At 67.2% G+C, this 85486-nt stretch carries 85 protein-coding genes and 1 tRNA gene; 42 read left to right on the top strand and 44 right to left on the bottom strand.

Annotated elements, in window-relative coordinates:
* Positions 1-49: 49 nt before the first annotated feature.
* From ACTIF2_RS16860 to ACTIF2_RS16835, 6 genes are all read right to left on the bottom strand, one after another.
* Positions 50-613, bottom strand: coding sequence for a YceI family protein (locus ACTIF2_RS16860; RefSeq protein ID WP_439498246.1), 564 nt, complete (start codon positions 611-613; stop codon positions 50-52).
* Between the two features lie 80 nt (positions 614-693).
* Complete coding sequence (locus ACTIF2_RS16855; RefSeq protein ID WP_439498245.1) at positions 694-1308, bottom strand: HdeD family acid-resistance protein; 615 nt, start codon at positions 1306-1308, stop codon at positions 694-696.
* A gap of 115 nt (positions 1309-1423) precedes the next feature.
* Positions 1424-2410, bottom strand: a complete 987-nt coding sequence (gene tal / locus ACTIF2_RS16850; protein ID WP_439498244.1) for a transaldolase — start codon at positions 2408-2410, stop codon at positions 1424-1426.
* Between the two features lie 150 nt (positions 2411-2560).
* Positions 2561-3397, bottom strand: a complete 837-nt coding sequence (locus tag ACTIF2_RS16845) for a carbohydrate ABC transporter permease (RefSeq protein WP_439498243.1) — start codon at positions 3395-3397, stop codon at positions 2561-2563.
* Entirely contained in the window at positions 3397-4269 is an 873-nt protein-coding gene (locus ACTIF2_RS16840; protein WP_439498254.1) for a carbohydrate ABC transporter permease, read from the bottom strand. Before ACTIF2_RS16840 ends, ACTIF2_RS16845 begins: the two co-directional genes overlap by 1 nt.
* A 116-nt stretch (positions 4270-4385) precedes the next feature.
* On the bottom strand, positions 4386-5768 hold the full coding sequence (locus ACTIF2_RS16835; protein ID WP_439498242.1) for an ABC transporter substrate-binding protein: 1383 nt from the start codon (positions 5766-5768) through the stop codon (positions 4386-4388).
* A 264-nt stretch (positions 5769-6032) separates the two neighbouring features.
* On the opposite strand from ACTIF2_RS16835, the gene ACTIF2_RS16830 reads away from it, so the two are divergent.
* From ACTIF2_RS16830 to ACTIF2_RS16820, 3 genes are all read left to right on the top strand, one after another.
* Positions 6033-7022: an ABC transporter substrate-binding protein gene (locus ACTIF2_RS16830; RefSeq protein WP_439498241.1), complete on the top strand. Its 990-nt coding sequence runs from the start codon at positions 6033-6035 to the stop codon at positions 7020-7022.
* A 22-nt stretch (positions 7023-7044) separates the two neighbouring features.
* A complete protein-coding gene (locus ACTIF2_RS16825) occupies positions 7045-8784 on the top strand; it encodes an ABC transporter permease (protein ID WP_439498240.1) in 1740 nt (579 codons plus the stop codon).
* A 182-nt stretch (positions 8785-8966) separates the two neighbouring features.
* A complete protein-coding gene (locus ACTIF2_RS16820; protein WP_439498239.1) occupies positions 8967-10271 on the top strand; it encodes a GGDEF domain-containing response regulator in 1305 nt (434 codons plus the stop codon).
* Positions 10272-10378: 107 nt separating this feature from the next.
* Here the strand turns inward: ACTIF2_RS16820 and ACTIF2_RS16815 are convergent, their stop codons facing one another.
* The gene (locus tag ACTIF2_RS16815) at positions 10379-11320 is read right to left on the bottom strand and encodes a LysR family transcriptional regulator (protein WP_439498238.1); all 942 of its coding nucleotides are present in this window, start codon (positions 11318-11320) and stop codon (positions 10379-10381) included.
* 125 nt (positions 11321-11445) lie between these two features.
* On the opposite strand from ACTIF2_RS16815, the gene ACTIF2_RS16810 reads away from it, so the two are divergent.
* The 7 genes from ACTIF2_RS16810 (at position 11446) to nudC (ending at position 17040) form a co-directional block, all read left to right on the top strand.
* Positions 11446-12942: a CoA-acylating methylmalonate-semialdehyde dehydrogenase gene (locus tag ACTIF2_RS16810; protein WP_439498237.1), complete on the top strand. Its 1497-nt coding sequence runs from the start codon at positions 11446-11448 to the stop codon at positions 12940-12942.
* Positions 12943-12992: 50 nt separating this feature from the next.
* Positions 12993-13241: a FitA-like ribbon-helix-helix domain-containing protein gene (locus ACTIF2_RS16805; protein WP_439498236.1), complete on the top strand. Its 249-nt coding sequence runs from the start codon at positions 12993-12995 to the stop codon at positions 13239-13241.
* Complete coding sequence (locus tag ACTIF2_RS16800; RefSeq protein WP_439498235.1) at positions 13216-13647, top strand: type II toxin-antitoxin system VapC family toxin; 432 nt, start codon at positions 13216-13218, stop codon at positions 13645-13647. Before ACTIF2_RS16805 ends, ACTIF2_RS16800 begins: the two co-directional genes overlap by 26 nt.
* Positions 13644-14798 (top strand): isobutyryl-CoA dehydrogenase, encoded by a 1155-nt coding sequence (locus ACTIF2_RS16795; RefSeq protein ID WP_439498234.1) that lies wholly within the window; start codon positions 13644-13646, stop codon positions 14796-14798. Before ACTIF2_RS16800 ends, ACTIF2_RS16795 begins: the two co-directional genes overlap by 4 nt.
* Before the next feature lies 1 nt (position 14799).
* Positions 14800-15072 carry a hypothetical protein gene (locus ACTIF2_RS16790; protein WP_439498233.1) on the top strand — a complete coding sequence of 91 codons (273 nt, stop codon included), beginning with the start codon at positions 14800-14802 and terminating at the stop codon, positions 15070-15072.
* Positions 15069-15956: a 3-hydroxyisobutyrate dehydrogenase gene (gene mmsB / locus ACTIF2_RS16785; RefSeq protein WP_439498232.1), complete on the top strand. Its 888-nt coding sequence runs from the start codon at positions 15069-15071 to the stop codon at positions 15954-15956. The genes ACTIF2_RS16790 and mmsB overlap by 4 nt, the downstream gene beginning before the upstream one ends.
* A 127-nt stretch (positions 15957-16083) precedes the next feature.
* Positions 16084-17040 carry an NAD(+) diphosphatase gene (gene nudC / locus ACTIF2_RS16780; protein WP_439498231.1) on the top strand — a complete coding sequence of 319 codons (957 nt, stop codon included), beginning with the start codon at positions 16084-16086 and terminating at the stop codon, positions 17038-17040.
* Between the two features lie 474 nt (positions 17041-17514).
* Here the strand turns inward: nudC and ACTIF2_RS16775 are convergent, their stop codons facing one another.
* Both ACTIF2_RS16775 and ACTIF2_RS16770 read right to left on the bottom strand, forming a co-directional pair.
* On the bottom strand, positions 17515-18369 hold the full coding sequence (locus tag ACTIF2_RS16775; RefSeq protein WP_439498230.1) for a prephenate dehydratase: 855 nt from the start codon (positions 18367-18369) through the stop codon (positions 17515-17517).
* Between the two features lie 6 nt (positions 18370-18375).
* Positions 18376-19119, bottom strand: a complete 744-nt coding sequence (locus ACTIF2_RS16770; protein ID WP_439498229.1) for a 3-deoxy-manno-octulosonate cytidylyltransferase — start codon at positions 19117-19119, stop codon at positions 18376-18378.
* Positions 19120-19321: 202 nt separating this feature from the next.
* On the opposite strand from ACTIF2_RS16770, the gene ACTIF2_RS16765 reads away from it, so the two are divergent.
* The 7 genes from ACTIF2_RS16765 to ACTIF2_RS16735 all read left to right on the top strand — a co-directional run bounded on the left by ACTIF2_RS16765 (position 19322) and on the right by ACTIF2_RS16735 (position 27935).
* Positions 19322-19864, top strand: a complete 543-nt coding sequence (locus tag ACTIF2_RS16765) for a c-type cytochrome (RefSeq protein ID WP_439498228.1) — start codon at positions 19322-19324, stop codon at positions 19862-19864.
* A 195-nt stretch (positions 19865-20059) separates the two neighbouring features.
* Entirely contained in the window at positions 20060-21934 is a 1875-nt protein-coding gene (locus ACTIF2_RS16760; RefSeq protein WP_439498227.1) for an extracellular solute-binding protein, read from the top strand.
* Between the two features lie 6 nt (positions 21935-21940).
* Positions 21941-23035: a microcin C ABC transporter permease YejB gene (locus ACTIF2_RS16755; RefSeq protein ID WP_439498226.1), complete on the top strand. Its 1095-nt coding sequence runs from the start codon at positions 21941-21943 to the stop codon at positions 23033-23035.
* 35 nt (positions 23036-23070) lie between these two features.
* Positions 23071-24207, top strand: coding sequence for an ABC transporter permease (locus ACTIF2_RS16750; RefSeq protein ID WP_439498253.1), 1137 nt, complete (start codon positions 23071-23073; stop codon positions 24205-24207).
* Positions 24204-25091 carry a hypothetical protein gene (locus tag ACTIF2_RS16745; RefSeq protein WP_439498225.1) on the top strand — a complete coding sequence of 296 codons (888 nt, stop codon included), beginning with the start codon at positions 24204-24206 and terminating at the stop codon, positions 25089-25091. The genes ACTIF2_RS16750 and ACTIF2_RS16745 overlap by 4 nt, the downstream gene beginning before the upstream one ends.
* A complete protein-coding gene (locus tag ACTIF2_RS16740) occupies positions 25088-26716 on the top strand; it encodes an ABC transporter ATP-binding protein (RefSeq protein WP_439498224.1) in 1629 nt (542 codons plus the stop codon). Before ACTIF2_RS16745 ends, ACTIF2_RS16740 begins: the two co-directional genes overlap by 4 nt.
* A gap of 1 nt (position 26717) precedes the next feature.
* The gene (locus ACTIF2_RS16735) at positions 26718-27935 is read left to right on the top strand and encodes a phosphopentomutase (RefSeq protein WP_439498223.1); all 1218 of its coding nucleotides are present in this window, start codon (positions 26718-26720) and stop codon (positions 27933-27935) included.
* 14 nt (positions 27936-27949) lie between these two features.
* Here ACTIF2_RS16735 and ACTIF2_RS16730 read toward each other — a convergent pair whose 3' ends face one another.
* Together ACTIF2_RS16730 and ACTIF2_RS16725 are read right to left on the bottom strand one after the other, a co-directional pair.
* Complete coding sequence (locus ACTIF2_RS16730) at positions 27950-29407, bottom strand: methyl-accepting chemotaxis protein (protein ID WP_439498222.1); 1458 nt, start codon at positions 29405-29407, stop codon at positions 27950-27952.
* Positions 29404-29766 carry a hypothetical protein gene (locus ACTIF2_RS16725; RefSeq protein ID WP_439498221.1) on the bottom strand — a complete coding sequence of 121 codons (363 nt, stop codon included), beginning with the start codon at positions 29764-29766 and terminating at the stop codon, positions 29404-29406. Before ACTIF2_RS16725 ends, ACTIF2_RS16730 begins: the two co-directional genes overlap by 4 nt.
* A 204-nt stretch (positions 29767-29970) precedes the next feature.
* On the opposite strand from ACTIF2_RS16725, the gene ACTIF2_RS16720 reads away from it, so the two are divergent.
* Together ACTIF2_RS16720 and ACTIF2_RS16715 are read left to right on the top strand one after the other, a co-directional pair.
* Positions 29971-30396, top strand: a complete 426-nt coding sequence (locus ACTIF2_RS16720) for a TadE/TadG family type IV pilus assembly protein (protein WP_439498220.1) — start codon at positions 29971-29973, stop codon at positions 30394-30396.
* 34 nt (positions 30397-30430) lie between these two features.
* Entirely contained in the window at positions 30431-32149 is a 1719-nt protein-coding gene (locus tag ACTIF2_RS16715; protein WP_439498219.1) for a pilus assembly protein TadG-related protein, read from the top strand.
* A gap of 9 nt (positions 32150-32158) precedes the next feature.
* On the opposite strand, the gene ACTIF2_RS16710 is transcribed toward ACTIF2_RS16715, so the two are convergent.
* The 6 genes from ACTIF2_RS16710 to ACTIF2_RS16685 are packed head-to-tail and all read right to left on the bottom strand — an operon-like array spanning position 32159 to position 36421.
* The gene (locus tag ACTIF2_RS16710) at positions 32159-32563 is read right to left on the bottom strand and encodes an arsenate reductase ArsC (RefSeq protein ID WP_439498252.1); all 405 of its coding nucleotides are present in this window, start codon (positions 32561-32563) and stop codon (positions 32159-32161) included.
* A gap of 47 nt (positions 32564-32610) precedes the next feature.
* On the bottom strand, positions 32611-33084 hold the full coding sequence (locus tag ACTIF2_RS16705) for a UPF0262 family protein (RefSeq protein ID WP_439498218.1): 474 nt from the start codon (positions 33082-33084) through the stop codon (positions 32611-32613).
* Between the two features lie 29 nt (positions 33085-33113).
* Entirely contained in the window at positions 33114-34406 is a 1293-nt protein-coding gene (gene hisD, locus ACTIF2_RS16700; protein ID WP_439498217.1) for a histidinol dehydrogenase, read from the bottom strand.
* Positions 34407-34432: 26 nt separating this feature from the next.
* Positions 34433-34879, bottom strand: a complete 447-nt coding sequence (locus ACTIF2_RS16695; RefSeq protein WP_439498216.1) for a DUF2948 family protein — start codon at positions 34877-34879, stop codon at positions 34433-34435.
* Between the two features lie 31 nt (positions 34880-34910).
* The gene (gene murA, locus ACTIF2_RS16690) at positions 34911-36200 is read right to left on the bottom strand and encodes a UDP-N-acetylglucosamine 1-carboxyvinyltransferase (protein WP_439498215.1); all 1290 of its coding nucleotides are present in this window, start codon (positions 36198-36200) and stop codon (positions 34911-34913) included.
* 56 nt (positions 36201-36256) lie between these two features.
* On the bottom strand, positions 36257-36421 hold the full coding sequence (locus ACTIF2_RS16685) for a hypothetical protein (RefSeq protein WP_439498214.1): 165 nt from the start codon (positions 36419-36421) through the stop codon (positions 36257-36259).
* A gap of 636 nt (positions 36422-37057) precedes the next feature.
* Here ACTIF2_RS16685 and ACTIF2_RS16680 point away from each other — a divergent pair.
* The 5 genes from ACTIF2_RS16680 to ACTIF2_RS16660 all read left to right on the top strand — a co-directional run bounded on the left by ACTIF2_RS16680 (position 37058) and on the right by ACTIF2_RS16660 (position 44286).
* Complete coding sequence (locus tag ACTIF2_RS16680) at positions 37058-38020, top strand: enoyl-CoA hydratase-related protein (protein WP_439498213.1); 963 nt, start codon at positions 37058-37060, stop codon at positions 38018-38020.
* A 114-nt stretch (positions 38021-38134) separates the two neighbouring features.
* Complete coding sequence (locus ACTIF2_RS16675) at positions 38135-40462, top strand: putative bifunctional diguanylate cyclase/phosphodiesterase (protein ID WP_439498212.1); 2328 nt, start codon at positions 38135-38137, stop codon at positions 40460-40462.
* Between the two features lie 108 nt (positions 40463-40570).
* Positions 40571-41380, top strand: a complete 810-nt coding sequence (locus ACTIF2_RS16670; RefSeq protein WP_439498211.1) for a TVP38/TMEM64 family protein — start codon at positions 40571-40573, stop codon at positions 41378-41380.
* Positions 41377-42822 (top strand): dihydrolipoyl dehydrogenase family protein, encoded by a 1446-nt coding sequence (locus ACTIF2_RS16665; protein WP_439498210.1) that lies wholly within the window; start codon positions 41377-41379, stop codon positions 42820-42822. The genes ACTIF2_RS16670 and ACTIF2_RS16665 overlap by 4 nt, the downstream gene beginning before the upstream one ends.
* Positions 42823-42831: 9 nt before the next feature.
* On the top strand, positions 42832-44286 hold the full coding sequence (locus tag ACTIF2_RS16660) for a sensor histidine kinase (RefSeq protein ID WP_439498209.1): 1455 nt from the start codon (positions 42832-42834) through the stop codon (positions 44284-44286).
* 2 nt (positions 44287-44288) lie between these two features.
* Here ACTIF2_RS16660 and ACTIF2_RS16655 read toward each other — a convergent pair whose 3' ends face one another.
* Positions 44289-44918 carry a S24 family peptidase gene (locus ACTIF2_RS16655; RefSeq protein WP_439498208.1) on the bottom strand — a complete coding sequence of 210 codons (630 nt, stop codon included), beginning with the start codon at positions 44916-44918 and terminating at the stop codon, positions 44289-44291.
* A 156-nt stretch (positions 44919-45074) separates the two neighbouring features.
* Here ACTIF2_RS16655 and ACTIF2_RS16650 point away from each other — a divergent pair, with 156 nt between their 5' ends.
* Together ACTIF2_RS16650 and ACTIF2_RS16645 are read left to right on the top strand one after the other, a co-directional pair.
* Positions 45075-45419 carry a DUF952 domain-containing protein gene (locus ACTIF2_RS16650; RefSeq protein ID WP_439498207.1) on the top strand — a complete coding sequence of 115 codons (345 nt, stop codon included), beginning with the start codon at positions 45075-45077 and terminating at the stop codon, positions 45417-45419.
* Positions 45416-46507 (top strand): quinone-dependent dihydroorotate dehydrogenase, encoded by a 1092-nt coding sequence (locus tag ACTIF2_RS16645; protein ID WP_439498206.1) that lies wholly within the window; start codon positions 45416-45418, stop codon positions 46505-46507. Before ACTIF2_RS16650 ends, ACTIF2_RS16645 begins: the two co-directional genes overlap by 4 nt.
* Before the next feature lie 5 nt (positions 46508-46512).
* Here the strand turns inward: ACTIF2_RS16645 and ACTIF2_RS16640 are convergent, their stop codons facing one another.
* Complete coding sequence (locus ACTIF2_RS16640) at positions 46513-46782, bottom strand: DUF6460 domain-containing protein (RefSeq protein WP_439498205.1); 270 nt, start codon at positions 46780-46782, stop codon at positions 46513-46515.
* An 84-nt stretch (positions 46783-46866) separates the two neighbouring features.
* Entirely contained in the window at positions 46867-47547 is a 681-nt protein-coding gene (locus ACTIF2_RS16635) for a response regulator (RefSeq protein WP_439498204.1), read from the bottom strand.
* Between the two features lie 296 nt (positions 47548-47843).
* On the opposite strand from ACTIF2_RS16635, the gene ACTIF2_RS16630 reads away from it, so the two are divergent.
* The 5 genes from ACTIF2_RS16630 to ACTIF2_RS16610 all read left to right on the top strand — a co-directional run bounded on the left by ACTIF2_RS16630 (position 47844) and on the right by ACTIF2_RS16610 (position 51342).
* Positions 47844-48098 (top strand): DUF4212 domain-containing protein, encoded by a 255-nt coding sequence (locus ACTIF2_RS16630; protein WP_439498203.1) that lies wholly within the window; start codon positions 47844-47846, stop codon positions 48096-48098.
* A gap of 10 nt (positions 48099-48108) precedes the next feature.
* The gene (locus ACTIF2_RS16625) at positions 48109-50085 is read left to right on the top strand and encodes a sodium:solute symporter family protein (RefSeq protein WP_439498202.1); all 1977 of its coding nucleotides are present in this window, start codon (positions 48109-48111) and stop codon (positions 50083-50085) included.
* A gap of 114 nt (positions 50086-50199) precedes the next feature.
* On the top strand, positions 50200-50511 hold the full coding sequence (locus tag ACTIF2_RS16620; RefSeq protein ID WP_439498201.1) for a hypothetical protein: 312 nt from the start codon (positions 50200-50202) through the stop codon (positions 50509-50511).
* Complete coding sequence (locus ACTIF2_RS16615; protein ID WP_439498200.1) at positions 50508-50867, top strand: hypothetical protein; 360 nt, start codon at positions 50508-50510, stop codon at positions 50865-50867. Before ACTIF2_RS16620 ends, ACTIF2_RS16615 begins: the two co-directional genes overlap by 4 nt.
* An 88-nt stretch (positions 50868-50955) precedes the next feature.
* On the top strand, positions 50956-51342 hold the full coding sequence (locus ACTIF2_RS16610) for a hypothetical protein (protein ID WP_439498199.1): 387 nt from the start codon (positions 50956-50958) through the stop codon (positions 51340-51342).
* Positions 51343-51521: 179 nt separating this feature from the next.
* Here the strand turns inward: ACTIF2_RS16610 and ACTIF2_RS16605 are convergent, their stop codons facing one another.
* Both ACTIF2_RS16605 and ACTIF2_RS16600 read right to left on the bottom strand, forming a co-directional pair.
* Complete coding sequence (locus ACTIF2_RS16605; RefSeq protein ID WP_439498198.1) at positions 51522-53153, bottom strand: cisplatin damage response ATP-dependent DNA ligase; 1632 nt, start codon at positions 53151-53153, stop codon at positions 51522-51524.
* Entirely contained in the window at positions 53150-54238 is a 1089-nt protein-coding gene (locus ACTIF2_RS16600; RefSeq protein WP_439498197.1) for a ligase-associated DNA damage response exonuclease, read from the bottom strand. Before ACTIF2_RS16600 ends, ACTIF2_RS16605 begins: the two co-directional genes overlap by 4 nt.
* Positions 54239-54261: 23 nt before the next feature.
* Between ACTIF2_RS16600 and ACTIF2_RS16595 the strand changes: the two genes are divergently transcribed.
* The 8 genes from ACTIF2_RS16595 to ACTIF2_RS16560 all read left to right on the top strand — a co-directional run bounded on the left by ACTIF2_RS16595 (position 54262) and on the right by ACTIF2_RS16560 (position 61733).
* Positions 54262-55221, top strand: a complete 960-nt coding sequence (locus ACTIF2_RS16595; protein WP_439498196.1) for a methyltransferase domain-containing protein — start codon at positions 54262-54264, stop codon at positions 55219-55221.
* Between the two features lie 65 nt (positions 55222-55286).
* On the top strand, positions 55287-55541 hold the full coding sequence (locus tag ACTIF2_RS16590) for a type II toxin-antitoxin system ParD family antitoxin (protein WP_439498195.1): 255 nt from the start codon (positions 55287-55289) through the stop codon (positions 55539-55541).
* Positions 55541-55852 carry a type II toxin-antitoxin system RelE/ParE family toxin gene (locus ACTIF2_RS16585; RefSeq protein ID WP_439498194.1) on the top strand — a complete coding sequence of 104 codons (312 nt, stop codon included), beginning with the start codon at positions 55541-55543 and terminating at the stop codon, positions 55850-55852. The genes ACTIF2_RS16590 and ACTIF2_RS16585 overlap by 1 nt, the downstream gene beginning before the upstream one ends.
* Before the next feature lie 48 nt (positions 55853-55900).
* The gene (locus ACTIF2_RS16580) at positions 55901-58390 is read left to right on the top strand and encodes a ligase-associated DNA damage response DEXH box helicase (RefSeq protein ID WP_439498193.1); all 2490 of its coding nucleotides are present in this window, start codon (positions 55901-55903) and stop codon (positions 58388-58390) included.
* Between the two features lie 47 nt (positions 58391-58437).
* A complete protein-coding gene (gene pdeM, locus ACTIF2_RS16575; RefSeq protein ID WP_439498251.1) occupies positions 58438-59100 on the top strand; it encodes a ligase-associated DNA damage response endonuclease PdeM in 663 nt (220 codons plus the stop codon).
* Positions 59101-59214: 114 nt separating this feature from the next.
* Positions 59215-59289: transfer RNA gene (locus ACTIF2_RS16570), tRNA-Thr, on the top strand.
* Between the two features lie 564 nt (positions 59290-59853).
* On the top strand, positions 59854-60843 hold the full coding sequence (locus ACTIF2_RS16565) for an alpha/beta fold hydrolase (RefSeq protein ID WP_439498192.1): 990 nt from the start codon (positions 59854-59856) through the stop codon (positions 60841-60843).
* 38 nt (positions 60844-60881) lie between these two features.
* Positions 60882-61733: an alpha/beta fold hydrolase gene (locus tag ACTIF2_RS16560; RefSeq protein ID WP_439498191.1), complete on the top strand. Its 852-nt coding sequence runs from the start codon at positions 60882-60884 to the stop codon at positions 61731-61733.
* 67 nt (positions 61734-61800) lie between these two features.
* Here the strand turns inward: ACTIF2_RS16560 and ACTIF2_RS16555 are convergent, their stop codons facing one another.
* The 6 genes from ACTIF2_RS16555 to ACTIF2_RS16530 form a co-directional block, all read right to left on the bottom strand.
* Positions 61801-62565, bottom strand: coding sequence for an SDR family NAD(P)-dependent oxidoreductase (locus ACTIF2_RS16555; RefSeq protein ID WP_439498190.1), 765 nt, complete (start codon positions 62563-62565; stop codon positions 61801-61803).
* 24 nt (positions 62566-62589) lie between these two features.
* Positions 62590-63540, bottom strand: a complete 951-nt coding sequence (locus ACTIF2_RS16550) for an alpha/beta hydrolase (protein ID WP_439498189.1) — start codon at positions 63538-63540, stop codon at positions 62590-62592.
* On the bottom strand, positions 63540-64625 hold the full coding sequence (locus tag ACTIF2_RS16545) for an ABC transporter permease (RefSeq protein ID WP_439498188.1): 1086 nt from the start codon (positions 64623-64625) through the stop codon (positions 63540-63542). Before ACTIF2_RS16545 ends, ACTIF2_RS16550 begins: the two co-directional genes overlap by 1 nt.
* Positions 64622-65428 (bottom strand): ABC transporter ATP-binding protein, encoded by an 807-nt coding sequence (locus tag ACTIF2_RS16540; RefSeq protein ID WP_439498187.1) that lies wholly within the window; start codon positions 65426-65428, stop codon positions 64622-64624. Before ACTIF2_RS16540 ends, ACTIF2_RS16545 begins: the two co-directional genes overlap by 4 nt.
* A 40-nt stretch (positions 65429-65468) precedes the next feature.
* Positions 65469-66524 (bottom strand): ABC transporter substrate-binding protein, encoded by a 1056-nt coding sequence (locus ACTIF2_RS16535; protein ID WP_439498186.1) that lies wholly within the window; start codon positions 66522-66524, stop codon positions 65469-65471.
* A 156-nt stretch (positions 66525-66680) separates the two neighbouring features.
* Complete coding sequence (locus ACTIF2_RS16530; RefSeq protein ID WP_439498185.1) at positions 66681-68108, bottom strand: FAD-dependent oxidoreductase; 1428 nt, start codon at positions 68106-68108, stop codon at positions 66681-66683.
* A gap of 171 nt (positions 68109-68279) precedes the next feature.
* On the opposite strand from ACTIF2_RS16530, the gene ACTIF2_RS16525 reads away from it, so the two are divergent.
* On the top strand, positions 68280-69179 hold the full coding sequence (locus tag ACTIF2_RS16525) for a LysR family transcriptional regulator (RefSeq protein WP_439498184.1): 900 nt from the start codon (positions 68280-68282) through the stop codon (positions 69177-69179).
* A 10-nt stretch (positions 69180-69189) separates the two neighbouring features.
* Here ACTIF2_RS16525 and ACTIF2_RS16520 read toward each other — a convergent pair whose 3' ends face one another.
* The 9 genes from ACTIF2_RS16520 to ACTIF2_RS16480 all read right to left on the bottom strand — a co-directional run bounded on the left by ACTIF2_RS16520 (position 69190) and on the right by ACTIF2_RS16480 (position 76636).
* Entirely contained in the window at positions 69190-69882 is a 693-nt protein-coding gene (locus tag ACTIF2_RS16520) for a hypothetical protein (RefSeq protein ID WP_439498183.1), read from the bottom strand.
* Positions 69883-69886: 4 nt separating this feature from the next.
* Complete coding sequence (locus ACTIF2_RS16515; protein WP_439498182.1) at positions 69887-70900, bottom strand: Gfo/Idh/MocA family protein; 1014 nt, start codon at positions 70898-70900, stop codon at positions 69887-69889.
* Between the two features lie 61 nt (positions 70901-70961).
* Entirely contained in the window at positions 70962-71819 is an 858-nt protein-coding gene (locus tag ACTIF2_RS16510) for a shikimate dehydrogenase family protein (protein WP_439498181.1), read from the bottom strand.
* Between the two features lie 17 nt (positions 71820-71836).
* A complete protein-coding gene (locus ACTIF2_RS16505; protein WP_439498180.1) occupies positions 71837-72520 on the bottom strand; it encodes a hypothetical protein in 684 nt (227 codons plus the stop codon).
* A gap of 57 nt (positions 72521-72577) precedes the next feature.
* Complete coding sequence (locus ACTIF2_RS16500; protein WP_439498179.1) at positions 72578-73402, bottom strand: sugar phosphate isomerase/epimerase family protein; 825 nt, start codon at positions 73400-73402, stop codon at positions 72578-72580.
* Positions 73403-73462: 60 nt separating this feature from the next.
* Positions 73463-73906, bottom strand: a complete 444-nt coding sequence (aroQ, locus tag ACTIF2_RS16495) for a type II 3-dehydroquinate dehydratase (RefSeq protein ID WP_439498178.1) — start codon at positions 73904-73906, stop codon at positions 73463-73465.
* 127 nt (positions 73907-74033) lie between these two features.
* Positions 74034-74903, bottom strand: a complete 870-nt coding sequence (locus ACTIF2_RS16490) for an intradiol ring-cleavage dioxygenase (RefSeq protein WP_439498177.1) — start codon at positions 74901-74903, stop codon at positions 74034-74036.
* Positions 74904-74919: 16 nt separating this feature from the next.
* On the bottom strand, positions 74920-75987 hold the full coding sequence (locus ACTIF2_RS16485) for a maleylacetate reductase (RefSeq protein WP_439498176.1): 1068 nt from the start codon (positions 75985-75987) through the stop codon (positions 74920-74922).
* A gap of 28 nt (positions 75988-76015) precedes the next feature.
* Entirely contained in the window at positions 76016-76636 is a 621-nt protein-coding gene (locus ACTIF2_RS16480) for a nuclear transport factor 2 family protein (RefSeq protein WP_439498175.1), read from the bottom strand.
* Positions 76637-76856: 220 nt separating this feature from the next.
* Here ACTIF2_RS16480 and ACTIF2_RS16475 point away from each other — a divergent pair, with 220 nt between their 5' ends.
* On the top strand, positions 76857-77591 hold the full coding sequence (locus ACTIF2_RS16475) for an IclR family transcriptional regulator (RefSeq protein ID WP_439498174.1): 735 nt from the start codon (positions 76857-76859) through the stop codon (positions 77589-77591).
* An 11-nt stretch (positions 77592-77602) separates the two neighbouring features.
* On the opposite strand, the gene ACTIF2_RS16470 is transcribed toward ACTIF2_RS16475, so the two are convergent.
* Entirely contained in the window at positions 77603-78403 is an 801-nt protein-coding gene (locus tag ACTIF2_RS16470) for a shikimate dehydrogenase family protein (protein WP_439498173.1), read from the bottom strand.
* Between the two features lie 166 nt (positions 78404-78569).
* Between ACTIF2_RS16470 and ACTIF2_RS16465 the strand changes: the two genes are divergently transcribed.
* A complete protein-coding gene (locus ACTIF2_RS16465; RefSeq protein WP_439498172.1) occupies positions 78570-79370 on the top strand; it encodes a sugar phosphate isomerase/epimerase family protein in 801 nt (266 codons plus the stop codon).
* A 14-nt stretch (positions 79371-79384) separates the two neighbouring features.
* Here the strand turns inward: ACTIF2_RS16465 and ACTIF2_RS16460 are convergent, their stop codons facing one another.
* The 6 genes from ACTIF2_RS16460 to ACTIF2_RS16435 form a co-directional block, all read right to left on the bottom strand.
* Positions 79385-79825, bottom strand: a complete 441-nt coding sequence (locus ACTIF2_RS16460) for a type II 3-dehydroquinate dehydratase (RefSeq protein WP_439498171.1) — start codon at positions 79823-79825, stop codon at positions 79385-79387.
* A 14-nt stretch (positions 79826-79839) separates the two neighbouring features.
* Positions 79840-80703, bottom strand: coding sequence for a sugar phosphate isomerase/epimerase family protein (locus ACTIF2_RS16455; RefSeq protein ID WP_439498170.1), 864 nt, complete (start codon positions 80701-80703; stop codon positions 79840-79842).
* Between the two features lie 84 nt (positions 80704-80787).
* On the bottom strand, positions 80788-81855 hold the full coding sequence (locus ACTIF2_RS16450; RefSeq protein ID WP_439498169.1) for an ABC transporter substrate-binding protein: 1068 nt from the start codon (positions 81853-81855) through the stop codon (positions 80788-80790).
* A gap of 47 nt (positions 81856-81902) precedes the next feature.
* Positions 81903-82637 (bottom strand): hypothetical protein, encoded by a 735-nt coding sequence (locus ACTIF2_RS16445; protein WP_439498168.1) that lies wholly within the window; start codon positions 82635-82637, stop codon positions 81903-81905.
* A gap of 28 nt (positions 82638-82665) precedes the next feature.
* Entirely contained in the window at positions 82666-83742 is a 1077-nt protein-coding gene (locus tag ACTIF2_RS16440; RefSeq protein WP_439498167.1) for an ABC transporter ATP-binding protein, read from the bottom strand.
* 15 nt (positions 83743-83757) lie between these two features.
* Complete coding sequence (locus tag ACTIF2_RS16435) at positions 83758-85473, bottom strand: ABC transporter permease (RefSeq protein ID WP_439498166.1); 1716 nt, start codon at positions 85471-85473, stop codon at positions 83758-83760.
* Between the last annotated feature and the right edge of the window lie 13 nt (positions 85474-85486).

Raw genomic sequence — 85486 nt, 5'->3', positions numbered from 1 at the left:
GGATCACTGCGTGATGCCATCTGAAATCATCCGGCACTAGCCTGCCCCGTCATCGCGACAATTGCCCCTTGATCGCGATCTCGACCAGGTCGTCGACGACATTGACGTCGCGGCCGATCCCGAAGGCAGGCCGCAGGAACGAGCCATTGGCGTGAAACGGCACCCTGTCGCCGCGCCTCGCCCTTTCGATATCGCCGTCCACGACGGCCTTCACCGTGAAGGGCTGCGTGATGCCGCGGATGGTGAGCTGCCCACTGATCTCCAGGCTGCGCTCGCCGGTCCGGGTCACGCGGCCCGAGCTGAAGCTGGCAGTCGGGTAGCGGGCCGAATCCAGCATGCTCTCGCCCTTGATGAAGCCATCCATCAGGGCGGAGCCGGCCTGGATCGCGCCGGTTTCGAGCGTCACCCTGACGCGGCTCTTTTCGGGCATATCGAAGTCGAGCGTGAGCACGCCGTCATAGCGCTGGAACCGGCCCGTCGCGACCACGGCGCCGAAGCGCTTGGTGATGAAGCTGATCTCGGTCGCGGCGCGATCGATGCGCCAGGTCGTCTGCGCCGAAACCGGGCCGGCGGCAAGCAGCGCAACGATCGTGAGCGCGGCGGAGCGGAGCATGGCGATATCTGCCGCGCCGTTGATGGCAGTGCCGTGGCAAACGGCGCGGCACACGCAAAGGTGATGCGGTGGACGAGATCTTAGGCGGCCGGCGCGGCCCGCTTGGTGATGACGCCGTCGAAGGTCGAGCGGATGGCGCGGGCCAGCGCGATGCAGGCCCAGCCCTGGAAGATCAGCTCGATCGCCAGGAAGGTGCCGAGCACCCAGCGGCTGGAGGTCGGCCATTGCATCAGGATCAGCGCGCCGAGCGCGAGCGAGAGCAGCCCCGAGGCCAGGACCCAGATCCAGGCCGGCATCGGCCGGGTCTGGAAGGCGACGACGATGCGGAAGACGCCGGTCGCGACCAGCATCGCGCCGGCGACGAGGGTCAGCGACAGCGTCGCCACGACGGGATTGATGAAGGTGATGATGCCGACCGCCAGATAGAGCAGGCCGATCAGCATATGCATCACGCGGCTCTTCCAGCCGCCATTGCGGAAGGCATCGACCAGCATGATCACGCCGCCGACGAAGATCATGGCGCCGAACCAGACGGCGCTGGCGATACTGAGCAAGCCCACTGCGCCAAGCCCGAGCACGCCGAGCACGATCAGGGCGATGCCCGCAGCGAGCAACCAGCCCGAGTTGCGTCGTAACGGGACCAGATGGGTGCCGAGCGAAGGCGGTTGACGAGCGGGGCTGGGAGCGTCCGACATGAGCGCGATCTCCGATGAAGCCGCGCACAAGCTTTCACCACCTGCGGTTGACGTCAATATCGGAGCAATCCGGCCGGGAAGCCGCCGGTGACGACGGCGATCCGTGCTGCGCTCATCAGGCCGCCTTGGCGTCCTCGAGCCGCAGGCTGACCAGCTTGCGCAGGCTGAGCAGATCCTTGACGAAGCCGCGGATGCCCTCGGCCAGCTTCTCCGTCGCCATCGCGTCCTGGTTCAGCGCGAAGCGGAAGGCTTTTTCGTCGAGCTCGATCGGCTTGGAGAAGCCGGACGCGGCCTGAGGCGAGGAGGCGGGCGAGAGCCTGCGCGGCAGGTCGCCCGTCGCGGCCGCCAGCTCGTCGAGCAGGCCGGGGCCGATGGTCAGCCGGTCGCAGCCCGCCAGGGCCTCGATCTCGCCCGTGTTGCGGAAGGAGGCGCCCATGACGACCGTCTTGATGCCGAAGGCCTTGTAATAGGCATAGATGCTCTTCACCGAGACGACGCCGGGATCGGTCTCGGCCGTGTAGGGACCGCCGCCGGCCTTGACGTGCCAGTCGAGGATGCGGCCGACGAAGGGCGAGATCAGGAAGGCCTTGGCATCGGCGCAGGCGACGGCCTGGGGCAGCGAGAAGAGCAGCGTCAGGTTGCAGTCGATGCCCTCGCCCTGCAGCACCTTGGCGGCCTGGATGCCCTCCCATGTCGAGGCGACCTTGATCAGGATGCGATCGCGCTCGACGCCGCGCTCCTTATAGGCGGCGATGATGGCGCGGGCCTTGTCGATGCTCGCCTGCGTGTCGAAGGACAGATCGGCATCGACCTCGGTCGAGACGCGGCCCGGGACGATCTTGGTGAGTTCCGCGCCGAAGGTGACGGCGAGCCGGTCACAGACCGCGTGGACGCGCGCCTCGCCTGAGCCCGTGGCCTTCTTGCCCCAGGCGATCGCCTCGTCGACGAGATGGGCATAGGCCGGCGTCTCGACGGCCTTGAGCAGCAAGGTCGGGTTCGTGGTGCAATCGACCGGCTTGAGACGGCGAACGGCCTCGATATCGCCGGTGTCGGCGACGACGGTCGTCATCTTGCGGAGCTGGTCGAGCTTTGAAGCGGTCATCTCTCTACCCTTGGAATATGTGGCCGAGGTTCTTCGCTAACATGGCGTCTGTAACGCGTCATTGCGAGCGTAAGCGAAGCAATCCAGCCTTGCGCCAGGTCTGCTGGATTGCTTCCTCGGCTTCGCCTCCTCGCAATGACGGCAACCCGGTCAGCTCTTGACCGAGCCCGATGTCAGCCCCGCGACCATGTTCTTGCGGAAGCCGTAATAGATCACCGCCGGCGGGATGGCGTAGAGCAGGCCGGCCGCCATCAAGAGGTTCCAGGGCGCGTCGTCGGCCGAGAGGAAAAGCCCGAGGCCGACCGCCAGCGGAACCGCCCGCTCGCTCGAGAGCAGCAGGAAGGCATAGAGATACTCGTTCCAGGCGAGCAGCAGCGCATAGATGCCGATGACCACCATCGAGGGTTTCATCAACGGCAGGTAGACCATGCGGAAGAGCTGCAGCGAGGTCGCGCCATCCATGATCGCCGCCTCGTCGAGCTCCTTGGGCAGCTTGTCGGAGGCCTGTTTCAGCACCCAGATCGCATAGGGCGAGGCGAGCGCGACCATGGCCAGGATCAGCGCCGTCTGCGTGTTGAGCAGCCCGTAGGAGCCCATCGCCTTGTACATCGGGATCGCCAGGAAGGCGGCCGGGATCAGGTAGGTGGCGAGCGCCAGGTTCATGATCGTGCGCCCGCCCTTGATCTTGAGGCGGGCGATGGCGAAGGCGGCGAAGGTCGCGACGAAGAGCGTGATCAGCCCGGTCGCGATCGCGATGAAGAAGCTGTTGAAGAGCTGCAGCCAGAAATTGGTCAGGTAATAGTGCTGCTGCTTGAAGACGATCTGGAAGTTCTGCAGCGTCGGCTGGTCGGGCCAGAGCTTGCCGGCCAGCATCGATTCCTGGCTGGAGATCGAGAGCACGAAGAGATGGTAGATCGGCAGCAGCGTCCAGAGCAGGACGGGGATGGCGATCAGGATCAGCTTGCCTTCGTCGAGAACCTTTTTCATCACTCGGCTCCCTTCGACAGGCGCTTCACCATCACGAAGACCATCGGCAGGATCAGCGGCATGGCGACGATGATCGAGGCGATGCCGAGATCGAGATTGTTGTTGCGCATGTAGCGGATGCCGAGCGTCGCGAGCACATGGTTGAGATCGCCCGGCCCGCCGCCGGTGAGCAGGTAGACGCTGTTGAAGTCGCCCAGCGTCCAGATCATCGAGAGCATGGTCGAGGTGACGTAGAGCGTCGCCAGCGAGGGCCAGGTGATGAAGCGGAACTGCTGCCATCTGTTGGCGCCGTCGACGCTGGCGGCCTCGTAGAGGTCCTGCGAGATGGCGAGCCGCCCGGTGACCAGGATCAGCGTCCAGAACGGCAGCGACTTCCAGATATGGACCATGATCGACGAGGCGAAGGCGAGCGTCGGATCGGTCAGCCAGCCCGGCCCCTCGACGATGCCGAACCACTGGAAGAGCTGCTGGTTGATCATGCCGTTCTCGGGATTGAGCATGACCCGGAAGGACAGGATGGTCGGGATCGAGGGCACCGCCCAGGGTAGGATGAAGAGCACCAGCACGATGCGCACCCAGGCGCGCTGGGCGACGAAGAACCCGGAGAGCCAGAGCGCGATCAGGAATTTCAGGTTCACCGCGACGAACAGGAAGATGATCGTGTTGATCACCGTGCGGATGAAGATCGGGTCGGCGAAGAGCGCCTTGTAGGACTGCCAGTTGAGGCCGAGCCAGAGGCCGTAGGCGACCGGGTAGACCACCATCACCGCGAAGACGAGGATATAGGGGGCCAGCATGATCGCGCCCCAGAGGACGCGGTCGCGCGCAAATCCAGAATTGGTGTCCGCCGGCGCGGCGACCGGTGCGGCCATGGTCGTGGCTGTCATTGCTCGTCCTCCGTCCACCCGCTCTTGCAAAGACGGGTCGGCGCCCCGCGGCCATTGCCGCCGCAGGGGCGCCTTTTCGTTGGGGATTCAGGCCGCCAGCGTCAGCCGGCGATCTGCTTGATGCGTGCGATCATCTCGTCCACGGCCTGTTCCGGCGCGACCTTGTCCTGGACGACGCGGTTGACGGCCTTGGCCCAGACGTTCTCGGCGTTCACGGCGGTGAACTTGTAGTTGTAGACGAACTGGAACGGGATCGTGCCGTCCGTGTACTGCTTGTGGACGATGGCGCGGTGCGGATCCTTGCCGTCGGTCCAGAACGGGCTCTTGGCGCCCTCGATCGTCGTCGGGAACCAGCGGCCGACCGAGCCCTCGACGAAGGGGCGCAGATTCTCGTCCTTCATCATGAAGGCCATGAACTCCTTGCCGCGCTTCTTGTTCTTGCCGTCGGCGAAGACCACGGCCGTCTTCACGGCGGCGAGGTTCGGCAAGGTGCCGCCATCGGGCTTCTTCGGGAACTCGGCGGTGCGGATGTTGTCGTAATAGTTCTTCTTGGCCTGGTCGCGCTGCTCCTGGGTGAGCGCCTGGTTGTTCATGTCGTCGAGATGCTTGGCCGCGATCGAGATCGTGGCGTTGTGGGTGACGACGGTGGTGCGGTTGTGGAAGGCGACGTTGTTGTCGGGATCGAGCCAGTTCACCGAGGAGGGCGGCGTGCAGCCGCGCTGCAGGATGTTGGCGTAGGACTTCACGGCCTCGATCATCGCAGCCTTGTTCTTCGGCTGGTCGAGGACGATCTTGCCGTCCTCGTCGACCACCTGCGTGCCATAGGCGTTGGCGAAGGTCAGGAAGGAATAGAAGGTGTCGGACGCCGCGACGCCCATCGGATGGCCGACGCCGTAGATGCGCTTGCCCTTGGCGCGCAGCGCGCCCTGGACCTTGTCGCACCAGAAGTCCCAATAGCCGTTCCAGCCCTTGGGAATGTCGCTTTCCTTGAAGCCGGCTTCCTCGAGCATGTCCTTCCAGTAGGTGATGTGCATCATCTGCTGCTGGACCGGGAAGGCGTAGTAGGACTTCTTCTTGGTCTTGTCGTTCATCAGGAACGTCGTCGCCAAGGCCTGCGGCTGGATCTGGTCCTTGATTGGCGCCAGCGCGTCGGTGACGTCCTCGAGCTTGCCCTCAAAGGCCCATTGCCCGGTGGTGCGGAAATCATAGGTCGTGCAGAAGCCGACATCGGGGGGCGTGCCGGCCTGGACCGCGCCGACCGACTTGGTCACGCAATCCTCGGTGGCATAGAGCGAGAGATCGACCTTCACCCCGGTCGCCTTCTGGAACTTGTCGACGACGGCGAGCAGCGCATCGTCCTCGCCCTTGTAGAAACCCTTGGTGAACCAGACCGTGACGGTTTCCTGCGCGACGGCAGCACCGGACCAGCCGGCTGCGATCGCCGCGAAGGCCGCGCCAGTGACGAGATAGCGCACGGATTTCATTGATATCCTCCCATTTCAAACGTTTAAATCCAGCGTTTTGCTACGCCTTCGTCGAGGACACTAGTCGAAAACCCTCGCCACAAACAAGCCGGGCAAATGCAGGAAAATCGGGCAGATTCGCCCCCGCACGTGCTGCCGCAGCGATACCGGCAAACGCCCCGCCCCGTCTTTCAGCCATGGTGACGAGGGGTTCACGGATGTGTCATGTGAGCGGTTTACCGGCCCCACCTGCGGCTCTGGCGAGCCGACGGGCAGGAGAGACAGATGCATCCGAAGGCGATGATCGCATGGGCCGCCGCGAGCCTTGTCCTGATCGCGGCCGGCCTTGCGCCGGCGGACGCCGCCGAGGGCAAGCTGGTGCTCTATACCAGCCAGCCCAATACTGACGCCCAGCAAACGATCGACGCCTTCAAGGCGAGGCATCCCAAGGTCGAGATCAGCTTCGTGCGCGACGGCACGCCGCGGATCATGGCCAAGCTCAGGGCCGAGATCGAGGCCGGCGCCCCGCAGGCCGATCTCCTGCTCATCGCCGATTCGGTGACCATGGAGGGCCTCAAGCGCGAGGGCCGGCTGCTGGCGCATGACAAGGCCGAGACGTCGGCCTATCCGGCCGGCATCCACGACGACGGGAAAACCTGGTTCGCGACGAAGCTGATCACCACCGGCATCGTCTACAACAGCAAGGCGGCGATGAAGCCGGCGGGCTGGGCCGACCTCGTCAGGCCGGAGGCGAAGAACCTCGTCGCCATGCCGAGCCCGCTCAATTCGGGCGCGGCGCTGATCCACACCATGACGCTGACGGACAGCCTCCCCGGCGGCTGGGACTATTATCAGGCGCTCAAGGACAATGGTGCGCTGGCGGCGGGCGGCAATGGCGATATCCTGCGCCAGGTCGCGACAGGCGAAAAGCTCTACGGCATGATCGTCGACTTCATGCCGATCCGCGAGAAGGCCAAGGGCGCGCCGGTCGAGTTCGTCTTCCCGAGCGAGGGCGTCTCAGCGGTCAGCGAGCCGGTCGCGATCCTCAAGACAAGCCGGAACCCGGAGGCGGCCAGGGCCTTCGTCGACTTCCTGATCTCGAAGGAAGGCCAGGAACTGGCGCTCAGGCAGGGCTATGTCGCGGCCCACCCCGACGTCGCGCTGCCCGCCGGCTATCCGACCCGCGCCGCGATCAGGCTGATGCCCTTCGACGCCGCCAAGGCGCTCGCAAGCGAGGCTGCGGCGCGCAAGCGCTTCAGCGCGATCTTCGAGTGAGCGCAGCCGGCCCGACCGCATCATGACGCTCGCTCTCCGCGGCGACCGGGGCGGGCTGCGGCGCCGGTTGCCGCGCATCGGGCGGGCGGGAGATCTCGGCCTGCCGATCCTGGTCGCGCTCGTCGGCCTGCTCTTTGCCGGGTTGCCATTCCTGCGCCTGGTGATGGCGGCGCTCGCGCCCGGCGGCCGGTTCGCGCCCGGCGAGGCGTGGGCCGAAATCGGCAGCCGCGCGGCCGTAAACGCCACGCTCCACACGTTCGAGACGGCCGGGTTCTCCGCGCTCGGCGCATTCGCCATTGGTGGCACTGTCGCGCTGCTGCTCGGCGTGAGCGATGTGCGGGGCAAGCGGCCGCTGGCCTTCGCCTTCGTCCTGTCGATGATGGTCGCGCCGCAGGTGGCGGCGCTCGCCTTCCTGAGCCTGGCCGCGCCGCATTCGCCCGTGCTCGCCGCGTTGGGCCTGTCGCCAGCGCCGGGCACGCAAAACTCCTTGCTGGGGCGCGGCGGAATCATCCTGGTGATGGCCCTGCATCATGCGCCGCTGGTCGCGATCACGCTGTGGAGCGGCTTGCGCAGCATCCCGCATTCGCTCGTCGAGGCCGCCCAGCTCGAAGGCGCGCGGCCCTCAGTCATCATCTTGCGCATCCTCCTGCCAGTGCTGCGTCCGCAGCTCGTCGCCGCGTCCCTGCTCGCCTTCGTCGCCGGCATCGGCAATTTCGGCATCCCTGCCCTGCTCGGCCTGCCGGTCAATTACCTGACCCTGCCGACGCTGATCTACCGGCGGCTGTCGAGCTTCGGCCCGGCCGGGCTCTCGGACGCGGCCGCGCTGTCGCTGCTGGTCGCGCTGGTGGCCGGCCTCGGCATCCTGGCGAGCGTATTGGCGACCCGACGCGCAGGCGGCAAGGTCGAGATCGAGCAACCCTTGCAGCCGTTCTGGCATCTGGGCCCGGCCCGCCCCCTCGTCGCGACCGGGCTCTGGCTCCTGATCGCGCTGAAGCTCGGCCTGCCCTTCCTCGCGCTGCTCGGCGAGGCGCTGACGCCGGCGCTCGGCGTCGCCCTGACCTGGCAGAGCCTGACCTTCGACAAGTTCGCCGAGGTGCTGCTGCGGCAGGACGTGACGATGCGGGCCTTCCGCAACTCCTTCCTCTTCGCCAGCGCGGCCGCCATCATCCTGGCCTTCGCCTCGATCGCCTTCGCCTATGGCCTGGAGCGGCGCATGGGCAGGCTCCGGCGCGCCGTCGAACTCATCGTCGAGCTGCCCTATGCGCTACCCGGGGTGGTGCTCGCCATCGCCTGCATCCTGATGTTCCTGAAGCCGCTGCCGCTGATCGGCGTCAGCATCTATGCGACGCCCTTCATCATCCTCTTCGCCTATCTCGCGCGTTTCCTGCCGCTGGCGCTGAAGGCCCCGGTCGCGGCCATGGCGCAGATCGAGGCGCATCACGAGGAGGCGGCACGGCTCGACGGCGCCAGTCTCCGGCAAATGCTGCGCTTCGTCGTGGCGCCGACGCTCGCGCCGGCAGCGACGGTGAGCGCGCTGATGGTCTTCCTCGTCGCCTTCAACGAGCTGACGGTGTCGGCGTTGCTCTGGTCCTCCGGCACCGAGACGCTGGGCGTCGTGCTGTTCAGCTTGAAGGAGGCAGGGCTCGCCGGCGAGGCCGCCGCGATCGCGATCAGCGCCTCCGCGGTGATCCTCGCGGTGATGCTGCTGCTCGACCGCTGCGCCCACCGCCTGCCGGACAACGTCCTGCCCTGGCGGATCTGACGCGCTCACGCGGCCGGGTTCAGCTTCAGATACGGGCCGAGAGCGCAAAGTTAATCCGGCATTTACCGTGTCTGAGCAGTTTCACCCAAAGAGAGGGAGCGCGTTACTTTCTCGATGACTGGCGTGGCATGTCGCCTCGACCAAGATGAATTGGCGGTACGCGGCGTAAGGACCTTGCATCGATGAAGTACCGGACCGCCGTTCGTCGCAAATCCGAACCGATCGCCGACCCTCGGAAGATTCTGATCGTCGAGGATTCGAGAACCTTCGCGAAGGCGCTGCGCAAGCTGCTCACCGACGAGACCGAGTTGTCCGTCGTCACCTGCGCCTCCCTGAACGAACTGCATGAAGTGGTCACCGAGGAGCCGGAAGCCTACGGCATCGCCGTGGTCGACCTGAACCTGCCGGACGCGCCCGACGGCGAGGCGATCGACTTCACCGTCCAGCGCGGCATCCCGACCATCGTCTTCACGGGGAGCTTCGACGTCGAAACGCGCAGCAGGATCATGGCGCGCGACGTCATCGACTATGTCCTGAAGAACAACGAGTTCGCGCTGGACACGCTGGTCACGGCGGTGAAGCGCGCCCTGGCGAACCGCGAGACGCGCATCCTCGTCGTCGACGACATGACGGCGGCGCGCAAGCACCTCGCCCGGACGCTGGCGATCCAGCAATACTCGGTCATCGAGGCCGGTTCCGGCGCCGAGGCCCTGTCGCTCCTCGCGGCCAATCCCGATATCCAGCTGGTGGTCTGCGACTACAACATGCCGGACATGGACGGCTATGTGCTGACCCGCAAGATCCGCCGCCTGCTCGCCCCGGACAAGGTGCGCGTGATCGGTATCTCGTCGACGACCGACCTCGCCGTGTCCGCCGGCTTCCTCAAGGCAGGCGCCAATGATTTCATCTCCCGCCCCTTCATGCCCGAAGAGCTGCAGTGCCGGATCGCAAACAATGCGGACACGCTTGCGCAACTGAAGCAGCTGCAGGACCTGGCGTCCCGGGACTATCTCACCGGCCTCTTCAACCGCCGGCATTTCTTCGAGAACGGCCCGAAGCTCGTCACCACGGTGCAAGCGCGCCCCTCGAGCGCGGTCGCTATCCTGGACGTCGATCACTTCAAGCAGCTCAACGACACGCATGGCCATGACGTCGGCGACCAGCTGCTGGAGCGGGTCGCCCGCTGCCTCAGGGATTCGGTTGAAGGAACCGGCAACCTGCTCGCTCGCCTCGGGGGCGAAGAGTTCGTCATCCTGTTTCCGGGAATGGCCCCGGCGGACGCGATGCGCTTCTGCGATCATATCCGGCTGGATATATCGCATGCGGCCCTGCAGGTCGGAGCCGAGACAATCTCGGTCACGGCCTCGATCGGCGTCGCCATGGTCGACCCGGCCGACAGCTTCGACCATTGCCTGCGTGCCGCGGACCGGGCGCTCTATGCCGCCAAGCAGCAGGGCCGCAACCGGGTCTGCCTGGAAGGGGCCTGAGGCGGCTAGATCGCCGTGCGTCCTATCGGACGCAAGGTGGCGATCTATCTTTTTGTTTTAGCATCGAATTTTTCCGAAAAGTGGATTCCACTTTTCGGTCCGATGCTCTAGCCCTCTGCCAGAGCAGGGCGCAGGACCGTTTCCGCGGGCTGCTCTCCCATCAGCAGCGCGCGCGACATCTTCGTCTCGCGCACGATGAAATCGACGATGGCGCGGACGCGGGCGACGTCCTTCAGATCGGCATGGACCAAGAGCCAGAAGGACCGGGTGATCGAGACGCTGCCGGGCAGGACCGGAACGAGGCGCGGCTCGCCTTCCGCCATGAAATGATGAATGACGCCGATGCCGGCGCCGGCGACGACCGCGTTCATCTGGGCGAGCACGCTCGAGCTCTGCACCTGCGCCCTCAGGCCCTTTGCGATCTCGTCGAGATAGTCGAGCTCGGGCGTGAAGATCAGGTCGTCGATATAGCCGACGATGCGGTGCGCGAAGAGATCGTCCGCCCGCGTCACCGGCGGCATGGCATCGAGATAGGCCTGGCTGGCATAGAGCCCGAGCCGGTAGTCGCAAAGCTTGCGGGCGACGACCTTGCCCTCCTTGGGCGGGGCGAGCGTGATCGCGACATCGGCTTCCCGCTTCGAGAGCGAGAGCAGGCGCGGCATGGCGATGAGCTGAAGCTCGAGGCCGGGATATGCGGCGGCGAGCTTGGCGAGGCGCGGCGCCAGGAAGGTCGAGCCGAACCCGTCCGGCGCGCCGATCCTGACGGTGCCGGCAAGCGCCATGTCGGCGCCGCCGATATCGCTCTGGATCGCGAGCGCCTCGGTCTCCATGCTCTCGGCCTTGGCCAGCAGCCGCTCGCCATGGGCGGTGAGGGTGTAGCCCTGCGGCCGACGCTCGAAGAGCTTGGCCTTGAGGGATTCCTCCAGCGACGTCACCCGACGCGAGACGGTGGCGTGATCGGCGCCAAGGCGCCGCGCGGCCGCGGTCAGCCGGCCCGAGCGGGCGACAGCGAGAAAGAAGCGCAGGTCGTCCCAGTCGAACCGCTCCATAGGCACCTCCCTGATATTTGTTTTTACGCACGGCGCTTAGCTCTCTATCGCTATAGCCGTGCGCAAACGAGAATGGTAGGGGTGGGGTCAATCACGGCACCACACCAATTCGTAGGGAGGGCGCGATGCGTCAGGTCGGGCATTTCATCGGCGGCAAGCATGTCGCGGGCACATCGGGCCGCACGGCCGACATCTACCAGCCGATGGACGGGACCGTGATCGGCAAGCTCGCCCTCGCCTCGACGGCCGAGATGCGCAAGGCCGTGGAGAACGCGCTGGAGGCGCAGCCGAAATGGGCAGCGGTGAACCCGCAGCGCCGCGCCCGCGTGCTGATGAAGTTCCTCGACCTGATCGCGCAGAACAATGACGAGCTGGCCGAGCTGCTCGCCCGCGAGCACGGCAAGACCATCGCCGACGCCAAGGGCGACATCCAGCGCGGCGTCGAGGTCGTCGAGTTCTCGCTCGGCATTCCGAACCTGATGAAGGGCGAATATACCGACGGCGCCGGCCCCGGCATCGACATCTATTCGATGCGCCAGCCGCTCGGCGTCGTCGCCGGCATCACGCCGTTCAATTTCCCGGCGATGATTCCGCTCTGGAAGCTCGGCCCCGCGATCGCCTGCGGCAACGCCTTCATCCTGAAGCCCTCGGAGCGCGATCCCGGCGTGCCGATGCGGCTGGCCGAGCTGTTCGTCGAGGCCGGCGGCCCGCCCGGCATCCTCAATGTCGTCAACGGCGACAAGGAGGCGGTCGACGCCATCCTCGACGATCACGACATCAAGGCCGTCGGCTTCGTCGGCTCGACGCCAATCGCCGAGTACATCTATGCCCGCGGCTGCGCCAACGGGAAGCGCGTGCAGTGCTTCGGCGGCGCCAAGAACCACATGATCATCATGCCGGACGCCGACATGGACCAGGCGGTCGATGCGCTGATCGGCGCCGGCTATGGCTCGGCCGGCGAGCGCTGCATGGCGATCTCGGTCGCGGTGCCGGTCGGCAAGGCGACCGCAGACGAGCTGGTCAAGCGGCTGATCCCGCGCGTCGAGAGCCTGAAGATCGGCCCTTCGACCGATTCCTCCGCCGATTACGGCCCGGTCGTCACCAGGCAGGCGCTCGACAAGATCAAGAACTATGTCGAGATCGGCATCCAGGAGGGCGCCACGCTCGCCGTCGACGGCCGCGGCTTCAAGATGCAGGGCTACGAGAACGGCTTCTACATGGGCGGCTGCCTGTTCGACAACGTCACGCCGGACATGCGCATCTACAAGGAAGAGATCTTTGGGCCCGTGCTCTCGGTCGTCCGCGCCAAGGACTATGAGGAAGGCCTGAAGCTCGCCAACGACCACGAATACGGCAACGGCGTCGCGATCTATACCCGCGACGGCGACGCGGCCCGCGACTTCGCCGCGCGCGTCCAGGTCGGCATGGTCGGCGTCAACGTGCCGATCCCGGTGCCGCTGGCCTATTACACCTTCGGCGGCTGGAAGCGCTCCTCCTTCGGCGATCTCAACCAGCACGGCCCGGACTCGATCCGCTTCTACACCAAGACCAAGACGGTGACCTCGCGCTGGCCGAGCGGCATCAAGGACGGCGCGAGCTTCGTCATCCCGACCATGGGTTGAGACAATCGGGCGGCAGTGATATCATTTTTGATATCACCGTGGAGGGTCGCATGGGTCAGGTGCTTGTCCGCAATATCGACGATGACGTCATTGCCGGCCTCAAGGTCAAGGCCCGGCTGGCCGGAGTCTCTTTTGAAACCTTCGCGCGCGACACGTTGCGCGCGGCGGCCCCTCTGACGGGCCCGGAGAAGGCCTCTCTCCTGGCCGAGTTTCACCAGAAGCACGGCCTGATGAGTGTGACGACCTCACCCGAGGACATCATTCGCGAAGAGCGTGACCGGCGCGATGATCGTCGTTGATGCGAGCGCGGCCCTGCGTTGGTTCATTCCCGCGTCGCCTGGCGGAACCGTTTACCCGTTTCCGGAGACAGATCAGCCGCTTGTGGCCCCCGATCTCTTTATCGCCGAGGTCCGGAACACGGCACTGGTCTATCATCGTAAGGGGGAACTGAAGCTCGATCAGGCCAAGGCGATGGTGGCGACGATCGATCGGCTGATGGCGGGATATTTTCCGCTTTCCGCGCTGACGGAAATCGCCTGGGCGATGGCTTTGGAGTTCGACCACTCGGCTTACGACTGCTTCTACATCGCCTTGGCGAAGCACATCGATTCCTACTTGATCACCGCAGACGAGCGCATGCTCCGAAAGTTCTCTTCCACGATTCACGCCAAACGCATCGTCCATAGCGCGGACTGGAAACCATGACCGCCTTCTCCCTCACCGAAGACCAGATCGCGATCCGCGACATGGCGCAGGGTTTCGCCACAGAGACCCTCGCGCCCCATGCCGTCCGCTGGGACGAGGAGAAGCATTTTCCGGTCGAGGAGATGCGCCAGGCGGCCGCGCTCGGCATGGGCGGCGTCTATATCGCCGAGGATGCCGGCGGCTCGGGGCTGACCCGGCTCGACGCGACGCTGATCTTCGAGGCGCTCGCGACCGGCTGCCCGACCGTCGCCGCCTATATCTCGATCCACAACATGTGCGCCTGGATGATCGACCGCTACGGCTCGGACGAACAGCGCCAGGCCTGGCTGCCGAAGCTCTGCACGATGGAGCACCTGGCGAGCTATTGCCTGACCGAGCCGGGCGCCGGCTCCGATGCCGCCGCGCTCAAGACCAGGGCGGTGCGGGATGGCGACCATTACGTGCTCGACGGCCAGAAGCAGTTCATCTCGGGCGCCGGCGTCTCCGACATCTATGTCGTGATGGTGCGCACCGGCGAGGCCGGCCCCTCGGGCATCTCGACGCTGGTGGTCGAGAACGGCACGCCCGGCCTCTCCTTCGGCGCCAACGAGAAGAAGATGGGCTGGAACGCGCAGCCGACCCGCGCCGTGATCTTCGAGAATGCCAGAGTGCCCGTCGCGAACCGGCTCGGACCCGAAGGCATCGGCTTCAAGATCGCCATGGCGGGGCTCGACGGCGGCCGGCTCAATATCGGCGCCTGCTCGCTCGGCGGCGCCCAGGGCGCGCTCGACAAGGCGCTCGCCTATGCCCAGGAGCGCAAGGCTTTTGGCGCCCGCATCGCCGATTTCCAGGCGCTGCAGTTCAAGCTCGCCGACATGGCGACGGAGCTGGAAGCGGCGCGGACCTTCCTGTGGCGCGCCGCAGCAGCGCTCGACGAGAAGACGCCCGACGCCACGAAGCTCTGCGCCATGGCCAAGCGGGTCGCGACCGATACCGGCTTCGAGGTCGCCAACCAGGCGCTGCAGATCCATGGCGGCTACGGCTATCTTGCCGATTACGGCATCGAGAAGATCGTGCGCGACCTCAGAGTGCACCAGATTCTCGAGGGCACCAACGAGGTGATGCGGATGATCGTGGCGCGCTCGCTGGTCGGGCGCGCGAAGGGGAATTGAGATGACCACGGAACGTCCAGCGGCGGTGCCCTACTGGAAAATCATCCTCGCCGCGGTCCTCGACTTCATCACCGTCGCCTGGATCTTCGGAATGATCATCGCCAGTCTCACCGGCCAGACGACCGAAAAGGGATTCAGCCTCGAAGGCGGGCCCGCATTGCTTTGGTTTGGTCTGATGATCGCCTATTTCGTTCTGGGACCGCGCTTCGGTGGCACATTGTGGCGCCGGATCCTTCGAGTCCCTCCCCAGCCGCGTGACGGAGCAGCACCATGACCACCATCGCCTTCATCGGGCTCGGCAACATGGGCGGGCCGATGGCCGGCAATCTCGTCAAGGCCCAACACCGGGTCATCGCCTTCGACCTCGTCCAGGAATCGAAGGATGCCGCCGCCGAGCTTGGCGTCAGCATCGCCGCCTCGGCAAAGGAGGCGGTCAAGGATGCCGAAATCGTCGTCACCATGCTGCCGGCCGGCAAGCATGTCCTCTCCGTCTGGGCCGACATCCTGCCTGCCGTGAATCCCGGCACGCTCGTGATCGATTCCTCGACGATCGATGTCGAGAGCGCCCGCAAGGCGCATGCGCTCGCAGCCGAACGCGGCTGCCTGTCCCTGGATGCGCCGGTCTCGGGCGGCGTCGGCGGCGCCAAGGGCGCGACGCTGACCTTCATGGTCGGCGGCTCGGGAGAGGCTTTCGAGAAGGGCGATCCGATCCTCACCGCCATGGGTCGGCGCGTCGTCCATTGCGGCCCGGCCGGCAACGGCCAGGCCGCCAAGATCTGCAACAACATGATCCTGGGCATCTCGATGATCGGCGTCTGCGAGGCCTTCGTACTCGCCGAGAAGCTCGGCCTGTCGCATCAGGCGCTCTACGACGTCGCCTCGACCTCGTCGGGCCAGTGCTGGTCGCTGACCACCTATTGCCCCGTGCCCGGTCCGGTGCCGAGTTCGCCCGCCAATGGCGACTACAAGCCCGGCTTCGCCTCGGCGCTGATGCTGAAGGACCTGAAATTGTCGCAAGAAGCCGCCCAGGCGGCCGGAGCCTCGACCCCGCTCGGCGCCGCCGCCGCGCAGCTCTACGGCCTGCACAATGCCTGGGGCGAAGGCGGCGCGGATTTCTCGGCGATCATCCATCTGCTGCGCGGCCGTGAAGCGTCCTGACGCCGGGCATGCAGAGCGAAGCAGAGCAGCCGCGCGCCGCGAGCCTCTGGCGCTAGCGACGCTTTGCCGCTAGCACATCGCGCCAGCGTGGCGGCTGCCTCGGGCCGCCAGCCAGACGGATATGCGCATGAACGATGTCTGCCTTCGCCGCGAACGCTCGGCCCTGACCGGCTTCGCCACCAACCCGCTCGACCGCCGCGGCGATCTCCGCGATCATCCCGACGCCGTCGCCGGCTTCCGCTCCTCGCCGGACACGCGGCACGCGCTCGTCTCGGGCGAGATTCCGATCCTGAAGCGGCTCGACGCAGAGGCGCTGACGATCTGGTTCAGCGAAGGTGAGGCCGATGCGATCGGCCGCCCGCATGAGGAGGTCTTTCTCGGGCTCGACCCGCAAGGCAAGGCCTGTTTCGGCCGGCTGATCGACAAGGAACTCGCCGAGCAACTGCGCGAGCGCGACGACCTCATGGTCAGCGACCTGCGCTCCGTCGCCCTGAAGCGCCTGGTGCCGACCGAAGAGGTCGGGCCGCTGGGCGAGGCCAAGGCACTGCTCGACTGGCACGCGCGCCATCGCTTCTGCGCGCGCTGCGGCGGCCTGTCGCCGACGGTGAGCGGCGGCTGGCGGCGCGAGTGCTCGCAATGCGGCACGCTGCATTTCCCGCGCACCGATCCGGTCGTGATCATGCTCTCCGTTCGCGGCGACGCATGCTTCCTCGCCCGCCAGGCCCGGTTCGCGCCCGGCATGTATTCCTGCATCGCCGGCTTCCTCGAGCCCGGCGAGACTTTTGAGGACGCGGTGCGCCGCGAGACGCTGGAAGAGGCCGGCCTGCGCACCGGCGCCGTGCGCTATGTCGCCTCGCAGCCCTGGCCCTTCCCGTCCTCCCTGATGATCGGCTGCATCAGCGAGGCGCTCAACGACGACATCACGCTCGACGGGAACGAGCTGGAGGCCGGCCGCTGGTTCTCACGCGAGGAAGCGCTGCAGATGCTGGAAGGCCGCCATCCCGACGGCCTGTCCTGCCCACCGCATATCGCGATCGCCAATACGATCCTGACGGCCTGGGCCGTGGATGGGGAAGAGCCGTAGCTGATGGAGCGTTGAACCTACAAATCTATCACCTCCGACTCGATATCGCGCATATTGAGTTTTTCTTTTATTTTTCTAAGAAAAAAATCACACATATCATCTTCATCTTTAAACACACTCTTACTATCGATAATAATTATGAATTCTTCATCACCGTATGACATGAGCGAGAAATCACAAAGCAGCCCATACGCCCTATAATATATACCACCTTTGTTTAGAGACTCCCGCTCTTCAAATTTTGCTCGGAAGACGTCTCCGTAGATCTGATTCGCCAGCTCATTTAGCAATAGCGTTGATCGGATTAGTACGGCTTGCATTGTCGATTCTCAGCCAGCATCTGATCCGATGATTGATTTCTGCGAGCTCGAATGCTCACCCGGCGGTTGTAGCATTACCTCTTGACGTGAGAGACGAGGCGAATCACGCCCATCTCCAGCTTTTTTCCTCGCCCTAAGAACGAAGGCGAGAAACTCACTCTCCCGGCTCGGCGAGCGTGTCGCGAAAGGGGTTCGCCGGGTAGACGCCCAAAATCTTCATCTCGCGCGAGAAATATTCGAGCTCCGTCAGCGCCCGCTTCAGGGCCGGGTCGTCGGGATGGCCCTCGACATCGCTGTAGAACATCGTCGCCGAGAAATGGCCGTCGACCATGTAGCTCTCGAGCTTGGTCATGTTGATGCCGTTGGTGGCGAAACCGCCGAGCGCCTTGTAGAGGGCGGCCGGGATGTTGCGGACCCGGAACATCAGCGTCGTCACCGTCTTGCCGGCGCCGTGGCGGGCATATTCGGGATATTTCGAGAGGATGACGAAGCGCGTGGTGTTGTGCTTCTCGTCCTCGATATCCTCCATCAGGATCTCGAGCCCATAGACCTCGGCGGCGATATGCGGCGCGATGGCGGCCCGGGTCAGGTCACCCGCCTCCGCGACCTGCCTCGCGGAGCCTGCCGTATCGGCCGCGACCTCGGCCTTGAGCCCGAGCTTCTTGATGATCTTGCGGCACTGGCCGAGCGCGTGGATATGGCTCTGCACCGTCTTCAGCGTGGCGAGCGTCGCGCCCTTGGCGGCCATCAGGTGGAAGCGGATCGGCAGGAAATGCTCGCCGATGATGTGCAGGCCGGAGCGGGGCAGCAAATGATGGATATCGGCGACGCGTCCGGCGATCGAGTTGTCGATCGGAATCATGCCGTAGCGCGCCGTGCCGTCGCTGACGGCGGCGAGCGCATCCTCGAAGGTCGCGCAGGGCAGGAGCTCGCAATCCGGGAAGACCTGGAGAGCCGCCTGCGAGGAGAAGGCGCCGGGCTCGCCCTGATAGGACACGATGGTGGACATTGGGCTTCAGGCTCCGGCGCGCGCGGCGAGAATGGCGCGGGCGCGATCAAGGTCATGGGGGGTATCGACACCGAGCGGCACGTCGTCGACGACGATGATGTCGATGCGCATGCCGTCCTCGACGGCGCGCAGCTGCTCGAGCCGCTCGCGCTTCTCGAGCGGCGAAGGCGGCAGGCTGACGAAGCGGTCGAGCGCCTTGCGGCGATAGGTATAGAGGCCGATATGGTGATAGAGCGGCCCCTCGCCGCCCGGCGCGGTGACGCGGGTGAAATAGAGCGCCCGCATCCGGCCGGGCGAAATCTCGCTGCCGATCGCCTTGACGACGCTCGGCTCGGATTTCTCGTCCTCGCGGGTGATCACCGAGGCCAGGGTGACGATATCCACGGCGCTGTCGGAGAGCGGCTCGACCGAGGCCGCGATCACGCGCGGGTCGATGGTCGGCAGATCGCCCTGGACATTGACGATGATGTCGTGGCGGCCGTCGGGATCGACGATATCGGCTGCCTCCTTGATGCGATCCGAGCCGGTGTGATGGTCGGACCGGGTCAGCACCGCCCTGCCCCCGACCTTCTCGATCGCCTCGACGATGCGCGGCTCATCGGTGGCGACCACCGCGACGCCGACGCCCGATTCCATCGCACGGCGCCAGACATGCACGATCATCGGCTCGCCCAGGATATCGGCGAGAGGCTTGCCGGGCAGGCGGGTCGCCTGCATGCGGGCGGGGATCAGGATCAGCGGGTCCGGCATCGTGGCTACAGGCTCAATGGATCGTCACGGTCGACGACGGGAGGCGTCAAAAGGTCTCAAAGCGGCGGGTGCTTATACGAGTTGCATTGCAGCGCGCAAAGCGGTTAAGCAACGGCCGTGTGTCGGCGCTCCTAGGCTCCGGCCGGAGCGCTGTCCTGCCTTGCGCGTCCCTGCGACGGCGAGGCCCGAGGGTTTCGATGCGATGAATATCGAACTGAACAAGATTGCCGGAGCGGGCCTGTCGACGCTGCTCCTGGTGATGAGCCTGAACATGATCGCCGGCATCGTCTTCGCGCCGCACAAGCCCGCCGTGCCCGGCTTCGACCTGCCGAGCGAGGAGCCGGCCGCAGCGGCCGGCGCAGCTGCCGCTCCCGCCGCCGACGAGCCGATCGTGGTGCGCCTGGCCAAGGCCGACCCGGCCAAGGGCGAGAAGGCCGTCGGCGCCTGCAAAGCCTGCCACACCTTCGAGAAGGGCGGCGCCAACAAGGTCGGCCCGCATCTCTACGACGTCTACGGGCGCAACGAGGGTTCGGTCGCGGGCTTCGGCTACTCGGCCGCGATGAAGGGCCGCAACGACAAGACCTGGGACGCCGACGCGCTCGACCACTTCCTGAAGAGCCCGAAGGCCTACGTCCCCGGCACCATCATGGCCTTTGCCGGCGTCAGCAGGGCCGATACGCGCGCCGACGTCATCGCCTACCTGAACACGCTTTCGGAATCGCCGAAGCCGCTGCCCAAGGAATAGAGCGCTGCTCAAGGAATAGACCTGCGTCGATCCGGCGCGCTTCAATATCCAGCAAGCCGGGCCCTGAGCCCGGCTTTTGCTTGCTGACGCCATGCTCTTGCCCTCACCATGGCGGCGAATCCCTCCCCGGCGCTGGCATCATCGGCCGGGCGCGACATAATCGACCGCGAATCGGACGAAGGAGGACGAAGCACCATGGCGATGCGCATCACACGCCGCAGGCTGCTCGAGGCCGGAGGTGCGGCCATGGCGGGGGCGAGCCTCTCCGCCCTGCCCCGCGGCGCCTGGGCGCAAGCCGAGACCGGCGAGATCCATGGCCTCTCCACCTTCGGCGAGCTCGCCCTGCCGCCCGATTTCCCGCATTTCGCCTATGTGAACCCGAAAGCGCCGAAGGGCGGCACGATCACGCTCCAGATCAAGAGCGCCGGCGGCAACCAGAATTTCGACACGTTCAACACGCTCAACACCTTCGTGCTGCAAGGCGACGGCGCGGCCGGGATGGATGCCTGTTTCGACAGCCTGATGGCGGGCTCGGGCGACGAGCCCGGCGCGCTCTACGGGCTCCTGGCGAAGAGCGTCGCGGTCTCGGCCGACAAGCTGACCTATCGCTTCCGCCTGCGGCCCGAGGCGAAATTCCATGACGGGACGCGCATCACGGCGGCCGATGTCGCCTTCTCGATGAACATCCTGAAGAGCAAGGGGCACCCGTCCTTCCGGCTGGTGCTGAACGAGCTCGTCTCGGCCACGGCCGAAGGCGAGGACATCGCGGTCGTCACGCTGTCGCCGAAGCGCGGCCGCGACCTGCATCTCGTCGTCGCCGGCCTGCCCATTTTCTCGGAGAAATACTGGTCCACCCGCAATTTCGAGGCCTCGACGCTGGAGCCACCGCTGGGCTCGGGCGCCTACAAGGTCGGCCGTTTCGAGCAGGGGCGCTTCATCGAATTCGAGCGCGTGCCGGACTACTGGGCCAAGGATCTGCCGGTGAATATCGGCGTCAACAATTTCGACCGCGTGCGCTGGGAGTATTTCCGCGACCGCCAGGTCGCGTTCGAGGCCTTCAAGAGCGGCGTGATCACCTTCCAGGAGGAATACACCTCGCGGATCTGGGCGACGGGCTACGACTTCCCGGCGATCAAGGAAGGCAAGGTCAGGAAGGAATCGCTGCCGAGCACGGCGCCGACGCGCTCGCAGGGCTGGTATTTCAACCTGCGCCGCGACGCCTTCAAGGATCCGCGCATCCGCGAGGCGCTCGGGCTGTGCTTCGATTTCGAGTGGACCAACAAGAACATTATCTTCGGCGCCTATACGCGGATGACGTCGTTCTTCGAGAATTCCGACTCGAAGGCCGTTGGAACGCCCTCCCCCGAAGAACTCGCGCTGCTCGAGCCATTCCGCGGCAAGGTGCCGGACACGGTGTTCGGCGAGGCCTATCTGCCGCCGGTCAGCGACGGCTCCGGCAGCGACCGGACCCTCTTGCGCAAGGCCGACGAGATGTTCCGGGCCGCCGGCTGCAAGCGCGACGGCAATGTCCTGAAACTGCCGGACGGGCGGCCCTTCGAGATCGAGTTCCTCGACTTCTCGGCGGCGCTGCAGCCGCATACCCAGCCCTTCCAGGCCAACCTGAAGCGGCTCGGCATCAATGCGACCTCGCGCATCGTCGACGCGGCCCAGTATCAGAGGCGGCTGCAGGAATTCGATTTCGACATGGTCAGCATGGCGCTCGGCGGCAGCGCGATCCCCAGCGACACCTTGCGCATCGTCTATGGCTCGGAGGCCGCCAAGACGCGCGGCTCGCGCAATGCCGCCGGCATCGCCGACCCCGCCATCGACGCGATGATCGACCATATCGGCCGGGCCAAGAGCTATGCCGAGGTCGTGGTCGCGGCGAAATGCCTCGACCGCCTGCTCCGGGCGGGGCAGTACTGGATCCCGATGTGGTGGAACCCGAACGAGTGGCTGGCCTTCTGGGACATGTTCGACCGTCCCGAGACGAAGCCGAAATACTCCTCGGGCGCGCCCTCGATCTGGTGGTACGACGCCGAGAAGGCCAAGCGAATCGGAAAGGGCTGAACCGGGATGCTGAGCTATATCGCCCGGCGCATCGCCCTGATGGTGCCGACCCTGTTCGGCATCCTGCTGATCTCCTTCGTGATCGTGCAATTCGCGCCCGGCGGCCCGGTCGAGCGGGTGATCGCGCAGCTCCAGGGCCAGGGCGGCAACGCCTCGGACCGGGTCGGCGGCGGCCAGGGCGGCGATGCCGGCGCGCAGATCGGCGGCGATTCCAACTCGTCCTATCGCGGCGCGCAGGGGCTCGATCCGGCCTTCATCAAGGAGCTGGAGAAGCAGTTCGGCTTCGACAAGCCGGCGCATGAGCGCTTCGGCAAGATGCTCTGGGACTATCTCCGCTTCGATTTCGGGCGCTCCTATTTCCGCGACGCGCCGGTGCTGCAGCTGATCAAGGAGAAGCTGCCGGTCTCGATCTCGCTCGGGCTGTGGATGACCCTGCTCTCCTATGCGATCTCGATCCCGCTCGGCATCCGCAAGGCGGTGAAGGACGGCTCGCGCTTCGACACCTGGACGAGCGCGGTGGTCATCGTCGGCTACGCCATTCCCGGCTTCCTGTTTGCGATCCTGCTGATCGTGCTCTTCGCCGGCGGCTCCTTCTGGCAGATTTTCCCGCTGCGCGGGCTCTATTCCGAGAACTGGAACGAGCTCGGCTTCTTCGCCAAGATCGGCGACTATCTCTGGCACATCGCGCTGCCGGTGACGGCGATGGCGCTAGGAGCCTTCGCCACCTCGACGCTGCTGACCAAGAACTCCTTCCTCGACGAGATCAGGAAGCAATATGTCCTGACCGCACGGATGAAGGGGCTCTCCGAGCGCGGCGTGCTCTACGGCCATGTCTTCCGCAACGCCATGCTGATCGTGATCGCCGGCTTCCCCGGCGCCTTTGTGCATGCGCTCTTCGCCGGCTCGCTGCTGATCGAGACGATCTTCTCGCTCGACGGGCTCGGGCTCCTGTCCTTCGAGGCGATCGTCAACCGCGACTACCCCGTCGTCTTCGCCAATCTCTACATCTTCTCGCTGATCGGGCTCGTCGTGCATCTCATCACCGACCTGACCTATACCTGGGTCGATCCGCGCATCGATTTCGAGACGCGGGAGGCTTGAGCGTGAGCGAGACGCTGATCGACGCCCCGCCGAGGCTGAACACCGCGACGCTGGCGCCACCGGAGGCGAGCCAGGGCTGGCTCAAGCTCTCGCCGATCAACCGGCGCCGGCTCGACAACTTCAAGGCCAACCGGCGCGGCTGGTGGTCGCTCTGGATCTTCCTGATCCTGTTCGTGCTCTCGCTCTTCGCCGAGTTCATCGCCAACGACCGGCCGCTCATCGTCCGCTACAAGGGCGAATGGCTGTTCCCCATCGCTGTGAACTATCCGGAGGAGAAGTTCGGCGGCTTCCTCGCCACGACGGATTATCGCGACCCGGTGATCTCCAAGGAAATCGAGACCAACGGCTACGCGATCTGGCCGCCGATCCGCTATTCCTACCGCACGCATAATCTCGACCTGCCGGTGCCCGCCCCCGCCCCGCCGACCTGGATGCTCAAGGACGAGCAATGCCGGCCGATCGCCGAGCGCAGCGGCGGCATGACCTGCCGCGACCTCGAATGGAACTGGCTCGGCACCGACGACCAGGGCCGCGACGTGGTGGCGCGGCTGATCTACGGCTTCCGCATCTCGATCCTGTTCGGCCTGATCCTGTGCTCGATCTCCTCGGTGATCGGCATCGCGGCCGGCGCCGTGCAGGGCTATTTCGGCGGCTGGACCGACCTGATCTTCCAGCGCGTCATCGAGATCTGGACCTCGATCCCGGCGCTCTACCTGCTGATCATCGTCGCGGCGATCATCACGCCGAGCTTCTTCGTGCTGCTCGGCATCCTCTTGCTGTTCTCCTGGGTGGCGCTGGTCGGCGTGGTCAGGGCCGAATTCCTGCGGGCGCGCAATTTCGAGTATGTCCGGGCGGCGCGCGCGCTCGGCCTCTCGAACCGCAAGATCATGGTCAAGCACCTGCTGCCCAACGCCATGGTGGCGACGCTGACCTTCCTGCCCTTCATCCTCAACGGCTCGATCACCACCCTGACCTCGCTCGACTTCCTCGGCTTCGGCCTGCCACCGGGCTCGCCCTCGCTCGGGGAATTGCTGGCGCAGGGCAAGGCCAATCTCCAAGCGCCCTGGCTCGGCCTCTCGGGCTTCGTCGTGATCGCGCTGATGCTGTCGCTGCTGATCTTCATCGGCGAGGCGGTCAGGGACGCGTTCGACCCAAGGAAGACCTTCGCGTGAGCCCGCTTTTGCAAGGAAAGCAGGAAATGGAGCGCATTGTCGAAGAGCGATACCATAGCTCGATGTTCCCGCAGCATGTTCGCGAGCGCATTGGGGCAGACCGCATTGTGAAAGTGACGATCGAAGAGAGCGATCTCGACGAGCGGCAAGCAATCGTATTCGATCAAGCCGTCATGTCAGCCATTGCAGATCTGGACAATGGAAAGGCAATCTCTGCGGAGACCGCACTAGCCGCTCTCTTTGCGCGTTTTGGCCATTCCCGTGAAAGCGCGCGAGCGGAGAGCGCGGTAGAATTACGCTTGGCGCCGGATGCCGAAGCGGCGCTTCATGAGATCGGGGCACAAATCAGAAGCGTTGATCCCGATCGCGTCTCGACCTTCCTTTTCCTCCTGCTCGGGCATTTTTTGGATACCTTCGTGGAAGGTTACCCCATTCAAGTAGATGGTGTCGACGACCTGCGTATTACTGAATATCGCGGTTATTACCTAACGCATCGAGCAAGAGACAATGTTCGCGAAATCGTTCGCATTTCGGGCAGCGATCACAATGTGAAAGGGTATCGCTGGCGCCTACCTTTGACCCAAATTGAATTGTCCAAGCTCGGGGTAGATGTCACCTACCCTATCGCAGTCATAGAAGATCGCTACCGCGGCACGTATTCGGGAGGCAGATGGTTGGCGATTGCCGATGCCGATGCGTTTGAAAACGGGCTTACTCGTGTTGCGTTTTGCGTCGAGCATGGCCCCGGGCCGTCTGGCGAAGATGGTGACGCAAGGGATTTCTGGAGCGAACCGCCTCACTGGATCGCGGCCGGGGATACAGCCGATGCTGCGATAGAAAACTTGCGGAAGCAGGTGCTTCCCGAAGAAGCCTCTGAAATATGACCACCCCCCTCCTCTCAGTCGAAGACCTCTCCGTCGCCTTCCGGCAGGGCGGCCGGGAAACGCTCGCTGTCGACAAGGTCTCCTTCCATGTCGCCAAGGGCGAGACGCTGGCGATCGTCGGCGAATCCGGCTCGGGCAAGTCGGTCTCGGCGCTCTCGATCCTGAAGCTGCTGAACTATCCGTCGGCACATCACCCGTCTGGCAAGGTCCTGTTCAACGGCCAGGACCTGATCGCCGCCGACGAGGACGCGATGCGCAAGGTGCGCGGCAACGACATCACCATGGTGTTCCAGGAGCCGATGACCTCGCTCAACCCGCTGCACACGATCGCGCGGCAGATCGGCGAGATCCTCGAGCTGCACAAGGGCCTGCGCGGCGAGAAGGCGCGCGCCCGCACGCTCGAATTGCTGGCGCTGGTCGGCATCCGCGACGCCGAGAGCCGGTTGGAGGCCTATCCGCATCAGCTCTCGGGCGGGCAGCGCCAGCGCGTGATGATCGCGATGGCGCTCGCCAACGAGCCCGACCTGCTGATCGCCGACGAGCCGACGACCGCGCTCGACGTCACGGTGCAGGCCCAGATCCTGACGCTGCTCAAGGAGTTGCAGACGCGGCTCGGCATGGCGATGCTGTTCATCACCCACGACCTCGGCATCGTCAGGCGCATCGCCGACCGGGTCTGCGTGATGCTGAAGGGCAAGATCGTCGAGCAGGGCCCGGTCGCGGACATCTTCGGCAATCCCCAGCACGACTATACCAGGCGCCTGCTGGCGGCCGAGCCGAAGGGCCGCCCTGCCCCGGTGGCCGACGGCGCCGCGACCTTGCTCGAAGCCGGGCCGATGAAGATCTGGTTCCCGATCAAGTCGGGCTTCCTGCGCCGGACCACCGGCCATGTGAAGGCCGTCGACGGCATCTCGATCAAGGTGCGCGAGGGCGAGACGCTCGGCGTCGTCGGCGAATCGGGCTCGGGCAAGACCACGCTCGGCCTCGCGATCCTGCGACTGATCTCCTCGGAAGGGCCGATCGTCTTCCTCGGCGACCGCATCGACGGGCTGGCGAGCACCGCGATCCGTCCCAAGCGCAAGGACCTGCAGGTGGTCTTCCAGGACCCCTATGGCTCGCTCTCGCCGCGCCTGTCGGTGGCCGGCATCGTGGAAGAGGGCCTGACGGTGCAGGACAAGGGCCTGAGCTACGCCGCAAGGCGCGAGGTCGTGGCCAGGGCGCTCGACGATGTCGGGCTCGATCCGGCCGCCATGGACCGCTACCCGCACGAGTTCTCCGGCGGCCAGCGCCAGCGCATCGCGATCGCGCGCGCCATGGCGCTCGATCCGAAATTCGTGGTGCTGGACGAGCCGACCTCGGCGCTCGACATGTCGGTGCAGGCACAGATCGTCGAGCTGCTGCGCGAGCTGCAGGCCCGGCGCAAGCTCGGCTATCTCTTCATTAGCCACGACCTCACGGTGGTGCGGGCGCTGTCGCACCGGGTGGTCGTGATGCAGAACGGCAAGGTCGTCGAGGAAGGGCCGGCCGAGGAGATCTTCCAGCGGCCGCGGGAGGCCTATACGCAGGCGCTGCTCGCCGCCGCGCTCAATCTCGAACCCGCCGGCGCCGCCGCCGTGAGGGACTGAGATGGCGCGCGCCATCGTCATCGTGCTCGACTCCGTCGGCTGCGGCGGGGCCGAGGACGCGGCCGCCTATGGCGATGCGGGCGCCGACACGCTCGGCCACATCGCGAAAGCTTGCGCGACCGGCAAGGGCAATCGTGCCGGCCTGCGGCAGGGGCCGCTGCGTATCCCCAACCTCGCCCGGCTCGGCCTCGCCGATGCCTGCGAAGCCTCGACCGGCAGGCCCCTGGCCGGCGTGCCGAAGCCGGCCGCGCCGCAGGGCCAGTACGGCTACGGCGTCGAGATCAGCCAGGGCAAGGACACCCCGTCAGGGCATTGGGAGATCGCGGGCTGCCCGGTGCCATTCAAATGGGGCTATTTCACCGCGCTGGAGAACTCGTTCCCGCCCGATCTGGTCGAGGCGATCATTCGCGAGGGTGCATTGCCCGGCATCCTCGGCAACAAGCACGCTTCCGGCACGGCGATCATCGACGAGCTGGCGCAGGAGCATATCCGGACCGGCAAGCCGATCTGCTACACCTCGGTCGATTCCGTCCTCCAGATCGCGGCGCATGAGGAGCATTTCGGCCTGGAGCGGCTTTATGAGCTCTGCCGCAAGACGCGTCTCCTGGTCGACCCGCTGAAGATCGGCCGGGTGATCGCGCGCCCCTTTATCGGCACGTCCGGGACCGGTTTCACGCGCACGGCCAACCGCAAGGATTTCTCAATTCCCCCGCCCGACGAGACGCTCCTCGACCGGCTCGCCGCTCGAGGTCGCGCCATCGTCACCGTCGGCAAGATCGGCGACATCTTCGCCCATCGCGCCACCGGCGAGGAGATCAAGCCGTTCGGCAATGCGGCGATGTTCGAGGCGGCGCTGGCTGCGCTCGAACGGTTGCCGGATGGCGGCTTCTGCTTCGCCAATCTCGTCGATTTCGACACCGAGTTCGGCCACCGCCGCGACGTGCCGGGCTATGCCGCCGCGCTGGAGGCTTTCGACGCGATGCTGCCGCGGCTCGAGGCGCGGTTGAAGCCCGGCGATCTCGCGGTGATCACCGCCGACCATGGCAACGACCCGACCTGGAAAGGCACCGACCACACCCGCGAGCATGTGCCGATCCTGGCCTTCGGGCCCGGTGTCCCGGGTGGCCCGATCGGCCGGAGGCAAAGCTTCTCCGACATTGCCGCGACCGCCGGGCGATGGCTCGATCTCGGTCAGGTCGGCCCGGGTCGCGCCTGGTAGGCGCGGCTGACGCGTCAGGCCGCGGCGACCTTGCCGCAGAATGCCGCGACGTCCTGACGGATGCCCTGGGCCTGGGTGGCGAGCGCGTCCGCCGCCTCCTGCAGATGCTCGGCCGCGTCATGAGTGCGGACGGTCATGCCCTCGAAATTGCCGACAACCCCGGCGCTGCGGCGCGCGCCTTCGAAGGACAGCTGGACCTGGCGGGCGATTTCCGCGGTCGCGCGATCCTGCTGATGGACGGCGACCGCGATCGCCTCGGCGACCTGCTCGACATCGGCCACCGCGACGACGATGTCACGAATGGCGCGCAGCGAGCGCTGCGAGGCGACCTGCATCGCGCCGATCTGGCCCGAGACCTCGTCCGTCGCACGCGCGGTCTGCGCAGAAAGCGTCTTCACCTCGCTGGCCACGACCGCGAAGCCCCGGCCCATCTCGCCGGCGCGCGCCGCCTCGATCGTGGCGTTGAGCGCGAGCATGCTGGTCTGCGCCGCGATGCCGCGAATGATCTCGACCACGGCGCCGACATTCTCGCTGCTGCGGGCGAGTTCCTCGATCTCGCTGCTGGCGCGGCGCGCGAGGTCGGCGGCGCTCTTGGCGCCATCGGCCGATTGCGTCACGTTGCGGCCGATTTCACCGATCGACGCCGCGAGCTCGCCGCTGGCGACGGCAAGCTGATCGATGCCGCGCGTCGTCGCTTCGGCAGCCTCGGAAATCACGCCCATTTGCTGGCGCGCCTGGTCCGAGGTTCCGGTCAGCTCGCGCGAGCCGCCCTGCATGGCCTCGGCCGAGCGATCGAGCACCGCCATGGCCCCTTCCATCTGGGTGCGGAACCCGGTGACGATCTCGCGCAAAGCCTCGGCCCGCAAGCCCAGTTCGCCGGCCTGCTGCTTTTCGCGCTCGCCGGCCAGCCGCTCGCGCTCGGCGATCTCGTTGGCGCGCCGCAAGCTGTCCTCGTTCATGGCGAACATGCGCCCGAGGATCACGGCGAGAACGGCCAGGAACGCGGTCTCGATCACCACGATCACGGCGTGCAGCAGCACGCGCCAGATATTGCCGCCCTGGTAGAACACCGCCGAAGGCAGGGCATATTGCAACACGAGATGGTGCATGGCCGTCAGCGCCGCGCCCATCATGATCGGCCGCCAGTCGCAGAAGCCGGCGAGCAGCGCCAGCACCGCGAAATAATACATATGCGTGTCGGGCTGCCAGGGATGGCCAGCGAAGCTGTAGACCAGCATCGAGACCTGGCCGATCAACACGATGGCGATGACGAGCTGCGTGACGATGGCGACGCCGAAACGCGCGTAGATCAGCCAGGCACCGGCCGCCAGCAGGAAGGCGAACGAAGCCGGGAGAAAGACCTCCCCGCCTCTGAACCAGTTGCTCAACCCCAGAAGCGGCACATGAAGGAAGGCGAGCCCGAGCAGGAAGCGGGCGACCCCCACGCGGATATCCGTCAGCGTCCAGGTCATCGCGCTGTGTCCTCGGGCGCGCCGGCATCGAGACAGCCGGAAAGCCCCTGCAATGTCAGCATCAACAAGGCGCCGCGTGGGCGCGGCGGCGCGGCCTGCGCATCGGCGTCGGCGGCAATGATCACGATGAACGGCGAGATGCCGCCACGCAGGACCCGATGACCGGCCTCCAGGCTCCTCGCTACCGCATCCCGGCCGGGGGTCCATGGCGGGAAGATGATCGCGAGAGCCTGCGCTGTCGGTCTTCCCTGGGGGAGGCTGAAGAGCGCCGCGACGCTGACGGCCACGAGCGCCAGCAGGACGATGAGGCCATCGCGCCCTGCCATGCCGCCGCCATCTCGCGCCGGAACCTTGATCAAGCCTCCTGGCTGCATGGCGAACGGTCTCTCCGACTCTGCCCGGTGAGATTTCACCGCGCGGTGCCGTGCCACCGCTCCGGTAAATTTTCACCTAATATTCACGACACTAAAATGCCTGATCTGTTTCGATGACCTCGTTTACCTTTCGTAAGATATTCAGGAGCACACTCATAGGTAGTATCTTACATCTCAGGGAGACGCGCCATGCGCATAGTCACCCGCTTGATACGAGATAACGATGCTGCCAGCGCGGTCGAGTTTGCTTTCGTCGCGCCAGTTCTCTTGCTGATGACCTTTGGCATCATCGGTTACGGTTATGTGCTCGGCGTTTATCACGGCGTCCAGCAGATCGCGGCGGAAGCAGCGCGCGCCTCTGTTTCCGGCCTCAATGACAGCGAGCGAGCCCGGATCGCCCGGGATTTCGTAACGGCGAACATCACGTCCTACGCCTTTATCGACCCGGCCAGGATCAAGGTCACGACCAGGTCCGGCAACGCGCCGCAACAGACCTTTGAAGTAACCGTCGCCTACGACATGTCCGGCTCATTGTTCGATAGCCTCAGCATACTCGCCCCGCTGCCACAACCTATGATTGAGCGACGCGCGGTGATCCAGCGTGGCGGATACTGAAAAATACTGATCGTCGTCCTTAACGGAGGCCATCATGATCCGATCTCTTCGCAGCTTTTCGAGCGACCAGCGCGGCGGAGCGACTCTGCTGTTCGCCGTGTCCGTCGTCGTCCTGTTCGGCTTCGGCGCCATGGCCGTCGATGTCGGCAGCTTCTTCTATCAGAAGCGCCGCCAGCAGACCGCCAACGACCTCGCCGCGCTCGCCGCCGCCAGCGACCTGCCAAAAGCACGCGCCGCTGCGCAGGCGAGCGCCGGAGCCAACGGCTTCAACGCCGGCAATGTCGGGACGGTGCAGCTCGGCACCTATACGCCCGATCCGGCCTTGCCGCCGGATGACCGCTTCCGGCCCGGCACGTCGGCCAGCGCCAACGCGGTCAGGGTCGAGATGCGCGCCGTCACCCCGATGTTTCTCGGGCGCGTGCTCGCCGCTTCGGCCGCCTCCGAGCCGCGCCCGGCACAGACCGCGATGACAAGCATCGAGGCCGGCGAGGTGCCGATCGGAACACGCGCGATCGCCGTGCAGGATGCCCAGGCCTCCTTCGCGATCGGTTCGCGGCTGCTCCGGCTCGAGGGCGGTGTCCTCAACGGGCTGCTCGGCGGCCTGCTCGGCGGCAGCCTGTCGCTGTCGGTGATGGATTACGAGGCGCTGGCCCGCGCCCGCATCGACCTGTTCACCTTCTCGAAGCACCTGGCGACGCGCGCCAATCTCTCCGCCGCCAGCTTCGACGACGTGCTGCAGGCCAATGTCCGGCTCGGCGACGTGCTGGCTGCGACGCGGGATGCGGCGCGCGAACACGGCACGAGCAGCACCGCCGCCAACAACGCCTTGTCGCAGATCGCGACGGCGCAGGCGGGGGCGACGAAATCCGTCGACCTGAGGTCGCTCGTGTCGTTCGGCGCCTTCGGCGAAAGGCCGCTTTCGGGACCGAACCCGCTGGCGGTCTCGCTCAGCGCGCTCGACATGGTGTCGGCGCTGGCGCAGATCTCCAACGGGTCGCGCCAGGTCGATGTCGGGCTCGCGCTCAACATTCCGGGCCTTGCGGCAGTCTCGCTGAAGCTCGGCATCGGCGAGCGCCCGGTCGGGACGAGCCTCGTGAGCGTCGGCCGGGCCGGCGCGAGCGTGCACACGGCGCAGACGCGCCTCCTGCTGACGCTCGATCTCGTCGGCTCGGGACAGGCCTCGCTGGTGCGCCTGCCGCTCTATCTCGAGCTGGCTGCGGCAACCGCCCGCCTCACCGGCATCCAGTGCAATCCCGGCGACGTCTCGACCTCGCGCGTCACGCTCGGCGTCACGCCCGCCCTGATCGACGCCTGGATCGGCCAGGTCTCGAACGCCGAGTTCAACAATTTCCGCAGCGCGCCCAACCCGCCCTCGGCCGTCCTGCTCAACGTCGCGGGCCTCGCCAAGGTCAGCGGCCGCGCCCACGCGACCATGACCAATCTCGCGGCAACCCCGGTGAGCTTCACCTACCCGGAAATCCTGCGGGCGGACAAAAGGACGACCTCGACCCAGAACTTCACCGCGACCCTGCTCTCCCGGCTGGTCGGCGATCTCGACCTCAAGGTCGAGGCCCTGGGGCTCGGCCTGCCGCTACCCGGACTTGGCGGGCTGGTCAGCGGCGTCATTGGCGGCGCGGCGACACCGATCGACCAGGTGCTCAACGCCGTGCTCGGCACGCTCGGCATCGGGCTCGGCCAGGCCGACAGCTGGGTCAGCGGCGTGCGCTGCGGCGGCGCGGTGCTGGTGCGCTGAACCGCCCGCTCACGGCTTCAAGCGCGCCTTGATCCGCCGCATCAGGCCGTCGCGCACCTCGCGATAAGCATCGAGCATCTGCTCGCGCGAGCCCTGGGTCGCGGTCGGATCCGCCGTCGGCCAGTATTCGACATCGGCGGCGAGCGTCCGGGTCAGCTCGAGCGCCTTGTGATGGGCCTCGGGCGAGAGCGAGATGATGAGGTCGAAATTCAGGCCCTCCCATTCCTCCAGCTCCTCGATCGATTTCGGCTTGTGCTTGTGGGCGTCGATGCCGATCTCGTCGAGGACCGCGATGGCGAAGGGATCGACCTCGCCCCTGCGGGCGCCGGCCGACTGGACATAGATCGAGCGGCCGAAGAAATGCTTGGCCATCGCCTCCGCCATCGGCGAGCGCACGGCGTTATGCGCGCACATGAAGAGCACGCTGTGGACCTTGCGCGGGGGCGCCTCCTCCACCCGGCCTAGCCCTTCCAGTGCAAGGCGTAGATCAGGGTGAAGAGCCGGCGTGCTGTGTCATGGTCGATCTCGACCTTGCCGGCCAGGCGCTCGACCAGGATGCCGGCGGCCTCGTCATGCAGCCCGCGCCGGCCCATGTCGATCGCCTCGATCTGCGCCGGCGTCGAGGTGCGGATGGCGGCGTAATAGCTCTCGCAGACCAGCGCATAATCCTTGATCAGGCGCTTCAGCGGCGTCAGCGACACATGATGGGTGACGACGACGGCGCCGTCGGCGTCCTTGATCTCGAAGACGAGCCGGCGCTCGACCAGCGCCAGATGCGCGAGATAGGGCCCGCCATCGTGACCCGCCAGCGCGAAGCGGTTGCGCTCGACCAGGTCATAGACCGCGACGGCGCGCTCGTGCTCCTGGTCCGGCGAGCCGCGCCCCAGCGAGGTTTCGTCGAAGGTCACCCCCACCAGGCATTGGCTTTCGGACATGCAGCCTCCGATCGCAGGGCGTGCGGGACTCAGCGATTGAGCCTGATCGTCACGGATCGTCCATGCGCCTGCAAGCCCTCGGCCTCGGCCAATTGCGTCGCCGCCGGCGCCAGGGCCCGCAAGCCCTCGACGCCGCATTTGAGGATCGAGGTCCGCTTCATGAAATCGGCGACACCGAGACCGGACGAGAAGCGCGCCGAACGCGCCGTCGGCAGGACGTGGTTGGGGCCGCCGACATAATCGCCGATCGCCTCCGGCGTATAGCCGCCGAGGAAGATCGCGCCGGCATTGCGGATCCTGCCGGCAAGCCGCTCGGGATCGACCGTGATGATCTCGAGATGCTCGGGTGCCAGCCGATCGACCAATGGAATGGCGCGCTCGAGGTCCGCGACCAGCAGGATCGCGCCATAGTCGTCCCAGCTCCTGCCGGCGATGGCGGCGCGCGGCAGCGTCGCGAGCTGCGCGAGGACAGCCTTCTCGACCTCGGCCGCCAGCGCAGCATCGTCGGTCAGCAGGATCGATTGCGCGGATTCGTCATGCTCGGCCTGGGCCAATAGGTCGGCCGCGATCCAGTCGGGATTGGCGCTGGCATCGGCGATCACCAGCACCTCCGACGGGCCGGCGATCATGTCGATGCCGACCTGGCCGAAGACCCGGCGCTTGGCGGCCGCCACATAGGCATTGCCCGGGCCGACGATCTTCGCGACCGGCGCGATGGTCTGCGTGCCATAGGCGAGCGCCGCCACCGCCTGCGCGCCGCCGATGCGGTAGACCTCGTCGACACCGGCGAGGCGCGCGGCCGCGAGCACGAGCGGATTGGTCTCGCCACGCGGCGTCGGCGCCACCATGACGACGCGGTCGACGCCGGCGACCTTGGCCGGGACGGCGTTCATCAGGACCGAGGACGGATAGCTCGCGGTGCCGCCCGGCACATAGAGCCCGACAGCCTCGATCGCGCTCCAGCGCCAGCCGCTGCCGATGCCGAGCTCATCCTCGCTCCAGGAATCCTGCGGCTTCAGGCGCAAATGATAGGTCTCGATCCGGGCGCGCGCCGTTTCCAGCGCTGCGAGCAGATCGGCGGAGCAGGCCGCGACGGCCGCGTCGATCTCGGCCTCGCTGACCCGCAGCCTGGCCGGCGTCAGGGTAAGCTTGTCGAAACGGGCGGTGTAGTCGGTGACCGCCCTGTCACCCTGCGCGCGGACATCGGCGATGATCTCGGCCGCGACCCTGTCGACATCCTCCGAGACCTCGCGCTTGGTCGTCAGCAGCGCGGCGAAGGCCTGCTCGAAACCCGGGTCTCGCTGATCGAGCCTGATCGGCATCACGTATCCTGGAGCTGGAAGAGGGTTCAGGCGCCGTCGGGATGATCCGGCGTCGCCACCGCTTCCCAGATCGGGCCGAGGTCCTTCATCTGGGCCTCGATGCATTCGACGCTGAGCCGGATGGCCGCGCCTTCCGAGAAATGCAGCGTGATCTCGCCGGCCGGGCTCTCGCCTTCCGTGAAGGTGATCGCAAGCAGGTTGAGGACGGCGCCGGCCGCGGCTGGGTCGATCTTCGTGCTGCGCGCCTGGACGACGCGCTCGAAATGCAGGGCGGCGAGGCGGCGGCGCTTGTGCCCGTCCTGCACGCCCTCCCAGTCGAAGCGCCGCGCCGCCAGCGCGAAGCGCCGCTCGGCGGGACGATAGGCCACATCGCCGACATGCAGGACCGCATCCTGCAAATGAGCGGAGATGATCGCGATATCCTCCGCGTCGAGCGCGATCAGCTTGAGCGGGTCTGCGGCGTCGTCGGACATCGGCCTGTTCTGGCGAGCCGACCGGGCGCCGTCAACCGCTGATCCGCTCCACCTGCGCGCCGCAGCGCGTCAGTTTCGCTTCCAGCGCCTCGAAACCGCGATCGAGGTGATAGACGCGGTTGATCATGGTGTCGCCTTCGGCCGCCAGCCCGCCGATGACGAGCGAGACCGAAGCGCGCAGATCCGTCGCCATCACCGGCGCGCCGGTGAGCTTGCCGACGCCCTCGACATAGGCGACATCGCCGTCGAGCCGGATCCGGGCGCCGAGGCGCACCAGCTCCTGGACATGCATGAAACGGTTCTCGAAAATCGTCTCGCGGATGCGCGAGGTGCCCTTGGCCCGCGTCATCAGCGCCATGAGCTGGGCCTGGAGGTCGGTCGGGAAGCCCGGGAACGGGTCGGTATCGACATCGACCGCCGTCAGCGCGGCGCCGTTGCGGCGCACGCGAATGCCCTCATTGGTCGCGGCGATGTCGACGCCGGCCTCGACGAGGACGTCGAGCGCCGATTGCAGCAGGTCGGCGCGAGCGCCTTCGAGCAGGACATCGCCGCCCGTCATCGCCACCGCCATGGCATAGGTGCCGGTCTCGATCCGGTCGGGCAGGACCGCGTGATGAGCGCCGCCGAGGCGGGAGACGCCGGTGACGACGATCCGCGAGGTGCCGGCGCCCTCGATCTTGGCGCCCATCTTGCTCAGGCAGGCGGCGAGATCGGTCACTTCCGGCTCGCGCGCGGCATTCTCGATCACCGTCGTGCCGTTCGCCAGCACTGCGGCCATCAGCGCAGTATGGGTGCCGCCCACCGTGACCTTCGGAAACACGATCTCGGCGCCTTGCAGCCCCTTGGGCGCGCGCGCCAGGGCATAGCCGTTCTCGATGACGATCTCGGCCCCGAGCTTCTCAAGCGCCATCAGCAGGAGATCGACCGGCCGCGTGCCGATCGCGCAGCCGCCCGGTAGCGAAACCTTCGCCTCGCCCATCCGCGCCAGGATCGGCGCGATGACCCAGAAGCTGGCGCGCATGGTCGAGACGAGCTCGTAGGGCGCGCAGGTATCGACGATCTGGCGCGCGGTGAGCGAGATGGTCTGGCCGGTTTCGGCCGACTGGCCGATGCGCTTGCCTGCGACCGAGCGATCGACGCCGTGGTTCGAGAGGATGCGCGACAGCGCGGTCACGTCCGAGAGGCGCGGGACATTGACCAGCGTCAGGGTCTCATCGGTGAGCAAGCTCGCGATCATCAGCGGCAGGGCCGCATTCTTCGCGCCCGAGATCGGGATCGTGCCGTTGAGGCGCTGGCCACCGGTGATGCGGATGCGGTCCATCTGGATGTCCTGCTGGAAGCGGCGGCAAGGCGACTGCGCGGCGCGGGAAGGTGGGGTCAGGACCGGGGAGTGTCGGCCTGGGCTGGCGGTGCCGGTTCCTGCCCGTCCGCCTCGTCCGCCCGGCGAGCGCGCGCCTGCGCCTTGCGGCGTTTCAGGTTCTCGCGCAGGGCGGCGGCGAGGCGCGCCCTCTTCTCGTCATCTGCGGTTGGTTGGCGGCTCAAGGCATCAACTCGGCAATGGGCGGTTCAACGCTCGGATCGCGGCGAAATAGCGGCGCATGATCAGCGTGGTTAGCGTCACGCGACGGCTTGAACAAGTTTTCCGCGCGCGACAATCGCCGGCCACGGCTCCGGAGCGTCTTGCGCGCGACGCCGCCCCGGCCTGCGATTTCGCCTGGCGTGCCGCGCGAAATCGGCCTCCGTCAAAATATATCACGATCCTCGCCGTCGTCTCCGCGCCGGGACGAAATTGTGCCGCGTTGGGGCGGCAGCGCTGGCCGCTCCAAAGCAAAGCCCAAATCACCGGACCGGGACGACTTCGCCTGCTGCGCGAAAATCCCGGCCGATATCGCGTTTTTGGACGCGAGCGAACCATTCCCGGCCCGATTCGCACCCCGCCTGAACCAGCCATCCCCGCGGGCACAGGGCTTGCAATTCGCCGGAGGCTCGCACCGCCGCATGCCCTGGGCGTTTCTTGCCTGGGATATGAGCGGGAGCCAGCAGCGCCACGCTGTCAACCAAGGTAGCAGCGACAAAACTTAATGAAATTAACCATTTCGATGGGTTGGCGTTTACAGTTCATTAACTTCGCCTACCCTGTGCGGGCGTTCCACGGTGTGACACGACGGGATTTGCGGCATGCTCCAGGCCTTCACTTCACACACCCAGTCCACTCCCGCGGCGCCGTTGGAATGCTGCGAGGTCATCGACGCGCTGCGCCACAAGGCCGGGTTCCTGCCCGAGGTGCAGCTGGCCTATGAGGCCGAGATCAAGACGCTGTGGGTGACGATCAAGCCGGAGCTGAAGCCGGTCTTCACGCTTCAGCTGCTCGACAGCCTCGGCAAGATCCAGAAGGCGATCCACGCGCTCTGGGGGGCGCCGGACCAGTATCACGGCGCACCGGTGCGCTTCCTCGCCTTCCGCGGAACCGGGCCGTTCTTCACGCTCGGCGGCGATCTCGACTTCTATCTCGACTGCCTGGCCAAGAACGACCGCGCCGCACTGGCCGAATATGCCCGGCTCTCGATCGAGGGCGCGGTGTGGAACGCGAGCGGGCTCAACGGCCTGGTGATCACGCTCTCGACCATCCACGCCAAGGCGATCGGCGGCGGCATCGACGCGCCGCGCTCGTGCAACATCATGATCGCCGAGGAGCAGGCGTCATTCGTCTACCCCGAGATCAAGTTCAACCATTTCCCGATCACCGCGGTCGCGGTCCTGTCGCGCCGGATGGGGCCGCGCGCCGCCGAGCGCATGCTGCTCTCCGGCGAGGAGATGAGCGCCGCCGCATTCATGGAGGCCGGCGGGCTCGAGGCGGTGGTTCCGACCGGGACCGGCGAGGACTGGATCCGCAAATATGCCAGCGATTCCCTGCCGACTCACGCGGCCAGGACCGCGCTGTTCTCGGCCTTCAACCGCCGCGCCGGCGACCTGCGGGACGAGCTCGAGCATCTCGGCCAGATCTGGACCGACTGCATGCTCCGCCTCAACCCCAGCGCCATCTCGAAACTGCAGCGCATCGCCCAGACCCAGGACCGGATGCTGGCGCGGGTCTACCAGCGCCCTTCCAACCCTGCGTTGCAAAGCGCGAAGGCCCTCTGACCGCGCTACCCGGCTCACGAAACATTTACCTGTTCCGCCTAAGGGTTTAACCGGCGCGGACTCGGGCGAACGACACGCCTTCCCGCGCCTGAGGCCTTCGCAGGGCGGGAATGGATGGCGGGTGCTTTCAAAGGGCTTCTGAACGGCAGACCGGGCGAAGTCCGCGAGGAGTTCGACCTGCCGGGCTATCGCTTGCTCGTCAGCTCGCTGTTCTCGTCGCCCGGATCGATCATTCCCGGCGGAATCGCCGGCATCCTGACGCCCTTTCTGTGCTGGGTCGCGACCGATGCCAGCATTTTCCTGACCCTGACGCTGCTGGTGACGCTGGTCGTCGTGCTCAGGTTCATGACCGTCGTCACCTATCGCAGGCGCGACCATTCCGATGACAGCTTCGCCGAGACGCGGCGCTGGGACCGCGAGTATTTCCTCGGCGCGACGGTGTTCAGCGCCGTGCTCGGCTACAGCTGCTATATCGCGCTGACGCAAACCGACGATCCGGCGGCGCATATCACCTCGGTCGCCTCGACCATCGCGCTGGCGTCAGGCTACGTCTCCCGCAATGCCGGCCGGCCGAAATTCGTGGCGGTGCAGCTCCTGACCTTCTGCGTGCCGATGGCCATCGGCCTGGTCCAGGCCAACAACGTCTATTACCATTACATCGGCTATTTCGCGTTCCTGTATGTGGCCGCGAACATCGCGATCACCAATTCGCTGCATCGCAACCTGCTCGCGCTGAGCGAAGCGACCAAGCAGTCGAAGGGTCTGGCCTCGGCGCTGCATTCGCAGAACCTGACGCTCGATGCGGCCCTGAACACGATGATCCACGGCCTCGCCATGTATGACCGCAGCCTGAAGCTCGCGGTCTGCAACACGCCCCACCGCACGCTCTACGGCATTCCCGACACGCTCGCCCTGCCCGGGACGCCGCTGACGGCGATCGCGCGCTTCCTGATCGAGCGGCAGGTCATCGGCGCCGACCAGGTCCGCGACGTGAGGGGCGCGCTCGGCGAGGTGCAGCAGTCGCAGCTGGCCGTGAGCCGCGAGCTCCAGACCCGCGGCGGCCGCCTGCTCGTCGTCACCATCGCGCCGGCCGCCGAGGGCGGCGTGCTGATGCTGACCGAGGACGCGACCGAGCGAAAGGCGACGGAGGCCCGGATCGAGCGGATGGCCCGCTTCGACGAATTGACCGGGCTCGCCAACCGCTTCGAGTTCAACACCCAGTTGGCAGGGGCCTTCCGCAAGCTGGAGCGGACCGGCGAGGCCTTCGCGCTGCTCTATGTCGATCTCGACGGCTTCAAGCAGGTCAATGACAGCCTCGGGCACGATATCGGCGACCGCGTCCTGGCCGAGACGGCGAGCAGGCTGCGCGGCGCCATCCGCGGCGGCGACCTGCTGGCGCGCTTCGGCGGCGACGAGTTTGTCCTGATCCTGCCCTCGGCGAACCACGCCATCGTCACCACCATCGCCCAGCGCATGATCGACGCGATGGCGCGGGCTTTCCAGATCGACACCAAGACGGTCTATGTCACCGCCAGCGTCGGCATCGCGATGGCGCCGCACGACGCCGCCAACCCGGCCGACCTGCTGCGCCATGCCGATACGGCGCTCTACAAGGCGAAGGCGGCGGGGCGGAACACGCTCACCTTCTTCAATCCGACCATGGCCGAGGAGATGCTCGACCGGCACGAGATCGAGATCGACCTGCGCAAGGCCTGCGAGGACCGGACGCTGGAGCTCTACTACCAGCCGATCATCGATCTGAAGACGCAGGAGATCGTCACCCGCGAGGCGCTGATGCGCTGGCGCCACCCGACCCGGGGCATGGTGCCGCCCGGCGTCTTCATCCCGATCGCCGAGCAATCCGGGCTGATCGCCGCCATGGGCGACTGGGCGATCCGGCAGGCCTGCAAGGATGCGGCGGCCTGGCCGAGCGAGATCGGCGTCTCGGTCAATATCTCGCCGCTCCAGTTCCGCGAGCCGCGCCGCATCGTCGAGACGGTCAAGGACGCGCTCATCACCTCCGGCCTCGGCTCGCAGCGCCTGACGCTGGAGGTCACGGAATCGCTGCTGATCGAGGACAACAAGGGCACGCTCTCGGTCATCCACGACCTGCGCGCGCTCGGCGTCAAATTCGCGCTCGACGATTTCGGCACCGGCTATTCCTCGCTCGGCTATCTCTCGACCTACCCGTTCGCCCAGGTGAAGATCGACCAGAGCTTCACCCGCGACGTGCATGCCAACGAAGCCTCGAAGGCGATCATCGAGGCCGTCTGCCAGCTCGCCCGCCGGCTTTCGATGAATGTCGTGGTCGAGGGGATCGAGACCGAGCAGCAGCGCATCGCCGTGCAACTGCTCGGCGCGCACCGGGCGCAGGGCTATTTCTTCGGCAAGCCCGAGCCGGTCTCCAGCTTCTCGCCCGACAAGGGGCGCAACGTCGCCTGACCCTGCCGGATCGCAGGCGCTCACGAGGTGGTGACCTTGCGATGCGCTTGCGCCCCGCATCGTCTAGACAACCGTCAGATCCCAGTCGGGGACAAGGGGACGCGCGAGATGACCGAGCCGAGGCGGCCTGCCGACGCGGCGGCGCAGGATCGGCCGGCCTGGCGACGCTTCCTGCCGCTCGCGATCCTGCTGGCCGCCATGGCCGCCGCCTATGCCGGCGGGCTCCACCACTACATCAATATTGACGACGCGGTGAAGAAGCGCGACGAGCTGAAGCAACTCGTCGCGGCCGACCAGATCACCGCGCTCGCACTCTATACGCTGGGCTATGCCGCCTCGGTCGCGCTCTCCGTGCCGGGGGCGGCGCTGCTGACCCTGCTCGGCGGCTTCCTGTTCGGCGGCATCCTCGGCGGCGCCGTCACGGTCGTCGCGGCGACGCTCGGCGCGATCATCGTCTTCCTGGCGGCGCGCTCGGCCTTTGGAGAAACCTTGCAGCGGCGGGCCGGGCCGGCGCTGAGCAAGATCCTCGGCGGCTTCAGGGACGACGCCGTGTCCTACCTGCTCTTTCTCAGGCTGGTGCCGGCGTTTCCGTTCTGGCTCGTCAACCTCGCCGCGGCGCTAGGAGACATTCCCCTCAAGGTCTTCGCCTGGACGACCTTCATCGGCATCATCCCCGGCACCTTCGCCTTCTCGGTCGCGGGAGCCGGGCTCGATTCGGTCGTCGCCGCGCAGAAGAGCGCGCTCTATGCCTGCAAGGCCGCGGGCCGCAGCGATTGCGCCAAGAGATTCGATCTCACGGCGGTCCTGACCCCCGAATTGCTGATCGCGCTGGCGCTTCTGGGCCTGGTGGCCTTGATTCCGATAGCCTGGCGACGCATCAGCAAGCGTCGCAAGACCGGCCAGGGAGGCAAGACGTGACTGCAGGCTCGCCGCTGACCCCCGATATCTGCGTGATCGGAGCCGGCTCGGGCGGGCTCTCGGTCGCGGCGGCGGCGGCGCTGTTCGGCGTGCCCGTCGTGCTGATCGAGCGCGACAGGATGGGCGGCGATTGCCTGAATGTCGGCTGCGTTCCCTCCAAGGCGCTGCTCGCCGCCGCGGAACGGGCGCAGGCGGCTCGCGGCTCCGGCCGCTTCGGCATCGCGGCAGGCGAGCCGCAGGTCGATTTCGCGCAGGTTCACGACCATGTCGCCGGGGTCATCGCCGCGATCGCTCCGAACGATTCGGTCGAGCGTTTCACGGCCCTGGGCGCGACCGTGATCAAGGGCGAGGCGCGGTTCCGCGACCGCAACACCGTGCTGGTCGGCGATCGAGTGATCAAGGCGCGACGCTTCGTCATCGCCACCGGCTCGCGGCCGGCCGCGCCGCCGATCCCGGGGCTGGAGAATGTCCCCTTCCTGACCAACGAGACGATTTTCAGCCTCACCCGCCGGCCCGAGCGGCTGATCGTGCTCGGCGGCGGGCCGATCGGCGTCGAGCTCGCCCAGGCCATGCAGCGGCTCGGCAGCGCCGTGACGATCGTCGAGGCCGAGAGCCTGCTCTCGCGCGAGGACGCGGAGGCAGCGGCGATCATGCGGCGCGCCCTGCTGCGCGAGGGCATCACGATCCACGAGGGGATGCGGGTCCTGCGCGTGGAAAAATCACGCAGCCGCGTGCGCCTGGTCGCGGCCGGCGAGAACGGCTCCGAAACAGTGATCGAAGGCAGCCATCTGCTCCTGGCGACCGGGCGCAAGCCGAATATCGAGGAGCTCGATCTCGAACTGGCCGGCGTCGCCAGCGACGCCAAGGGCGTGATCGTCAACAGGGGCCTGCGTACGGCCAACCGCCGTATCTACGCCATCGGCGATTGCGCCAGCGGCGCGGCGGGCGGCCTGCAATTCACTCATGTCGCGAACTACCATGCCGGCCTCGTCGTCCGGAACGCGCTGTTTCGCCTGCCGGTGAAAGCCGAGATGACAGCCATCCCGCGCGTGACCTATGGCGCTCCCGAGCTCGCCGCCGTCGGACTCTCGGAGGACCAGGCACGCCAAACGGCCGGCGAGATCCGGATCCAGCGCTGGCCCTATGCGGAGAACGACCGGGCGCAGGCCGAACGGCAGACCGAAGGTTTCCTCAAGCTCGTCACGAACCGCAAGGGACGCATCCTCGGCGTCACGATCGTGGGCGCGCGCGCCGGCGAGTTGATCGTTCCCTGGTGCATGGCCATACAGAAAGGCATGAGCGTGAAGGACATGGCCGGGCTGGTCTTCCCCTACCCGACCTTCTCGGAAGTCTCGAAGCGCGCGGCGGTCTCCTTCTACGCTCCGCTCGCGGCCAAGCCGGGCCTTCGCCGGCTCATCGGCTTCCTGCGCCGATTCGGGTAAGCTCATCGCATGCAGGAGCCCAAGCTCGATACGCATTCACTATCGGTCAGCGTGCCTCGGGGCCTGACGCGGCTCGGCCTCTCGGCAAAGCTCCTGATGCTGACCGTGCTCTTCGTGATGCTGGCCGAAGTGCTGATCTATCTGCCTTCGGTCGCCAATTTCCGGCGCAACTGGCTCAACGACCGGCTCGCCGCGGCGCAGGTCGCAGCGCTGGTCCTCGAGGGCGCGCCCGCGGAAGGCTTGCCCGAAGGCAGCGAGAACCGGCTGCTGATGGGCGTCGGCGCGCGCGCCATCGCGGCCCGCGTCGGCGGGGCGCGGCGCCTGCTCAGCCTGGATGCGGGCATGCCCCCCGAGGTCGCCAACACCGTGGACCTGCGCGAGCTGAACTGGGTCAGCGCCATCACCGAGGCGGTCAGGGTGCTTGTGAAGCCGGCGCATGACCTGCCGATCCGCGTCATCGGCAACGCCGTCGGCGGCGCCGATTTCGTCGAGCTGGTGATCGACGAGAAACCGTTGCGGCGCGCGATGCTGGTCTTCTCGGCCAATATCCTGCTGCTCTCGCTGGTGATCTCGGGGCTGACGGCCGTGCTGGTCTATCTCACCCTGAACTGGCTCATCGTCGGCCCGATCCGCCAGCTCGCTGCCAATGTCATGGAGTTCGAGATCGATCCGGAGAATCCGCGCCGGATCATCGCGCCGACGCAGCGTGCCGACGAGATCGGCGAGGCCGAACGGGCGCTGGCGCGCATGCAGATGACGCTGGCGGACGAGCTGCGCACCAAGAAGCATCTCGCCGAGCTCGGCTTGGCGGTCAGCAAGATCAATCACGACCTGCGCAACATGCTGGCCGCCGCGCAACTGATGTCGGACCGGCTGACCGAGACGCGCGACCCGAAGATCCGCCGCTTCGCGCCGCGCCTGATCGCGACGCTCGACCGCGCCATCACCTTCTGCCAGGCGACGCTCGCCTATGGCCGCGCGGCCGAGGCCACGCCGGCGCTCAAGGACGTGGCGCTGCGCCAGCTCGTGGCCGAATCGGGCGAATTGCTCGGCCTCGTCGAGAACACGGCCGTGAGCTTCGCCAACGAGGTGCCGGCCGAGCTCACCCTGCCCTGCGATCCCGACCAGATGGCGCGGGTCCTGCTCAATCTGATGCGCAACGCGATGGAGGCGCTGACCCAGGCCGGCGCCGAGCCCGGCCGCCATCCGGTCCTGACCGTCAGTGCCGCGGATGAGGGCCACGAGGTCGTCCTGCGCGTCGCCGATAACGGGCCGGGCGTGCCGGAGCGGGCAAAGGCCAATCTGTTCCAGGCCTTCCGCGGCTCGGTCAATCCCGGCGGCACCGGGCTTGGCCTCGCCATCGCGGCCGAACTCGTTAGACTCCACGGCGGCACGATCACGCTCGAGCCCTCGCGGACCGGAGCCGTGTTCAAGGTGGCGTTGCCTGTGCGGCAGGCGGTCTGACGCTACTGGCTCGCCCAGATCACCCGCGCCATGAAGGCGATGTCCGAGAGCGCCAGGACGCGGTCCGGATGCTCCGGGTTGAGCGAGGCGAGCTCGACCGTCTTGGCGGTCTCGCGCTTGAGCTGCTTGGCCAGCACCTCGCCCTCGATCGTCTTGACCACGACCCGGTCCCCGCGCCTGACGGCCGCCGTCGGCGAGACGATGATGGTGTCGCCGTCGCGGTAGAGCGGCAGCATCGAATCGCCGGCGATCTCGAGCGCATAGGCCTTTTCATCCGCGACCCCGGGGAAGGCGACCTCGTCCCAGCCCGTCCCGGCCGGAAAGCCGCCATCGTCGAAGAAGCCGCCCGAGCCCGCCTGGGCAAAGCCGATCAGCGGGATGGTCCGTGCCGGCGCCGAGCCGCGGCGCATCACCACGCTCATGAACTCGTCGAGGGACGCGCCCGTCGCGGCCAGGATCTTGGCGATCGATTCGGTCGAAGGCCAGCGCTCGCGCCCGTCCGACCCGACACGCTTGGAGCGGTTGAAGGTGGTGGCGTCGAGCCCCGCCCGGCGCGCGAGCCCCGATGGCGTGAAGCCATAACGCTGGGCCAGCGCATCGATCGCGCTCCAGATCTGATCATGGGACAGCATCGGAGAGGCCCTGGTCCGGAAAGCGGGGATAAGAATAGGAAATATCCCCTATCCGATAAGAATTCAATCTGATTTTTGCGGCCGGGACAACGGTCATTTGCCCCGCACAAGCAGCGCCGCTATGGCGTGTGCGACGCCGAACCGACGGGGCCCGCCTTGCCGCTCATCTACAAGATCTGCCCCGAGGGGCTCTGGCGCGACGCCGAGGCGGCGGGACGCTTTTCGGGCGCCCCGGTGGACCTCGCCGACGGCTATATCCATTTCTCAAGCGCCGGGCAGCTTCGCGAGACGGTGGCCAAGCATTTTGCCGGCCAGCGCGACCTGCTGCTGATCGCGGTCGACGATGCGACGCTCGGGCCTGCCCTGCGTTACGAAGCCTCGCGCGGCGGGGCCCTGTTCCCTCACCTCTACGCGCCGCTCGATCCCGGGACCGTACGCTGGATCGCAAAGCTGCCCCTGGATGCCAGCGGCCACCACGTCTTCCCGGAGGATATCGCGTGATCGGCAGCCTGTTTTCCCTCGCCCGGCCGCTGATCCACAGGCTCGACGCCGAAACCGCGCATCGCCTGACGATCGCGGCGCTCGCGGCAACGCCGGCTTTGCGGCCCGGGCCTGACGATCCGGTCCTCGCCACGGAGGCCTTTGGCCTCGCCTTCCCCAATCCGGTCGGCCTCGCCGCGGGCTTCGACAAGCATGCGCAAGCCGTAGACGGCGCGCTCGGCCTCGGCTTCGGCTTCGTCGAGGTCGGCGGCGTGACGCCGCTGGCCCAGCCCGGCAATCCGCGCCCGCGCGTCTTCCGGCTGCCCGAGGACGAGGCAGTGATCAATCGCTACGGGCTCAACAGCGAAGGCATGGAGGCGGTCGCGGCGAGGCTCAAGGCGCGGCGCAGGCGCGGCGGCCTCGTCGGGGTCAATCTCGGCGCCAACAAGGACTCGGCCGATCGCGCGGCTGACTATGCGATCCTGGCCCGGCACCTCGCGCCGCTCGCCGATTTCCTGACCGTGAACGTCTCCTCGCCGAACACGCCCGGCCTGCGCGACCTCCAGGCCGAATCGGCGCTCGACGACCTGATCGCCCGCGCGCTCGCGGCGCGCGACGAAGCCGCGCAAAGCGCGAACCGGCCGACACCGGTCCTGCTCAAGATCGCGCCGGACCTGACGCTGCCCGAGCTCGACGGCATGGTCGCGGTGGCGCGCAAGCGCGGCATCGACGGCATGGTCGTTTCGAACACCACGATCGCACGGCCCGACAGCCTGCGCGGTGACGCCCGGCGGGAAACCGGCGGGCTCTCCGGCCGGCCGCTCTTCGCGCCATCGACGCGCCTGCTGGCCGAGACCTTCCGGCGCGTCGAGGGACAGTTTCCGCTGGTCGGCGTCGGCGGCGTCGATTCGGCCGCCGCAGCCTTCGCCAAGATCCGGGCCGGCGCCAGCCTGGTCCAGCTCTATTCGGCGCTGGTCTTCAAGGGGCCGGGCCTGGTCGGCGAGATCAAGGCGGGGCTCGCGCAGGAAGCCCGCCAGGCGGGCGTCGAGCGGATCGGCCTGCTCACCGGCCGCGACGCCGAGACCATCGCACGCGGCGAGACGCTCTGACGAACTCAGCGCCGCGAGGCGAAGAGGCGCGAGAGCAGCCAGAGCGGGATCACGACCAGCGCGCCGGCGATCACCCATTGGCCGACCTCGCGCACGGCGCCGAAGCCGAGATCGCCCAGCGAGCGCAGGAAGCGCGCCGCCGCGTCGAACAGCCCGCGCGGCGACAGGCCGAGAAAGGCCATGGCGGCCCCGACCAGCAGCGAGATGAAGATCAGCCGAACCAGAACGCTGAGAAGCGAGCCGCCCATGAAGCGTTCGAGATTGCCATTGGCCATTGCCGGGTATCCTCCGAAGGAACGAAACGGGCCATAAGACGCTTGAACCGCACCTGAACGGCGGGCGGTTGTCAGCAGAGCTGTTCAGATCGTGGCCGAGGCGCCGGTCGTGGCCCATGCCGTGCCGGCGATCTTCGAGGCCGCGATCACGGCCTGCGTGCGGCTGTCGACATTCAGCTTGGTCAGGATGGCCGAGACATGGGCCTTCACCGTCGCCTCGGAAACGCCGAGCTCATAGGCGATCTGCTTGTTGAGAAGCCCCTCCGACAGCATCATCAGGACCCTGACCTGCTGCGGGGTCAGCGTCGACAGGCGGCGCACCATGTCCGCGGTCTCGACATCGACCGGGGCGGAGAGGTCGACGCCCGGCGGCGTCCAGACGCTGCCGTCCAGAACGGCGCGGATCGCCTCGCCCATCTGCTCGACCTCGGCGGTCTTGGGCAGGAAACCCAGCGCGCCGAACTCGATGCAGCGGCGGATCACGGTCGGATCGTCATTGGCCGAGACGACGATGACCGGCACCTCGGGATGATCGGCGCGCAGGAACATCAGCCCGGAGAACCCCTGCACGCCCGGCATGGTCAGGTCGAGCAGGACGAGATCGGCATCGCCATCCTCGGCGAGCGCCTTGGTCAGCGCCTCGAGCGAGCCGACCTCGCTGACCTCCGCGCCGGCGAGCGCATGCGACACGGCCTGGCGCAGGGCGCCGCGAAAGAGCGGGTGATCATCCGCGATCACGATGCGCGTGGATGGTTGCCGGTTCATGCTGAAATCCCCTCGACGGCCCGCATCTCATCCTGCCCCATGCGCGGCCATGATCTCAAGCGCGGCATCGCAAGACGGGTCCGGGACGCTCTGAACCACGACCGGTCTTTTTGCAATGCAACGAATTCTCGCATGCTGCGAAGGAACTACGTCTTAAGTTTACATTCTTTCATTCTCGTTCGTCGCCTAACCTGTCGTTAGGCCGTTGAACAACAAGGCTGATTCCTATCGCTGAACTTTCTGACGGCCAGGAGATAAGCAACAATCATAACGCGCAAGCGAGGGAGAAACGACCGATGAATGCAGAACAGGACGAGCATTGGAAAAAGACCAGCCGCCTGATGATGATCATGATGGCGCTGTGGTTCTTCTTTGGTTACGTGATCCACGCCTTCGTCACGCCGTTGAACGGAATCAAGATCTTTGGATTCCCGCTCGGTTTCTACATGGCGGCGCAAGGTTCCTTGATCGTCTTCGTGGCGATGCTGTTCTGGTTCGCGAAAGCGCAGGACAAGATCGACCGTGAAGCCGGCGTCGCCGAAGACGATTGAGGGGGCCATCATGACAACGCAAGCTCAAGCGGGTGGAGGCGACTTCACCTCCAATCTCGGCCGCATCTACAGCATCTATACCGGCGGCTTCGCCGCCTTCGTGATTCTGGTCGCGATTCTGGAGAAGGCCGGCGTGCCGAACCAGATCCTCGGCTACATGTTCGTCGGCTTCACCATCCTGGTCTATGCCTTCATCGGCATCGTCTCGCGCACCGTCCAGGTCTCCGAATATTACGTCGCCGGCCGCCGCGTCCCGGCCTTCTACAACGGCATGGCGACGGGCGCCGACTGGATGTCCGGCGCCTCCTTCGTCGGCATGGCGGGCTCGCTCTTCCTGCTCGGCTATGACGGCCTGGCCTTCGTGCTTGGCTGGACCGGCGGCTATGTGCTCGTCGCGGTCCTGGTCGCGCCGTTCCTGCGCAAGTTCGGCGCCTATACGGTTCCCGACTTCCTGGCCGCGCGCTATGGCGGCAACACCGCGCGCATGCTCGGCGTGATGGTGCTGATCGCCTGTTCCTTCACCTATGTGGTGGCGCAGATCTTCGCGACCGGCCTGATCGCCCAGCGCTTCCTCGGCATGGATTTCGTCGTCGCCGTCTATGTCGGCCTGCTCGGCATCCTGGTCTGCTCCATGCTCGGCGGCATGCGCGCCGTCACCTGGACGCAGGTCGCGCAATATATCGTACTGATCGTCGCCTATCTGGTTCCGGTCATCATCCTGTCGGCGCAGAAATTCGGGCTGCCGATCCCGCAGCTGACCTATGGCGCGGCGCTGGAGCAGATCGCCCAGCTCGAGCAGAGCTTCATCCAGAACGGGCTCGCGCCCGCGACGCAGAAGCTGCACACCGCCGCCTTCACCTCCTACAGCCCGGCGAACTATTTCGCCCTGATCCTGTGCCTGATGGTCGGCACGGCTTCGCTGCCGCATATCCTGATGCGCTACTTCACCACGCCTTCGGTGCGTGATGCGCGGATGTCGGTGGCCTGGTCGCTGCTGTTCATCTTCCTGCTCTACTTCACCGCGCCGGCCTATGCGGCCTTCTCGAAGCTCGAGGTCTACTCGACCCTGATCGGAAAGAACGTCGCCGACATGCCGGCCTGGGTCTTCACCTATGGCAAGCTCGGCCTGGTCACGATCTGCGGCAAGGCCGCCGACAGCGTCGCGACCATCACCGCCGCCTGCCAGGGTCTGGCCGGCAATACCGGCGTGCTGCGCCTGCAGGATTTCGGCATCAACACCGACGTCGTCGTGCTGTCGACGCCGGAGATCGCCGGCATGCCCTATGTCATCGCCGGCCTCGTCGCCGCCGGTGGCCTGGCCGCCGCGCTCTCGACCGCCGACGGGCTGCTGCTCGCCATCGCCAACGCGCTCTCGCACGACATCTACTACAAGATGATCGATCCGAAGGCGCCGACGGCGCGGCGACTGGTCGTCTCGCGCGTTCTGCTGGTGGTCGTCGCGGTGGCGGCGGCCTGGACCGCCTCCAAGCGGCCGGCCGACATCCTGGCGATGGTCTCCTGGGCCTTCTCGCTGGCGGCGGCAGGCCTGTTCCCGGCGCTGGTGCTCGGCATCTGGGACAAGCGGACCAACCGCGCCGGCGCCATCGCAGGCATCATCGCGGGCTTCGGCCTCTGCCTGTTCTACCTCGTCGTCACGCGGTACTTCCCCGGCCACGGCGTCGCCTATTTCGGGATGAGCTCGCTGCTCAATCCGATCAATAACGCGCCGCTGGTCAATCTCACCCAGGCGATGGCGGCTCCGGGCGCCATGGAGACCTGGGTCGGCGGGACGCACGCGCTGGCCTCGAAGGTCGGCTGGTTCAACATCAACAACATCTCCTCCGCGATCTTCGGCCTGCCGGCGGGGTTCCTGGTGATGTTCGTGGTGTCGCGGATGACCGCGGCGCCGTCGAAGGAGCTGCAGGACTTCGTCGATTCCTGCCGGCGTCCGCGCGGCGGCACGATCATGGAAGAGAAGACCAGCTAGACTGGCCCGACAGCGAACATGCCTGGGGGCGGGACGATTCGTTCCGCCCCCTCGTCATTCGCCCGCCTTTCCGCATAATCCCTCCCGACATCATCCGACTTCGGAGTATCGCGCGTGGCTCAAGAAGCCGGTTTCTGGCTGTTCCATCTGCCCAACATCCTTCTGGCGGCGATGATCTACACGCTGCTCGGCCGCTATATCCTCTCGCTGATGTTCCAGCCCGACAGCGACAAGGTCGTCTGGCGGGTCTTCAAGCAGATCACCGACCCGATCCTCGCCACGGCGCGGCTGGTCACGCCCGCGATCGTGCCGCCGCCGCTGCTCAACGTCTTCGCGGTGGTCTGGCTGCTGGTCGCGCGGGTGGCGTTCTATTTCCTGATCCGTTCGCTCGGGCTCCTGCCCACAATCACGGGAGCCGCGCCATGAGCCACAACCACGAAAAATCCGACGACCGCGAAAAGCTGGTCCGGCAGGACGGTCTCCTCATCGGCATCGCCGGCGCCTCGCTGCTGTCGGGCATGCATTTCTCGCCCTTCTTCGACCCGGCGTTCATCATCGTGAAGTTCCTGCTGGCGCCGACCTTCTTCATCTCCTCGCCGCTGCTGCTGTTCTATTTCACCTCGCTCCTGGTCTCGGTCTCGTGCCTCATCCTTGCCGGCGTCCCGGCCGCGATCTTCGAACGCATGACCGGACGCCAGCAGAGCGACGCCGCCTCGCTTGGCATCTGGTTGGCGGGGCTGCTGGTGCTCGCCATCCCCGTCTTCATCGGCATGGCACGCTGACGGGACGATCGGCACGCTGATCGCGGAAGGGTGATTTCGAGGCCAAACGGAGCTGGGGCATCCTGCGTAGCGGAGCGCCGGAAAGCCGATGAGCCAGGATCCGGACCAGCGTCTGCGCCTTCTCGCCGAGATCTCGACGGCGCGCGCCTGTGGCTTCTCGGGCCTTGCCATCCTGTGCCTGATGGTCGGACTCTCCGCCAATCTCGCGGCGACCCTGAAGGCAGGCGGCTATTGCGCCTTGCTCGTCACGGCCGTGCTCCTGCTGCTCGCGCAGCAGGCCGCGGCCAGGCCGTTCAAGCGAACCGAACTCTGGCTGATGCTGGACGAGGCCGAGCGGCCGCCCGCTCCGATCGCGCAGGACATGCTGGCAGGCGCCAGGCGCGCGGCCTTCCTGCGCTTCGCCGCCTATCACGCGGCTGCGGCCGCCGTGCTGCTGACCAGCGCCTTCCTGATCGCGGCGGGTGGCCATGGCTGACCAGGACGAGCCCCTCTCGGAATTTGCTTTGACAACTCTCTGAGCCCTCATCCTGAGGAGCCATTCCGGAGGAATGGCGTCTCGAAGGATGGTTCAGGAGGCTCCGGAGAGATCTGGAGCATCCTTCGAGACGCCGCCTCGCGGCTCCTCAGGATGAGGGCTGGAGGTAAAACGGACGCTCAGCTCCGCGGCAGCAGCGCCTCCAGCGCCTCGATCCGGTCGGCCTCGCGCGGCGGCTTGTCCCAGCGGATGCGGCTGATGCGGGGAAAGCGCATGGCGAGCCCGGATTTATGCCGCGTCGAGCGCTGCAGCCCCTCGAAGGCGATCTCCAGCACGAGCCCGCTATCGGCCTCATGCGTGACCTCGCGCACCGGGCCGAAGCGGTTCAGCGTATTGCGGCGAACGAAGCGGTCGAGCTCGAGCAGTTCCTCGTCGGTGAAGCCGAAATAGGCCTTGCCGACCGGCACCAGCTCGTCACCCTCGGGCGAGGCGCGCCAGACCCCGAAGGTGAAGTCGGAATAGAAGGAGGAGCGCTTGCCGTGGCCGCGCTGGGCATACATCAGCACGCAGTCGACCAGCCGCGCATCGCGCTTCCACTTATACCAGTAGCCCTTCGGCCGGCCGGGCAAATAGGGCGAATCGAGCCGCTTGATCATGCAGCCCTCGACCGCGTCAGCATCGGCGCCCGCGCCGGCCGAGGCGGGATCAGCGCGAGCCGCGGTCAGGGCCTCCCAATCGGCGAAGGGGATCGGCGGCGAGAGATCGACCACGGGGCTCGCCAGCCGCGCGACAAAAGCCTCCAGCCGCTTGCGGCGCTCGGTCAGCGGCAGCTCGCGGATATCCTCTTCGCCGTCGACGAGCAGGTCATAGGCGCGGATATGGGCCGGGTATTCGACCAGCATCTTCGCCGTGACGCTCTTGCGGTTGAGGCGCTGCTGCAAGGTGTTGAAGCTCTGCACCGCCTCCTCGCGCCGCACCAGCAATTCGCCGTCGATGGCGCCGTCCAGCACCAGCGCCTCGACGATGTCGGGGAAGGAGGCGCCGATATCCTCGCCGGTGCGCGAATAGAGCCGGGTGACGCGCGTGCCGTCGGGCCTGGTGCCGCTGGCGGCCTGGACGCGGATGCCGTCCCATTTCCACTCGGCCTGGAAGGCGGCGGGGTCGAGCTTGTCGAAATCGCTGTCCTCGATCGCATGCGAGAGCATGACCGGGCGGAACGGCGCCGGATCGGTCTCTTCCGGCCGCGGCGCCCTGCCCTCCAGCCAGGCGAACAGGCTTTCATAGGGCGGCTCCAGCCCATGCCAGACCTGCTCGACCTCGTCGGGCGCGACGCCGCCCAGGCTCGCGGCAGCCGTCTTGGCGAGGCGGGCCGAGACGCCGATCCGCAACGCGCCGGTGATCAGCTTGAGAAGCGCCCAGCGGCCGGTCTCGTCGAGCGCGTCGAGCCAGGAGGCGATGAGGCGGGGGAGCTCTGTCTTGCCCGAATGGCGCAGGCCTTCAACGACGTCCGGCAGATGCGGCACGTCATTGGCGCCATGGGCGGCCGGCCACATCAGTGCGACCGTCTCGGAGAGGTCGCCGACATAGTCGTAGGAGAGCGCGAACAGGACCGGGTCGGTGCGCTCGGCGATCAGCGCCCGGATCAGCCCCGCCTTGGCATTCTGAAAGACGAGCCCGCCCGTCATCGCCGCCAGCGCATAGCCGCGATCGGGATCGGGCGTGGTGCGCAGGTAGTCGGCGATCAGCGCCAGCTTGGCGTTGCGCCGCGGCTCATAGGCGAGGCGGTCGAGCAGCCAGGCGAAGCGGTTCATGGCGCGGCCTCGCTTGGCGCGGCCTCGGCCGGCGCCGCATCAGGCTCCGCCTCGCCTTCGTCGCCATAGCCGACGAGATGCAGTGGCTTGGCCTTCAGGCCGACCGTGCCGCACCAATGCACCAGCGCCTCGGCCTCGCCATGGGTGACCCAGATCTCGCCGGCCCCGGTCTCGCGGATCGTCGCCTGGAGATCGTCCCAATCGGCATGGTCGGAGATGATCAGCGGCAGCTCGATGCCCTTCTGGCGGGCGCGGGCCCTGACCCGCATCCAGCCCGAGGCGAAAGCGGTGACCGGATCGGGGAATTTGCGGGCCCAGAGGTCCTGGATGGCGCTCGGCGGGCAGATCACGATCTCGCCGCCCAGCGCCTTGCGCTCGCCGGCCGAGACGAGACGGATCTCGCCGAGAGGCACGCCCTCCGCCTCGTAAAACTCGGTCAGCGTGGCCACCGCGCCATGGATATGGATCGGCCGCTCGTAGCCGGCCTCGCGGATCAGAGCCATGACGCGCTGCGCCTTGCCGAGCGAATAGGCGCCGACGATATGCGTCCGCTCCGGGAAAAGCCTGACCGATTCGAGCAGCTTGGCGACCTCGGCCGCGGCCGGCGGATGCCGGAAGACCGGCAGGCCGAAGGTCGCCTCGGTGATGAAGACGTCGCAGGGCACCGGCTCGAAACCGGCGCAGGTCGGATCGCGCTCGCGCTTGTAGTCGCCCGAGACGACGATGCGCAGCCCCTTCGACTCCACCACGATCTGGGCCGAGCCGAGCACATGTCCCGCCGGCACGAAGCGGAAATCGACCGGACCGATGCGCGTGACCTCGCCCGGCACCGCCTCCTGCCGCGTGCCGGTGAAACCCTCGCCATAGCGCAATGCCATGATCGCCAGGGTCTCGCGCGTCGCCAGGACCGCGCCATGGCCGGCGCGGGCATGGTCGGAATGGCCATGGGTGATCAGCGCGCGCGCCACCGGCCGCACCGGGTCGATATGGATATCGGCCGGCGGACAAAAGAGGCCGGCGGGCGTCGGGATCAGCAGCTGCGAGGGGCGCCAACTCTGCGGGCTGCTCTGTCTGGCCAGTGTCATCCTCCTCAGATAAACCCGCCACCATGATCGAAAAGGGCAGCAGCGTGCATTCCACCGGCTCGGGCGACCCCAGGCTCGACCGGCGCTATGCCTGGGCGGAAGCGGCGCTGAAAGACGGCGATGCCCAGGCCGCGATCGAGATCCTCGACCAAACGCTGAGCGAGGCCTACGGGTTCACCGCGGCCTGGCATCTGTTCGGCCTCGCCCAGGAGGCGCTCGGGCACAACGAGGACGCCGCCACCGCCTGGCGGCAATGCCTGGAGCTCGACCCGGCCGATCATTTCGGCGCCAGGCTCGACCTCGCGCGGATCGGTGCGATGCCGGCCGAGGACGCCGCCTCCGAGAATTTTTCGGGCACCCTGTTCGACGACTATGCCGAGCGCTTCGACAGCCACCTGATCGAGGCGCTGCAATACCGCGCGCCCGCGCTCCTCAAGGCGGCCCTCGCGCGCGCCTGCCAGCAGATCGAACGGCCGTTCCATTTCGACATGGTCCATGATCTCGGCTGCGGCACCGGACTGATGGGCGAAGCGATCCGCGCCGAGACCGGCTTCCTCGCCGGCTGCGATCTCTCGCCGCGCATGGTCGAGAAGGCGCGCGCCAAGACGCAAGGAGATGGCCGGCCGCTCTATGACAAGCTCGCCGTCGCGGGCCTCGCCAGCTTCCTGGCGAGCCGGCCGGACCATTCGGCGGACCTCGTCATCGCGGCCGATGTCTTCGTCTATCTCGGCGACCTCACCCCGGCCTTCGCGCAGAGCGCGCGCGTGCTCAAGCGCAGCGGGCTTCTCGCCTTCACCGTGCAGAGCCATGACGGCAGCGGCGTGATCGTCGGCGAGGACCGGCGCTTCGCCCATGCCGAGCTCTGGCTCAGGCAAAAGCTGAGCGAGACCCGGCTGCTGCCGGTCCGGATCGAGGAGGCCAGCACGCGGCAGGACCGGGACAGGCCGGTGCCGGGGCTTCTGGTGGTGGCAGAGCGGAATTGACGCGCTCGCTGCAATAGCCATTTTTGCGCATATTATGTTATTCTCCTCCCAGAGAGGAACCGGACATGAATGTCTCGATCGGCCGACGCTGGGAGGAGTTCGTCGCCTCCGCTGTCGAAACCGGCCGCTATGGCTCGGCCAGTGAGGTGGTGCGCGAAGGTCTGCGGCTCGTCGAGGAGCGCGAGGCGAAACTCCGGGCGCTGCGGGATACGCTGAACGCCGCGATCGAAGAAGGCGGCTCGCACACCGATGAGGAGGTCGCGGCTGCCATCGAAGCCGCACTCGACCAAGAGGATGCCGCCGACGCCGTGAAGCCCTGATGCGCGAATTGCGCTATGGCGATGCTGTCAGGCGCGATCTTGTCGCCATCGCGCGTTTCATCCGCAGGAGCAGCGGCAACCGACAGGTTGCGGAGTTTTTTGCCGGGTCTCTGCAGGAACAATGCAAGCAATTGGCCCGGCTTCCCGGCCTGATCGGCCGACCGAGGCCAGAACTGCGCTCCGACATGCGCAGCTTCGCTTTCAAGGGCTATGTGATCTTCTTCCGCTATCTCAACGATACGGTCGAGATCGTGCGGATCCTCGAACGCCATCGTGATGTCGCTGCGCGGTTCGACGAGGATCAGGCCTGACGGCACGGCCATTCCCTCCCGGGCCAAGCCGTTCTATCTTTGTTCAGCATGGACGCGCCCGCCCCCCTCCTTCCGCAACGCTTCTCGACCTGGTTCGCCAGCCGCGGCTGGAGCGCGCGGCCGCATCAGCTCGCCCTGCTCGAAGAAGCGCGCGCCGGGCGCTCGACCCTGCTGGTCGCGCCCACCGGCGCCGGCAAGACGCTGGCCGGCTTCCTGCCCTCGCTGGTCGAGCTGACCGAGAATGGCTCCGCGCGCGAAGGCCTGCACACGCTCTATATCTCGCCGCTGAAGGCGCTCGCCGTCGACATCGCGCGCAATCTCGAGACGCCGATCGCCGAGATGGCGCTGCCGATCAAGATCGAGACCCGTACCGGCGACACCTCCGCCGCCAAGCGCACGCGCCAGATCGAGCGACCGCCTGACATCCTGCTGACCACGCCGGAACAGCTCGCGCTCTTGGTCTCGCATCGCGACGCGAAACCGTTCTTCGCCAATCTGCGCCGCGTCGTGCTCGACGAGCTGCATGCGCTGGTGACCTCGAAGCGCGGCGACCTGCTGGCGCTCGATCTCGCCCGCCTGCGCGGCCTCGCCCCTCGGCTCAGCGCCGTTGGGCTTTCGGCCACCGTGCGCGAGCCGGCCGATCTGCAGCGCTATCTCGGCGGCACCGGGACGCCGGCCGGGCTCGTCACGGTCAAGGGCGGCGCGAGCGCGCGCATCGGCATCATGCACACCGCCAGCCGCATCCCGCTCGCCGGCCACACGACCGGCCATGCCATCCGCGACGTCTACAATGCGATCCTCGACCACCGCCTGACGCTCGTCTTCGTCAACACGCGCATGCAGGCCGAGTTCATGTTCCAGGGCCTGTGGAGCATCAATGACGACAACCTGCCGATCGCGCTGCATCACGGCTCGCTCGACGCGCAGCAGCGCCGCAAGGTCGAGGCGGCGATGGCCGCCGGCAAGCTCAAGGCCGTGGTCTGCACCTCGACGCTCGATCTCGGCATCGATTGGGGCGATGTCGATCTCGTCGTCAATATCGGTGCGCCCAAGGGCGCGAGCCGGCTGATGCAGCGCATCGGTCGCTCGAACCACCGCATGGACGAACCCTCGCAGGCGCTGCTCGTCCCCTCCAACCGCTTCGAGCTGCTCGAATGCCGCGCCGCGCTCGAGGCGGTCGCGGAGGCAGCACAGGACACGCCGGAACCGCGGACCGGCGCGCTCGACGTGCTGGCCCAGCATGTGCTCGGCGTCGCCTGCTCGAACGGGTTCGAGCCCGACGCGCTCTATGAGGAGATCCGCACTGCCTCGCCCTATGCCGGGCTCGCCCGCGCCGATTTCGACGCCACGGTGAACTTCGTCGCGACCGGCGGCTATGCGCTGCGCAGCTATGAGCGCTTCGCCAAGCTGAGGCGCGGCAAGGACGGGCTCTACCGCGCCAGCAACCCGCGCGTGATCCAGCAATACCGCATGAATGTCGGCACCATCGTCGAGTCGACCATGCTCAAGGTCAGGCTGGGGCGGTTGCGCATGGGGCGCCCCGGCCAGCCCGGCATGCTGACGCGCGGCGGCCGGATGCTCGGCGAGATCGAGGAATATTTCGCCGAGACGATGACACCGGGCGACACCTTCGTCTTCGCCGGCGAGGTCCTGAGATTGGAGGGCATCGTCGAGAACGAAGTCGTCTGCTCGCGAGCCGCGCCCGGCACCGATCCCAAGATCCCGTCCTATGCCGGCGGCAAGTTCCCGCTCTCGACCTTCCTCGCGGCAAGGGTCCGCGCGATGCTGGCCTCCCCCAAGGAATGGGAGAAGCTGCCGGACGAGGTCTCTGCCTGGCTGCACGCGCAAAGGCTGCGCTCGCGCCTGCCCAAGCCCGGCGAGCTGCTGATCGAGACTTTTCCGCGAAGCGGGCGCTTCTACCTGGTCGCCTATCCGTTCGAGGGACGCCTCGCGCATCAGACCTTGGGCATGCTGCTGACGCGGCGCCTGGAACGGGCCCGCATGCGGCCGCTCGGCTTCGTCTGCAACGATTACGGCATCGCGGTCTGGACGCTGGGCGACATGTCGGCCGCGATCGCGCGCGGCGCGCTCTCGCTCGACGAGCTCTTCGCGCAGGACATGCTCGGCGACGATCTCGAGGAATGGCTGGCGGAATCGGCCCTGATGAAGCGCACCTTCCGCGCCTGCGCCGTGATCGGCGGGCTGATCGAGCGGCGCTTCCCCGGCCAGGAGAAGAGCGGCCGGCAGGTGACGATGTCGAGCGACCTCGTCTATGACGTGCTGCGCCGGCACGAGCCGGACCACGTGCTGCTGAAAGCCGCACGGGCGGATGCGGCGACGGGCTTGCTCGATATCGGGCGGCTGGCTCAAATGCTGACACGAATCAGCGGCCGAATCGTGCATCAGCCGCTCGATCATGTTTCGCCGCTCAGCGTCTCGGTGATGCTCGAGATCGGGCGCGAGGCGGTACATGGCGAGGCAGCCGATGAGATCCTGGCAGAGGCCGAGGCGATGATGCTCGAAGAGGCGATGGCGTGACGCTGCTGGCAGCTACCGATCTGGTCGCACGCCCGGCCGAGACCCTGATGCTCGGCCGGCTCGCGCTGGTGCCCGATCTCTCCGGCGCGCTCTGGCTGCCGGAGGAGCGGACCCTCGTCGTCGCCGACCTGCATCTCGAGAAGGGCTCCTCCTATGCGGCGCGCGGCATCTTCCTGCCGCCCTATGATTCGGCCGCGACGATCGCGGCGCTGACTGCGGCGATCCTGCGCCATGCGCCGGCCCGGGTCATCGCGCTCGGCGACAGCTTTCACGATCGCGGCGCGGAGGAACGGATCAGCGCCGCCGATCTGCGAGCGCTGCGCCTGCTCCAGAAGGGCCGCGACTGGCTCTGGATCACCGGCAACCACGACCCCGCGATCAGCCGGGCCATGGGCGGCGAGAGCGCCGCGACGCTCGATCTGCGCGACGTCACGCTGCGCCATGAACCCGATACGGCCGAAACGGGCTGCGAGATCGCCGGCCATCTTCACCCGGCGGCCAAGATCAGGATGCGCGGGCGCGCCTTGCGACGGCGCAGCTTCGCGCTCTCCGAGCAGCGCTGCATCCTGCCGGCGATGGGCGCCTATGCCGGCGGCCTGAACCTGCGCGACGCCGCCTTCCGCCCCCTGTTCCGCGCCGGCATGACGGCGCATATGCTGGGCGACGGCCGGCTCTTCCGGATCGACAGGCAATTGCTGCTCGCCGACTGAAGCCTACGGGTTGCGTCCGGCGGGGGCTTGTGGCATCAGGACGCCGCTTCGGAACGACGCCACGCCCGCTCCCGCCTCACCCGCGGCGATCCGGCGTTCAAGGCCAACGGTCCTGCTGCGGTAGCTCAGTGGTAGAGCACTCCATTGGTAATGGAGAGGTCGAGAGTTCAATCCTCTCTCGCAGCACCAGCCATTCTCCAAGAAAACCAATAGCTTAGGAGTAGCCTCGCCTGAGGCTCGTCGGCACACATCGGCGAACGCAAGCGGAACACGGCGTGTCAATCCGTGTAAAATCCGTGGAGCGCGTTCTCAGGCTGTTCCGCCCCTCTCCTGTTCGGGGGAAGCGTGATGGGCGCTTACCCCGAGCTGACCCATTACTCGGCGAAGCGGCTAAGCTTGGTCGTCTCTGTCAAGCAGCGGCCCCATGCCGAGGACAAGCCGCGAGGGCTGTGGGTTTCCGAGGACTACGCATACGACAGCGACGGCCCGATGGGCTGGCCAGCTTGGTGTCGGTCAGAGGATTACTGCGTCGACAGGCTGCCTCACTGCTTGAAGCAATTTTCGCGGTGCCATCTCGGGAAGTACGGATGGGCCGCTCATGCGCTTTCATCGGCGCGAGCGTCCGCCCTGTCCTGTTGATGAAGCTGCGGACGCCGTCCGGATCGTTGGCCTGACGCGAGACCAGAATATCGAGATCAGGATTGTTCTCATATATAAACTTATTGCCTATCAGTTTGCATTTGAGAACTGTTTATGTCAAAGAACTGCTCGTTGCGACGGTGGCGGTCGTCGCACGTACCCCATCGCCGTGAGTCAGGCCTCCGCGAAGCGGACGTCGGGACCAGTTCTTCGGGAGACATGGCATTGAGCCGCGACGCAGCTTCCTACGAGTCGTTACGTACGAGCGACGTTCGGTTCGCCTACAGGCGCGCCGGCTCTGGCACTCCGATCGTCCTGCTTCATGGCTGGCCCCAGACGTCGTTTGCCTGGCGGAGGGTCGTCCCCCTCCTCAGCGATGGATACGACGTGATCACGCCCGACCTCCCCGGGTTCGGCTTCACGTCGAAGCCGGAGGGTGGCTTCGACAAGAAGACGATTTCCCGCCGCTTGCGGGAATTCGTTCAGGCGCTCGGCGTGTCGCGCATCGCGATCGTCGGCCACGACGTGGGCGGACATGTCGCTTTCGCATATGCCGCGCAGTGGCCCGACGAGGTCAGCCATCTCGTCTTCATCGAGAGCAGCCTTCCCGCCTTCGGCCAGGAAGAAGGGATGGACGTCGCGAAGGGCGGCAGCTGGCACTTCGGCTTCAACATGGCCGGCGACATCTCGGAACAACTGGTCAGCGGCCGGGAATTCCTCTTCGTCGATCATTTCATGCGGCGGGAGAAAGTCGGCCTGTTCGACGCGAACGCCGTCAGTACCGCCGAGATCGAGCATTACGCACAGGCGCTCGCCAGGCCGGGCGCCCTGCGCTCTTCCTTCAGCTATTACCGGACGCTCCCTGTCGACCGCGTGGATAACGCTGCCTGGGGCGTGACGGCGCTGCCGATGCCGGTTCTCGCCGTAGGCGCCGATTGGGGCTATGGCGGCGCGTCATCGAAGGCGATCCGCCGCGTGGCCAGCGACGTCGAGGACGTGCTGATCGCGCGCTGCGGCCATTACCCGCCGGAGGAGCGGCCCCGCGAGCTGGCAGGCGCAATCAGGGCATTTCTCGACAAGCCGCGCGCCGCGCCGGCGCGGTGAACTCACATCTCGGATCCCGGAGCGACGAAGGCCGACCCATGAGCACGACACTGCAAGGATTTGAACATCGCATGGTGAAGGCCGGTGACATCGGCATTCACGCCGTGATCGGCGGAAGCGGCTCCCCGCTGGTCTTGCTGCACGGTTTTCCACAGACGTGGTGGGAGTGGCACAAGATCATGCCGGAACTCGGCAAGCACCATACCGTGATCGCGCTCGACCTTCGCGGCGCCGGTCATTCGGACAATCCGCTGACCGGCTACGACAAGGCGACTTTGGCGGAGGATGTCCACGGCGCGATGCAGGCGCTCGGCTTTCCGCGCTACGCCGTCTGCGGACACGATATCGGCGCCATGGTCGCCCTCGCACTCGCGTTCAAGCACCGCGAGGCCTTGACCCACCTCGCGATTCTCGACGCCCCGATGCCGGGTTGGAGCCAGTGGGAAGCCAATTTCGCCGACCCGAAGGTCTGGCACTTTTCATTTCACATGAGACGGGATCTGCCGGAGCTGCTGATCCAGGGCCGCGAGCTCACATATGTCTCGACCTTCATATCCGACAGGGCCTTCAACCACGGCGCCTTCGAGCAGGAGGACATCGAGATATTCGCCCGCGCCCTGGCACAGGTCGGCAACACGCGCGGCGGGCTCGAATGGTACCGCGCCTTTCCAACCGATCACGCCAACGCTCTCGCCTGGAAGAAGACGCCTTTGACGATCCCCGTCCTGGCCCTGGGCGGCGAGCACCGGTATGGCGCGAGAATGGTCCCGATGCTGCAGGAATTCGCCGCCAATGTCTCCGGCGGAAGCATAGCGGATTGCGGGCACTGGGTCGCGGAAGAGCGCCCGGACGAGACGACGGACGCGCTCCTCACCTTTCTGGGCCGGTAACACGCCGGACTACGCCCGTATTGCTCGCAAAGACCAGCGACACGGGTCACGATCGCATGTGTCAACCTCACCCGCCATCGGAAGCCGCCGGTTGAGGCGCCAATTGCGTCCCACCGCATACGTGAATGACGTCGCCGGTGATGAAGCTCGCGCGCGGAGAGGCCAGGAAGGCAATGGCGCCAGCGACGTCCTCGGCGGTGCCGAGCCGACCGAGCGGCGACATCCGGCGGAACGACGCGGCGAGGCCAGAATCCTCCTCGACGATCTTCTTGTTGAAGGGCGTATTGAGGAAACTCGGCGCCACCGCGTTGACCCGGATATTGTCCGGGCCTAGCTGCACGGCGAGGACCCGCGTCAGCCCGATCAGCCCCGACTTGCTCGAGGTGTAGGCGACGCCGGTGCCACTGAGATAGACGCGCGAGGCGACGTTGACGATACTGCCGCCGCCGCTCGCCTTGAGCAGTGGCTGCGCCTCCTGGCAGAGCAGCATCGGCGCGGTGAGGTTCATCGCCAGGACCTCGTTCCAGGCGGTAAGATCGACCGCGCCGATCCTCGGCGCGCCGGTCTTGCCGGCATTGTTGACGAGGCAGTCGAGCCGGCCGAAGCGCTGTTCCACCGCGCCGATCAGCCTGCGGCAGGCGGCGGGATCGCTGAGGTCGACGGCCTCCGCCACGGCCTCGACGCCATGGTCGCGGCGGATCGCGGCGCAGATCGCCTCGGCCCGCTCATGGGCGATGTCGGCGAGCACCACCGAAAAGCCGTCGCTCGCCAGCAGGCGGGCGGCTGCAGCACCGACGGCGCCGGCGCCGCCGGTGATCAGGGCGGTTTTCATCGGTTCGACTCCGGACGCATTGGGTCAGGCCGGGCCAAGGACGGCATCAGAGGCCAGTGCCTGCGCGAGGAAAGTAAGCAGTTGGGGCAGGACCTCGTCCGCCCCGATCTCCGGCTGGAGGTGGCCGCCATGGATGCCGGCGCCCGAGACCGTGTCGGCCCAACGGCGCCACACCGCCAGCGGATCGGCCGGCGGGCTTTCGGCCTCCCAGAGGTAGAGCACCGGACAGGCGAGGCGCCGGCCCTCAGTGCGGGCGGCGCGCTCATCGTCGAGATCGACGCTGAGCGCCGCCCGGTAGTCGCGATAGACCGCCTCGCGCACCTCGCGCCGGGAAAAGGCGGCGCGATAGCTCGCGAGCGCCAGCGGATCGAGCCGGTCCAGCCCGCCGGCCATGCCGGTGAGCACATGATCGAGAAAAGCGACCGGGTCCGGCCCCAGCAGCCGCTCCAACACTTCGGCGGGCTGCGCGAAGAAGAACCAGTGCGGAGCGCGCAGCGCGAAGCGCCCATCGATCGCCTCCCAGACATCGAGCGTCGGGATCACGGTGAGCGAGGCCAGTGCCGCAACACGGTCAGGCGCGGCGAGCGCCATGTGAAAGGCGGCGCGCGCGCCGCGGTCATGGCCGATGACGGCGAAACGGCGATGGCCGAGCCTGTCCATCATCTCGAGCAGGTCGGCGGCGAAGGCCCGGCGCGACGGCGCCGTCAGCGACCGGCTCGTCGCGGAGAGCCGGCTCTCGCCATAACCCGGCAGGTCGGCGGCCACGACAGTGTGGTCCCGTGCCAGCACCGGCGCCAGCCTGTGCCAGGCGACGAGCGTCTCCGGATAGCCGTGGATGAGGAGCACGACCGGTCCGGAGCCGCCGGTCACCGCCCGCATCACCGTGCCGTCGCCAAGGCCGATGCGTTGCTCGGCAAAGCCGGGGAAGAGCCGGCGTAAGCTCGCCGGGTCGTCGTGAGGAGCGGAAGCCGACATCACCTCTGCCAGGGCATCAGCCGGCGCTGCAGCCATTGCAGGCCATAGGTCAGGGTGACGCCGAGCATCATCACGACGACCAGGCCGGCATACATCTTCTCGGGATTCAGCACCTCCCAGTAATAGAAGGTGATGTAGCCGACGCCCTGCTTGGCGCGGAGGAACTCGACCGAGATGATCACGATCATCGCCGTGCCGAGCGCGATGCGCAGCCCTGCGAAGATCACCGGCATGGCGCCGGGGATGATGACATGGCGCATCATCTGCCAGCCATTGGCGCCGTAGTTGCGGCCGGCCATCAGATAGACCCGGTCGATGCCGCGCACGCCCGCCATGGTGTTGATCGTCATCAGGATGAAGACGGCGAGCGCCACCACCACGATCTTCGGTCCCTCGCCGAAGGGATCGGAAAACATCAACATCACGATCGGGAAGATCGCGATCTTGGGCAGGACGTAGATCGCCGACAGCGTGGTATCGAGCATCAGGCGCACGGTCTGGTTCATGCCCATGACCACGCCGAGCAGGATGCCGGGGATGGCGCCCAGCACGAAGCCGGCGAAGACGCGCCCGACCGTGGCGAGCACATGGCTCTCGGAGAGCAGCTTGCGGACGCCGGCCATGCCGTCGGCGGCGAAGACCTCCGGGATCAGCCAGGGCCGGCCGATCAGGCTGGTCTCCGAGAAGCGGTCATAGCGGACGATCATGTCCCAGAGGCCGGCGGCGATCCGGGTCGGCTGCGGGAACCAGGTGGGATTGATCAGCCCGTAATCGCCGGCGAACTGCCAGACGATCAGGACGAGCGCCGGGAAGCCGAAGGCGAGCGTGCGTTCATAGGCCGGCAGGCGGCGCACCGACACGAGCCGGCCGATGCGCTCGCAGATCAGCACGAGCAGGACGAAGCTCGCGCCGATCGCCGGCCAGGCGAAGGCGCGCCAGAGGCCGGTCAGCGCCAGTACGGCGTGGAGCGCGAGCCCGGCGCCGGCGAGCAGCAGGATCGCCCGTCGATCCGGCGAAAGCGCCACCGTCGGCGCGGGCTTTGCGCCCTCGGCCTGCGGTAGGTCGCGTGCAGTGGCGACGGTCATTGCTGCGCCTCCATGGCCCTAGTTACCTCGGCGCTGAGCTTTTCCCAGATCTGGGCGCGATACTCGGCGAAGCGCGGCGTGTTGGTCGTCGCGATGCTGCGCGGGCGCGGCAGGTCGATCTCGAAGGTGGCGAGATGGCGCCCCGGCTGGGCGCTCATCAGGATGACGCGGTCGCCGAGCAGGACCGCCTCGTCGAGACTGTGGGTGATGTAGACCACGGTCTTGCGCGTCTCCTCCCAGATCCGCAGCAATTCCTCCTGCAGGACGACGCGGGTCTGGGCGTCTAGCGCGCCCAGCGGCTCGTCCATCAGCAGCACCTCGGGGTCGTTGGCGAGCGCCCGGATGATGCTGACGCGTTGCTTCATGCCGCCCGAGATCTGGTGCGGGTAGTAGCCGGCGAACTTCGAGAGGCCGACCCGGTCGAGCCAGTAGCGCGCCGTATCCTGCCGCTCCTTTCGGCCGATGCCGCGCATCTCCAGCCCGAAGGCGACGTTGTCGGCGACCGTCTTCCACGGGAAGATCGCGTATTCCTGGAAGACGACGCTGTTCAGCGGCTTGCCGGCGCCGGCGCCCGGCCGGATCTCGATCGAGCCCAGCGAGAGGTCCTCGAGGCCCGCCAGCATGCGCAGGAAGGTCGACTTGCCGCAGCCCGACGGGCCGACGATGCAGACGAACTCGCCATCGGCGACGTCGAGCGAGAAATCCTCGAGTGCCACCATGGTACCATCGGCGGTCGGGTAATGCTTGCTGACATTGCGGGCGCCGATCTTCGGCGCGCCGCCCTGCTGTGTCGCGATACTCATCGAGGCGATCCTCCAGGAAGGGCGCGAGCTTCGCGGCCGGCTAGTTGGCCGGCGCCTTGCCGAGCAGCTCGACCGCCTTGTTGACGAAGCGCGCATCGATGACCTTCGCCAGGTCGAGCGGCTTGTCGTATTCGGTGCGACCATTCTCGCGATGGACGCGTTCGAGATCGGCCAGTCCGTCGAAGGGGATCGCCATGTTGGGATCGTAGATGCCCGGGCTGCCCGACCGGATCGCCTCGACGGTCGTCGGATTGTGCTTGAGATAGGCGTCGACATTGGCCTGGGAGAGATAGTCGGCGCCCTGCATCAGGCGAGCGGCCTCGGTCATCGCCAGGACGAAGCGCTCGGCCGCCTCGGGCCGCTCCTTGACGAACTTTCCGGAGCCGACGAAGGCGACCGTCATCAGGCCGGGCGTGATGTCCTGGACCAGCAGGACGCCGGTGCCGGCCTTCACGATCTGGTCGGAATAGGGCGAGGAGAGCAGCACCGCGTCGACCGACTTGGCCTCGATCGCCGCCGGCATGTCGGCATTGCCGACATTGAGGAGCTGGACGTCGCGGATCGTCAGCTTGGCCTGCTCCAGCGCCTTGCTGACGAAGTACTCGCCGCCGCTGCCGGGGCCGCCAGCGGCGGCGATGCGCTTGCCCTTGAGATCGGCGATCGTCTTGACCGCGCCGCTGTCGATCAGGTCCTTGCGGACGATCAGCTTGGTCGGCCCGTCCTTCATCGGGTCGAGGGCGCCCGGCGCGATCACCCGGATGTCGAGGCCGCGGTTCCAGGCGGTCCAGAGCGAGGCGACGATCGAGATGCCGCCAGCGTCGACGGTGCCCTTGTCGAGGAAGGCGATCGCCTCCGTGCCCGACTTGACGGTCTCCATCTTCACGTCAAGGCCGTATTTCTGGAACAGCCCGCGCGACTGCGCGACATAGGCCGTCGCGAACTTCATGATCGGCACATAGGCGACCTTGACCGTCTGCGGAGGGTTCAGCGGCGCCAGCACCGGGGCTTGGGCGACGGCCGGGGCGATGCCGCCGGCGAGGCAAATGAGAGAGGCGGCAGCCCAGAAGCTGCGCCAGCGCGTGAAATACCCAGTCATCGTTCCTCCCTTGATTTTGTTCGTTGTCCCGGGCGGCTTCTCGGCCGACGCCCATGTCTTTTTTCTTGGGTCTCTTTCTTGCAGTCGTCTCTTTGCAGTCGCGGCGGCGCCGCTGTTCTCGATCGTGAACCGATCCGACAGGCGGCACAACCGCCGTCAGCTCTCCGCCATCTCGCGCGCCTCGCTGAGGAAGGCACCCTGGGCCGCGAGCTTAACCCTCATCTCGGCGACGGGTACCTCGGCCAGCCTAAGTCCGCGGTCGGCGGCGATCGCGGCAGCGACGCCGGCGGCATGGCCGGTCAGCCAGCATTGCGGGATCTCGCGCATGAAAGAATGGCTGGTGGCGTCACAGGAGAGATGGCGCCCCGGCGCCAGCAACCCCTCGACCTCGCGCGGCACGATCGCGCCATAGGGCACCGAGACATTGGCGAATTTCGGCGAGAGCGAGGGCGAGACGCCGATCTCGTCGGCCGCGATCCTGCCGTCCCAGGCCTCGCGCGTCAGCTTGCCCTGACCGACCAGCCTGCGGCCGTGGCGGACGCCGAGCTGCGGGGCCGACAACATCAGGAAGGCGTTGGAGAAGCCCGGCGCGTGCGCGCGATAGAAGGCGAGATGCTCGACCATGAGCTGATGGCTCCGGATCTCGACCTCGGACAGGTCCTCGACCTTGAGCGCCGAATAGCCGGCGAGCCGTGGGCCCATGAAGACCGCGACATCGTCGCGCCAGGAGACCACCGGCTTCTCGAAGAAGCGCATCGCCTCGCGCCCGCGCGCCATGAACTGCGAGAATTGCTCGGGCGTTTCGCCGCGGAAGCGCAGGAAGGCCTGCATGTCGACCCCACCGAAGAGCCAGGCCGTGTTCATGCAGCCATGGATGTCGCGGGTGTCGACCTCGGTATCGAAGCCGGAGCCGGCCCTGGCATAGAGGTCGCCATCGCCAGTGGCGTCGATCGTGACCTTGGCCAGCACGGCGCGACGGCCCTCCTTGCTTTCGAAGGCGCAGCCGGTGACGCGGTTGCCCTCCAGCAGAGGCCGCGCGCCCCAGGCGTGGAAGATCGGATGGACGCCGGCCTCCAGCACCATGGCGAGCGATTCCGCCTTGAGCCATTCGGGGTCGAGCGTCGGCGAATGCGTCACGGTGCCGTTGAAGGCGGCGGTGCGCAGGGCCCAATGGGCGACGCGCTCGGGATCCTTCGAGCCCCATTCGGCCGGGGACGGGCCGGCGATCATGTCGCGCGTCAGGCGCGAGAGCAGCTCCTCGGCGAAGCCGCGGATGACGTGGGTGCCGTTCCAGTCGGTCATCCGGTCGATCCAGATGACGAGGCCGCCGGTGGAGAGGCCACCGAGATGGTTGTAGCGCTCGAGCAGCACGACATCGGCGCCGAGCCTTGCCGCTGCGACCGCAGCCGCCGTCCCGGCCGGGCCACCGCCGACGACGAGGACATCGCATTCGGTATGAACCGGCAGCTCCTGCGCCGGCTCGACGACGACGCGGCTGGAGGGCCGGCGCCGGTCGAGCTTCTGCGTATCGAAGGTCTCGGCCTGGAAGAACAGCCGGCCGCCCTCACCCTCCATCGATCCCATATCCGCTTCCTCTCCGGACCTTTCGGCCAAAGCGCCGCGACTGCGCGGGACCAAGGCCCCTGCTGCGTGCGGCGTCCTGATTAAGGTCGAGCCTAATGGCCGTTACACGCCCTGTTCAAATGAATTTTACCTGTCTATTGGTGAGCTGGATTGCTCAATCGAGGAAAGCCCATGGACGTGCCGGGGCTGGAGGCCTTCATCCAGATCGCCGAATGCGGCAGCTTCCGCCGCGCCGCCGATGCGATGCGCCTGTCGCAGACGGCGCTCAGCCACCGCATCAAGAAGCTGGAGCAAGATGTCGGGGTGACGCTGTTCCAGCGCACCACGCGCACGCTGACGCTGACTCGGGCCGGCCAGGACTTCTTCCCGAAGGCACGCGACGCGCTGATGCGCCTGAACCAACTCTATGAGGGGCTGAAGCTGGAGGGTCGCCAGGCGCATGAGCGCGTCAGCGTCGGCTGCCTCGGCTCGGTCGGCGAGCGCTTCCTGCCAGGCGTGCTGCGCGAGTTCCGGCAGCGCTATCCGCGGGTCAACGTCGTGGTCTACGACGAGCCGGCAGCAGCCCTGCGCGACAGGGTCGCCAATGGCGAGGTGCAGTTCGCGCTGACCATCCTCGGGGCGCAGCTCTGGGCGCAGAAATCGCGTGCGCTGTTCGACGAGGACTTCGTCGCCGCCGTGCCTGCCGGCCATCCGCTGGCGGACCGCGCCGAGCTGAACTGGGCCGACCTCGTCGGCTATCCGCTGGCGCGGGTCTCGACCACGACCAGCCACGGCTTCATCCTCAGCGAAAGCCTGAGCAAGTTCGGCGACAGGCTCGACTGGGCCTATGAGGTGCAGCGCGTCCCCATGGCCGTCCACTTCGTGGTGACCGGCATCGCGATCACCGTGCTGCCAAGGATGGCAATCCCGCCGCGCCCGGAGCTCCGCATCATCCCGATCAAGGCGCCGCTGATCAAGCGCACCATCGGCCTCATCTCCCAGAACGGCGTGCAGCTCTCGTCGCCGGCCCTGCATTTGCAGCGCATGCTGCTGCGGGCGATCGCGCAATGGCGGGCGACAATGGACAGCTGAGACCATCGGCTCAGCCGAGCGGGCCGCCGAGTGTCGCGACCTCCGCCAGCTCGTCGCGGTCGAGGAGATAGGCGAGCTCATAGCGCGTCCAGGCGGCACGGCCGAGAGCCATGCGCCGGCTGTCGAGCGCCGCGTCGAGCACTTCGGCGATGCCGCCGAGGCGCGCCCGGTCATAGCACTCGACCATCAGCGCCGCGCCGTCGGCATGGCCGGCGCCGCCCGGCACGGCGAAGGGCACCGGTGCGACGCGCGCGTCCTTGGCGAGCGCGTGGATCGCCGTCGCCCGCGTCTCGCGCAGGACGATGGCCGCGATCTCCTCCCAGCCTCCGTCGGGCGCCCCAGGATCGTCGAAGGTCGTCGCCATCAGGGCGCCGCCCGCCCCGCCGCCGCGGCTGAGCACGACGCGGTGGCCGACGCGGAAGAAGCCCTGGAAGGAAGGCCGCATGCCGCGCGACCACGTCGTCGGATTCTCGAGCAGGCGGCGATAGGGATCGCTCGCCAGCACCGCGCTCGAGTCCAGCTCGTAAAGCGTCAGGAAGGAAGGCAAGGGCCCCTCCCCGCGATGGAGGCGGCGCGCGCGCAGCATGCCGGGCACGGCGAGGCGCTCCGGCACGTGCTCGCGCGTGTGCCAGAGATCGTATTCGTCGAGCCGGTCCGGATCGAACCCGTTCCAGAGCGAGAGCAAGGCCTGGCTCTTGAGCATCGGATCAGCTCCGCAGTTCGACCCAGCCGCCGGAGCAGGCGCTGGCGGCGACGGCGTCGAGCGTGTCCATGATGTCGATCGATTCCGCCTCGCTCGCTCCGGTCCAGCGCTCCGGCCCATGCACCAGCATGTCGGCGAAGGATTCGGCCTCGCGCAGGAAGCCGTTGCCGGCCGGCACCTCGAGCGGCTCGAAGGCCGCATCGAAGGCGATGCCGCGCTTGACCTGCAGCACCGCCGGCCCGCTGCGCGGCGGGTGATTCAGGAAATTGGTCTCGATCACGCCGTCCGTGCCGGCGATCAGGGCGTGGCGGTGATAGCCGGTCTCGAAGGAGCAGGACATCTGCGCCAGCAGGCCGTTGGCGAACTCGATGGTCGCCAGCGTGGTCAGGTCGACGCCATTGGCCGCAAAATGTGCGGTGGCGTGGACGCGGGTCGGCCGCTCGCCGGCCGCGATCCGGATCAGGCTGGTGGCATAGCTGCCGGCGTCGAGAACGGCGCCGCCGCCGAGCGTCGGGCTGAGCCGGATGTTCTGCGGATCGGCGGAGGTAATGCCGAAGGCGGCGTGGATCGTCTTGAGCTTGCCGATGGCGCCGGCGGCGAGCAGCTCGCGCAGCTTCGCCGTCTGGATCTGGGCCAAATAGGGGAAGCCCTCGACGAGCGCGACGCCGTTCTTGCGCGCCGCCGCGAACATCTCGCGAGCCTGCGCCCCGCTGATGGCGAGCGGCTTCTCGCAAAGCACGGGCTTGCCGTGCTCGGCGGCGCGGACGACCCATTCGGCGTGCAGGCTGTTGGGCAGCGGGATGTAGAGCGCGTCGATCTCCTGGTCCGCCAGCAGCGCCTCATAGGAGCCGTGGAAGCGCGGCACGCCGGTCTCGCGCGCGAAGGCCTCGGCCTTGGCCGGGTCGCGGCTCGCGACCGCGGCGACCGTGACCTTGGCCGACGGGGCGACCCCGGCGATGAAGGCGCGAGCGATATTGGCGGCGCCGAGCACGCCGAAGCGCAGAGGCCGGTCTGTCATGGTGCAGAACCCTTCCGAGAGAGGAGCGGCGAGCAAAGCGCAGCCATCGCGATTGCGCCATTCATAGTGCCAGCCGGTCGGCGACGCGCTGGACGGTCGGCGGGCTGAAGTCATGAGCGCCGAGGCCGAGATGTCCGGCCATGGTCTCGAGCTGGTGCACGGTCATGCCGATGCCGTCGAAGGTGCGGCAGCCGCGCGCCGCGGCCCGCTCCAGCAGCCGCGTCGCGTGCACGACGACGTCGGCGACGACGGCGCTGGGCGAAATCCGGCCGGGATCGACCGGCAGCGGATCGTCCGGCTTCATGCCGAGCGGCGTCGCGTTGACGATGAGATCGAAGCCGTCGGGGTCGGGCGGGCCGAAGCGGGCGGGCGCTCCGGTCGCCGCGACCCGGGCGGCGACGCTGGCGGCGCGCGCGGCTTGCGAATCGTAGATCACCAGATCGGAGACCCCGGCCTCGGCGAGCGCGAAGGCGATCGCCGTCCCGACGCCGCCGGCGCCGACGAGCAAGGTGCGCTTGCCGGCGGGATCGGCGCCATTGCCACGCAGGTTGCCGACCATGCCGATGCCGTCGATGATGTCGCCGGTCAGCGAGCCATCCGCGCCGACCGCGATGAAGTTGACCGACTGGACGAGGCGGGCGCGCCCGGTCAGGAGGTCGACCTGGCCGACCGCAGCGAGCTTGTGCGGGATGGTGACGATCAGCCCGGCGAGGTTGCGCAGAGTGCGCAGACCCTTGAAGAAGCTGTCGAGCTCGGCCGGGACGACGTGAAGCGGCAGGCAGAGCAGATTCAGCCCGTGCTCGCGGAACATGGCGCTCCACAAAGCCGGGGCGCGCACCTGCTCGATCGGGTGGCCGACAATGCCGAGGAGGCGGGTCGCCCCCGTCACGATCGCGCCGTTCTGCAGCCTTGCATCCATCGCCGTGCCTCTCGGTCTCAGAGCAGGGAATCGAGGGCGAAGGCCATGTCGTAGATGGCGGCCTCGCCAGGCTGCGGCGCCAGCCCGTGCCTGGCCAGGATCTCGCCGATCTGCTGCATCACCGCCTCGAGCTCGCGCCGGCCGACGCCGTCGACCAGCACGGTCGCATCGAAGACGCCATCCCGCGTCATGCCGCGCAGCTCGGTCTCCCTGGTCTTTGCGCCCGTGCTCTCCGGCCGCGCGACGCCGACATGGACGCTGCTGACCCCGTCGAGCGCCATGATCTCGTCGACGATCGCGGGCGCGGCCGCGCGCAGCTCGGCCTCGCCAGCCTCGCCGAAGGAGATGCGGACGGTCGCCATCGCGCCGCCGACGCCCTCGCCCCGCGAGAGCACGACCTCGCAGCCGCAGCGGATGAAATTGTAGAAGGCCGGCTGGACGCGCAGCGTCCAGGGCGTCGGGTTGTTGAGACGTTCGAGATAGGCCGGCGAACCGAACACGCCGAGATCCGGCCCCTCATAGACCGTCAGATAGCGGTGGCTCGCCAGCGCCCAGTCGACGCCGCGGCGCCCGCGCTTGAAGCCGGGAATGCTGAGCCGCTCCGGCATGTGTTCGCGCGTGTGCCAGCGATGGTATTCCGGCTCGGACTCGGCCTTGATGTCGTGCCAGATCGCCATGAAGGCGTTGCCCTTGATCGGCATCGATCGTCCTCCGCAAGCTTGTCCAGGGGGCTTCCGCCACCCGCAGCCCCGATGAAATCAGCCCACTTCCTGCACCAGCCCGTCGAGAAAGCGGCGCGAGGCCTGGTAGACCAGGGCCGCCCGCTCGGCCGGCGCGAGATCGGGATACTGGCGCTGGATCGGGCATTCGGCAGCGATGACGATGTCGGCCGGCAGCGCGCGCATGACCTCGACGAGCGGCAGCTCGCCTTCGCCCGGCACCAGCCTCGCCTCGCGCGCCTCATCGGCCAGCCTGTCCGGCGGCGGCGCCAGCAGCGGCGCATCGCAGATCTGCACGACGCCGAGACGCCGCGGGTCGATGTCGCGCAGCAGCTCGACCGAGCCGCCCGAGCGGAAGAGGTGCAGCGTGTCGATCATGATCAGGGCGTTGCCCGCGCCGGCCCGCGTCACCAGCGCGTCGGCCTGGGAGAGCGTCATCAGTGCGCGGAACGGCATGAATTCGAGGTCGACCACCATCTCGTAACGAGCCGCGTGCTCACAGAGTTCGCCCAGCAGGTCGGCCACCAGCGCAAGGTCGGGGTCATTGCCGGCGGCGACGACCCGGCGGCAGCCGAGCTCGGCGCCGCCCGCCAGCATCGCCTCGTAATCGGCCGGGACCGTCGCCCTTTCCAGCGAGACCATTTCGAGCTGGGCGAGGCCGATTCCGGTGTCGCGCATGCGGGCGCGCGTCTCGCGCGAGGCGGCGCTGCCGGGCTCGAGTGGATAGGCGACGCCGCCGGGCACCGCCGCGCAGGCACGGATGGCGACCGAGCCGAAACCGGCACCGGCAGCGACGGAGATCAGCTCCGTCGGCGGCAATTCGAGAAAGCCGAGGGGTGCAAGCGCGATCGGGGGCGTGGTCATCTCATCTCCGCGGGCTCGTCGGGGCAGGACGCGCCTCGCGCCCTGCCGGAGGGGCGCCGGTCAGGGCTTGGACAGTTGCTGGCTGATCGCCTGGATGGCGCATTCGTAGCCGAAGGGACCCAGGCCCGCGATCACGCCATGGGCGGTCTTCGAGATGAACGAGGAATGGTAATAGCTCTCCCGCGCATGAGGATTGCTGATGTGGACCTCCATCTTCGGCTTGTCGAAGGCCTTGAGGGAATCGAGCAGCGCGATCGAGGTGAAGGTCAGGCCGGCCGGGTTGATGACGATGGCGGAGGCCTGCTTGCGGGCCTCGTGGACCCAGTCGATCAGCTGGCCCTCGTGATTGGACTGGAAGCAGCGCGCCTCGAGCCCGACCGCAGAGGCCGCGCGCTCGCAGCGGGCCTCGACATCGGCGAGCGTCTCATGGCCGTAGATATGCGGCTCGCGCTCGCCCAGCAGGTTGAGGTTCGGACCGTTCAGGACATAGACCGGCAGTGTCAACGAGGCCTCCCGCACAGCGCGCCTACGACGCCTATCCGTTCGCCTGATTGAACTGGTTTACATCCATCGTCAAGAGTATTCTGGAATACTATTCCACTTGATGAGCCGCGATCGCCCCGACACCGCCTCAGGGGCCCGAGCGCTTGAGGCGGAAATCGTAGTGGAGGCTGGACCAGGGCCGATCCAGCACGCGGCCGGCCGGAGCCGGACCCGCCGAATGCGCGGCGAATTCGCGGATCAGCGAGTCCTTCACGCCGAAGACGACGTCGGAATCGAGGTATTTGTCGCCGGCGATGAAAACATGGGTGACGAGCGTGTCGTGCCCCTGCGCGTGGATCATGAAGTGCACATGGGCCGGGCGATAGGGATGGCGGCCTTGCGCCTCGAGCATGTCGCCAACCGGCCCGTCATGCGGGATCGGATAGGCGGCGGGCTTGATCGTCCAGAGGTGGAAGCGCCCCTCGCCATCGGCGATCAGGCGCGCGCGCATCGAGAGCCCGCCGATCTCCTCGATCTGCTGCACGTCGTAATAGCCGTCCTCGTCGGAGTGCCAGACATCGACGGCGGCGCCGGGCAGCGGCGTGCCGTCGGCCGAGGCGACCGAACCCGAGACGAAGAGCGGCTCGCCCTTCATCCCCTCAGAGATGTCGGAGCCGAGCGGGAATTCGCTCGGGCCCTGGACATAGAAGGGGCCGAGCACAGTGGTGTCGGTCGCGCCGGCGGCGTCGCGGTGGTTGATCGCGTCGACCAGCATCGAGACGCCGAGCGTGTCGGAGAGCAGGATGAATTCCTGGCGCTTGTCGTCGCACATCTGGCCGGTGCGGGTCAGGAAGCCGATCGCCGCCTCCCATTCCGGCATGGTCGGCTCGACCTCCTTCACGAAGGCGTGGAGATGGCGCACCAGCGCCTGGCTGATCTGGCGCTGGCGGGCGTCCTTCGCCTGCGAGACACGGTCCAGCACCGCCTGGGTGATCGAGTTCTCGTCGAAGTTCCGCATGGCGTCCTCCGTAACTCTAAAGATCGGCGCGCGGCGGCTCGCCGGCATAGGCACGGCGGATCACCTCGCGCAGGGGCGCGCGCTCGATGGCGCGCGGGTTCCAATAGGGATTGGCGATGGCGAGATCGGCGGCGCGATCGACGCCCTGCGCCGGCATGCCGATCTGCTTCAGCCCGCGCTTGACCTGCAGGCGCTCGAGCAGGTCGTCGAGGCCGGACAGCGCATCCTCGCTGCCGAGTGCGGCGGCGATGCGCGCCATCGCCTGCGGCGCGGCCGGCGCGTTGTAGGCGAGCGCATGCGGCAGGACGATGGTGTGCGTCTCGGCATGCGGCAGGTCGAAGCTGCCGCCGAGCGTGTGGCAGAGCTTGTGATGCAGCGCCATGCCGACAGCACCAAGGCACATGCCGCAGAGCCAGGCGCCGTAGAGCGCGCCCGAGCGCGCCTCCGCGTCCCGCGGCTCCTCGACGATGCCGGGCAGGGCCCCGGCGAGCGCGCGGATGCCCTCCTCCGCCATCAGCGCGACGATCGGATTGCCGTCGCGGGCGTAGAGCGCCTCGGCGGCATGGGCGATGGCGTTAACGCCCGAGGCGGCGGAGATGCCCGGCGGCAGGCCGAGCGTCAGGTCGACATCGTAGATCACCGTGCCCGGCAGGACCTTCGCCGTGGTCTGCGTCTTCTTCACGCCGTCGGCGGTCTCGCCGAGGATCGGGGTCATCTCTGAGCCGGCATAGGTCGTCGGCAGCACGATCTGCGGCAACCCGGTGCGCAGCGCGATCGCCTTGCCGAGCCCCGTGGTGGAGCCGCCGCCAACGGCGACGATGCCGTCGGCCCCGAGTTCCGTCGCGACGGCGAGCGCCTGCTCCGTGACCGAAACCGGCGTGTGCATGACCGCGCCCGGGAAGAGGCCGGCGGCGGCCGTTCCGAGCAGCTTGGCGACCGCCCTGCCCTGCGCCTCCTGCTCCGGCGTCGTCAGCACGAGCAGGCGCCGGAGGCCGAGCCGCTCCGCCTCGTCCGGCAGCCGCTTCAGCGTGCCGCTGCCGAAGACGATACGGGCCGGCGAAGCCTGATAGACGAACTCGTGCATCGAGTGCGCTCCGGGCGAGAGTTGAGCGTCAGGCGGCGCGCGGCGCGAGCTCGAGCGGCTTGCCCCCGAGCCAGGCCTTGCCGCGCCGGTAGAGATCCTCGACCAGGGCGCCGGTCAAGCCCGGCATGTCGGGCTTGACCTTGAAGCCGAGGCCGGACTGCAGATAGGCGAGATGGCGATAGCCGACCGGGAAGCTCTCGAGCCGGGCCCGGTCGAGCTTGGGGAAGGCCGAGGGATCGACCGGGTCGAGCCGGTCCTTCTCGTAGATCGGCTGGCGCAGCACGACGCCCCAGCGGCCGGCGCGCTTCTCCAGGAAGTCGTAGAAGCGGCCGGTGCAGACCACGTCGCAGACGACGCCGTCGACGCTGGCGCGCTGGTTGATCGTCATCTTGGTCTGGGCGATGGCGCGCTCGCCGGCAAGGTCGATCGCCGTGCCGCCAAGGAAATGCAGGATGCTGACGCCCTTCTCGAAGCCCTCGCGGCTGACCGCGATGAACTCGTCGGCCGTGCCCTGGAACCAGGTCGCCATCATCCGCCCGTCATCGTGCCAGACGCCGCGAAAGCGCTCCCAGTCGCCGGCATCGCGCCAGACCGCCCAGTTCTCCACGAGGTCGCGGATCAGGAGACGCTCCTTCCAGTCCTCGGCCATGTCAGCTTCTCCCCTTGCAAAACCTCTTCGTTAGTTCTCATATGAAAACTTGTTCCAGATGTAAAGCCGGACTCGACCGATTCCGTGGACGAGCACCGGAATGGATGTTGAAACAGGCTGGTCGAGCGTTCACTATCGCGCAGCACTTCCACGGGCCGACCGCCGCATTCGAGTAGAACCCGCCATGCCACCGGCCGAGTTGGGATCAGTGAAGTCCGCGATGCGTGTGCTCGACCTGTTCGAGTATCTGCGCCGCTGGAACGGCGCCCAGACCCATACCCAGATCGCAGCCCAGCTCTCGATCCCGAAGAGCAGCCTGACGCAGCTTCTCAAGACCCTCGTGAGCCGCGGCTATCTCGACTACGACCCAGCCAGCAAGGGCTATTTCCTCGGCCCGGCAGTCGTGGCGCTCGGCCAGCGCAGCGCCGAGACGCGCGACCTCGTCACCGTCGCCGAAGGCGTGCTCGCCGATGCGGCCCGTGCGACCAGCGAGACCTGCGCCCTCAACGTGCTGAAGGGCGACGTCTCCGAGGTGATGGCGACCGCCAGCGGCTCGCATCGCCTGCATTACACGATGCGGATCGGCGACGTCGCGCCACTCTATGCCACCTCCGGCGGCAAGGCACTGCTGGCGCATCTGCCGGCCGAGATGCGCCGGGATTACCTCTCCCGCGTCGTCTTCGAGAAGGTGACGCCGCTCACGATCGACAATGCCGCGGCGCTGGAAGCCGAGCTCGATGAGGTGGCGCGCACCGGTGTCGCCTTCGTCGTCGAGGAGTTCACGCCGGGCATCGCCGGCATGGCGCGGCCGATCCTCAGCCGCTCCGGCTTCCCGCTGGCGGCGGTCAACATCGCGCTGCCGGTGGCGCGCTATGACGCAGCCCTGAAGCAGCGCTGCCTGAACGCTCTCGAAGGCGCCGTCGCGATGATCCGCGAGCGGGCGCATATCGGCTGAGGAGCACCGGCTCAGTCCGGCTTTCCGACCAGGAAGTCGATGATCAGCTCGCGCTGGGCGAGGAACATGCCGACCCCGGTCTGGGTCTTGCAGCCGAGCCCACGGGCGATCTCGAGCAGCGGCGAGACCTCCGGCGCGGTGATGACGTCGCCGACGAACATGTCCGCCGTCAGCCTGTCGGCCTCGACGGGCAGCGGGTCACCCTCGCGCATGCCCATCGGCGTCGCATTGGCGACGATGCCGAAGCCCGACGGATCGGTCGAGCCGATGCGAACGCGGCCCGGATGGGCGCCGGACAGCCGCGCGATCAGCGCGTCGCGCCTGCCTGAATCCATGTCGTGCACCGCAAGCTCCGTCACGCCCGAATCGAGCAATTGCAGGCCGATAGCGCTACCGGCCCCGCCGGCACCGATCAGCAAGGCAGGCTTGCCAGCGGGCTCGCAGCCGGCCTCGACCATGGCGCGCACGAAGCCGAGACCGTCGAGCATGTCGCCATGCCAGGCCCTGCCCGGGCCGCGGCGGATGACATTGGCCGAGGTCAGCAGCCGGGCGCGGTCGGATAGCGTCTTGCAATGGCGCTGGGCGGCGAATTTGTGCGGGATGGTGGCGATGATGCCGTCGACATTGCAGACCGGCCCGAGCGCGTCGATGAAGGCGCCGACATTCTCGGGCAGCACATGGATCGGAATCAGCGCCGCGTTGAGTCCGCGCGCGACAAAACCCTTCGTCACGGGACCCGGCGCCTTCACTTGCGCGATCGGGTGGCCGATCAGCACGAAGACGCGGGTCTCGCCGCTGAGCATATCGAGCATAGCCTTCTCCATCCTGTCGTGTAGCGGGTCGAAACCGCCTGAGAACTGTATCCTGCAGATTGCTCTCGTATATGAACTTGTTTATTGTTGTAAATCGTCACGCCACCGGCGACTAGGCACGATTCCGACGCCGGCCGCCTTCTGCCATCGCTTCGGGACTTCGACCGTGCTCTCACTCGCGCATCTCACCTTCATGCATGCCGGCCCGCTGGAGCTGATCGCGCTCGCCAAAGCCGGCGGCTTCGACGCCGTCGGCATCCGACTCGTCGATCCGGCTCCGCAGGCGGAGTTCTTTCCTCTCGTGCGCGATGCCGCCCTGCGTCGACAGGTGAAGGCGGAACTGGCAGCGACCGGGCTCGCGCTGATGGATATCGAAGCGGTCTGGCTCTGGCCGGAGACCAAAGCGGAGAGGCTCAGGCCGGTGCTGGAAGCCGGCGCCGAACTCGGCGCCCGCAACCTGCTGATCGCCGGCAACGACACGGAGCGTGAGCGCATGACCGAGCGCCTCGTCGAGCTCTGCGGCATGGCGCGCGAATACGGGATGGGCGTCGGCTTCGAATTCATCCCCTACACCGCGCTGAAATCGCTGCCCTATTCATACGAGATCCTGAAGGCGGCCGGGCAACCCAATGCCGGCCTGCTGATCGACGCGCTGCACCTCAGCCGCTCGGGCGGCTCGCCGGCCGATATCGCCGCGATCGACCCCGCGCTGATCGCCTATGGCCATCTCTGCGACGCGCCGGCGGCCTCGCCCGGGTTGGAGGAGATCCGCACCGAGGCACGCTCGGCCAGGCTCTATCCCGGCGATGGCGGCCTGCCGCTGAAGGAGTTCCTGCGCGCCCTCCCCCCGGGCAAGGCGATCGCGATGGAAGCGCCGAGCACCGCCTATGGCGACGACGACATGGAGAAGGCGCGGCGCGCCGGTGCAGCCTGCCGGAAGCTGCTCGCCGAGAGCGGCCGGGTCTGAGGACCGGAGACCAGTCAGTCCGGCAGCAGCCGCGAAATGGCCTGCAGCGCACATTCGTAGCCGAAGGGTCCGAGACCTGCGATCACCGCCGTCGCCGTCTGTGAGATGCGGGAATTGTGGTAGTAGGGCTCGCGCTTGTGGATGTTGGCGAGGTGGACCTCGATCTTCGGCTTCTCGAAGGCCTTCAGCGCATCGAGCAACCCGACCGAGGTGAAGCTGTAGCCTGCGGGGTTGATGACGATGCCGTCGCCGGCCTTGCGAGCCTCGTGCACCCATTCGATCAACTTGCCTTCGTGGTTGGTCTGCCGGCAGCGGACCTCGAGGCCGAGCGCGGCTGCCGTGCGCCCGCAGCGCCGCTCGACGTCGGCGAGCGTCTCATAGCCGTAGATATGCGGCTCGCGTTCGCCCAGCAGGTTGAGGTTCGGCCCGTTCAGGACATAGATCGGCAAGGGCAAGGCGGCTCTCCGCGCTAGGCTCTTGCCATGAGGCGCGCGCTGCGGGCGCGGGCGAAGCGGGCGGCATGCTCGGCGGCGCTCGCGACCTTCTCCTTCAGCGAGAGCGTGGCTTCCGCCGCCACCGGCGTCTCGATCACCAGCTGCGGCCCGGCCGGCAGGACGTCGAGGATGGCGTCGAGCGCGATGACGCCCTCGCCCGGATGCAGCCTTCCGCCGCGCGCCTCGACCGGGAGCCCTTCCAGCGGCGGCTCCGCCTGGCCGGCGTCACAGAGCTGGATATAGGCGATGCGGGAGGCGGGGACGGCGGCCGCCTGCGCCGGCGTGCCATGGGTGCGGTGGAAGTGCAGCACGTCGAAGATCAGGCCGGCATTGGCGCGGCCGGCCGCCTCGATCAGAGCGAGCGCCGCCGCCATGTCGGGCACGTCGCGATAGCGCATGAACTCGACGCCGACATGCAGCCCGAAGGCTGCGGCCTCGTCGCAGAGTCCGCCGAAAAGGTCGAGACGCTGCTGCTCCGACAGGAAGCTGTCATTGCCGATCAGCTCGGTGCCGATGCAGGAGATATGGGTCGCGCCCAGCTCGGCGCCGGTCCCCAGCGCCCGGCGGAAACTGGAGGCCTCGACGCCCGGTCGCAGCACGAAGGCCTCGACATCGAAGACCCTGACGCCCGTCGCGGCGGAAGCGGCCTTGATCGCGCGGACGACCTCCGGCCTGCCGATCACCTCATGGCTCAGCGGCTTGGCCATGGCGGTGCGCAGCACGAGCCCGGCAGCGCCGAAACCATTTTCGCCGGCGGCTTCGATCAGCGCGACCGGGTCTCCGCCGCCGACAGTGAGATTGGCGATCGAGAGACTGCCCGGGTTCAGGTCGGTTATCATCGTGGGGCGCTTTCATTGAAAATGGAGCGATGAAAGCGCACCGTCGCGACGGATACCGGATCCGCCGCGACGATGCGCGTCTTGTCAGCGGATGTTGAAGCCGGTGCTGGCCGACCACCATTTCAAGATCGCATCGCGGTCCTTCAGTGCCTGGGCCAGGTCGAGCTTGAGCTGCTTGACCTCCTCCAGCGACGGCAGGCCGGCCGGCGAGGCGAGATCCTTGCGCACCGGATAGGCGCTGACGTTCAGCAGTTCGGTCTGGGCCTGCTTGCCGAGCGCGTATTCGACGAAGAGCTTCGCCGCGTTGGGATGCGGCGCGACCTTGCTGATCGCCACCGCATTGAACTGCGCAACCGCGCCGGAATCGGGAATCTTGACCTCGACCGGCACGCCTTGGCGGATGAGCCCGGCCGTGGCGTTGGAGTTGGTGAAGAAGTCGATCGGGCGCTCGCCGGTCTGCAGCTTGGTCGTCATCACGCCCATCGAAGCGACCAGCTCGGTATCGATCTTGCGAAGGCCCTTCAGGATATCGCCGCCCTTTTCCGGACCGAAATGCTGGTAGATGCCGGCGATCGAGGCGAAGGTTGCCGAGGACGAGGCCGGATTGGTGGTCGCCACGAGCCCTTTCCAGGCTGCCGGCGGGTCGATGTAGTCCGTCCAGTCCTTCGGGGTCGGGTTCTTGCCGAGCTGGTCCTTGTGCCAGGCGAACAGGCAGAGCTGGCCGTTGCCGCGGAAGTAATTGCCTTTGGCCGGCACGGCCGAGGGCAGCAGGCTCGCCTTCTCGCTGAATTCGATCGGGGCCAGCGAACCGCCCTCGTCGGCGGTAATGATCGTGTCCTCGGCCTGCCAGAACACGTCCATGACCGGCCGTCCGGCCTGGTTCTCGGCGATGAAGCGGTTGAGGATCTGCCAGGCGTCGCCGGTCGCGGTCGTCACCTTGATCTTGGGATAGACGGCGTTGAAGCCCTTGACCATGATCTGCACGGTGAAGAGGTCGCCATAGATGACGAGTTGCCCCTCCTTCTCGGCTGCGGCGACGAGCGCGGGATCGGCGGCGGCGACGGCCGGCGAGGCCCCGCCCGCAAGGGCGAGAGCGGTGGCGGTGAGGCCGATGCCGGCAAGCACTCCGCGTCGATTCACGTTATAGGCCATGTCGTTTCCTCCTCTTTTTCTGGTTGGTGGTGTTTGCGGCCTCGTCGCTAGGATCGGCCTTCGGCCGGAGCGGCGGGCTGGTCGCGGCGGTGGTATCTGAGCCCGGCAACCTCGCCATAGGTCAGCGCGTAGCTCAGCCCGTAATGGCCCGCTGCCTTGAGCGCCGCTGCAACGCCGGAGGCGCCGACCAGGCCGGCGATCTCGTCGAGGCTGCGGGCGAGCGCGAAGCGCGAATAGCTTTCGATGACCACGACGCCGAGATGCTCCTGGCCCGGCGGACAGGTCGGTGGAACGCCACCCGCACGCACCGGCACGTTCCAGTCGACGGCGCCGATATGGGCGGCGGTGACGGCGGCGAGCCGGGTCAGCCGGTCAGCGAGCTCGGCTGCGGCGTCGGCGGCGCCCGCCGTCAGGGTGACCAGAAATGTCGCCACGGCACCGCCCGTCCCCGCCCCGGCGCTGGCGAGCACCCTGCAATGATGCGCGATGCGGTCGCGGTAATGTTCGCGCATGGCCTTGAAGAGCGCGGTCTCGTGGACCTGGTGGGACGCCGCGCCCGGCGCGACCAGCCGGTCGAGGCTCGCCATGGCGTAGAAGGCGAAGAAGGGCGGCAGAGCGCCCTGGCCCTCGCCATGACGCCGGGCCCAGAGGATGCCCTCCTCGCCGAGATAGCTCAGATGCTCGCCGAGATGGTCGCGCGCGTGCATCAGCGCAAAGCGCTCGGCGAATTCCGGCGCGATGCCGTTCCACATCGCGAAGAAGCCGCTGCCCGGTTTCAGCATGGTGCCTTCTCTCTTGCGCGGCGGCCGCTCATGCCGCGTTCTCGCGGATGAGGTGCATGTGCTGCGGCGCAACGGTGAGGCTCAGCTCCTCGCCGGCGGCGAAGGTGCGGAAACCCGGCGTGACCACGATCTGGCGACCGAGCGGCGACGCGAGCTGGAGCTCGCGGCGGTCGCCGACGAAGGTGGTGTCCTCGACGCGGCAGGGCAGGCCCGGCGCGCCTGCGGGAGCGATCTGCCAGGCTTCGGGGCGGATCATCGCCAAGGCAGGACCCGGCGTCTCGGCGCCGGAGACCTCGCCCCGCGCGATGGCAAGTCCTTCGCTCCCGGCGAGGATCTCTGCACCGCCGGGGCCCGGCTTCACCGTCACGGGAAAGAGATTGGCCTTGCCGAGGAATTCCGCGACATAGCGGACCCTGGGGCGGAAATAGAGCTCCTCGGGCGCGCCGCGCTGGACCACCTTGCCCTTGTCGAACAGGATGATCTCGTCGCCGAGCGACATCGCCTCCTCCTGATCATGGGTGACGAACAGGATGGTCGCGCCGATGCGCCGCTGCAGATGGCGGATTTCCTGGCGCATCTCGACACGCAGCTTCGCGTCCAGATTGGACAGCGGCTCGTCCATCAGGATCAGACGCGGGTCGGCCACGAGGCAGCGCGCGATCGAGACGCGCTGCTGCTGGCCGCCGGAGAGCTGTGTGGCGCCGCGCTCGATCTGCTGGCTGAGCCCGACCGTCGCGAGCGTGCCGCGCGTCCGTCTGTCGATATCGGCGGCAGCCACCTTCTTGGCGCGCAGCGGCAGGGCCACGTTCTCGAACACGGTCATATGCGGCCAGATCGCATAGGACTGGAAAACCATGCCGAGTTCGCGCTGCTCCGGCGGCAGGTCGATGCCCCGGGCCGAGGCATAGACGGCATGGTCGTCGATGGTGATCTCACCCGCCGTCGGCTGCTCGAGCCCGGCGATGCAGCGCAGCGTCGTGGTCTTGCCGCAGCCGGAGGCGCCGAGCAGCACGGTGATCGCGCCGGGGCGGAACTCGATCGACAGGTCGTCGATCGCCCGGACGCTGCCGAAATGCTTGCTCAGGCCAGTGATGACGACGCTCATAGGGCTATCGGGACCTCATATGACGGTGACGTCGCGCCGGCGCGTGATCGAGCCGACGGCGACCATGACGCCGACGCCCATCAGCAACTGCAGCAGCGAGAGCGAGGCGACCTGCGAGAACTGGCCGATCGACCAGGTGTCGAAGGAGAGGATCGAGAGCGTGCGCGTCTCGGCCGTGTAGAGCGGCAGGACGATCGAGAGCTCCGAGACGAAGATGCTGTAGACCATCACCCAGCTCGAGACGATGCTCGGCAGGACGAGCGGCAGGGTGATCCGGCGCAGCGTCGCGCCCCAGCCGAGCCCGCAGATGCGCGCGCTCTCCTCCAGCTCGGGATGGACCTGGATCAGGCTGCTCGAGATCGAGCGCACCGAATAGCTGGAATAGCGGCCGATCAGCGCGATGATGATGATCCAGACCGTGCCGTAGACGCCCCACGGGATCCAGAGCCAGAAGAAGAACACGCCGAGCGCGAAGGCGAGGCTCGGCACCGACATCGGCAGCAGCACCACGTCCTCGATCAATTGCCTGCCGGCGAGGCGCGAGCGCGTCGTTACCCAGGCAATGAGGATGCCGAGCGCGGTCGTCGCGGTGGCGGCGACGATCGTGATGAAGAGGCTGTTGAACAAGGTGGTGCGCACATCGACCGTCTCCCAGAGAAAGCGGATGTGGTTCCAGGTGAAGGTGCCGGACCAGGCATAGGTCGAGAGCGCGGCGGCGGCGATGAGCGCGACCGGCGCGAAGACCGTCAAGACGAGATAGAGCCAGACGCCGGTGGCGACGAGATGCCGGCTCGGGCCGAGCCTGACCAGACGGGTCTGGAAGCCCTTGCCGGTCAGCGTGACGAAGGAGCGGCCGCGGAGCATGCGGCGCTGGATCGCGTTCGCGAGGACCGAGAGCAGCATGAGATAGATCGCGAGCACGGCGACGATACCGGCATCGGGCGGGAATTGCTGGAGTTCGAGGTAGATGCGCGAGGTCACGAGATAGATCTCGCGCGCCATGCCGAGCAGGACGGGGGTGCCGAACAGGCCGATGCCGACGACGAAGGCGAGGACGGCGCCCGACAGGATCGCCGGGGCGACGACCGGCAAGGTGATCACGCGCATGGTGCGCAGGCGGCTCAGCCCGGCGACCTGCCCCGCCTCCTCCAGGCTCGGATCCATGTTCCGCAGCGCACCGGCGACGATCATCATCACATAAGGCGCGATATAGATGCCCATCACCCAGATGATGCCGACGTAGGTGTAGATGTTGAATGGCTGGCCGAGACCGAGCCAGCTGAACGGCGCGTTGAGCAGGCCGATGCGCGGCGCGCCGATCAGGATCCAGGCGAAGGCGCCGATGAAGGGCGGAATGAAGATCGGCATCGAGGCCGCCTTCTCGAGGAACTGCCGGTGCGGCACGTTGGTACGCACCAGGCACCAGGCGAGCAGGGTGCCGATGAGGGTTGCGAGCAGCATCGAGCCGATCGAGATCACGAGCGTGTTGCCCATGGCGACCCAGTAGCTCAGATCGCCGAGGACCTTGTAGAACGAGGCAAGGCTCGCCGAGGTCTGGCCGCCCTCGACCGCGACGAAGCCCCGCAGGATCAGAGCCAGCAGCGGCAGCACGACCAGCACCGCCAGCACAGCGAAAAGCAGCGCAAGCCAGCCTAAGCGGACGAGATGCCGCGCGGACCGGGGCGCCCGTGCGGCCGGCGGCGCAAGCGAGGGGGCGGTCGTCGAAGCCACGTCTTCTCCCATG

The organism is Allobosea sp., assembly GCF_051860145.1.
Lineage (GTDB): Bacteria > Pseudomonadota > Alphaproteobacteria > Rhizobiales > Beijerinckiaceae > Allobosea.
This window is presented reverse-complemented; position numbering and strand designations above follow the sequence as displayed.

Excerpts from the sequence above, each read along its gene's own strand:
- ACTIF2_RS16860 (WP_439498246.1), bottom strand. The coding sequence starts at position 613 with ATGCTCCGCTCCGCCGCGCTCACGATCGTTGCGCTGCTTGCCGCCGGC.
- ACTIF2_RS16855 (WP_439498245.1), bottom strand. The coding sequence starts at position 1,308 with ATGTCGGACGCTCCCAGCCCCGCTCGTCAACCGCCTTCGCTCGGCACC.
- tal (WP_439498244.1), bottom strand. The coding sequence starts at position 2,410 with ATGACCGCTTCAAAGCTCGACCAGCTCCGCAAGATGACGACCGTCGTC.
- ACTIF2_RS16845 (WP_439498243.1), bottom strand. The coding sequence starts at position 3,397 with ATGAAAAAGGTTCTCGACGAAGGCAAGCTGATCCTGATCGCCATCCCC.
- ACTIF2_RS16840 (WP_439498254.1), bottom strand. The coding sequence starts at position 4,269 with ATGGCCGCACCGGTCGCCGCGCCGGCGGACACCAATTCTGGATTTGCG.
- ACTIF2_RS16835 (WP_439498242.1), bottom strand. The coding sequence starts at position 5,768 with ATGAAATCCGTGCGCTATCTCGTCACTGGCGCGGCCTTCGCGGCGATC.
- ACTIF2_RS16830 (WP_439498241.1), top strand. The coding sequence starts at position 6,033 with ATGCATCCGAAGGCGATGATCGCATGGGCCGCCGCGAGCCTTGTCCTG.
- ACTIF2_RS16825 (WP_439498240.1), top strand. The coding sequence starts at position 7,045 with ATGACGCTCGCTCTCCGCGGCGACCGGGGCGGGCTGCGGCGCCGGTTG.
- ACTIF2_RS16820 (WP_439498239.1), top strand. The coding sequence starts at position 8,967 with ATGAAGTACCGGACCGCCGTTCGTCGCAAATCCGAACCGATCGCCGAC.
- ACTIF2_RS16815 (WP_439498238.1), bottom strand. The coding sequence starts at position 11,320 with ATGGAGCGGTTCGACTGGGACGACCTGCGCTTCTTTCTCGCTGTCGCC.
- ACTIF2_RS16810 (WP_439498237.1), top strand. The coding sequence starts at position 11,446 with ATGCGTCAGGTCGGGCATTTCATCGGCGGCAAGCATGTCGCGGGCACA.
- ACTIF2_RS16805 (WP_439498236.1), top strand. The coding sequence starts at position 12,993 with ATGGGTCAGGTGCTTGTCCGCAATATCGACGATGACGTCATTGCCGGC.
- ACTIF2_RS16795 (WP_439498234.1), top strand. The coding sequence starts at position 13,644 with ATGACCGCCTTCTCCCTCACCGAAGACCAGATCGCGATCCGCGACATG.
- ACTIF2_RS16790 (WP_439498233.1), top strand. The coding sequence starts at position 14,800 with ATGACCACGGAACGTCCAGCGGCGGTGCCCTACTGGAAAATCATCCTC.
- mmsB (WP_439498232.1), top strand. The coding sequence starts at position 15,069 with ATGACCACCATCGCCTTCATCGGGCTCGGCAACATGGGCGGGCCGATG.
- nudC (WP_439498231.1), top strand. The coding sequence starts at position 16,084 with ATGAACGATGTCTGCCTTCGCCGCGAACGCTCGGCCCTGACCGGCTTC.
- ACTIF2_RS16775 (WP_439498230.1), bottom strand. The coding sequence starts at position 18,369 with ATGTCCACCATCGTGTCCTATCAGGGCGAGCCCGGCGCCTTCTCCTCG.
- ACTIF2_RS16770 (WP_439498229.1), bottom strand. The coding sequence starts at position 19,119 with ATGCCGGACCCGCTGATCCTGATCCCCGCCCGCATGCAGGCGACCCGC.
- ACTIF2_RS16765 (WP_439498228.1), top strand. The coding sequence starts at position 19,322 with ATGAATATCGAACTGAACAAGATTGCCGGAGCGGGCCTGTCGACGCTG.
- ACTIF2_RS16760 (WP_439498227.1), top strand. The coding sequence starts at position 20,060 with ATGGCGATGCGCATCACACGCCGCAGGCTGCTCGAGGCCGGAGGTGCG.
- ACTIF2_RS16755 (WP_439498226.1), top strand. The coding sequence starts at position 21,941 with ATGCTGAGCTATATCGCCCGGCGCATCGCCCTGATGGTGCCGACCCTG.
- ACTIF2_RS16740 (WP_439498224.1), top strand. The coding sequence starts at position 25,088 with ATGACCACCCCCCTCCTCTCAGTCGAAGACCTCTCCGTCGCCTTCCGG.
- ACTIF2_RS16735 (WP_439498223.1), top strand. The coding sequence starts at position 26,718 with ATGGCGCGCGCCATCGTCATCGTGCTCGACTCCGTCGGCTGCGGCGGG.
- ACTIF2_RS16730 (WP_439498222.1), bottom strand. The coding sequence starts at position 29,407 with ATGACCTGGACGCTGACGGATATCCGCGTGGGGGTCGCCCGCTTCCTG.
- ACTIF2_RS16720 (WP_439498220.1), top strand. The coding sequence starts at position 29,971 with ATGCGCATAGTCACCCGCTTGATACGAGATAACGATGCTGCCAGCGCG.
- ACTIF2_RS16715 (WP_439498219.1), top strand. The coding sequence starts at position 30,431 with ATGATCCGATCTCTTCGCAGCTTTTCGAGCGACCAGCGCGGCGGAGCG.
- ACTIF2_RS16710 (WP_439498252.1), bottom strand. The coding sequence starts at position 32,563 with ATGTGCGCGCATAACGCCGTGCGCTCGCCGATGGCGGAGGCGATGGCC.
- ACTIF2_RS16705 (WP_439498218.1), bottom strand. The coding sequence starts at position 33,084 with ATGTCCGAAAGCCAATGCCTGGTGGGGGTGACCTTCGACGAAACCTCG.
- hisD (WP_439498217.1), bottom strand. The coding sequence starts at position 34,406 with ATGCCGATCAGGCTCGATCAGCGAGACCCGGGTTTCGAGCAGGCCTTC.
- ACTIF2_RS16695 (WP_439498216.1), bottom strand. The coding sequence starts at position 34,879 with ATGTCCGACGACGCCGCAGACCCGCTCAAGCTGATCGCGCTCGACGCG.
- murA (WP_439498215.1), bottom strand. The coding sequence starts at position 36,200 with ATGGACCGCATCCGCATCACCGGTGGCCAGCGCCTCAACGGCACGATC.
- ACTIF2_RS16680 (WP_439498213.1), top strand. The coding sequence starts at position 37,058 with ATGCTCCAGGCCTTCACTTCACACACCCAGTCCACTCCCGCGGCGCCG.
- ACTIF2_RS16675 (WP_439498212.1), top strand. The coding sequence starts at position 38,135 with ATGGCGGGTGCTTTCAAAGGGCTTCTGAACGGCAGACCGGGCGAAGTC.
- ACTIF2_RS16670 (WP_439498211.1), top strand. The coding sequence starts at position 40,571 with ATGACCGAGCCGAGGCGGCCTGCCGACGCGGCGGCGCAGGATCGGCCG.
- ACTIF2_RS16660 (WP_439498209.1), top strand. The coding sequence starts at position 42,832 with ATGCAGGAGCCCAAGCTCGATACGCATTCACTATCGGTCAGCGTGCCT.
- ACTIF2_RS16655 (WP_439498208.1), bottom strand. The coding sequence starts at position 44,918 with ATGCTGTCCCATGATCAGATCTGGAGCGCGATCGATGCGCTGGCCCAG.
- ACTIF2_RS16640 (WP_439498205.1), bottom strand. The coding sequence starts at position 46,782 with ATGGCCAATGGCAATCTCGAACGCTTCATGGGCGGCTCGCTTCTCAGC.
- ACTIF2_RS16635 (WP_439498204.1), bottom strand. The coding sequence starts at position 47,547 with ATGAACCGGCAACCATCCACGCGCATCGTGATCGCGGATGATCACCCG.
- ACTIF2_RS16630 (WP_439498203.1), top strand. The coding sequence starts at position 47,844 with ATGAATGCAGAACAGGACGAGCATTGGAAAAAGACCAGCCGCCTGATG.
- ACTIF2_RS16625 (WP_439498202.1), top strand. The coding sequence starts at position 48,109 with ATGACAACGCAAGCTCAAGCGGGTGGAGGCGACTTCACCTCCAATCTC.
- ACTIF2_RS16615 (WP_439498200.1), top strand. The coding sequence starts at position 50,508 with ATGAGCCACAACCACGAAAAATCCGACGACCGCGAAAAGCTGGTCCGG.
- ACTIF2_RS16610 (WP_439498199.1), top strand. The coding sequence starts at position 50,956 with ATGAGCCAGGATCCGGACCAGCGTCTGCGCCTTCTCGCCGAGATCTCG.
- ACTIF2_RS16605 (WP_439498198.1), bottom strand. The coding sequence starts at position 53,153 with ATGAACCGCTTCGCCTGGCTGCTCGACCGCCTCGCCTATGAGCCGCGG.
- ACTIF2_RS16600 (WP_439498197.1), bottom strand. The coding sequence starts at position 54,238 with ATGACACTGGCCAGACAGAGCAGCCCGCAGAGTTGGCGCCCCTCGCAG.
- ACTIF2_RS16595 (WP_439498196.1), top strand. The coding sequence starts at position 54,262 with ATGATCGAAAAGGGCAGCAGCGTGCATTCCACCGGCTCGGGCGACCCC.
- ACTIF2_RS16590 (WP_439498195.1), top strand. The coding sequence starts at position 55,287 with ATGAATGTCTCGATCGGCCGACGCTGGGAGGAGTTCGTCGCCTCCGCT.
- ACTIF2_RS16585 (WP_439498194.1), top strand. The coding sequence starts at position 55,541 with ATGCGCGAATTGCGCTATGGCGATGCTGTCAGGCGCGATCTTGTCGCC.
- ACTIF2_RS16580 (WP_439498193.1), top strand. The coding sequence starts at position 55,901 with ATGGACGCGCCCGCCCCCCTCCTTCCGCAACGCTTCTCGACCTGGTTC.
- pdeM (WP_439498251.1), top strand. The coding sequence starts at position 58,438 with ATGCTCGGCCGGCTCGCGCTGGTGCCCGATCTCTCCGGCGCGCTCTGG.
- ACTIF2_RS16565 (WP_439498192.1), top strand. The coding sequence starts at position 59,854 with ATGTCAAAGAACTGCTCGTTGCGACGGTGGCGGTCGTCGCACGTACCC.
- ACTIF2_RS16560 (WP_439498191.1), top strand. The coding sequence starts at position 60,882 with ATGAGCACGACACTGCAAGGATTTGAACATCGCATGGTGAAGGCCGGT.
- ACTIF2_RS16555 (WP_439498190.1), bottom strand. The coding sequence starts at position 62,565 with ATGAAAACCGCCCTGATCACCGGCGGCGCCGGCGCCGTCGGTGCTGCA.
- ACTIF2_RS16550 (WP_439498189.1), bottom strand. The coding sequence starts at position 63,540 with ATGTCGGCTTCCGCTCCTCACGACGACCCGGCGAGCTTACGCCGGCTC.
- ACTIF2_RS16545 (WP_439498188.1), bottom strand. The coding sequence starts at position 64,625 with ATGACCGTCGCCACTGCACGCGACCTACCGCAGGCCGAGGGCGCAAAG.
- ACTIF2_RS16540 (WP_439498187.1), bottom strand. The coding sequence starts at position 65,428 with ATGAGTATCGCGACACAGCAGGGCGGCGCGCCGAAGATCGGCGCCCGC.
- ACTIF2_RS16535 (WP_439498186.1), bottom strand. The coding sequence starts at position 66,524 with ATGACTGGGTATTTCACGCGCTGGCGCAGCTTCTGGGCTGCCGCCTCT.
- ACTIF2_RS16530 (WP_439498185.1), bottom strand. The coding sequence starts at position 68,108 with ATGGGATCGATGGAGGGTGAGGGCGGCCGGCTGTTCTTCCAGGCCGAG.
- ACTIF2_RS16525 (WP_439498184.1), top strand. The coding sequence starts at position 68,280 with ATGGACGTGCCGGGGCTGGAGGCCTTCATCCAGATCGCCGAATGCGGC.
- ACTIF2_RS16520 (WP_439498183.1), bottom strand. The coding sequence starts at position 69,882 with ATGCTCAAGAGCCAGGCCTTGCTCTCGCTCTGGAACGGGTTCGATCCG.
- ACTIF2_RS16515 (WP_439498182.1), bottom strand. The coding sequence starts at position 70,900 with ATGACAGACCGGCCTCTGCGCTTCGGCGTGCTCGGCGCCGCCAATATC.
- ACTIF2_RS16510 (WP_439498181.1), bottom strand. The coding sequence starts at position 71,819 with ATGGATGCAAGGCTGCAGAACGGCGCGATCGTGACGGGGGCGACCCGC.
- ACTIF2_RS16505 (WP_439498180.1), bottom strand. The coding sequence starts at position 72,520 with ATGCCGATCAAGGGCAACGCCTTCATGGCGATCTGGCACGACATCAAG.
- ACTIF2_RS16500 (WP_439498179.1), bottom strand. The coding sequence starts at position 73,402 with ATGACCACGCCCCCGATCGCGCTTGCACCCCTCGGCTTTCTCGAATTG.
- ACTIF2_RS16490 (WP_439498177.1), bottom strand. The coding sequence starts at position 74,903 with ATGCGGAACTTCGACGAGAACTCGATCACCCAGGCGGTGCTGGACCGT.
- ACTIF2_RS16485 (WP_439498176.1), bottom strand. The coding sequence starts at position 75,987 with ATGCACGAGTTCGTCTATCAGGCTTCGCCGGCCCGTATCGTCTTCGGC.
- ACTIF2_RS16480 (WP_439498175.1), bottom strand. The coding sequence starts at position 76,636 with ATGGCCGAGGACTGGAAGGAGCGTCTCCTGATCCGCGACCTCGTGGAG.
- ACTIF2_RS16475 (WP_439498174.1), top strand. The coding sequence starts at position 76,857 with ATGCGTGTGCTCGACCTGTTCGAGTATCTGCGCCGCTGGAACGGCGCC.
- ACTIF2_RS16470 (WP_439498173.1), bottom strand. The coding sequence starts at position 78,403 with ATGCTCGATATGCTCAGCGGCGAGACCCGCGTCTTCGTGCTGATCGGC.
- ACTIF2_RS16455 (WP_439498170.1), bottom strand. The coding sequence starts at position 80,703 with ATGATAACCGACCTGAACCCGGGCAGTCTCTCGATCGCCAATCTCACT.
- ACTIF2_RS16450 (WP_439498169.1), bottom strand. The coding sequence starts at position 81,855 with ATGGCCTATAACGTGAATCGACGCGGAGTGCTTGCCGGCATCGGCCTC.
- ACTIF2_RS16445 (WP_439498168.1), bottom strand. The coding sequence starts at position 82,637 with ATGCTGAAACCGGGCAGCGGCTTCTTCGCGATGTGGAACGGCATCGCG.
- ACTIF2_RS16440 (WP_439498167.1), bottom strand. The coding sequence starts at position 83,742 with ATGAGCGTCGTCATCACTGGCCTGAGCAAGCATTTCGGCAGCGTCCGG.